Source organism: Tardiphaga sp. OK246, assembly GCF_900188215.1.
Taxonomy (GTDB): domain Bacteria; phylum Pseudomonadota; class Alphaproteobacteria; order Rhizobiales; family Xanthobacteraceae; genus Tardiphaga; species Tardiphaga robiniae.
This window is the reverse complement of the sequence record NZ_FZOX01000004.1, coordinates 236375-351717: the sequence shown is the minus strand read 5'-3', so window position 1 is coordinate 351717 and position 115343 is coordinate 236375. Positions and strand designations below refer to the sequence as shown.

Here is a 115343-nt window from a genome sequence, read left to right as displayed (position 1 = left end):
GGCACCATGCCAGCATCGATGGAGATCTAGCGGATCACATCGCTGTCGCACTGAGACGCCAAAGTCTTCAATCATCGATACAAGATGCTCAAAATCATGCGACCCGATAGCTCTCCCGAATGGCAATGCCCTTGCGCCGCCCCTCACCCGGATCGCAAGAGCGATCCGACCTCTCCCCGTAAAGCACGGGGAGAGGTTAAGACGGCGCGCATCGCATCTCTCGCTCTCTTGATCTCACTTGCGTGTGGCGCAACCGCCCTCGCCCAGACATCCCCCACCCCCGTCGACGTCACCGTCCTTGCCATCAACGACTTCCACGGAAATCTGCGCCCTGCCCCCGGCGGCATCGCCATCGACGATCCCGCCGACAGGACGAAGAAGATCACGATCCCCGCGGGCGGTGCCGAGCATATGGCGACGCTGGTGAAGCAACTCCGCGCCGGCAAGCCGAACAGCGTATTCGTGGCTGCCGGCGACCTGATCGGCGCCAGCCCGTTTCTCTCCGCGCTGTTTCATGATGAACCGACCATCGAGGCACTATCGATGATGGGCCTTGAGATCGCCTCGGTCGGTAATCACGAATTCGACGAAGGCCGCGAGGAGCTGCTGCGCATGCAGAACGGTGGCTGCCATCCCGTCGATGGCTGCCAAGGCCCGCATCCGTTTGCCGGCGCGACGTTCAACTATCTCGCCGCCTCGACCATCGATACGAAGACCGGCCGGCCGCTGCTGCCGGCCTATCAGATCAAGACATTCGACGGCATTCCCGTCGCCTTCATCGGCCTGACGCTGAAAGGTACGCCCGGCCTCGTGGCGCCGCCCGGCATTGCCGGTCTCGAATTCAGGGATGAAGCGGACACCGTCAATGCGCTGGTGCCCGAACTGAAGGCCAAGGGTGTCGAGGCCATGGTGGTGCTGATCCATGAAGGCGGCTTCCCCACCGGCGACTACAATGAATGCCCGGGTATTTCCGGACCAATCGTCGATATCGTGAAGAAGTTCGACAAGGCGGTCGACGTCGTGGTCAGCGGCCACACGCACCGCGCCTATACCTGCCAGATCGACGGACGGCTCGTCACCTCGGGCGACAAATACGGCACGCTGGTCACCACCATCGACCTCAAGCTCGACCGTACGACGCGCGATGTCATCAGCGCCAAGGCCGACAATGTCATCGTGCGCACGGCGACCTATCCCGCCGATCCCGCGCAGACCGCCTTGCTCGCCGCCTATGACAAGGTTGCCGCGCCGATCGCCAGCCGTCCTGCGGGATCGATCACCGCAACGCTGTCGCGCATGCCCGACATGACGACCGGCGAAAGCCCGCTTGGCGATATCATCGCTGACGCACATCTCGCCGCGACATCGGCCGGCAATCTCGGCGCTGCCGTGATCGCCTTTACCAATCCCGGCGGCATCCGCGCCGACATCACCAAATCGGCCGACGGCAGCGTGACCTATGGCGACGTCTTCGCGGCACAGCCGTTCCGTAATCAACTGGTGACGCTGACGCTCACAGGCGCGCAGATCAAGGCGATGCTCGAGCAGCAATGGAACACGCCGAGCCGGCCGCGCATCCTGCAGGTCTCGAAAGGCTTCAGCTATGCCTGGGATAATACGGCGGCAGCGGGCCAGCGCGTTCCACCCGAGCGTATGATGCTGGATGGCAAGGTGATCGATCCCGCAGCAAATTATCGCGTCACCGTGAACGGCTTTCTGGCCGTCGGCGGCGATGGCTTCACGGTGCTGAAAGAGGGCAAGGAGCCGCTGGTCGGCGTTTATGATGTCGATGCGCTGAATGCCTACATGAAGGCCAACAGCCCGGTGTCGCCGATGCCGCTGGGGCGGATTGCGCGAGTGGATTAGCGGAACGTCTGTCTGCCCCAGGCTGTCATTCCGGAATCATCATGGCTCGTCATTCCCCGGCCCCGGAATCTCGATCCAAGCTCGTCATTCCCCGGCAAACCAATTGGTTTGCCTGAGGGCGTGCGTCGCCGGCGAAGCCGGCAGAGCGCGAACCCGGAATCCCGGAGTGTTTGGCTCTACGGAGACTTCAACGTTGAGATTCCGGGTTCAGTCCCGTCGCCTTCGGCGCCGGTCCCGCCCCGGAATGACGAGTGTGGGGCGGGGGCGGGCTCTTACATCCCCGCACATTTTTTCCTATCTCCCGTTGACAACACCTTCGTCAGGTTTATATTCCCCTCCGTCCTGCCCCACCGAGAGGGGCGATCGCGATCGTCACGTTCGCGGGGTGGGATGCGGTGGACGCCGGAGATGCGGCGTTACGCGGTTTGGGGGTGACGTCTGTCTTCGGGCAGGACGGATCTGCGCCAGCACTGCCACTGGCAAGGAGACGGCCGACCTTCGGATGGACAGACTCCCTGGACAGTGTGACGGACGACCAAGTCAAAACGTGTCCGGCCTATTCGCTTGAGGCTCCCTTCCCATCGCCTTGGGACTTTAATTCGCGATCGGAGCGTTCGTCGAGGCAAAGTGCAAGCAACCGAAAAAACACCGCAGGCGGAACGTCGGGCAATCGCTCGGCGCCTCCGAAAGTCCTGATGCATTCCCGCTTGCGGAAGACCGCATTCGCATCAGGCCCAAGGGTGCAACGGGCACCCGGCGTTCCGCACGCCCTCTCGCAAGAGGGTGGGAATGCAAGCAACGACGGCGCCCCCACGCCGCAAACAACAGGGGTGATGACGCATGTCTGAAGAGCCGTGGCTGTTTGACAGTTGAATCTGCGACGGCGCGACGCGCTATCGGCGCCGCACCCACAGGTGTCATCCCCGGGCTTGACCCGGGGATCCAGCTTGGCCCGCACACCGTCGCACAAGAAAGATGGATGGCCGGGTCAAGCCCGGCCATGACGTGGGGAGAGGCCTGGGATTATTGCGAAGCTCGCTTCGCGCCATCTGGCCATGACGATCATGAAATTCAACCGCTCCACCTTCTACGCCACGTTCCTCCGGTCGATCTCGCTATGGACATCGAACGGCTCCGGCCTGCCCACCGCATAGCCCTGCGCAAAGTCGACGCCGATCTCCGTGAGCGCCGTGATGATCTCGTCGCTCTCGACGAATTCGGCCACCGTCCGCTTGCCCATGATCTTGCCGATATGGCTGATCATCTCGACCATGGCACGGTCGATCGGATCGGTGAGCATGTCCTTGACGAAGGAGCCATCGATCTTGAGATAGTCCACAGGCAGGTGCTTGAGATAGGCGAAGGACGACATGCCGCTGCCAAAATCGTCCAGCGAGAAGCGGCAACCGATCTGCTGCAGCGCCTGGATGAATTTATTGGCGTCGGCGAGATTGGCGATGGCGCTTGTCTCGGTGATCTCGAAGCAGATGATGGTCGGCGGTATCCGATAGATACGGAACTGCTCGCGGACATAGTCCAGAAAGCTTTCATCCTTGAATGTCGCGCCGGACAGGTTGATGGCGCAGGTCGAGACCGGCGTCGCACCTTCGACCAATCGCGCGGCGAGAATGATGAACGCATTCCTGACCACCCAGCGATCGATCAGCGTCATCAAACCATAACGTTCTGCCGCGGGAATGAAATGGCCGGGCGCAACCAGTTGCCCCGCCTCGTCGCGCAGCCGCAACAACAGTTCGACATGCAGAGTGCCATCCTCGCGCTCGCTGAGCGGAATGATCTTCTGGGCATAGAGACAGAAGCGATCCTGTTCCAGCGCATCGTGAATGCGCTGTACCCAGTTCATTTCGCCGAACCGCTGCAGCAATTCGGAATCGCTGGGCTGATGCAGTGTAACGCGATTGCGGCCTTTCTCCTTGGCCATGTAACAAGCTGCATCGGCCGCGCGTAGCGCCTCTTCCAGCGTCACCTCGGGCTGCGCGATACAGACGAGGCCGATACTGACGGTGACGTTGAACGAACGTCCGTTCCAGACGAAGTTCAGCTCCTCCACCGTCCGCCGCAATCGCTCGGCGGTCGCCGCCGCACGATCCGGCTCGCAGCGTTCCAGCAGCACGGCGAATTCATCGCCGCCAAGGCGGGCCAACAGATTGTCCGGGCGCAGATGTTTTTTCAGTATGCCCGAGACCTGCCGCAGCAGATGATCGCCGGCAGCATGGCCGCAGGTGTCGTTGACGATCTTGAATTGATCGAGATCGAGGAACATCAGTGCATGCGGCCGCGCATCAGCGTCGATCCGCGGCAATGCGTATTGGACCCGACGCTCGAATTCGCGGCGGTTCGCCAGCCCCGTCAGTGCATCATGCGAGGCCTGGAACGCGAGACGTGAGATGTATTTCTGCTCACGCTCCTTCTCGATCTTCAGCGCCGTCTCGAAGCGCTGACGCTGGATCAGCAGATTACGTGTCCGCCAGATGCCGAGCAGGATCAACAGCGCCGCGGTGAACACATTGGCGACCAGCAGAATGCCTTGAATGGCGCGGGAGCCGATGCCGAGACGCCGGGAGAACTCCACTGCCAGCGGCGAGGTCTGTTCATTGATCTGGTCGATCTGCGCCTTCAGGGCTGCGAGGCGCATCGATCCCACCTTGCCATCGGTGACGCTGGCGTGAATGGCGTCGGCCGTATCCACCAAATTCTGGATCACGGGATCGGTGGCGTGCCAGGTCTCGATGGCTCGGGCGAGATAGACGACCTTGCTGAAATTGCGAAACAGCCAGATCATGCCGGGGATGTCTGCGGCATCATTGCCGCCTTGCAGGAATCCGTCATAGGCAGCCCGCAGATCCGGCACCGGCTGTTCGAGCGCGCGGCGCGCGATGAGATCCCCAAGCGGCACGGCGATGCTCGCCTGATAACGACGATAATATCTGTCGTCGCCGGTCTCGGCATAGAGACTGAGCGCATGCACCGCCTCCATCTGCCCCTTCGACCATCGGCTTTCGCCGGTGACATAGGCGCGGACCGACGACAGGATGTGGATGCTGGTGCCGGCGAGAAATGCCTGCAGCAAGACGATGGCAACGAACGGCCACACCGAACGCAAGAGATGGGGTACGCGCCTTGGATATTTCGATTCACTCATCGCGTACGAACCCACCCCAGACGCGAGCGCAACTGCGGAGTCCGACGAGGGAATATGCGCACCTTCTCCGCAGAATGCCGCGGCCTCCACCGATAGCAGCCGCGACTTAACGCGCATTTCAATTCCGCGGCGTCAGGCGGTGTCGATGAAACGACATGAATCGAATGTGAAGAAAGCGATCCATAATTCTGATCGGTAGCTTTGTTAGGGGACGACCGCACCAGCGATGCCCCCCCCTATCGGAACCTGACCTGACCGGCTAGGTTATCGTCTCATCATACCAGCGCACCCTGCGCTTGCGGACCATTTGCATGACGACACTTCTTCTAAGCCATCCGGCCTCGCTCGATCACCTCACCCCGCCCGGCCATCCTGAACGCCCCGACCGTATGCGCGCGGTGGCGCAGGCACTCAGCGAAGACCGCTTCAACGCGCTGGTGCGGGGCGAAGCGCCGGAGGGCAATCTCGACGTCGTCAGCCTCTGTCATGACAATCATTACATCGATGAATTGCGCCATGTCGCGCCGAGCAGCGGCCTCGTCTATCTCGACGGCGACACGTCGATGTCCCCCGGCACCTGGGAAGCGGTGATGCGCGGCGTCGGCGGCGCAATCGCGGCGACCGACGCCGTGATGAAAGGCGAGCACAGCAATGCCTTCGTCGCGACCCGCCCGCCCGGCCATCATGCCGAACACAACAAGCCGATGGGCTTCTGCTTCTTCGATCAGGCCGCGATTGCAGCGCGGTATGCGCAGCGCACCTACGGCATTACCCGCGCGGCTGTCGTGGATTTCGATGTCCACCATGGCAATGGCACGCAGGACATTTTCTGGGCCGACCCCACGGTGATGTATTGCTCGACACATCAGATGCCGCTGTTTCCCGGTACCGGTGCATCCCAGGAGCGCGGCGAGCACGACACGGTCGTCAATGCACCGCTGCATGACGGCGACGGCAGTGCAAAATTCCGCTCTGCCTTCGACAATCTCATCCTGCCGCAACTGCAGAAATTCGCACCGGAACTGCTGATCATCTCCGCCGGCTTCGATGCGCATCGCCGCGATCCGCTCGCGTCGCTCAATCTCGACGCCGAGGATTTCGGCTGGGTGACACGCAAGCTGATGGATCTCGCCGACAGCACCGCCGGTGGCCGCATTGTCTCGGTACTCGAGGGTGGTTATGATCTGCAGGGCTTGAAAGAATCGGCCGCGGCCCATGTTTCTGCGCTGATGGGGGCATCGCGCTGAAAGGGGCGCAGGTCGCAAAACCTACCCGCCACAATACGCCCTCAAACATATCTTTGACTCCGTCCTTCCAAAATACGCACACGGGAAACCGAATGGCCGAGAACACCCATGCTGACGTCAAGAAGCTGACCTTTGAGACCGCGATCGAAGAACTGGAATCGATCGTGAAGCGCCTCGAAGACGGCAAGGTGCCGCTGGAAGAGTCGGTCGCCATCTATGAGCGCGGCGAGGCGCTGAAACGGCGCTGCGACGAGTTGCTGCGTCAGGCTGAAGCCCGCGTGGACAAGATCACCACGGATTCGAACGGCAAAGCGGTCGGCACCGAACCGCTGGACGTCCAGTAGGAAATCGCGCGGGCTGAGACCTCGCATCATCCCGCGGCCGAATTAGCGCTTGGCGCATGGCGCGGCCTGTTTATAGTCCGCCGTCAGTCCGGGGAACCAGCGTGCGCGTCCAGCACCGTCATGTCATCTATGTGCAGGGATACGATCCGCGGGGACTCTCGCAGTATTACCGCATGTTTCGGACCGAACTGCGCAAGTTCGGCCGGCTTTATGGCCTGACCACCTCCGTCAGCCGGCCGAAAGGTCATACGGACGGCGAATTCGCGCATGAATCCGCCTCCTGGCGCATCGAAACCTCCGGCGACGGCTGGCAGACCACGACCGATTACGATTTCCTGCGCTGGGAGGACATGATCCAGCGCGATCTGGCCGTGCCGATCTGGCGCACGCTGATCCACGCCATCGCCATCTATTGGGGCCTCGTCTTCTCCGGCACGATGGGCCGGTTCTGGAAGGCGCATTGGCGCTTCGCCACCTTCATCAGTTGGCCCCACGTCCTGCTGCTCAACGGAGCGATCTGGTCGGCGGGCATCGCCTGGCTGTTCGCGTTAGGGCTGCAGGCGCTTGGAATACACGGATTTCTGGTGGGCTGCGGCGCTGCGGCGGTGTTTGTGGCCGTCCTCGGCTCGCTGCTGAAATACACCGAAAAGCACACGTATCTGCTCTATCTGATGGCCGACACGATCTTCACCTGGCAGTTTTCCCACGGCAACCGGCCGGACTGGGATGCCCGGATCGACCGCTTCGCGCAGCATCTGGTCCAGGTCGCCAAGTCTACCAAAGCGCAGGAAATCGTGCTGGTCGGTCACAGCTCCGGCTCGTTCCTTGGCTCCGAAATCCTCGCCCGCGCGCTGAAACTCGATCCGGAACTCGGTAGCCACGGCCCTCGCGTCGTGCTGCTGACGCTCGGCGGCAATATGCCGATCGTCGGCTTCCATAGAGTCGCACAAGGCTTTCGCGACAATTTGCGGCTGCTGGCCGTGGAGCCTTCCATCGACTGGATCGACTGCCAATCCCGCAAGGACGTGATGAACTTCTTTCCGTTCGATCCCATCGCCGGTCACGGGATCGACGCCGGCCCGGCCCGGCGGAATCCAACCATCGTCCCCGTCCGGTTCCGCGAAATCATCCGCCCGGAACATTACAACCGGTTCCGCTGGAAGTTCTTCCGGGTGCACTTCCAGTTCGTCATGGCCAATGAGCGGCCACATGCCTACGATTTCTTCATGATCGTTTGCGGGCCTGTGCCTCTCCGGGGGCGTGTCAGTCAGCCGGCCACAACTTTGGCGTTGGTCGATGGCACCCCTACTACCCGCGAAAACGCATGGAAAAAGCTCGATTTGGGCGCGAAGAGCCCTACCCACACGGGTTCCCATGAGACGGAACCGGTCGCCCGGCGCATCGGCTAGGCACACCGCGCGAATGTCCATAGCGCCTTTGTGCTGCCACCCCCGCAGGCACAGCGATTGGCTTTGGCCATCGCTTTGGTGTAAAGGGACTAGGACTATGCGCTGACGAGCAGGCTGAAACGCCGGCCGTTAACGTAGATAAGCGCTTCATTCATCTGGCAAAAATGATCAGATGAAGTCGCCGCCAAGCATGTTAGATATCACACTGAAAAATCGAAGCCCATTATAAGGCCTCGAAACAGGCTTCCCGGTTCTGGAGGCTGCGGTTGTCCGGTGGGCGCGCGGAAACGCGACGGCCCCGAAGCCAGACGCAGTCCCGGACATGTAAAATTGGAATAGTGCCGTGACCGATTTTAGTAAGACACCGTTGCTCGATACCATCAAGACTCCGGAAGATCTCCGGAAGCTGAAGATCGAGCGGGTTCGTCAGGTTGCCGACGAGCTTCGTCAGGAAACCATCGATGCGGTGTCCGTCACCGGCGGCCACTTCGGCGCCGGCCTCGGCGTTGTCGAACTGACCACCGCCCTCCACTACGTCTTCGATACGCCGCGCGACCGCATCATCTGGGACGTCGGCCATCAGGCCTATCCGCACAAGATCCTCACCGGTCGCCGCGACCGTATCCGTACGCTCCGCACCGCCGGTGGTCTGTCCGGCTTCACCAAGCGCAGCGAGAGCGAATACGATCCGTTCGGCGCCGCGCATTCCTCGACCTCGATCTCCGCCGGCCTCGGCATGGCGGTGGCTCGCGACCTCTCCGGCGGCAAGAACAACGTTATCGCCGTGATCGGTGACGGTTCGATGTCGGCCGGCATGGCTTATGAAGCCATGAACAATGCAGGCGCGATGAATTCCCGCCTGATCGTCATCCTCAACGACAACGACATGTCGATCGCGCCGCCGGTCGGCGCCATGTCGGCCTATCTGTCGCGCATGTATTCGGGCAAGACCTATCGCTCGCTGCGCGATGCCGCCAAGCAGCTCGGCAAGCATCTGCCGAAGCTGATCGCTGACCGTGCCGAGCGCGTCGAAGAATATTCGCGCGGCTTCATGGTCAACGGCGGCACGCTGTTTGAAGAGCTCGGCTTCTATTATGTCGGCCCGATCGACGGCCACAACCTCGATCACCTGCTGCCCGTGCTGCAGAACGTCCGCGACATGGAGACCGGCCCGATCCTGCTTCACGTCGTGACCCAGAAGGGCAAGGGCTACGGTCCGGCCGAAGCCGCCGCTGACAAATATCATGCGGTCGTCAAATTCGACGTCGCCACCGGCACCCAGTCGAAGTCCAAGCCCAACGCCCCGGCCTATCAGAACGTGTTCGGCCAGAGCCTCGTCAAGGAAGCCGAGAAGGACGACAAGATCGTCGCCATCACCGCGGCCATGCCATCGGGCACCGGCGTCGATATCTTCAACAAGGCGTTCCCGAACCGCACTTTCGACGTCGGCATCGCCGAGCAGCATGCGGTGACCTTTGCGGCTGGCCTCGCCACCGAAGGCTACAAGCCGTTCTGCGCGATCTACTCGACCTTCCTGCAGCGCGGCTACGACCAGATTGTCCACGACGTGGCGATCCAGAACCTGCCCGTGCGTTTCGCCATCGATCGTGCCGGACTGGTCGGTGCGGATGGTGCGACCCATGCGGGCTCATTCGACAATGCCTATCTCGGCTGTCTGCCGAACATGGTCATCATGGCCGCCTCCGACGAGGCCGAACTGGTCCACATGGTCGCGACCCAGGTCGCCATCAACGATTCACCGAGCGCCCTGCGTTATCCGCGCGGCGAAGGCCGCGGCGTCGAAATGCCGGAAGTCGGCATTCCCCTGGAAATCGGCAAGGGCCGCATCGTCCGCGAAGGGAGCAAGGTTGCGCTTCTGTCGTTCGGCACGCGCCTCGCCGAATGTGAGAAGGCTGCCGACGAACTCGCCGCCCACGGCCTGTCGACCACGATTGCCGACGCGCGCTTCATGAAGCCGCTCGACACTGACATGATCCTCAAGCTCGCCCGCGATCACGAGATCCTTCTGACCGTCGAAGAAGGTTCGATTGGCGGATTCGGCTCGCATGTGATGCAGCTGCTCGCCGACAACGGCATGCTCGACGGCGGTCTGCGCATGCGTTCGCTGGTGCTGCCCGACATGTTCCAGGATCACGACACGCCGGCAGCGATGTATGCCCAGGCGGGTCTGGACTCCAAGGGGATCGTCAAGAAGGTGTTCGAGACCCTCGGCAAGGATTTCAAGGCCGAGACCGTCAAGCTCGCTTGATCTGTCGTTGAACGCGACATCGCGTTTGCAATTGCGAAGAGAATACGACGAGGCAATTCGGCAGGAACCGCCGGATTGCCTCGTTCTCGTCTGAATTGGCTCGTCAATGTCGGCGCGGCTCACCATGAGACGGGGACTTCATGAATATCTATCTCGCAGGCCCCGACGTGTTCCTGCCCAATGCCGCCGAGATCGGCCGGCAGAAGGTCGCGCTCTGCAAGCGCTACGGCGCGCACGGGTTCTTCCCGCTCGATAACGCCATCGACATCAATGCCGGCGACGCCTCGCGCCAGATCTTCCACGGCAACGAAGCGATGATGAACCACTGCGACATTATCATCGCCAATCTCACGCCGTTCCGCGGTCCCAGCGCCGATGCCGGCACGGTGTTCGAGCTCGGTTACATGGCCGGGCACGGCAAGCTCTGCTTCGGCTATTGCAACGACCCTGCGCTCTATCTCGACCGCGTCCGCCGTATGACGGAGATCACCGATCAGGATGGCCATCTGGTCGATGCGAACGGGCTCACCGTCGAAAATTTCGGCCTCGCCGACAATCTGATGATGGTCCACGCGCTCGATCTCTATGGCGCGTCCATGATCGTCCCCCGTGAAGCACCCGATGATCTCTGGCAGGATCTGACGAGCTTCGAAGCCTGTTTGAAACTTGCTGCATCGTACTGACCATGACGAAATCTCAGAACACTGCTGCCGCGCCGCGCAAACGCGCCGATACGCTTCTCGTCGACCGCGGAATTTTCGAAAGCCGCGCGCGTGCGCAAGCCGCCATCGAAGCGGGGCTTGTGAAGGCCAACGGCAAAGCGGTCGCCAAAGCGTCAGAACCGCTGCTGCTCGACGCCGCGATCGAGGCTGAACCGGCGCATCCCTGGGTCTCGCGCGGCGGCGTCAAGCTGGCCGGCGCGCTCGATCTATATCCGATCGAGATCGAGGACCACGTCTGCCTCGACGTCGGCGCCTCCACCGGCGGTTTTACAGAAGTGCTGCTCGCCAACGGCGCCAGCATGGTGTTCTCCATCGATGTCGGGCACAGCCAGCTTCATCCATCGCTGCACGGCCATCCGAAAATCATCTCGATGGAAGAAACGGATATCCGCAGCTATGAAAACAAGCGCCTGCCGGCGCGTCCAGACGTCGTGGTAATCGATGTCAGCTTCATTTCGCTCAAGGCGGTGCTGCCTGTCGCGCTGTCACTCGCGGCGGCGCCGATGAGCCTGCTGGCGCTGATCAAGCCGCAATTTGAGGCCGACCGGAAGCAATCCAAGCGCGGCATCATCAAGAACGCTGCCGTGCATCAGGCCATCTGCGACGACATCACCGATTTTGCCAGGACGCTCGGCTGCACCGATATCGAGGTCTTCCCGTCGTCGATCACCGGCGGTGACGGCAATATCGAGTTCTTCATGGGTGCCCGGCGTGGCTGAACACCTGACCATCGATGATGTCGGCCAGCGCGGCGACGGCGTCAGCCTCACAGGCGGCGTGCCGCTGTTCGTGCCCTACACGCTGGCGCATGAGATCGTCGAGACGGAACGCGACGACGAACATCCGGAGCGTAGACGATTGCTGCAGATCGACACCGCCAGCCCGGAACGGATCAACCCGTTCTGCACCTACTTCACGCGCTGCGGCGGCTGCGCCATCCAGCACTGGCAGCCCGATCCCTATCAGGCCTGGAAGCGCCAGATCGTGATCGACACGCTGGCACAAGCGAAGATCACCTGCCCGGTCGATCCGATCGTTGATGCTCATGGCGCCGGCCGCCGCCGCGTAACGTTGCATGCCCGGCGTGGCAGTGATGGCGAGCTGCGTGTCGGCTTTGCCGCATCCGCGAGCCACGCGATCATCGCCATTGACGCGTGCCCGATCCTGGATCCTGCACTGGATGGCGCGCTCGATGCCGCGCGCGCGCTGGCCGAGGTGTTGAAGCCGGTCAGCAAGCCGCTAGACATTCAGGTGACAGCGGCCAGTAACGGACTCGATATCGACGTCCGCGGCACCGGGCCATTGCCGACCGCGATCATCACAGCGCTGTCGCGCATTGCTGAGGCGCACAAACTGGCACGTCTCACACGACATGGCGAACTCGTGCTGATGCGCGTGCCGCCTGTGGTCACAATGGGTAACGCGCAGGTTACGTTGCCGCCGGGCTCATTTCTGCAAGCCACCGCGGCCGGTGAAGAGACATTGGCGGCGCTTGTGCTCCAGCTGTGCAAGGGCGCGAAAAACATCGCCGATCTGTTCTGCGGTATCGGTCCCTTTGCGCTGCGGTTGGCCACCAAGTCGAAGATTACAGCTTTCGATAGCGATGCAGGCGCCATCACCTCGCTGCAGCAGGCCATCAAGGACACCAAGGGCCTGAAGCCGATCAAGGCGGAGATGCGCGACCTGTTTCGCCGTCCACTGGTGCCGCAGGAATTGCGCGACTTCGACGCTGTCGTGTTCGATCCGCCGCGCCAGGGCGCGCAGGCACAGGTCGAACGGCTCGCGGCAAGCAAGATCCCCGTCGTCGTCGCCGTGTCGTGCAACGTCCAGACCTTCGCACGCGATGCAAAGATCCTGATCGATGGCGGCTACAAGCTCGACAGCGTCACACCCGTGGACCAGTTCCGGCATACGCCCCATATCGAATTGGTGGCCCGCTTCAAACGCTAGTTGTCTTTTCACGGTGCTTGCGCTGGAGTGCACTCACGCTGCCGCACAAGTGCAGCATGGAGGCGACGTGACACCCATCGATCCCAACATTCTGCCGGCTGGAATTCGCTCGCGTTTTGTCGAGGACATCAACGGTTTGCGCGTGCATGTACTGGAGGCCGGCTTCGAAACCAAAGGCCGGCCCTGCATCCTGCTGGTGCACGGATTTCCCGAGCTGGCCTTTAGCTGGCGCAAGGTCATGCCGCAGCTCGCCGCGGCCGGCTATCACGTGATTGCGCCGGACCAACGCGGCTATGGCCGCACCACCGGCTGGAGCGCAGACTATGATGGCGATCTGCGTCCCTTCAATCTGCTCAACCTCGTGCGCGATGCGGTCGGCCTCGTCGCCGCCTTCGGCTATCGCCATGTCGATGCGGTGGTCGGACATGACTATGGCAGCTCGGTCGCAGCCTGGTGCGCGCTGGTGCGGCCGGATGTATTCCGATCCGTTGCCCTGATGAGCGCGCCCTTTGCCGGACCTCCATCGCTGCCTTTCGGCACCGCCGATCAGCCGGCACCGCCAAAGACCGATGATCCCGTGCATCGCGACCTCGCGGCATTGCCGCGGCCGCGCATCCACTATCAGTGGTATTACGCCACACGCGATGCCAACGCTCATATGCAACATGCGCCACAAGGCGTACATGATTTCCTGCGCGCCTATTATCATCACAAGAGTGCGGACTGGCCGGGCAATACGCCCACTCCATTGCAAGGCTGGACCGCGAGTGAGCTGGCGAAGCTGCCGACCTATTATGTGATGGACCGCGACCAGACCATGGCCGAGACCGTGGCCGCAGAGATGCCGACGCCTGAACAGATCGCATCATGCAAATGGCTGCCGGACAATGAACTGGCCTTCTATGCCGGCGAATATGCGCGCACGGGCTTCCAGGGTGGATTGCAGTGGTATCGCTGCAATACGACGGGCGCGTTCAGTGCAGATTACGAGACGTTTGCCGGGCGCACCATCGACGTCCCTTCAGCTTTCATCTCGGGCAAGCAGGACTGGGGCATCTATCAGCGCCCCGGTGCCATCGAGACGATGCAAAACAGCGCCTGCACGAATATGCGCGCGATGCACCTGATCGACGGCGCAGGCCATTGGGTGCAGCAGGAACAACCACAAGAGGTCAGCCGCTTGCTGCTCAAGTTCCTGAAAGACAACGGTCCGCGCTCATAGTCCCTGCGATCAGGTCAGCCCAGCATCAGCCGACTGGCCTCCTCCATGCTGACATCGCGCTCACCCAGCAGATGCGCGACGATCTGTTTCTGCGTTTCGCTTTCGATCACAGCAAACGGATCGGGCGTCATCAGGCGATGATCGATCACGAGGCGCGACAGCAGCAGGCGCCGCGCGTCGCCACGTCGTTCGTGGATGCGGTGCGCTTCCCATGTCATCGCGATGGCGCTGGCCACATGATATAGTGAACTCGTTGCGCGGCGGGCATCGCCTTCGTTATCCGACCGTGCGGCAACCTCACGCGCGAAGCCGATGGCACGGTCGGCGAGGCCACGCAGCCGATCGCGCCATGCCTGCGGTACGCTCGGAGAATCGTCCAGCCGCGCATGCAAGTCGGCAGCAAGCGCAGCCTCGGCACCGTGCCGGCCCACCGCACGCGTCAGCGCGTCGAGCGCGACGATATTGCCGGTGCCTTCCCAGATCGAGCCGAGATGCGCATCGCGCAGCAGCCGCGCGGTGGCGAATTCCTCAATGTAACCGACACCGCCGCGCATCTCCATCGCATCCCCGCAGACCTTGCGCGCGTCACGCGTCGCACGGAATTTCAGCGTCGGCGTCAGGATCCGCAGCAGCGCTGCAGCATCCTGACTGCCGGCTTCGGCACGGTCCAGCGCATCCGCGGTGAGGAAGCTCATCGACAACGCCTGCTCGGTCGCCACCATGATCTTCATCAACTGCCGCCGCGCCAGCGGCATGTCGATGATGCGCTGGCCGAACACGACACGGCCGCGCGCGACTGCCATCGCATCGTGCCAGGCGCGGCGCATCAGCGAGGTCGACTTCACGCCATTCGACAGGCGCGACGAATTCACCATCTCGGCCATCTGCACGAAGCCGCGATCGAGCTTGCCGACGGCATAAGCGATAGCGCCCTCGAGCTTGATCTCACCTGATGCCATCGACCGCGTGCCGAGCTTGTCCTTCAGGCGCACGATCCGGTAGTGATTGGGCGTGCCGTCATCGAGCGTCCGCGGCATCAGGAACAGGCCGACACCCTTGGTGCCGCCGACCGCGCCTTCCGGCCGCGCCAGCAGCATCACGACTTTCGCATCGGCATTGGAGCAGAACCACTTCTCGCCATACAGCCGCCAGTGATCGCCCTCCTGCACGGCAGATGTCGTCAGTTTACCGACGTCGGAGCCGCCTTCCTTCTCGGTCATGAACTGACCACCCTGGGTCAGCTTGCTCATGTCGGTCTGCGTCAGCCTGTCGAGATATTTGGCCTTCAGCGCATCGTCGCCGTAGTTCGACAGCAATTTCGCTGCGCCATCGGTGACATTGATCGGGCAACCCATGCCGAATTCGGCCTGATTGAAGAGGAACGTAAAGGCGTGCTTGGCTGTCACCGGATAGGTCGAGGGCCAGCCCATGATCCCCTTGCGATGCGACAAAGCGTGAATGCCAAACTCACCGAAAGCTGCGTTCTCAAGCTCGCGATAGGCCGGGTGATATTCGACCCACTGCACGTCCTGGCCGAACTTGTCGCGCTGGTGAAGCACGGGTCCATGCTTGTCGGCCATCCGCCCGGCTTCATCGAGCGGCCCACCGACAAGACCGCCCAGCCGATCGAGATGCGGCTCGATATGGTTGAACAGATCCTCCGGCAGATGAATACGCAGCAAATCGGTCAGTGCCGGATCGGCCCGGTAGAAATTCATGCCGGACGTGTCGGGTGCGATCAGATTGGCGGCAATCTGGGCGTGGGCGTTCATGACGGCCTCTTGTGTTTGGCAGTTGCGTTTCCATCTTCATCATGCGCCTGCCGCGCCAGCGAATAAAGTGCCCCAGCCGGAGATTTGATCCATGGAAATTCCGCATTACGAAACCGCTTTGATCGTCGGCGTCGGTGAGGGCATCAGCGCATCGCTGGCGAGGCTGCTGTCCAAACAGGGCATCCGCGTCGCACTCGCCGCCCGCAATCCCGGCAAGCTGGATGCGCTGTGCCAGGAGACCGGCGCCAAGGCCTTTGCCTGCGACGCGACCCAGGCCGGAGATGTCGCCAAGCTGTTTGCAGATGTCGAACGCCAGATCGGCGCGCCCGATATCGTCGTCTACAACGCCAGCCAACGCGCCCGTGGGCCTTTCATCGAGCTCGCACCTCCCGATGTTGCACAATCCATCGCCGTTAGCGCCTTCGGCGGATTTCTGGTCGCGCAACAGGCATTGCAGCGCATGTTGCCCAACAAGCACGGCGCCATCCTGTTCACTGGTGCCTCCGCGAGTATCAAAGGCTTCGCACAATCGGCACCCTTCGCCATGGGCAAGTTCGCGTTGCGCGGAATGGCGCAGTCGTTGGCCCGCGAGTTTGCACCGCAAGGGATCCACATCGCCCACTTTGTCATCGATGGCGGCATTCGCAGTTCAGTCCGCGTTGAGCCAGCGGACAGGCCGGACTCGATGCTCGACCCCGATGCCATCGCCATGAATTACTGGAACGTGCTACAGCAGCCGCGCAGTGCCTGGAGTTCGGAGCTCGAAATCCGTCCATGGGTCGAAAAATTCTGACGCGATAGCGGGGGCGAGACACATGAGTGAAGCCGTACAGGTCATCAACACCGGCACCGGTGAGCTGCTGTGCGAGATCCGCGAGCGCGTTGCCGTCATCACCCTGAACCGACCGGAAGCGCGCAACTCGCTGTCGGATCATCTCACGCCCGCATTGCGCACAATGATCCGCACCTGCGGCGAAAATCCTGATGTCGGTGCGCTACTGATTACCGGCGCCGGCACGGCCTTCTGCTCCGGCGGTGACGTGAAGGGCATGGGCGCGCATCGCAAGCAGGCGGTGCTGGAGATGTCGTTCGACGAGCGCGTCACTGACCTGCAGGAGCGTCAACGCCTGCTGACCGGTGCATTGGTCGCCGTGCGCAAGCCGACCATCGCCGCGCTGCCCGGCCCCGCTGCCGGCGCCGGCCTTGCCATCGCCATGGCCTGCGATATCCGCATCGCTGCGCAATCGGCTTTCGTCTCGACTGGCTATCTGCGCGTCGGTCTCAGCGGCGATTACGGAATCGCCTGGCTGCTGACGCGCCTCGTCGGCACGGCCCGCGCGCGCGAGCTGATGTTCACAGCCAACAAAGTCGAGGCAAGCCGCGCCGAAGCCATCGGGCTGTTCAACCGCGTGGTGCCTGACGACAGGCTGCAGGACGAAGCCTTCGCCATGGCCCGTGGCATGGCCCAGGGACCGACGCTGGCGCTGCGCTACATGAAGGACAATCTCGACGAAGCGCTCGCATTCGATTTCACCACGGCGCGGGATCACGAGGCGGAACGCCTGATCCGCACGACCATGACGGCAGATCACCGCGAGGCGGTGCAAGCCTTCATCGAGAAGCGTAAGCCGAACTTCAAAGGCAACTGATGCGCATCTAAACCTTCGACTTCACTAAAGCCGGCGTCTTGGCAAAATCGACAAAGGCCCGCAATGCCGCCGGCAGTTGTCGGCGGCTGGGATAATACATGAAGAAGCCGGGATAGGCCGGACACCAGTCGGCGAGGACCCGCACCAGCTTGCGCTTGGCGATCAACTCCTCGACCTGCCCTTCGAACACGTAAGCCAGTCCGGCTCCGTCCAGCGCGGCGTCCACCATCAGATCCTGATCGTTCAGTGTGAGCGCGCCCGCGACATCGATCTCGACCTCGATGCCGCCGCGCTCGAATTCCCAACGATAGAGCGCGCCACCCCAGAAGCGATAGCGGATGCACGGCAGATCTTTCAGCTCATGCGGCGTCTGCGGCAGCTTGTGCTGCTTGAGGAAGCCGGGTGACGCAACGACCGCCGATCGCTGCCGCGGGCCGATCGGCACCGCGATCATGTCCGCCGCAACGGTTTCGCCGAAGCGGATGCCCGCATCGAAACCGGCAGAGACCATGTCGACAAGACCGTCATTCACGGCAATCTCGACATTGATCTCCGGATAGGCTTTCAGGAATCGCGTGACGATCGGCAGCAGCACGAGTTGTGCGGATTGCCGGGCGGCATTGAAGCGCAACGTCCCCGCCGGCTTGCCGCGAAAATGATTGAGGTCCTCCAGCGCATCATTGATGTCCTGGAATGCCGGACTGACCCGCGCGAACAACCGCTCACCCGCCTCCGTCAGCGCGACACTGCGGGTGGTGCGATTGACCAGCCGGACATCAAGACGCTCCTCGATGCCGCGCAAGGCGTGGCTCAGCGCGGAGGCGGACACGCCAAGTTCAACGGCGGCATTGCGAAAGCTGCGATGCCGGGCAATCGCCAGAAAGGTCGCGAGGTCAGCCGGGCCGATCAAGCTCATTATTGAATCTAGCTCATGAACACATGGAATAAATAGAGGATTATTTCAGTTCTGGCGAGCCGCTAAGTGTTGCCCATCAGCCCTGCACTAACGCGGGGCCAACACAGGAGAGACCACCATGCGCGTCTGGTTCATCACAGGAGCATCCCGCGGTTTCGGCGCCCTCATCGCTGCGGAAGCTTTGGCTCAGGGCGATGCCGTCGTTGCAACGGCCCGCGATCCCAATGCTGTCACCGCACGTCTCGGCACCCATGAGCGCCTGCTGGCCACACGGCTCGATGTCACCAGCGAGACCGAGGCCCACGAGGCCGCAGGTCAGGCTGTGAAGAAATTCGGCCGCATCGATGCGCTGGTCAACAATGCCGGTTATGGCCTGCTCGGCGCGATCGAGGAAGCCAGTGCCAAGGAAGTCGAACGTCTCTATGCCACCAACGTATTCGGACTGCTCGGCGTCACCCGTGCCGTGCTGCCGCATATGCGCCGGCAGGGCTCGGGTCATGTCATGAACATTTCATCCGTCGGCGGATATGCAGGCTTTCCGGGTTGGGGCGTCTATGGTTCGACCAAGTTCGCGGTCGAAGGCATCAGTGAAGCGCTGGCCGCCGAAGTCGCGCCGCTGGGCATCCATGTGACGGTGGTCGAGCCCGGCTTCTTCCGCACCGACTTTCTGGACGATAACTCGCTGGTGCGCACCGCGCTGGAGATCGGCGACTATCACGCCACCGTCGGCAAGACTCGCGGCCACGCCGCCGACGTCAACCATGCGCAACCCGGCGATCCCAGCAAGCTGGCAAAGGCCTTCATGCAGCTTGCAGCTGCCAAGACTCCTCCGATCCGTCTGCCGCTCGGCAGCGACACGGTTGCGCGGATCGAGAGCAAGCATGCTTTTGTCGAAAAGGAACTGGCTACGTGGCGCGATGTCGCCACATCGACAGACTTCGCGAAAGGAACGGCATAGGCGCTGTCTTCAGGACACGCAGATGCGACGAAGCAATCCTGAGCTAGAGAGGGATTGAATTGCTTCGTCGCATCATACCTTGCCTGACAGTGGCGAGCGTTGCCGCGCTTAGGCAAGTATCGGCTGCAGGGATTGCGCTGCGAGGCGCCAGACCGCGCATAGGTTTGCGGTTGGCACCGTATCGATCTGCTTTACGAAGCGCACCTGCTTCCAATCGCCCGGCGTCGGCGCGAATGTGAAGCCGGCCTTGCGGGCCAGTGCGAGCATTGCCTCGTTTGAGCGCAATGTATCTCCGAAGAGCTGGTCGGCTCCGAGCGCAGCAGCACGGCATTCCAAATTGGACATGAGTGCCAGGCCGATACCCTGCCCTTGCATGGAATCAGCTACGGACAGGCCCAGTTCGAAACGAGACGTCGCTTCATCAAACGCGTAGCGGGCCTCGCCGACAATGGTCTCCGAGCCATCGCGCGAGACCGTCGCGACGACCGAGAAACTGTCGGCCTCACCGACATGGATGAATTTGTCGAGCTGCCCCGCCGGCAATTCGCTGGCGGCGCCCATCAGGCGATTGTAGCGCGACCGCACAGACAGGCCGCGGAAATAGGCCTGCAACGCGTCCGCATCGTGAAGCTCGACAAACCGAACTGTCACCGCAGCGCCGCTGCGTGACAACACCACATCGGAATACTGACCAAGGTCATCGAGGTTGAGATGTTGCATGACAGTTCCTCCCGGACGATCGGACCGTCCTTACGCGCGCCAGAACGGCTTGCTGGCCTCAGCCATCACGTCGCCCACCGAAAGGCCGGCGTCGTGGATGTCACGCTCGCTCCAATGCGCCAGTTCGCGGCGTTGGTGGGCGCGCTCTCGCCAGACGTGGAACGTCTCGGCGATCGTCGCCACACTGAGTGGAGCATGATGATTTGTCATCGATTCGTGGGTGCAAGTAGACATTTTGCTCTCCTGAAGCTAAATTTACTTAGGAAATATCGGCTTCATTCTCACATTGCACAAACGACATTGTGCACCGCGTCACATGAGACAAACTCATGGATGGGACGAAGGGTGAATCGCCAGGGGAGAGAGCACGGATGAGCACCCGGTTGCCGTCACTCAACGGGCTGCGCGCCTTCGAAGCCGCCGCACGCCATCTGAGCTTCACCAATGCGGCAAGCGAGCTGAACGTCACGCAGACGGCGATCAGCCATCAGATCAAGCGGCTGGAAGAAGAGCTTGGTCTCAAGCTGTTCATTCGGCAGAACCGCGCGCTCGCACTCACCCCGCAGGGACACGACTATCTGCCCGGCGTACGCGCGGCCTTCAACGATCTGCGTCTTGCCACAGACCGGCTCAAGCGCCGCGATAACGACCACGTGCTGACGGTGAGCACGCTCGCATCGATGGCATCGAAATGGCTCCTGCCGCGCATCTCAGCGTTCCAGAGAGCCCATCCCGATATCGATGTGCGCATCACCACGTCGACAAGCATGGTCGATTTCAAGAGCGGCGATGTCGATGCCGCGATCCGTTACGGTCGCGGCCAATGGCCTGGCCTCCGCGCCGACTGGCTGACGGCGGATGATCTGTTTCCGGTCTGCAGCCCGGCGCTTCGCACCGGAAAGAAGGCGCTGCTGAAGCCGCAGGATCTCGCGGACTATACGCTGCTGCATTCGAGCGGCGGCTATGACGATGATTGGCGACTCTGGCTCACCGCAGCTGGATTGCCGGCCGATATTTCGAAACAGCCGGGCCTGACCTTCGACATGATTTTCATGACCCTGCAGGCTGCGATCGACGGCCTCGGCGTCGCCATCGGCCGCACCACCTATGTGGAGGGCGATCTCGCCAAGGGCCGGCTGGTGGTGCCCTTCGACATGCGCATGCCCGCCGATGCCGGCTTCTATCTGGTGTCGCCCGAGGCCTCTTCGGACTCGCGAAAACTCAAGGCTTTTCGCGACTGGCTGCTCTCCCAGGTCCCGCCGGAACGTGACCGTCCTGGCCGCTGATCGGCATTGTCGACATCACGTGTTCGCGAGCAGATCGCCATCCGAAACATGCTAGAAGTCTGGCCTGTTTCGAAATGGAGCTTGCGATGAATCGGACGACACTGGCTGCGGTTTTCACCCTTCTGGCGCTGACGCCTGCGCTCGCACAGCAGGCGTCCACACCGCCGGCAGCACCGCCGCCGCCCGACTTCTCAAAGGTCGAGATCAAAACCACCGACCTCGGTGACGGCGTCTATATGCTCGAAGGCCAGGGTGGCAACATGACGCTGGCCACGGCCAAATCGGGCGCCATCCTCGTCGACAGCCAGTTTGCCCCGCTGCATGACAAGATCAAGGCGGCCATCGCCGCGGTGACACCGCAGCCGGTCAAGTATCTCGTCAACACGCATTTCCACGGCGACCATACCGGCGGCAACGAGGCCTTTGCCAACGAAGGCGCGACCATCGTTGCCAACGTCAAGGTCAGAACCCGCCTGAAAAAAGGCACCACGAATTTCCTGACCGGCGCACAGAATCCGCCCGCGCCGAAGGCGGCGCTGCCAACCAACACCTACACGCATCAGCTCAAGCTCAGCCTGCGCGGCCGCATCGCCGAACTGCGCCATCCCGACAACGCGCATACCGATGGCGACACCTATGTCTACTTCAAGAGCGCCAATGTCATTGCGACCGGTGATACATTCACCAATGGCCGCTATCCCAATATCGACGTTCTCAACGGCGGCAATATCAAGGGCATAATTGCAGCGACCGACGCCTATCTGAAACTGGCGAACGACACCACCAAGATCGTTCCCGGCCACGGTCCGCTGGCGAACAAGGCTGCGCTGGTCGACTATCGCACCATGCTGGTGACGGCGCGCGATCGCATGGCCAAGCTGATCAAGGAGGGCAAGACGGAAGACGAGGTTCTGGCGGCTAAGCCATTTGCCGATCTCGACGCCAAATGGGCACCGAACGAGACCGCCAGCAAGAATTTCATTCGCGCTGTCTATGGGTCACTGGCGAAGAAGCCGTGGATCAGGCCCTGGTCAAAACCTTGGGGGAAGAAGTCATGAGAGATCTCATTCCCCTCGCCGAGAAGATTGCCATTGAGCTGATCGCGCGCAAGCAGACCATCGGCATAGCTGAATCCTCGACCGGCGGTTTGATTTCCGCTGCACTGCTCGCAGTGCCCGGTGCCTCCGCCTATTTCATCGGCGGCGGCGTGATCTATACGCGCGATGCACGGCGCGTATTGATGGATATTTCCGATGACGTGTTTCGGATACCGGGCATGCGCTCGTCTTCAGAGCCCTACGCACAACTGCTGGCGACGCAGATCCGCACCCGCCTCGGCTGTGACTGGGGCCTGTCGGAAACCGGCGCCACCGGCCCCTCCGGCAATCGTTATGGCGACGCCGCAGGCCATAGCTGCATGGCCGTCGCCGGCCCGCGAAACGAGGTCATGACGCTGGAGACCGGCAGCAACGACCGCTCCGGCAACATGCACAGTTTCGCGCAGACGGCGCTGACGTTCCTGCTGAAGAATTTGGCGGGGTAAGAAGGCGTCAGGCCGGCAGTGCCGCTGCCGCCTGCTCCGCCAGAATACACCGCACCACGCGATTGTCGGCGAGTTCGACATTCGGCGGCGCCGCCTCGACGCAACGCGGCTGGGCGAATTTGCAGCGCGGCGCGAAGGAGCAATTCACCGGCGGCTTGTCGAGCGACGGCGGCGTACCCGGAATCGTCTCCAGACGCGCCCCGCGCTTGGCGCCGTGCACGGTGGAGGCCAGCAGCCCCTGCGGATAGGGATGCACGGCCGAGCGTACGATCTGGCTTAGCGTGCCCTGCTCGACGATCTGGCCGGCATACATCACGGCCACGCGATCGCAGATTTCGATGGCCACGCCGATATCGTGCGTGACGAAGATGATCGACATGCCGAATTCGCGCTGCAGCTCGCGCAGCAGCAGCAGGATCTGGATCTGCACGGTGGCATCGAGCGCAGTGGTCGGCTCGTCCGCGAGCAGGATCTTCGGCTTGCAGGCCAGCGCCAGCGCGATCATTGCGCGCTGCCGCATGCCACCGGACATCTCGTGCGGATAGGCATCGAGGCGACGCTTGGCCGACGGAATGCGCACGACTTCGAGCATTTCGAGCGCGCGCTTCACGCCCTCGGCCTGGCTCTTCCCCTCGTGCCGCATCACACTTTCGGCAATCTGCTGGCCGATCGTATAGACCGGATCCAGCGCCAGCGCCGGCTCCTGGAAGATCATCGACACCGTCTGGCCGCGAAATGCCGAGAGTTCGTCATCGTTGAGTGCCAGCACGTCCTTGCCGAGCACATTGACCGTGCCAGTGATCTGCGTGCGCTTCTTCGGCAGCAGCCGCATCAGCGCGCGCAAGGTGACGCTCTTGCCCGAACCGGACTCGCCGAGCAGGCCGAGAACCTCGCCTTCGCCGAGCGTGAGGTTGAGATCGTTCACCGCATAGACGGTCCGTTCGCCGCCGAACCGGACGTTGAGATTGCGAACCTCGATGAGATTACTCATGCCAACTCCGGGCACTGTTTGTGGAAGTCCGTGGCGCGCTGGAACGCCGCACCGATGGTCAGCAACGTCGCTTCATCGAACGGGCGACCGATCAGCTGCATGCCCACCGGAAGTTTCGACTTGGTGAAACCCGCCGGAATCGAGAGACCGGGCAGACCGAGATAATTGATCGGGCGCGTGAAGCGCGTCAGGCGCTGGATCATCGCTTCAGCACCCGAGCTGTTGCCGACATCGGTCTCGGCAATGGTCGGAGCCGCGCCAGGCGAGACCGGAGCGAGCACCGCATCAGTGCCGGTCACCGCAGCAAGATAGGCCGCAAGTGCCGGACCGCGCCAGCGCAGCGCCTCGATATAGGAGACGCCGGTGATCGCGAGACCGTTCTGCAGCCGCATCAGCACCTGCACGCCATAATCCTGCGGGCGCTCGATCATCCAGCGCTTGTGCATCGCCGCGGCTTCCGTCGCGAGCACGAACTGACAGGCCGCCGTGAGTTGACCCTGATTGGGCAGATCGACTTCGACGATCTTGATGCCTTCATCCTTCAGCGTCGCGATGGTGTTCTGCAGGATCGCAGCGGTATCGGCATCGAGATCGTCGACATAGAACGCCTTGGGAATGCCGACCGTCATGCCTTTGGCGGACGCACGCGTCGCCGCCATGTAGTCCGGCACAGGGCGCGTGCTGGTGGTTGGATCGAGCGGATCGGCACCAGCCATCAGACCGGTCAGCAGCGCGCAATCCTCGACAGTGCGCGCCAGCGGGCCAACCGTATCAAGCGATTGCGACAGCGGCATCGCGCCGGCGCGGCTGACGAGACCCACCGTCGTCTTCAAACCGGAGACGCCGCAGAAATGTGCCGGCAGACGGATCGAGCCGCCGGTGTCGGAGCCGAGCGCCGCAAATGTGAGACGCGCTGCGACGGCCGAGCCCGAACCCGACGACGAACCACCCGTGACGTGATCGACATGCCAGGGATTGTGCACGGCGCCGTAATGCACGTTATGGCCAAGCGGGCCGTAGGCGAACTCGACCATCTGCAACGAACCGAGCCGCACGGTACCAGCGTCTTTCAGGCGCTGCAGCGATGTCGCCGTGGTAGTCGCAACCCAGTCGCGGCGGATATGCGAGCCGCAGGTCACGACGTGTCCCTCGTCGTAATACATGTCCTTGTGCGCCAGCGGCACGCCGTGCAGTACGCCGCGGCTTTGCCCCCTAGCGAGCGCGGCATCGGCTGCATCGGCCGCCGTCAGTGCTGCATCGGCCTCGATCGACATGTAGGCGTTGAGGCTCGGCTGAGACTTCACAGCGCGATCGAGGCAGGACTGCGTAGCTTCGCGCGACGAAATTTTCTTCGTGGCGATCGCGTCAGCGACTTCCGTCAGCGACAGCAATGCGGGTTCGGTGACACTCATTTGGCAGCCTTCGTATTCTGAACAGAGAGGAAGGTCGCGGGCTCGAGATCAAACGGCAGGGTCCCGGCGACGGCCGCGAAGCCTTCAAAGGCCGGGCCGATCGAATTAGCGATGCGCTCCGCAACCTCGTCGGACGCGGGAAGCCCGCTGACTTCGGTCAGCGCCTTGATCTGCTTGGCAGTCGGTTTGGTCATGTCAGTGCGCTCCTGCGGCAGGTGCTTTGCTGTGGCCCGAACCCGGGATCGCCATGTAGCAGGCAGCCTGATGGCCGGTCACAGTGATTTCAGTCAGTTTCGGCGTGGCCTCGCCGCACATCGCTTCGGCAAAGGGGCAGCGTGTGTGGAAGCGACAGCCGGACGGTGGATCGATCGGGTTCGGCGGGTCGCCGGTGATCGGCGGCGTTTCCGTGCGCTTGTCGGGATCGGATGACGGCATCGCGGCCAGGAGCGCGCGCGTGTAGGGGTGCGCCGGCCCGTCCCAGACCTCATCCACCGGGCCGAGTTCAACGACCTCGCCGAGGTACATCACCAGCACGCGGTCGGAGATGTAACGCACCACGTTGAGATCGTGGCTGATGAACAGATAGGTCAGGCCGAATTCGCGCTTGAGGTCGACCAGCAGGTTGAGCACCTGTGCCTCGACCGATTTATCGAGCGCCGAGACCGCTTCATCGAGAATGACGAGACGCGGCGACAGCGCCAGCGCACGCGCGATGTTGACGCGCTGCCTCTGGCCGCCGGAGATTTCATGCGGATAGCGATTGGCGAACGTCTCGGGCCGCAGACCGACCTTTCCGAGCAGTTCGCGCGCCAGCAGCCGCGCGGCCTTATCGGCCATGCCGTGCACCTTCGGTCCGAAGGCGATCGATTCTTCGATGGTCAGACGCGGGTTGAGCGAGGCATAGCTGTCCTGGAACACCATCTGCATGCCGCGGCGCAGCTCGCGTAACGAGAGCTCGCGCCCGACAGTGCGGCCGTCATAGATGATATCGCCGGAATTGCGCGGCATTAGATGCATCAGCAACCGCGCCGTCGTCGATTTGCCGCAGCCGGACTCGCCGACGATGCCAACGGTTTCACCCTTGGCGATGGCGAACGACACATCGTCCACCGCGCGCACGGTCTTGCTCGGCGCGAACAGCCCGCCGCGCACGGGGAAATGCTTGGTCAGGCTGACCACCTGCAACAACGGCTGCGCAACACCGCCGATGTCTTCCAGCGGCTCCAGCTTGTCGATTTCTTCTACAATATCACTCATGCCATCAGTTCCGGATGTCCATGGCACTGCGCATGCCGTCGCTCAGCAGGTTGAAACAGATCGACACGGCGAAGATCATCGCGCCGGGGAGTGCTGCTACCCATGGATTGACGTAGATCGCGGTGCGCAGCGTGTTCAGCATCAGACCCCATTCCGGCTCCGGCGGCTTGGTGCCGAGGCCGAGGAACGACAGGCCGGCAGCGAGGATCATCGACACCGAGATCAGCCCTGTCGCGTAAACGAAGATCGAACCCAGCACGTTGCCGAGCATGTGCACCCGCATGATGGTGAAGGCGTTCGCGCCGGAGGCACGCGCGGCTTCCACATAATCCATGTTGCGCACGCCGGTCGTGACGCTTTCAGCGACACGCGTGATCTGCGGCACGAAGACGATGGTCAGCGACACGATCGAATTGACGATGCCGGCACCCAGCGCACCGGAAATCGCAATGGCCAGCAGCACCGACGGGAACGCGTAGAACACGTCGACGGTGCGCATGATCGCGGTATTGAGCTTCCCGCCGACATAGCCGGCCACAACGCCAAGCCCCGTCCCGATGAAGAAGGCCAGGATCACCGGCAGGATACCGATCAGCAGCGACAGTCGCCCGCCATAAATCAGGCGCGCCAGCATGTCGCGGCCGAGTTCGTCGGTGCCGAGCGGATAGTTGGGTGTGCCGATGAAACGCAGACGGCGGATCATCGAGCCCTGATAGGGATCTGCGAGATGCAGATAGGGCGCAAAGATCGCCGCAAGGAAGATCAGCAGCAGAATGAACGCGCAGGCCATGCTGACCTTGTCGCGCACGATACGGCGGCCCACCGTGGCCCAATAGCCGCGAGCCTTGGTGGCAGGCGCCGCCTGCAGTGCAGTGTCCGTCATCGCGGTCATGAGAGGATATCCAGCATGGTCAGCTCCGCTTGATGCGCGGATCGATCGACGCCTGCGCGATATCGACCAGAAGATTGAGGAACACGAAGAACAGCGCCAGCACCAGGATCGTGCCCTGCAGCAGCGGCAGGTCGCGCTGGAAGATGGCGGAGTTCAAAAGAAGCCCCGAACCAGGCCAGGAGAACACGGTCTCGATCAGGATCGAGCCGCCGAGCATGTAGCCGAGCTGCAGGCCCATCACAGCAAGCGCCGTGGGTGCCGCATTCTTGATGACGTGACGGAACACCTTGGTTTCCTGCAAGCCCTTGGCACGCAGCGCCTCGACGAAATCCTGCGACAGGATATCGCCGGTCAGCGCGCGCACCGTGCGGGTCACGATGCCCATCGGAATGACCGAGGTCGTGATCGCCGGCAGCACGAGATATTTGATGTGCTCCCAGTCCCAGGCCCATGAACCCGAACCGCCCGGCCCTGCGCCAACAGCAGGTAGCCAGTTCAGCTGCACCGAGAAGATGATGACCAGCACCATACCGAGCCAATAATGCGGCACGGAGACGCCGGCGATGGCGATCGAGGTCGCAACCTTGTCGATCCAGGTATCGCGGAAATAGCCGGCGATCAGCCCGAAAAACAAACCGAGCGTGAAACCGATGGCGGCCGCGGCGATGGCCAGCGTCACGGTATTGCCGACGGCTTTCATCACCTCCGCCAGAACAGGACGTCCGGTGGCGATGGAGCTGCCGAGATCGCCGTGTAGCGCGCGCCACAGCCAAAGGCCGAACTGAACAGGTAGCGGGCGATCGAAGCCGTAAGCGACGCGGAGTTGCTGCGCCAGCTCCTGCGATGCGTCAGCCGGAAGAATGGCAACGAGAGGATCGCCGGGCGTGATGTGCACCAGCAGGAAACACACCAGCGCCACGCTGAGGACGATAGGAATCACATAGACGACGCGTCGCGCGATGTAGACGAACACTGATCACCTTCGATTCAGAAACTCTGCCTCCTCGTTCGTCATGCCCGGGCTCGACCCGGGCATCCACGTCTTTGCAGCGAAGAAGGCGTGGATGGCCGGGTCAAGCCCGGCCATGACGTGGAGAGGTTCGTGCGAATATCGGCTGCACAATGTGCGGCCGATATTCACTTGTTGCTTACGGCGTGATCGACACCGGCGAGAAGTCGACGAACCAGCTCTTCGGCTGCACGAAGCCCTTGATCTTCGGGCTCAGCGCACGCGGACCGACGTCGTGGGCCACGTAGAGGAAGGCTGCGTCGTCGACCGAAGCAGCATGAAGCTCGGCGAGCGCCGCGTCACGTGCCGTCGCGTCGAAGGTGGTGCGTGCCTTGGTCACGAGTTCATCGAACTTTGGATTGTTGATGAAGCCCCAATTGTTCGAGACCGGCGGCGCCATCGACGACTGCAGGAAGCGAACCAGTGCGAAGAACGGATCCATCGCCGCATAGGTGACGTTGGTGGCGTTGGAGCCGTTCGCCGAGGGATCCTTGACGCCGCGGCGCCAGTTGGTGAACAGCGTGTTCCATTCGATGACGTCGAGCTTGACGTCGAAGTAGCACTCCGCCAGCGCCTGCTGCAGATATTCGTTCATCGGCAGCGGCAGCATCTGGCCGGAGCCGGACGCCGAGGTCTGGGTCTTCACTTCGAGCTTCTTGGTAGGACCGTAACCGGCTTCCTTCATCAGCGCTTGTGCAGCCTTCAGGTCATACTTGATCTCGAAACTCGGCTTGCCGCGCCAGGGGTGCCCCGGCTCGAAAGTGCCGCTTGCCGGCACCATCAGGCCAGCGAGCAAACCATCCTTCAGGCCTTCACGATCGATGCAGAGATTGGCGGCCTTGCGGACGCGGATGTCGTTCCACGGCGAGCCTTCGGCACGGGAGAACTGCCACGGCCAGACATGCGGCTGCTCGTTCTTCTCGATCTTGAAGCCACGCGCGGTGATTTCCTTGACCGCGTCGGGCGCCGGCGCTTCGACCCAATCCACCTGACCGGACAGCAGCGCAGCGGTGCGTGCGTTGGCTTCCGGCATCGGCAGCAACACCATCTTGTCGGTCTTCGGAACGCGGTCCTTGTTCCAGTAGGCGTCGTTCTTCACCAGTTCGAGACGCTCGCGCGGCGTGAACTTTGACATCTTCCACGGGCCGGTGCCGGAGGCCTCGCGCGCAAAGGCCGCCCATGCGGCCTGCGACTTGGCCTTGGCGTCGGCGCCTTCAGCCTTGTCGAACAGCGCCTGCCACTTGGTGGGGCTCGCCATGAAGAGGTTGGTGAGATTGATCGGCAGGAAGGAGTCCGGCTCCTTGGTGGTCAGTTCGACGGTCATGTCGTCGATCTTCTTCGCGGACACCAGGGTCGGCATGCGCGAGGCGGTCACACCGACCTGGCTGGCGTCGAACTGGACTGCATCTTGTTTGAGCACCTTGTCCACATTCCAGACCACGGCATCCGCATTGAAGGCCGAACCGTCGTGGAAAGTGACGCCGGGACGCAGTTTGAAGGTCCACTTCTTCTTGTCGGCGTCGTCCACTGCCCACTCAGTGGCGAGCGCCGGGATAACAACACTCGCTTTGGTCGCGGACGACAGATCCCAGCCGGTCAGGCCGTCATACATCGTATTGCCGGTGAAACGATTGCCTTCGAAGCCCTGATCGGGCTGCCCAAGCGTGCGCGGAATATCGGCAGCGGTCATGCCGATGCGCAGCACCGTCTCGGCGCGCGCCACCTGTGGCAAGGTCAGGGCCGTAGCGAGCGTCAGCAAGGTGATTGCTGCCGCGAGACGGCTCTTTGTCGGCTTTTCGATACGCATCGTAATCAGTCCCTCTTGGCTTTGGATGACACGTTGGCTTTGGCCAGTGTTGGTTTGTTCTAAACTGGCTAATTCTTATGCAACGCTTGTGCCAAGGCCTGCAACCTTGCAGCGCAATGACTCAAACTGCGGCACTGCAGCACACCAGCACACACCGACCGTTCCGCCTGCCCAATCTGGCATCAGGATTGCACGTATCTGGCAGACAATATCCCACCATACGGAGTCTGGTTTATGCGCGTTCGAAGCTCGTTATTTGTTGCGGCCATCGCCGCGGCCATAGGTGCAGCCGCGCCGGCGCAAGCCGAAACGGTGGTGCGCTATGGCATCTCGATGGCGGACGTGCCGCTGACCACAGGCCAGCCTGATCGCGGCGCCGGAGGCTACCAGTTCACCGGCTACACGATCTACGATCCGCTCGTCGCCTGGGAAATGGATGTCGCCGATCGTCCCGGCAAACTCATTCCCGGCCTCGCCACCGAATGGAAGGTCGACGACACCGACAAGACCAAGTGGCGCTTCATCTTGCGCAAGGGTGTCAAGTTTCACGACGGCAGCGACTTCAACGCCGATGCGGTGATCTGGAATCTCGACAAGGTGCTGAACGAGAAGGCGCCGCAATTCGACAAGCGCCAGAGCGCGCAGGTAAAGACCCGCCTGCCTTCCGTCGCCAGCTACGCCAAGATCGATGACGGCACCGTCGAGATCACCACCAAGAGCGTCGACAGCTTCTTCCCCTATCAGATGCTGTGGTTCCTGGTCTCCAGCCCGGCTCAATATGAGAAGGTCGGCAAGGACTGGGACAAGTTCGCGTCGCAGCCCTCAGGCACCGGCCCGTTCAAGCTGACCAAGCTCGTTCCGCGCGAGCTCGCCGAGCTCAGCAAGAATCCGGATTATTGGGACAAGAAGCGCATTCCGAAAGCCGACAAGCTCGTGCTCGTCCCGATGCCGGAAGCCCTCACCCGCACCAACGCGCTGCTCGCCGGTCAGGTCGATCTGATCGAGACCCCTGCTCCCGACGCTGTGCCGCAGCTCAAGGGCGCCGGTATGAAGATCGTCGACAACGTCACGCCGCATGTCTGGAATTATCATCTCAGCGTGCTGCCGGGATCGCCCTGGACCGACGTCCGCCTGCGCAAGGCACTCAACCTCGCCATCGATCGCGATGCCGTCGTTGCGCTGATGAACGGTCTCGCCAAGCCCGCCATCGGCCAGGTCGACCCATCGAGCCCATGGTTCGGCAAGCCGACGTTCAAGATTAAGTATGATCTTGCCGAAGCCAAGAAGCTAGTGAAGGAAGCCGGCTACGGTCCGGACAAGCCGCTGAAGGCGACCTTCATCATCGCCAATGGCGGCACCGGCCAGATGCTGTCGCTGCCGATCAACGAATTCCTGCAGCAGAGCTTCAAGGAAATCGGCGTTGAGGTCGAGTTCAAGGTCGTCGAACTCGAGGTGCTCTACACCGCATGGCGCAAGGGTGCGGCCGACGACAGCATGAAGGGCATCACGTCCAACAACATCGCTTACGTAACCTCGGATCCCTTGTACGCTATCGTGCGCTTCTTCCACTCCGGCCAGATCGCACCGGTCGGCGTGAACTGGGGCGGCTACAAGAACCCGAAGGTCGATGCGCTGATCGACGAAGCCAAGAACACCTTCGATCCGAAGAAGCAGGACGAGTTGCTGGCCGAAGCCCATGCGCAGATCGTCGACGACGCCGTGCTGGTCTGGGTCGTTCACGACACCAACCCGCATGCGCTGTCGCCGAAGGTGAAGAAGTTCGTACAGGCGCAGCACTGGTTCCAGGACCTGACCACGATCGGTCTGGACTGATAGCGGCGGCCCATCAACCTTAACGCCGTCATGCCCGGCCTTGTGCCGGGCATCCACGTCTTAGCCTCAAGCAAGGAGACGTGGATGGCCTGGATATCTAGCGAAGCCGCGCTTCGCGCTCTGCCCGGCCATGACAGCGGAGATTGAGCTACCGCAGCCTGACCATCACGCCCTCGTTTCCTGCTAATTCCAGCGCGCCCGAGACATTCTCGCCATGGCGATCCAGTCCAGTCGCCAGCAATATTTCGCCGGCCCCGACATGCAATGACGCGGGCCCGCCACTCAGATTGAGGGCGATCAGAACCGTCTGCCCGTCATAGACGCGCCGATAGGCCAGCACATCGCCCGCAGCGTCTACAGGCTCATAGCCGCCGAACACCAGTTCTGGCATGTGCTTGCGCAACTCGATCAGCTTCACATAGAGGCTGAGGATCGAATGGGGATCGGCCGCGAGAGCAGCCGCATTCTGATGGTGGTAGTCCGTGTCCAGCGGCAGCCAGGGCTCGCCGGTCGTGAAACCCGCATGCTCGGTGGCACCCCATTGCATCGGCGTGCGGCATCCGTCGCGGCCGAGACCAATCCCAGGCACGTTCTTTTCGAACGGATCCTGAACCTGATCCGGCGCAATAGGCACCTGCTTCATGCCGATCTCGTCGCCATAATATAGCGTCGGCGTCCCACGCAGCGTCAGCAACAACATCGCGGCGACGCGCGCCTGAGCCATGCCAACCCGGCTGGCGACGCGCGGCCGGTCGTGATTGCCGAGCACCCAGTTCGGCCAAGCGCCGAGCGGCAGCGCGGCTTCGTAGCGCGCGATCAATTCGCCGATGGCGAAAGCATTCCACGGCGCGGAGAGCAGCGCGAAGTTGAACGGCAGATGAGCGCCCGACAGGTCACTGCCGTAATAGGCGACCAGCCGATCGAAGGGCAGATAGATCTCGCCGATCAGCACGCGATCGTCGAATTCATCGACAACGCGGCGCATTTCGGCGACCACATCCAGCGTCTCCGGCCGATCGGTCGAGTAGAGCGGCAGGAAAGCCTCGTGTGGCGGGCGCCCGGCCGTGAAATTCGGATTTGTCGGGTTGTCGCGAAACTCCTCGTCCTTGATCAGATGCCAGATCACGTCGACGCGGAAGCCGTCGACGCCGCGTCGCATCCAGAACCGCATCACCTCATAGATGGCGTTGCGAACAGCAGGATTGCGCCAATTCAGGTCCGGCTGTTTGTCGAGAAAGGCGTGATAGTAATATTGCCCTGTGGCCTCGTCATACTGCCAGGAGCTGCCGCCGAATTCGGACATCCAGTTGGTCGGCGCGCTGCCGTCCGGCTTCGGATCGTGCCAGATATACCAATCGCGTTTGGGATTATCGCGTGACGACCGGCTTTCGACAAACCACGGATGCTGATCCGAGGTGTGGTTCGGCACCAGATCGAGAATAATCTTCAGACCATGACCGTGAGCCGCAGCCACCAGCGCGTCGAAATCGGCCGATGTACCGAAGATCGGATCGACGCCGATATAGTCTGATATGTCATAGCCGAAGTCTGCCATCGGAGACGGGAAGATCGGCGACAGCCAGATCGCGTCGATGCCGAGCCGCCGCAGATAAGGAAGCCGGCCGACGATGCCCGCGAGATCGCCGATACCGTCTCCATTGGAGTCCTGAAACGATCGCGGATAGATCTGATAGATGGTGCCGGCCTGCCACCAGACTGTCGCTGCAGTTGCCATGGTCCTGTCACTCAATGTTCTGAGGCTTCCATCACGCACGAAAAAACGGCCCTTCCGAGGAAGGGCCGCTCTCGTTCGGCGCAATATTAGTAGCGTTCGATGACAGTACGACGTTCGACGCCGCCATCGTAATAGCCACGGTCACGATCACGGCTGCGCTTGATGATCACGGTCTCGTTGCGGTCACGGCGATCGCGGTAGTAACCGCGGTCATAATCGTCGCGATAGCGGTCGCGGCCGACGGCGCCGACCGTAACGCCTCCCGGACCGACGCCGACGCCGATGTCCTGGGCCTTTGCTGGAATTGCGCTGCTGATGCCCGCCGCAGCAACGGCGATGATGGCAAGATGCTTAATCATGACGTGCTCCTCGTGTGTGAACCATGAGGGAGCAATCCCGCGCTGCAGGGTTAGTTCCGAGACGATAACAAAACGATCATGCGTAACGCGCGCAAAGACCCGGAACCAATCGAGGTTTTGCCGACCGCGAGCTAGCCGGGCGGTATAATTGCGTTGCTGGGCATTGGCCGGTCGGTGATCTGCTGCCCGAACAGACTGCCGACCAGCTCCACCATCACCCGTGCCGTTCGCCCGCGCTCGTCCAGAAAGGGGTTGAGCTCGACGACATCCAGCGAGCACATCAGCCCGGAATCATGCAGCAGCTCCATGATCAGATGCGCCTCGCGATAGGTGGCGCCGCCGGGCACCATGGTGCCAACGCCGGGCGCTGCCGCGGGATCGAGGAAGTCCACATCGAAGGACACATGCAACACGCCGTTGCGCGCCTTGACCCGCTCGATGACGCGGCGGATCAGGACGCCAACACCGAACTCGTCAATCTGCCGCATGTCTGCGATGGCCACCTTGCGCGCGTGCACCAGCTCTTTCTCGAGCTTATCGATGGAGCGGATGCCGAACAGGTCGAGATTATCGGGCGTGATCGATGCGCGCGGCTCAGCGCCGAGTAGTCCATCCAGACCGGACTCGCCGCACAGAAAGGCCGCGGACATGCCGTGCATGTTGCCGGTGATGGTCGTGTGCGGCGTATTGTAATCGGCATGCGCGTCGAGCCACAGCACGAACAGTTCGCGCCCCTGCTCGTGCCAGTGCCGCGCCACGCCATTGACCGATCCCATGGACAGGCTGTGATCACCGCCCACGAAGATCGGCAGCGCGCCCGATTTGGCAAGCGTGTAGGCGCGCGCACTCAGCGCCTGGATCCAGCTCTGGATCGCACGGTAATGCTTGGCATTCTCCGGCGGCGTGTCGGTCGACAGAGGCACAGACGGCGGCATGAGGTCACCGTGGTCTTCCACCTCGAAGCCAAGCTCTTCCAGCAGCGCCCCCAGGCCTGCCGTCCGCATGGCCGCCGGCCCCATCAAAGTCCCGCGCTGCGAGGCCCCGACTTCGACTGGCGCGCCCAGCAATGCGATGCGTTTGTGATGGGAGACGTCGGTCATAAGCAAAACTCCGGGCTAGCGACCCTCGCAGGCCAAGATATATTCCGAAACAGCCTGTTTGCATTGCAACGGAAATGCGGCGGCGCAGTTATCCCGCGCATTTTCATCACCAGACAGTGGGGCAATCGTGACGCACAGAGTAGTCGAAGAAGGTCTCCCCTATCCCTTTGGCGCGCATTGGGACGGAAAGGGCACAAACTTCGCGCTCTTCTCGGCCAACGCCACCAAGGTCGAGGTCTGCCTGTTCGACGGCGACAAGGAAACGCGAATCGAGCTGCCGGAATATACCGACGAGGTGTTTCACGGCTACATCCCCGACGTCGGCCCCGGCACTTTCTATGGCTATCGCGTCCATGGCCCCTATGAGCCGGAAAAGGGCCATCGCTTCAATCCGAACAAGCTGCTGCTCGATCCCTATGCCCGTGCCCATGCCGGGCAGCTCGAATGGAATCCAGCCGTGTTCGGCTACAAGATGGAGAGCGGCGACGACACCACCTTCGACGAACGCGACTCCGCCCCGTTCATGCCGAAATGCGTGATTGTCGACCGCGACTTCGACTGGGCCGGCGAGGCCGGCCGGCAGCCGGTGCCGTGGGACCAGACCATCATCTACGAGACCCACGTCAAGGGCTTCACCAAGCTGAATCCCGACGTGCCCGAGAAGCTGCGCGGCACCTATGCCGGCTTCGGCAGCAAGCCTGTGGTGGATTATCTCTGCGGCCTCGGCATCACCTCGGTCGAGCTGCTTCCGATCCATACTTTCATCAATGACGACTATCTGCTGAACAAGAAGCTGGTGAATTACTGGGGCTACAATTCCATCGGCTTCTTCGCACCCGATCCGCGCTACGCCTCAGACGTGCCGAACTCCCTGCGCGAGTTCAAGGAGATGGTATCAACGCTGCATGCCGGCGGGCTCGAGGTCATCCTCGACGTGGTCTATAACCACACCGCTGAAGGCAACGAGCTTGGCCCGACCCTGTCGTTCAAGGGCATCGACAATGCCAGCTATTACCGGCTGATGCCGGACAAGCCGCGCTATTACATCAACGACACCGGCACCGGCAACACGGTCAATTTGTCCAATGCCCGCGTCATCCAGATGGTGGCGGACAGCCTGCGCTACTGGGTGCGGGAGATGCATATCGACGGCTTCCGCTTCGATCTCGGCACCATCCTGGCGCGCGAAGTCTACGGTTTCACCGAACAGAGCGGCTTCCTGAAAGCCGTCGATCAGGACCCATTGCTGACGACAGTGAAGTTGATCGCCGAACCCTGGGACATCGGCCCCGGTGGTTATCAGGTCGGCGGTTTCCCACCCGGCTGGGCGGAATGGAACGACAAGTTCCGCGATACTGCGCGCGACTTCTGGCGCGGCAAAGCGCCAGTCTCGGCTCTGGCACCGCGTCTCGTCGCGTCTGCGGACATGTTCAACCATCAGGGTCGCCGCGCCTGGGCCAGCATTAATTTCGTCACCGCTCACGACGGCTTCACGCTGAACGATTGGGCGAGCTACAACGAGAAACACAACGAGGCCAATGGCGAGAATAACAAGGACGGCTCCTCCAACAACGCCTCATGGAATTGCGGCGTCGAGGGCCCGACCGACGACAAGGCCATCATCGCCCTGCGCGAACGCCAGAAGCGCAATATGCTGGCGACGCTGCTATTCTCTCAGGGTACGCCGATGTTGCTCGGCGGCGACGAATTCGGCCGCACGCAGAACGGCAACAACAATGCCTATTGCCAGGACAGCGAGATTTCCTGGTTCGACTGGAGCCTGACGACCGAGGGCAAGGACCTGCTCGGTTTCACCAAGCGGCTCATCAAACTACTTGGCGGCTGCTCGGTCCTGCGTCGCAGCCGCTTCCTGACCGGCGAACACGATCCCGACCTCGATGTTCGCGACGTGACATGGATCAACGCCAATGGCGGCCCGATGGAAGACGCACATTGGAAAGACGGCAACATGAAATGCTTCGGCATGCTGCTGGACGGCCGTGCGCAGAAGACCGGCATTCACAAGCCGGCGGAGGATCAGACCATGCTGATGATCCTGAACGGCTTCGAAGGACTGGTCGATTTCACGATGCCCGAGGCGTTTGGCGGACAGGCATGGGAACTTCTGGTGGATACCAACATTCCCGATACGAAGGGCGGCGAGGATTTCCCGTTCGGCCATATGTATCAGGTAACTGCCCGCTCGCTGCTGCTGTTGTCCCTGAAGAAATAGCTTATGGCGCAGCGGGGCTGGTGCGGCCTCGCTGCCCACATTTTCTGCACATTCCTGTCACTGAACCTCGGAACGATGTTTGGTGACTACACTTGTCTGGCAACGATGAATTACGGATTTGCCGAGCTAGTGGAGACGTAAAAGTGAAGATTCGCGCGGGCTACGACATCGCTTTCCAGTGTTTGCAGGAAACACCCATGATCCTGATGCTTAGCATCCATCCTTCGCGCGCGAAGGATCTGCAGAGCCCACATCGCATCCAGTTTTCCCACGACGTACAGGCGCATGACTATCTAGACATGTTCGGCAATACCTGCACGCGCATCGTCGCACCGCCCGGACTGATCGAGATCAAGAATGATTTTCTCATCTCCGATAGCGGACTGCCGGATGCGGCTCCGCCATCAGGGCCGTTGCAGGCGGTTGGCGAACTGCCTGACGATGTCATGGTCTTCCTGCTCGGCAGCCGTTATTGCGACACGCAGAAGCTGTCCGATCTGGCCTGGTCGCTGTTCGGCCATATCGAGGATGGCGCAGCGCGCGTCCAGGCCATTGTCGATTACGTGCATCAGCGCATCGAGTTCGGCTATCACCACGCCCGCAACGATCGTACGGCCTTTGAAGGTCATGAAGAGCGTATCGGCGTGTGCCGCGACTTCGCCCATCTGGCCGTCACGCTGTGCCGCTGCATGAACATTCCGGCGCGCTATTGCACCGGCTATCTCGGCGATATCGGCGTGCCCATCGATCCCGCGCCGATGGATTTCAGCGCCTGGTTCGAAGTCTATCTCGGAAACAAATGGTACACGTTCGATGCGCGTCACAATCATCCGCGCATCGGGCGCATCGTGATGGCCCGCGGTCGCGACGCTGCTGACGTAGCGATCTCCACCAATTTCGGCCCGACGCCGCTGGTGCGTTTTATCGTGGTCACGGAAGAGGTTTTTAGCGAAGCCACCCCCGCCATCGCGCCGATGTCGATGGTGGCCTGATCGTTGTTTCGAGCCAATCGTTGATTTCAAAGCCATCCGTGTCCGCGGGTGGCTTTGTCGTTTCAGGTCCTGACAGGACTGATCTTCCACGTCAGCGCCATCAAGCCCGCGGTCATGGCGCCTGCGATCACTGAGGCGATTGGCAGCACCAGTGCCAGCGCCGCCGTCGCAGCCCAGCCGATCGACGAGAAGGCTTCGGCGAAGGTCGCAATGCGCGATGACGTCTGACGTCGCCTGAACTGGCTGCGCCGTGCCTGCACCCTGAACCAGAGCTGGATGGCTGTCGCCGATCCCGCGGCCACGACGGTCGCCAGCGCTGTCACTGCCGCCAGCCGCGGCGAGACCAGCGCGAGACCCACGACCATTGGCGTGAACACGACAGCGATGATGACCAGCACGACTTCGACCTTGGCCGTGATGATCGTGTTTGCCGGAAGCGGTGCGGTCGTCACCAGATCCGCGGCGTCCTCACCGGAGATGGTCAACCAGGCCAGGCCGCCGGCGAGCTGACCCGCGGCCATCACGATCACTGGCGCCAGCACGATGAAGGCACCCGCGCCCTCGCCGAAACTGCGCCACAGCATCAGGGCTGGCGGTAACAGATACAGCAGCTGCATCAGAGTTTGCGAGACCAGCCACGGATCGCGCCACAACAGGATAAACTCCTTGCGGCGCAAGGCGTTACGTCGAGAGCCCGGTCGAAACCGTCTTGCGACTTTCTTGCGTCGAACTTGCGCCAATGGCACGGCACTGGCCACGTAGTTGCTGAAGCGCGGCGAGAAGATTGCCATGGCGCTTCCCAGCAGGATCAACCCGGCCGCCAGCAGCGGCACCAGTGCTGCGATATCGCCAAGCATCGCGCGCGCGGGCCACCACACCACGCTGTCTGCCTCCGGCGCAAACGCGGCTGCGGCATCGGAGGTCAGTACGGCAAAACGCGACAGCGTGCCGTAAGAGAGAATCGCCGCAACCTGCAATGCGATGACGAAACCTGCGCCCGTCACAGCTGAAATAATCTGCGCGACCAGTCGTGTCTTTGCAGGACCGCAGAGCTGAAACAATCCGACGGTGATGGCGATGGCGCATGCCGATGCAGAAAGGCCCATGGCAATGACGACGGCATAGGCGGAAAACCAACGCGCACCGCCGCCGATCACCAGCACGTTGACGAAAGGCGTCGCCAGCAACAGCGCCATCAGGGTCACCGTCAATGCGATGGCTGCGATGCGGACGGAGAACAGGTTGGTGAGCGGCGCCGGTGACGACATGATGAGATCGAGATCGGCACGCGCGTAGAATACGCGGGTGACGGACTCAATCGCCTGTGACAAAACGAGCGCCCAGGCGAGGAAGATACTGGCGGTGATGACAATCGCCGTCGATTGATCGAGCGGCGTCTGCACATCTGCGAAACGGCCGACCACCGCATAAGCCGGCAAATGCAGGAAGATCACGAAGACAATCAGCAGAAGCGAAACGCTGCGCGGACGCCAGCGACGGCCCGCCGTGAGCATGCCCAGCATCTCTCGCCACGCCAGCCGGACTTCATGGCCGGCAAACCACATCACGCTGGCGGATGGCGTCATGCGGCAACCGGCGCGCCGTCCACCAGCGCCACGAACATGTCTTCGAGGCTGGTGTCGCCCTGTCCGTTCTGCTGACGCAATTCGGCAAGCGTACCTTCGGCGATCAGCCTGCCTGCGGCGATCACACCGATCCGGTCAGCCATGCGCTCGGCGACTTCGAGAATATGCGTGGTCATGATCACTGTGCAGCCGGAGCGCACGCGATCCTGCAACAGGCCCTTGACGTGACGCGCCGACACGGCATCGAGCCCGGTCAAAGGTTCGTCGAGAATGATCAGCCGAGGCCCATGCACCAGCGCACCAGCCAGCGCCACCTTCTGGCGCATGCCCTTGGAGAAGCCTTCGCATCGCTCATGCAGATGTGGACCAAGACCTAGCGATGCCAACAATTCATGCGACGTGCGCTCTGCCGTTTCAGCATCGCAGCCCCATAGACCGGCAACGAATTCGAGATATTCGAGCGGCGTCAGCTTGTCATAGATCATCGGCTCGTCGGAGACCCAGGCCATGATCTGTTTCGCTGCAACGGGATCGGCGAGCGCGTCGATACCAAGTATCGACACCGATCCGGCATCGGGACGCAGCAATCCCGCGACCATGCGCAATGTCGTCGTCTTGCCGGCTCCGTTGGCACCCAGCAGCGCATAGAACTCGCCAGCACGAACCGTGAGATCGAGTCCGTCGACAGCTGGCCGATCGAAACGTTTCGTTAACCCTCGCAATTCGAGGGCAGCGTGTGTTGCGGACATGACAGACGATCTGCGCGTTAAGTTGCGTAGCAACATGGAGGGAAGTTGTTTCAGGGCAGTGAATCCGATGACGTAACTACGCCACCTCACGCGCCTGGTGGTATCTATGTGCACATCGGGATTGATGACCCCATCAATCCTCCCGCTCACGCATGTGCGTTTGTGATCTTTATGCCGGCAATTTAACTAGATCTGGCGGGAACAATACAACCCTGAATAGATTTACGCTGACCTGTAAAGATTGATCTCCGGAGATTCGCGATGACACGGCTAGCTGCCTTGAAGGTCCCTGCTGTAGCCGAGTTCGATGCGCCGTATTTTCTGACCTGTCCCGGCATCGGAAAGGTTACGACCGACTACAAGAAAAACCAGAACATCTTTTGTCAGGGTGAGACGGCAGATTCTGTTTGCTACATCCTGAGCGGACGTATCAAGCTCACGGTCCTGTCCGAACAAGGCAAGGAAGCTGTCGTCGGCCTGCTCGAACCCGGACAGTTCCTGGGTGAGGGTTGCCTGAATGGTCATCCGCTGCGCACCGTCACAACGACGGCGATGGAAGACTGCACGATTGTTACCATCAACAAGTCGGTGATGCTCGCCCATCTGCGCGACGAGCCGGCTTTCGCAGAATTCTTCGTCGCCTATCTTCTGTCGCGCAACAACCGCATCGAAGAAGACTTGATCGATCAGTTGTTCAATTCAAGCGAGAAGCGCCTCGCGCGCCTGTTGCTGATCCTCGCTCACTATGGCGAGGGAGGCGCCAGCCATCCCATCGATATCGACATCAGTCAGGAAATGCTGGCGGAGATGATCGGCACCACGCGGTCGCGCGTCAGCTTCTTCATGAACAAGTTTCGCAAGCTCGGCTTCGTCAGCTATGACGGACATATTCAGGTCCACAGGTCGCTGCTCGATGCGGCGTTTAACGAGAAGCCACATTTGCAACGTGGCATGTAGCGATGCGTGCGTAACCAGACAATCATGCTCCGCACTGGCGCGACGGCATCCGGGGGACCGGCAGATGGCAAGCATCCTGATCGTCGACGATGACAAGGTCATTCAGATCTTCACCAAATTGATGCTTGAGCGCGAAGGCCACCGCGTCACCTGCGCGAGCGACGGTCCGCGCGCGCGCCACATTCTCCGCAACGCCGATTTCGATCTGCTCATCATCGATATCTTCATGCCCGGGATGAACGGGCTGGAGACGATGAAGCTGGCGCATCGGTGCCGCCCGGAGATCCCGATCATCGTCATGTCAGGTCACGCGGCCTCACCGGCAGGCGTGTCCGCGCCCGATTTTCTCGCGATGTCCACCGAGCTCGGCGCCGTCTGTCGCCTCCAGAAGCCCCTCAAATCGGCGGTTCTTCTCTCGCACGTGGACCGATGCCTTGCGCCGGGGAATGGCTCGTCTCGGCTCCACTAGTATCCTCGCACATTCGATCACGACTGATGCTGGCATCGCCCGAAGCCAAATCTGCTGCGGCATAATGGAATCATGATACCAGGATACCTACACATCAGAGGTAATTAAGGGCTCCTTCACTCGGCTTCCCTATTTTCACGTGGAATTTCAGTGCCGCAGCAAAATTGCTTGCCGCGGTCCAAGGGGCATGTCGATGCAAGCACTCAATTCTATTTCAGCACGTATGATTGTCGCCATCACGCTCGTCGCTGCCGGATCGTGCGGTGCGCTCGCAGCCTTCAGCATGTGGCAGCAACAGGCGATCATCGACACAGCCCTTAGTCGCGAAGCGCATGATGACTACGCCAATCTCACGGCAGCCCTGAATGCCGAAACGCGCACGCTGCTCGCAGTTGCTGAGTCGATCGCGTCGTCACAGCCGATCAAGGACGCCATCAAGGCGAACGATCGTGCCAGTGCGCTCGCGAATCTGAAGGAGGCCCATCAGCGTATCAAGCCGCGCGGCCTCGAACTGATCACCATTCAAACACCGCCGGCCATCAGCTTCGCCCGCATCCACAATCCCGGCACCTTCGGAGACAACGTTTCCGAGCGCCGCAAGATGGTGGTGCAGGCGATGACCAGCAAGAAGTCGGTCGGCGGCATCGAGCCCGGCCGTGATGCGCTCAACGTCTTTGGCGTAGCACCGGCGATGGATGGTGATACCATTCTCGGCACGATCGATGTCGGCGCTCCGTTCGGCAAGACTTTCGTCGACACCATGAAGTCGCGTTTCGGTGTCGATGTCGGCATTCACCAGATCGACGGCCAGGCCGGCAAGACGCTGGCGTCCACCCTGAAGTCGGCTGCTCCGGGTGTCGATATGCTGCGTCGCGCGCTTGCCGGCGAAGTTGTGACCCAATATGGCGAACTCGACAACAAGCCCGTTGCCACGACCTTCGGCGCAATCAAGAGCTTTTCGGGCGACAACATCGCCGTCTTCGAAATCACCCGTGATACCAGCGGATATCACAGCCTGATGCGATCCTCGCTGAATTGGCTGGCCATCATTTCTGCCTGCGTGCTGCTGCTCGCCGGTGCCATCGCAACCTTCATGGGCCGATCGATGGCGAAGCCGATCCGCGCACTCGAAACTGCGATGCGGACCATTGCGGGCGGTAATCACACGATCGCGGTGCCGGGTGCAGGCCGCAAGGACGAGATCGGCTCGATGGCCGGGGCCGTCGAAATCTTCAAGACCGGGCTGATCGAAACCGAGCAGCTGCGCGCCGCCCAGGAAGAGCAGCGCGAGCGCGCCCAGCTTGATCGCCGCCACACCATGAGTGCTCTCGCCTCGCGCTTCGAGGGCAGCGTTGGTACCGTAGTCACCGCCGTTGGTTCGGCTGCCGGCGAACTCCGCACAACCGCGCAATCGATGGCGGCCACCGCCGAGGAATCGACCCGGCAGACCGCAGCTGTCGCGGCAGCATCCGAGGAGGCCACGCAGAGCGCTCAGGCAGTCGCCGCTGCTATCGAGGAGCTCAATGCCTCGATCAGCGAGATCGCACAGCAGGTCAACGAATCTGCCCGCGTCGCCGGCGATGCAGTATCGCAGGCCAACGTCACCAATAGCGAAGTGCAGAGCCTTGCGGAGGCCGCGCAGAAGATCGGCGACGTCGTCAAGCTGATTAGTGAGATCGCTGCGCAGACCAACCTGCTCGCACTCAATGCCACCATCGAAGCGGCCCGCGCAGGTGAAGCCGGCCGCGGCTTCGCCGTCGTCGCTTCCGAAGTGAAGGCACTGGCCACCCAGACGTCGAAGGCAACGGACGAAATCTCGGCACAGGTCGGAGCGATTCAGAGTGCCACGAAGCTCTCGGTGGGTTCGATCCAAAGCATCACCTCGACCATCGGCCGCGTCAGCGAGATCGCAAGCGCCATCGCCGCCGCCGTCGAGGAACAGGGCGCAGCCACGCTCGAAATCGCCCGCAACGTCGCCGAAGCCGCCCGCGGCACCGGCGAGGTCTCGCAAAACATTGCCGGCGTCAATGACGCCGCCCGCGAGACCGGCCTCGCCGCGTCGCGCGTGGTGGAGTCGGCCGCGGACCTGTCACGCAACGGCGATGACCTCCGCACGCAGGTCGATGTGTTCCTCCGCGAAGTGCGGGCGGCGTAATTCTTCCGGCGGCGCGCTTCGGCACGCCGCTCTTCCATTGCGAACAAAGCGGGAATCAGCGAGCGTGATTCGTCACCTCGGATACACGCCTTGCTCGCTCAAGCCTCTTATCTCGACGCCCTCAATCCAGAACAACGCCGTGCCGTCGAGCATGGCGTGTTCCCGCATGGGAACAGCATCACGTCTGCTCCGCTGTTGGTCATCGCCGGTGCCGGTTCCGGCAAGACCAACACCCTCGCCCATCGCGTGGCGCATCTGCTCGTCAACGGCGCCGATCCGCGCCGTATCCTGCTGATGACATTCTCGCGGCGCGCCGCCAGCGAGATGAGCCGCCGCGTCGAGCGCATCGCGCGCAAGGTGATGGGCGACAATGCCGGCGTCATGACCGACGCACTGTCCTGGGCCGGCACCTTTCACGGCATCGGCGCGCGGCTGCTGCGCGACTATGCCGAACAAATTGGACTCGATCCCGGTTTCACCATTCACGACCGCGAGGATTCCGCCGACCTGATGAATCTGGTCCGGCACGAACTCGGCTTCTCCAAAACCGAGACGCGCTTCCCGACAAAAGGCACATGCCTCGCGATCTATTCCCGCTGCGTGAATTCCGAGACCGAACTCGATCAGGTGCTCGGCGCATCCTATCCGTGGTGCGCGGCGTGGTCAGCCGAGCTGCGCGAGCTGTTCGCCAGCTATGTCGAAGCCAAGCAGAAGCAGAACGTGCTCGATTACGACGACCTGCTTCTGTACTGGGCGCAGATGGCGAGCGAACCGCTACTGGCTAGCGATATCGGCGGTCGCTTCGATCACGTGCTCGTGGACGAATATCAGGACACCAATCGCCTGCAATCGGCGATCCTGATGGCTTTGAAGCCCAACGGGGCGGGCCTCACCGTCGTCGGCGACGACGCGCAGTCGATCTATTCGTTTCGCGCCGCCACCGTACGCAACATTCTGGATTTCCCCGGGCAGTTCAGCCCGCCCGCGCAAATCATCACGCTCGACCGCAATTATCGATCCACGCAACCGATCCTAGCAGCGGCCAATGGCGTGATCGATCTTGCGCGCGAGCGCTTCACCAAAAATCTCTGGACCGACCGCGTCTCCTCCGCCAAGCCGCAACTCGTCACCATCCGGGACGAGACCGATCAGGCCCGCGGCATCGTTGCGCGTGTGCTCGACAATCGCGAAGGCGGCATGAAGCTGAAGGAACAGGCCGTGCTGTTCCGGACGTCGTCGCACAGCGGATCACTCGAAGTGGAGCTGACGCGGCGGAACATTCCATTCGTCAAATTCGGCGGCCTGAAATTTCTCGACGCCGCGCATGTGAAGGACATGCTGGCGCTGCTGCGTTTCGTGGAGAACCCACGTGACCGCGTCGCCGGTTTCCGGCTGATGCAATTGCTACCCGGTGTGGGACCAGCTTCCGCACAGCGCGCGCTGGATCACATGATCGCGGCACGCGATCCGATCGACGCCCTCGCTCACGCGCCGGCCCCGCCCCGCGCAGCAGCCGACTGGCGCGGCTTTGTCGAGGTCATCAGCGAGATCAAGTCACGCCGTGCGGGCTGGCCCGCCGAACTGGAACTGGCGCGGCGCTGGTATGAGCCGCATCTCGATCGCATTCACGAAGATTCGCTGACGCGCCGCGCCGATCTGATCCAGCTCGAAGCGATCGCATCAGGCTATCCGTCGCGCGAACGTTTTCTCACCGAACTCACGCTCGATCCGCCGGACGCGACCAGCGATCAGTCCGGCGTGCCGCTGCTCGACGAGGACTACCTGATCCTCTCGACCATCCATTCCGCCAAAGGGCAGGAATGGAAGTCTGTCTATGTGCTGAATGTGGTCGATGGCTGCATGCCGTCGGATTTGGGCACCGGGACATCAGCGGAGATCGAGGAAGAGCGCCGGCTGCTTTATGTGGCGATGACGCGCGCCAAGGACGATCTGCATCTGATGGTACCGCAGCGTTTCTTCACCCACGGCCAGCACGCACAAGGTGACCGCCACGTCTATGCGTCGCGCACCCGCTTCATTCCGGAAGCGCTGCTCGGCCTGTTCGAGCGCACAACCTGGCCGCAAGTGGCCGCCGCTGATCCCGCGCGCGCGGCGGCGCAGGGTGTGCGCATGGATATCAATTCCCGCATGCGTGCGATCTGGCGCTAGAGCTTCTCATCCCACTCCGGCACGCCGCTGAAGCGCGCCACCAGGAAATCGATGAACAGGCGCACCTTCACGGCGAGGTGCCGCGTCGGCGGATAGATCGCATAGAGCGTCAGCGGCGGCGCCTTATAGGCGGAGAGTACACTGCGCAACATCCCCGCACGCAACGCGTCGCCGGCAATGAAGGTGGGCAGCAGCGCGACGCCCCTGCCCTTGATCGCGGCATCGCGCAGTACTTCAGCATTGTTGACGCAGAGCGTCCAGCTCGGCTGGATCCAGTGATCGTTGCCATCCCTGCCGGTCAGCTTCCACTGATTGCCCGTGAGCAGGAAGCCATAGGTGAGCAGCGCGTGGCTGCGCAGATCCTCCGGCAGCTTCGGTGTGCCATGTCGCTTGAGATAGTCCGGCGACGCGCAAACCGCGCGATCGATGGCGACGATTTTTCGCGCGATGAGGCTGGACGATTCCAGATCCGCGATGCGCAAGGTCACGTCGAAGCCGCCCTGCATCGGATCGACCTGATCGTCCGAGAGTACGAGCTGAATTTGCAGCTCCGGACACTGCGCCATGAAATCGGCAATGGCAGGCCCGAGCTGCAGCGTGCCGAACGACATCGGCGCATTGACGCGCAGCAATCCGCGCGGCGTCGACTGCGCCTGCGCCACCGCCTGATCGGCGGCATCGAGATCGGCGAGGATGGTCAGCGCGCGCTCGAAATAGGCCTGACCGTTCTCGGTCGCGCTGGCATGGCGCGTGGTGCGGTTGAGCAATTGCACGCCGAGGTCCTGTTCGAGCTCGCCGACATATTTCGAGATCGCCGAGCGTGACAGCCGCAGCTGCCGCCCTGCTTCGGAGAAGCTGCCGAGTTCGACGACTTTGACGAAGGCGCGCAGGCTGTTGAGCTTATCCATGGGGCATTCCTGACTGTCTCCGATTCATAGACAGTCATGTCACAAATGGCCAGATTGTCTTTGAACGAGGATGACCCAATTATCCCGGCAACGGAAGACGAGACGCCTTCCCAACCAGGAGACAGACCATGTCAGGCATCCACCATGTCACCGCAATCGCCGGTAACGCCTTGCGGAATTTCGATTTTTACACCCGCGCGCTGGGCATGCGCTTCGTCAAGAAGACCGTCAATTTCGACGATCCGGGCACCTACCACTTCTACTACGGCGATGAGACCGGCAAGCCGGGCACCATCCTGACCTTTTTCCCGTGGGAACATGCAGCCCCCAGCCGCGGCGGCGTGGGCCAAACCCAGCAGACCTCGTTCCGGATCCCTGCCCGCTCGCTCGGCTACTGGACGCATCGGTTTATCGAGAAGGGCATTGCGCATGAGGCGCTCGAAAAGCGCTTCGGCGAAGCCGTGCTGCCCTTCACCGATCCGGACGGCATGAGCCTCGCTCTGGTCGGCGTTGCCGGCGCGGAGAACGAGCCCGGCTGGAGCAATGGCGACGTTCCGGCGGAGCACGCGATCCGCGGCTTCCATGGCGTGACGCTTCTGCTGGAGAAGGCCGAGAAGACCAGCGCGATCCTCACCGACGTGTTCGGCTTCAAGGAAACCGCGCGTGAAGGCTCGATCATTCGCCTGAGCACCGACAGCGTCGAAGGCGGCATTGTCGACATCTATGAGGCCGGCGGTTTCCTGCCGGGTCGTCAGGGCCGCGGCTCGGTGCATCACATCGCTTTCCGCGCCGTCGATGACGCCGATCAACAGGTGATGGCCAACAAGCTGGTGAAGACCCACGGCCAGCAGCCGACGGAGCAGAAGGACCGCAACTACTTCCGCTCGGTCTATTTCCGCGAACCCGGCGGCGTGCTGTTCGAGATCGCCACCGACATCCCCGGCTTTGCCGTGGACGAGCCCGTCGAATCCCTCGGCGAGCATCTGAAACTGCCCGCGTTTCTGGAAAAGCATCGCGGCGAGATTGAGCGCGTATTGCCGGTGCTCGACACGGAAAAGGTGGCGTCATGAGCAACAACCTGTCCCACATCCATCGCTTCGCGCCGGGCAACCGGCGCGAGGCAACGCCGCTCCTGCTGCTGCATGGCACCGGCGGTGACGAAAGCGACCTGCTCCCGCTCGGCGAGGTGATTGCGCCGGGCGCAGCACTGCTGTCGCCGCGCGGCCAGGTGCTGGAACACGGCATGCCGCGTTTCTTTCGCCGGCTCGCCGAAGGCATATTCGATGAGGACGACGTGGTCAGACGCGCCAACGAGCTCGCGGACTTCGTCACCGAAGCACGCAAGCGCTACGGGCTCAAAGCACCGATCGCGCTCGGCTATTCCAACGGCGCCAATATCGCCGCGGCGATGATGCTGTTGCGACCCGAGGCGCTGGCCGGCGGCATATTGTTGCGGGCGATGGTGCCGCTACGTGAGGCGCCTGTTGCCGATCTCGCCGGCACGCCAGCGCTGATCGTGTCGGGCCAGTCCGATCCGATCATCCCGCCAAGCAATTCGCAGCGGCTTGCAGTGATGCTGGCAAAAGCGGGTGCCGATGTGCAGCACCGCACGCTTCCGGTTGGCCATCAGCTCTCGCAGGCGGATCTGACGATTGCGAAAGAATGGTTGGGGAATGTTGAAGCAACGAATCAAGCCGCGGCATAACCTCTCCCCGCCTGCGGGGAGAGGTCGAAGGCGAGCGCAGCGGAGCCTTCGGGTGAGGGGGAGTTAGTGGTTTGCGCTTAAGTGTATCATGCGCTCCCCCTCACCCGGCTTTCACGCGCTCCGCGCGCTTCAGCCGACCTCTCCCCGCCAAGCGGGGAGAGGTAAGAAGGCCAATTACAAGTTCGCGCCGCTGAACATTTCGCTGTACCAATCCGCAATCAGCTTCGGATTGATGCGACCATCGACAATGAAGACGCCCTGCGCACCATCGGCGACCCAGGTCTTCACGGCATCGAGATCGGCGAGCGTCCGCACAACCACGCCATCGGCGCCATATCCGCGCGCGATGGCCGCAAAGTCGGTCACCGGGAATTGCGCCATGCCGGCGTTGTAGCCTTCCGGCCCGAAGTGATGCACTTCGGCACTATAGGCGCTGTCGTTATAGATGAAGATGCAGATGCGCTTCTTCAGCCGGACGGCAGTTTCAAGCTCCGCGATCGACATCAGGAAGCCGCCATCACCGACCGCGAGCACTGTCAGCCGCTCCGGCTGCGTCACTGCCGCACCGATCGCGCCGGCAAGGCCGAGGCCGATGGACTGGAACGCGATCGGAATGCACCAGCCTTTATGATCGGGCGCGGAAATATAACGCGTCACCCAGCCGACGAAATGTCCACCGTCGACAACGACGGTGCGATCCTTCGGCAGGATATCGTCCATCGCCTTGCTCAGCGTGCGCGGATCGATGTGGTCGGCAGTGCTGGTGTCGTCATAGGCCAGATTATGGTTGCCCCTGGCGGTCATCACCGCGGCAACCTCTGGCGTGCGCCAGCCGGCCTCGCTGGGCGGCGCCTTATCAAACGCCTGCAACACGGCAGTGGCCACAGCGGAGGCATCGCCTTCGAGTTCGAGATCGACCGGGCGATGCACGCCGATGCGCCCCTTCTCGACATCGATCTGCACGAGCTGGGCATAGTCCGAAATCAGCTTGCCCTTCTTCGTGGTCCACATGTTCAGCGACATGCCGAAGGCGAGGATCATGTCGCTCTGCGCGATCAGCTCAGCCGTCGCCTTCGACGAGAAGCCACCTGCCACACCCAGATTCCATGGATGACCGGAAAACATCCCGTGCGCCTGCAAAGACGTCGCCAGCAACGCGCCGAGTCTGTCGGCCAGTTGAACCAGTAACGGCTGCGCATCGGCCACGACCGCACCATGCCCCGCGAGGATCAGCGGACGTTTCGATGTCCGGATCGTTGCAACAAGTTCTTCCAGCTTCGCAGGATTGACCGTGATACGCGGCATGATCGGCAAATGCTTCTTGCCCATCGTTGCCGTGACCGACATCTCCTGCACATTGATCGGCAGGCTGAGCACGACCGGCTTGCGCTCGCGCAGAGCGACCGAGGCTGCTTTCCAGGTGTAGGCGTAAGCGCTTTGTGCATCTATGATCTGCCGCCATTCGCCGCCGACCGCGTGAACGAGTTCCGACTGATTGAAGGCAAATGCCGACTGCTTGTCGCCAAGCACCACGTCGCCTGCGAGAACGAGCAATGGCGTGTCGCTCTTGGCGGCTTCGCCGATGCCGGTGATCGCATTAGTCAAACCCGGCCCGGCCGTTACGCTGACGATGGTCAGGTCGCGCGTCAGACGCGCCGCCACATCGGCCATGCTTACCGCGCCGCCTTCGTGGCGCGCAGCAACGAATTCGACACCGAATTCGGTGAGGCCGAGCGTCACCTTGAAATTTGCGCCCCCGACGAGACCGAAGCAGCGCTTGGCGCCGATATCGGCGATCGCGCGTGCAACTTCGCGCCAGACGGTCGAATTGGCCGGGGTGTGGTCGAGAACTGCAGCGGATGAGGATGTCATGAGGTCACTTTGCACCGATCGCGATCTCCTCGACATTCAAGGATCGGGCCAAAGTAGTTTAGGTTTAAAGGGATTGCCATATGTCGATCGCGCTGGCCCAATCACGTGATCGGGAGAGCGGAACAGGCGCAAAAATGCCATCTGCGGTCATCGCAGTGGCTCACTTCGCGCAAATACGGCCTTATTTGAGGGCAGATCGACTGACGGCTATGCCCGACCGGCGATCACCATGCTGTGCAGATCGTCGGCCATCTTCGGCGCAGCTGCGTCTTCAAGCGACGATCGCAGGGCCTCGATATCGGCATCCGGCGCAGGGCGCCACCCGCAGGGGCACTGGCCGTCTTGATGGGCAGCAGCAACTTCGCGATAGGTCGAGCCGATCGCGGTGGCCAGAAGGCGCATCACCACATCGGGCGCCAGACGCGAACTGTCCAGCACGCGGCAGAACGTCGTCATGATGGCCTGATTGAGATAGGTCTGTGCCGAATTCTCGTCGGTGATATCGGAGACCTTGACCTGCTGCGGAAGCATGCGCGTATCCTTTGCGACCCCTGCGATTGTCTAGGCCGCGGTCGCGTCATGCTCAACCCGTTTCGGGACCACGGGCCTTAGAAGCCCTCAAGCCTGTCATGTTTTGAATGGATCAAAACAGGATGTGTAGTGCAGGCCCTATCTATTCTGCTGCAGCTTGCGCTTGTCCCGCGCTGACATCGAGATGCATGGTCTCGATACGTCTCACCTTGCTGATCGAACCCATGATCAACGGCACGCGCTGATGGATTGCCGTCGGCGCAAGATCGAGAATACGGGTACGGCCCGTGGTCGCGCCGCCGCCGGCCTGTTCGACGATGAAGGCCATGGGATGCGCTTCATAGACAAGACGCAGCCGGCCATCGGCATAGCCCTTGCGCGCATCGGACGGATAGAGAAACACGCCGCCCCGGATCAGGATGCGATAGGCCTCGGCGACCAAGGCTGCGATCCAGCGCATATTGAAATTCTTGCCGCGCGGGCCATCGACGCCGGCGAGGCACTCTTCGACGAAGTCGCGCACCGGCGCTTCCCAGTGGCGATGGTTGGACGCGTTGATGGCATATTCCGAGCACTCAGCCGGGATCTGCACGCGCTGGCGAATGCGCTTGTAGCTCCCAGCGGCGCGATCGAGCGTGAAGATTTCGACGCCATCACCAAGCGTGAGGACCAGCGATGTCTGCGGACCATAGACCACGAAGCCGGCAGCAATCTGCGCGCTGCCCTTCTGCGTGAACGGCACAGCGTCCTTCGACGTCGGCATGATCGAGAAGATCGTTCCGACGGTCATATTGGTTTCGATATTCGACGATCCGTCGAGCGGATCGTAGGCGATCTCCAGCAGCCCGCCGCCGTCGCGAATATCCGCCGTCTCGGCTTCCTCGGAGGCGAGCGCTGCCCACGACACCGGCTTCAGCGCGGCACGAACGATCTCGTCGGCGCGGACATCGAGATCCTTCTGCACGTCGCCATCGGCATTCTGCGCACCCTGCGCCTCGCCGGTAATTCCGGCCAGCGCACCGCAGCCGATCAGGTCGGAGATTTCGATGGAGGCCTTGGCGAAGGCATCGACCGCAGCAGCCACGGCCAGCTGCAGCGGGTCCTGTCCGGCATAGTCGGCCGTATATCGGGACAGGGGCATGTGGTCGGTCATCGCAATCTCCGCAAAATACTGGGCTTCTTCTGGCACATGGCCGTGTCCGGAAGGCCCGGGAATGGCAGAAATGGGCCATTTTGCCCACAGATATTGACCGGCTGGGCCAAATAAAGGAACTTTCGTAAAAATCAGGCGGCGAAAGTTTTCCTTATATGACGAAGCGCTTCCGCGACATCTCGATCCGCCAGCTGCGTGCACTGGCCGCCGTCGCCGCCAGCGGCAGCATTACGGCGGCAGCTTTGAAGCTGCGCCTGACACAGCCGGCTGTCACCTTGCAACTGCGCAACCTGCAAGGCCTCGCCGGCCTGCCGCTGATCCAGCGCACCGGCGACGGAATGGTCCTGACCGATGCCGGCCGCGAGGTGCTGGCGCTGTCGGAACGGATCGAGGCGGCGATGGCCGCCTGCGCGACATCGCTGGACATGATGGCCGGCAAGACCGGCGGGCGCATCTCCATCGGCGCCGTCAGCACCGCGAAATACTTCGTGCCCTTCGCAATCTCGGCCTTCGCGAAGCTCCATCCTAAGATCGAGATCTTGCTGACGGTCGGCAATCGCGAGGAGACCATCGCAGGTCTGCGTAGCTACGATCTCGATATCGCGATCATGGGCCGGCCGCCGGCCGGGATCGACATGGATGTGAACCTGATCGGCGATCATCCGCATGTGATCATCGCGCCGAGCGATCATCGCCTCGCGGGCAAGGCACGCCTCTCCATGAGCGATCTTGGAGGCGAGACTTTCCTGACGCGCGAGCCCGGCTCGGGCACGCGCGGGTTGATGGAGCAACTGTTCGAGAGCGCAGGCTTGCGCGCCACGATCGGCATGGAGATGGACAGCAACGAGACCATCAAACAGGCCGTGATGGCCGGGCTCGGCATCGCCTTCATCTCCGCGCATACGGTGGCCACCGAACTGGAGCAGCGGCGACTGGTGATGCTGGACGTGATCGGCCTGCCGATCATCCGGCAATGGTTCGTGCTCAACCGCAAGGACAAGGTGCTGCTGCCGCCGGCGCAGGCGATGCGCGCATTCCTCGCCGCACAGGGCGCGCAGTTCCTGCCTGCGACGGAAACCGGCAAATCTGCGCCGGTACGCCGCAAGTCCCGCAGCCGCGCGATGCTATAGCGACAAACCCGGCCTCACCTTGTGGCATCCAGCGAGGGTGATATGGTGTCACCAGCCCGAGCGCCAACACATCCCTTTATCAGTCATCGGAGAATTCAATGCCTGCTGCCTCGGCAGATAGCACTGCGCCCGTCAGCGTCGTGACCGCCCTTTATCTCGGCACCAAGGTGCTTCACACCGAAGCCGAGCGCTCCGGCATCATCAAGGACATGTTGCGCGGTGACGTCAGCCGCAAGGGCTATGTCTTGCTGCAACGGAACCTGCTGGCGGCCTATCAGGCGCTGGAAGCCGGACTTGAGAGCCATCGCGACACGCCTGTGCTCGCCGCACTCGCCCAGTATCGGCTCGATCGCGCATCGGCGATGCAAGCCGATCTCAATGTGCTGTGCGATGGCGATTTCTCCGCTGTGCCGATGCTGCCTGCTGGCGAAGCCTATGCCAGGCGCATCGCGGATGCCGCCAAGGGCGACGGCGAATTGCTGATTGCCCACGCATATACGCGCTATCTCGGCGATCTCTCCGGCGGTCAGATTCTCAAGCGCCTGCTCGCCAAGAAGCCCGGCCTCGCGCCGGAGGAATTGTCGTTCTACGACTTCCCGGCCTATGCCGATCTGGCGGTGCTGAAGTCGGACTATCGCAACGCGCTCGACGAAGCCGGCAAGCGCGCGACAAATCCGCAGGCGATCATCGATGAAGGCTCGGTCGCGTTCCAGCTCAACACGGATCTGTCCTGGGCCGTGCAGGGTGCGATCGAAGCGGAGCAGGTGGCTTCTTAGCCTCCCCCCGCCTGCGGGGAGAGGTCGACTTTCACATGCGAAGCATGTGGAAGACGGATGAGGGGGAGCCAGTGTTTCACTCTCTGGCTCCCCCTCATCCGTCTTGAATGACCTTCGGTCATTCAAGACACCTTCTCCCCGCAAGCGGGGAGAAGGAAATTACTTCCAGCTGACCAGCGGCGGCATCGAGCTCAGAATGTTCTCGACGTTGCCGCCGGTCTGCAGGCCGAACATCGTGCCCTTGTCGTAGAGCAGATTGAACTCGACATAGAGCCCGCGCGTTTCGAGCTGCTGCGCGCGCTCTTCCTCGGTCCAGGCTTCCTGCATCCGTGCACGCACGATGCGCGGATAGACATCGAGGAAGGCGGAGCCGACATCGCGCGTGAACGCGAAGTCCTTCTCGAAATCACCGGTGTTGAGCTGATCGAAGAAGATGCCGCCGACGCCGCGCGCCACGCCGCGATGCGGCAGGAAGAAGTAGTCGTCGGACCAGGCCTTGAACTTCTTGTAGTAAGCGGGGTCATGCGCATCGCAGGCGCCGCGCATCGCATCGTGAAACGTGATCGTATCCGGCGCATCGACCTTGCGCTGCTCCGGCAGCATCGGCGTCAGATCCGCGCCGCCGCCGAACCAGCCCACTGCCGTCGACAGGAAGCGCGTGTTCATGTGCACGGTCGGCACGCGCGGGCTGCGCGGATGCATGATCAGGCTGATGCTGCTGGAGACGTAATCGAGCTGCGATCCGCCGCCCGGCATTTGCCGCGCCATCTCCGGCGACAGCTTGCCGTTCGCGGATGACGTATGGATGCCGATTTTCTCGAACAGCCGGCCGCCCGAGAGGAAGCCGCCGACGCCGCCGCCGATGCCCGTCGCGCGGGTCCACGGCTTGTAGGTGAAGGTGGCCGGCGTGCCCGGGAACAGCGCCTGCGGCGCCTCGCGCTCCAGCGCCTCGATCTCGGCGCAGATACGGTCGCGAAGGGATTCGAACCAGACCTTGGCACGGGTGCGATTCTGTTCGATTTCTGGACTGACGATCGGGGTCATGATGTTCATGGTCTTTTCGCTCATGATGTTCGTACAGTCTATATGCCGCCTGCGGCGCGATGACACCTTGAGATGCGTCAAAACGTGAGGTGAATCGCCCGGTTTTGCGGAATTGCCGCGCCTCGCCAAGAGCGAAGCGGCGGTGTATCAGAGGCGGCAAAATCATGCCTTTCGGCACCAGTTTCCGGAACCCAAGCATTTGACCCAGTCCACGCCCCGCAAGCCGTTCCTCGATGTCCTCGCCGGCCAGCGCCAGGCGGTGCCGCCGCTCTGGATGATGCGACAGGCCGGGCGTTATCTGCCTGAATATCGCGAGGTCCGCGCGCAGGCCGGTGGTTTCCTCGATCTGTGCTTCAATCCGGATTTCGCCACCGAAGTGACGCTGCAGCCGATCCGGCGTTTCGGCTTCGATGCCGCGATCATCTTCTCGGATATTCTGGTGATCCCCTATGCGCTTGGCCGTTCCGTGCGTTTCGAGGTCGGCGAAGGCCCGCGGCTCGATCCGCTGGATACGCCCGAGAAGGTTGCGACGCTTTCGCCCGAAGCGGATTTCACCAGGCTCGAACCGGTGTTCGAAGCGCTGCGCCGCGTGCGCGCGCAGCTCGATCCCAAGATTACGCTGATCGGCTTCTGCGGTGCGCCATGGACCGTTGCGACCTACATGGTCGCTGGCAAGGGCACGCCGGATCAGGCGCCTGCGCGGATGATGGCCTATCGACATCCCGAGGCCTTCGCGAAAATCATCGACACCATCGTCGAGAACTCGATCACTTACTTGCTCAGCCAGCTCAACGCCGGCGCCGATGTGCTGCAGATCTTCGATACCTGGGCCGGCATACTGCCCGCGGCGGAATTCCAGCGCTGGTCGGTGGAGCCGACCAAGCGCATCATCGCCGGCGTGCGCGCCAAGGTGCCGAATGCGAAGATCATCGGCTTCCCGCGCGGCGCCGGCGCGCTGCTGCCGAGTTATGTCGGCGCCACCGGTGTCGATGCGGTGAGTATCGACTGGGCCGCCGAGCCGTCATTCGTGCGCGAGCGGGTGCAGAGCCACGTCGCCGTGCAGGGCAATCTCGATCCGCTGGTACTGATCGCCGGCGGCGCCGCGCTCGATCGCGCTGTCGATGACGTGCTGGCGAATTATGCCAGCGGACGCTTCATCTTCAATCTCGGCCACGGCATCCAGCCGGAAACGCCGATCGCCCATGTGGAGCAGATGGTGAAGCGGGTGCGGGATTATCGCGGATAACACCCCGCGCAACTCGTAGGATGGGTAGAGCCAACGGGTCGCGCAAAGCGCGCCCGATGATAAACTCCGCGAAACCCATCACTTTCCTAGCTTGCAATTGATGGGTTTCGCTTCGGCGCAAACGCGCCTGCGCTCTACCCATCCTACGCATCACTCTCTCGTTCGTCATGGCCGGACTTGTTCCGGCCATCCACGTCTTCTTTTGTTGCCAAGGCGTGGATACCCGGCATGCGCCGGGCATGACGGCGTTGGTTTTGGCGTTCGCGTGTCACGCTAGTTCAGATTCAACTGTCAAACAGCCACTACTCTTCAGACATGCGTCATCGCCCCCATTGTTTGCGGCGCGGGGGCGCCGTCGTCTCTCGCATTCCCTGCCCCTGTGAGAGGGCGTGCGGAACGCCGGGTGCCCGTTGCACCCTTGGGCCTGATGCGAATGCGGTCTTCCGCAGGTTAGTGTGCATCAGGACTTTCGGAGGCGTCGAGCGATTGCCCGGCGTTCCGCATGCGGTGTTTTTTCGGTTGCTTGCACTTTGCCTCGACGAACGCTCCGATCGCGAATTAAAGTCCCAAGGCGATGGGAAGGGAGCCTCAAGCGAATAGGCCGGACACGTTTTGACTTTGGTCGTCCGTCACACTGTCCAGGGGTTTGTCCATCCCAAGGCCGGCCGTCTCCTTGCCAGTGGCAGTGCTGGCGCAGATCCGTCCTGCCCGAAGACAGACGTCCCCCATGAACCGCGTGACGCCGCATCTCCGGCGTCCACCGCATCCCACCCCGCGAACGTGACGATCGCGATCGCCCCTCTCGGTGGGGCAGGACGGAGGGGAATATATACCTGACGAAGATGTTGTCAACGGGAGATAGGAAAAAATGTTTAGGTGCGGCTTGCCGCCCCACACTGTCATTCCCCGGCAAACCAATTGGTTTGCCTGAGGGCGCGAGGAGACGCCGAAGGCGGTGTATCGCGAACCTCAGCCACTCCAATTGGAGTGGCGGGGAATCCCAGCATGTTCAGCGGAAAACACTCCGGGATTCCGGGTTCGCGTGCGGCTGGCGCCGCCCACGCCCCGGAATGACGAGGAGGACGCGCACTACTTCGCCGCCTGCTTGCCGTCGACGAAGCTGACCTCCACGCCCTTCTTCACGGACGCACCGAGGCGCTCCACGTCCCAGTTGGTGAGACGCACGCAGCCGTGGGAATCGCTCTTGCTGACGCGGGAGGGATCCGACGTGCCGTGGATGCCATAACTCTTCTCCGACAGGCCGATCCACATGGCACCGACGGGATTGTTGGGGCCGCCATTGATGGTGAAGGGCTTCGACGATTCCACCCCCTTGAACTTGTATTTCGGATCGTAACGATAGACCGGGTTGGCGTGAACCGACGTCACTTTCAGTGCACCCGATGGCGTCGGCTTCTCGTCGCTGCCGACGCTGGCAGGATAGAAGGCGAGCAACGCGCCGTCCTTGGCGAAGGCCTTCACGGTCTGGCGAACCTTGTCGACCTCAAGGCGACTGACCTTGTCGGGCTTGCGATCCGAGAGCTTGACGATGGTGATGGTCTCACCGGCCTTGTCGAACTTTGCTTTGGGATTGAGCGTCTCGAGCAGATCCTGGCTCATATGGAAGCGTTCGCCGAGGGCTTCGCGAGCGCTGGTGTAGTCAAGTTTCTTGAGCGCCTTCATCTCCTCCATCTTGACTGGGAGCTTGTCGAGATATGGACCCTTCACGTCTTTCTCGGTCAGCACATAATCGGTCATGACCGGTTCGGAGGACGCGGCCTGTAACTTGGTCCAGATCTCCGGTGTCAGCACCTTGCCGGGCGGCAGGTTGTTAGCCTCGGCGAAAGCCAGCAGCGCCTTCTCCACATTGTCGCCGAACATCCCGTCGATCTCGCCCGGCGAGAAATGCGCGCGGTCGAGCAGCACCTGTAGCTTCACCGCCAGCGGGCTGAGCTTCTCGTCGGGCGGCAGCTTGCCGGTGAAATTGGCGGCGTTGATCGTCTCGGCATTGAAAGCCCTGGACGGCTTGTCGGAATCCCTGGCGAGGGCTGCGCCCTGCGCCAGCAGCGATAGTCCGACCGCGACGATGAGGCTGCGCATAGCGTCTCTTTCCGGCTGAGTGATGGATGATGCGCACCGGCGCATCTCTCCAAGACAAAGCCAAGAACCGCCTCTGGTTCCATCCTGACGCGATGCACGCCGTGATCGCGCTCTACCGCCCCTTCTCTTTCCGCCACGCTGCGAAATCCACCAGCGTTTGCTCATCGGTCGCCGGATAGAGCCCGAAGATGCCCTTGCCCTTCTGCACCTGTTCGGTGACGAAATCCTCGAAGGCGGTCATCTCGAAGGCCTCGTTGGCGATCTCGTCGGCAAGATGCGCGGGGATGACGATGACGCCATCGCTGTCGCCGAGGATCACGTCGCCGGGAAACACCGGCGCATCGCCGCAGCCGATCGGACCGTTGATCTCGATGGCCTGATGCAGCGTCAGATTGGTCGGGGCGCTCGGACGATGGTGATAGGCCGGGAAGCCGAGTTTGGCGATCTCGGCGGAATCGCGAAAGCCGCCATCGGTGATGACACCGGCAACGCCGCGTTGCGCCAGACGGTTGATCAGGATCGCGCCTGCGGACGCCGCACGCGCATCCTTGCGGCTGTCCATCACGAGCACCGCGCCGGGCGGGCAGTCTTCCACCGCCTTGCGCTGCGGATGCGATCGATCCCGGAACACGTCGAGCTTATTGAGATCCTCACGCGCCGGCATGTAGCGCAGCGTGAAGGCCTCGCCCACCAGTGTCGGCTGGTTCGGTCCGAGCGGATGGACATCCTGGATGCACTGATTGCGGAAGCCACGCTTGTAGAGCGCGGTGGCCACGGTGGCGGTGGAGATGGTCTTGAGTTTGGCGCGGGTCGCGTCGCTGAGCTTGGTCATGGGATCACTCACTCAATAAATCACGGGTTCTTTGACCGGCGCGCCGAAGTCGGTACGCAGGAAGTCGAAGTCGCAGCCTTCATTGGCCTGCTGGATATGTTTGGTGAACATCCAGCCATAGCCGCGTTCGTAATTGCGCTCCGGGGCTTTCCACGCCGCGCGGCGCTTTTCCATTTCGGCATCGGAGATGTCGAGATTGATCGTCCGCGCATCGACGTCGAGGGTGATCATGTCGCCATTCTCGACCAGCGCCAGCGGACCGCCGATAAAGGATTCCGGCGCAACATGCAGAATGCATGCGCCGTAGCTGGTGCCGCTCATCCGCGCATCGGATAGCCGCACCATGTCGCGCACGCCCTGCTTCACCAGCTTCTTCGGGATCGGCAGCATGCCCCATTCCGGCATGCCCGGCCCGCCCTGCGGACCCGCATTGCGCAGGATCAGAACGTGATCGGCCGTGACATCGAGGCTCTCGTCGTCGATCGCCTTCTTCATGCTAGGATAGTCGTCGAACACCAGTGCCGGACCGGTATGCTTGAGGAAGCGCGGCTCGCAGGCGGACGGTTTGATGACACAGCCATCCGGCGCGAGGTTGCCCTTCAGTACCGCCAACGCACCCTCCGCATAGATCGGATCTTTGACGGTGCGGATGACGTCGTCGTTATAGACTTCAGCGCCGGCGATGTTCTCACCCAGCGTCTTGCCGGTGACGGTCATCACGTCGAGATGCAGATGGTCCTTGATGCGGCTCATCAGTCCCGGCAGGCCGCCGGCATAGAAGAAATCCTCCATCAGATATTTGTCGCCGGACGGGCGCACATTGGCGATCACGGGCACCTTGCGGCTGGCGATCTCGAAATCGTCGAGGCCGATATCCTGACCGGCGCGGCGCGCCTGCGCGATCAGATGGATGATCGCATTGGTCGAGCAGCCCATCGCCATCGCCACCGTGATGGCGTTCTCGAAGGCCTTGCGCGTCTGGATCTTCTGCGGCGTGAGATCCTCCCACACCATCTCGACGATGCGACGGCCGCATTCACTGGCCATGCGGATGTGACCGGCGTCTGCAGCGGGGATCGACGATGCGCCCGGCAGCGTCATGCCGATGGACTCGGCAATCGCCGTCATGGTCGATGCCGTGCCCATGGTCATGCAGGTGCCGTAGCTGCGGGCGATGCCGCCCTCAACCTCGACCCATTCCTTGTCGGAGATCTTGCCGGCGCGGCGCTCGTCCCAGTATTTCCAGGCATCGGAGCCGGAGCCGAGCGTCTTGCCCTTCCAGTTGCCCCGCAGCATCGGGCCGGCCGGCAGATAGATCGCGGGATAGCCGGCACTGGTGGCGCCGAGCAGAAGTCCTGGTGTGGTCTTGTCGCAGCCGCCCATCAGCACGACGCCATCGACGGGATGGCCGCGCAACAGTTCCTCGGCATCCATCGCCAGCATGTTGCGATAGAGCATGGTGGTCGGCTTCAGAAAGCTCTCCGACAGCGACAACGCCGGCAGCTCCATCGGGAAGCCGCCGGCCATCAGGATGCCGCGCTTGACGTCATCGACGCGGGTCTTGAAATGCATGTGGCAGGGCTGCGCTTCCGACCAGGTGTTGAGGATCGCGATGACAGGGCGCCCGGCCCACTCCACCGGCGCATAGCCCTGCTGCATCGCGCGCGAGCGATGGCCGAAGGCACGCAGGTCGTCCGGTGCAAACCAGCGTGCGCTGCGGAGTTGATCGGGGGTCTTCTTGTGGCCCGGCATAATTCCATCCCTGTTTCTTTTTGCTTTGGCACGACTTACTTTTGCACGATGCGAACCAGTCAAGCCGGTCGAGTGTGCCGGATTCGACTGTAGCGGTTCAAGACCGCCTGGCCAATGTCCGGTCCGGCGTCTGTGCGTCTGCCAGCCGATGCGCTTCCAGCGCCTCGGCATAGAGCGCGAGACCTTCGGCCACCTTCTGACGCTGGGCCGGAGCCAGTTGCTGCAAGGCATTGGTGACCTGCCGTTGCCCATAGGCCTCGATCGCCTCGCGGGTCCGCCGCCCCTTGGCCGTGAGCAGCAGCCGCTTGACGCGGCCGTCGCCGGCACTGGCGGCCTCCTTCAGCTCGCCGGCGTCGATCAGCTTGCGGATCATCCGGCTGACGCTGGATTTCTCCAGCCCGAGAAACGCGGATAATTCGACCGCGGTCATCGCCTCGCGCGCGCCGATCTCGAGCAGCGTATGCACCGCCGATGGCGGATAGTCGGTCGCTGCAACCGTTGCCTGCATGAAACCGAGTTCGCGCACCATCAGACGCGACGCAGCGCGGATGTTATCAATCAAATCGGCGTCAATATCGGACAATCGCAGGCTCCTTGACGATAGTTGCATGATACAACTATATTGCTGGCGACGAATAACGCCCGTGTTAGCACGATCCGTGCAAGGAATGACCATGACAACCAGTGCTGCCCAGTTCCGCCCCCGCGACCGCATGGCCGGACGCATCTGCCTCGTGACCGGCGGCGGCACCGGCATCGGCCGGGCGGCCGCGCTGCTGATGGCGCAGGAAGGCGCAGCTGCAGTGGTGATCGCAGGCCGTCGCGAGGCCGAGGGACAGGCCGCCGCCGAAGACTGCAGCCGGTTCGGCGCCGAGACGCTGTTCGTCCGCACCGATGTGACCGAGGAGGCCGAGGTCGCCAGCCTGGTGCAGGCTGTGATGTCCCGTTTCGGGCGGCTCGACGTGGCCTTCAACAATGCCGGTTATCAGGAACGGCGAGCGCCGGTCGAGCAGCAGACAGAGGCGGTCTATGACACCGTGTTCGACGCCAATGTCCGCTCGGTGTTTCTTGGCCTGAAGCACCAGATCCAGGCCATGGAACTGAATGGCGGCGGCCGCATCGTCATCAATGCTTCGGTGAGCGGCATCCGCAATCCCAATCCCGGTCTCGCGCTGTATTCCGCATCGAAAGCCGCGGTGATCTCACTGATGCGTTCGGCAGCGATGGAATGCGGGCCGCGCGGCATCCGCATCAATGCAGTGGCACCGGGCCGCGTCGTCACCGACATGATGCTGGCCTCGGGGATCGCCGACATGTCGGCCGTCGCAGCAGGCCTGCCGATCCGGCGTATGGGACAGCCGCATGAAGTGGCCGAAGCCGTGGTGTGGCTCGCGTCCGACGATGCCGGCTATATCGTCGGCCATGTGTTATCGGCAGATGGCGGCTTCAGCGCGACCTGACGGCGGCCGCGCATCATTGCGTTGCAACAGACGAGCGAGACTGCAGAGCAGCACCGTGTGACTTGCAACGGCCAGGCCCTTGGCAACGTCCTTGCCATCGTCAAAGATCACAAGCCGATTGCCAAAGCCACCGCGACAGGTCAGCCTGAGGCGATGGAGATGGATCTGCGCGTCGCGCTCTGCCACCGCGCAACATCGGCATATGTCATGACGATCCGGAGTATCTGACCGACCAACGACATCACCCACACACATCATCCGGCAACGACCGGGCGGACGAAACGGATGCCTGCATCAATGACAGGCACCGCAAAGGGAAAACACAGGGAGGAAGTCAAGATGAGCATTTCTCGTCGTGGAATTCTGTTGGGCGGCGCCGGCGCACTCGGCGCAGCAAGTTTTCCACTCGCACGTCCCGCCATTGCGCAATCGTCCGAACCGATCAAGATCGGCTGGCTCGCGGCCATGACCGGACCGAGTTCGGCGCCAACCGTCGGCTTCAACCGCGGCGTCACATTTGCCACGGAGGCCATCAATGCCGCCGGCGGCGTCAAGGGTCGCAAGATCGAGATCATCACCCGCGACACCCAAGGCGATCCGACCAAGGCCGTTAACGCCACCCAGGAACTGATCAGCCAGGCCAAGGTCCATGCGATCTGGGGGCCGGTGAATTCCGGCGAGGCACTGGCCACGACGCCATTGATGGCGCGCGCCAAGATGCCGGATCTGCATCCCTGCGTCGTCGATACGCTGATCGACCCCGCAAAATTTCCCGCCGCATTCCGCATCGCGCCGTCGAACGGCCAGTGGGACGACGCTGTCAGGAACTACTGTCTCAAGGTGCTGAAAGTCAGCAAGATCGCCGTAATCGGCGACACCACGGGCTACGGCGTCACCGCCGTGAAAGCCTCGGTCGAGGCCTTCAAGAAAGACGGCGCGGACGTGGTCTACAGCGCCAATATCGACGCGACACAGCCCGACATGACGCCGGACATGCTGCGCGCCAAGAATGCCGCTGCGCAGGTCATCGTGGTGTGGAGCGTCTCCACCGGCATGGAAGCGCGCATGTTCAACACCCGCGCATCGATGAACTGGGACGTTGCCTTTGTCGGCCATCCGTCGCTGGCATCCGGCGAACTCGCCAGCCTGATCGAGAAGCCTGCCAACTGGGAGAAGGTCTACGCCATCGGCTACAAGAGCTGCAGCTATGATTCAGCCGGCAAACTGCCGCCGAAGAGTCAGGATCTCGTCGATCGCCTGAACAAGGCCAAGGTGCCGCTCAACGACACGCTGCTGTGGTGGATCGCGGGCGGTATCGACGCCGTCGAGCTGATCGCCAGGGCTGTCGAAGCCAGCGGATCGACCGACAGCGAGGGCATCGTCAAATACTGGAACTCGCTGTCGAAATATCCCGGCTATTTCGGCAACTACTCGTTCTCACCCACCCAGCATAACGGCTATCCGACCGACGAGATCGTGATGTCGGAAGCGCGTTCCGCCAAGAACGGCACCTTCGCCCTCGCCCCCGGCTACTCGTAAGCCGGCGCGAGGACGACACACATGCTCGGCTCGATCATAGCTTCAGGCCTCGCGGCGGGCGCAATCTATGCGCTCGTCGGCATCACCTACAACACGATGTTCTCGACCTCGCGGGTGATGAGCTTCACCGCCGGACAGCTCGCCATGCTTGGCGGCGTGTTCGGCTCGCTGTTCATGCTGAAAATGGGGATGCCTACGCTGGTCGGCTTCGCCCTGACGCTGGTCGCCTGTGCGATCATCGGCGTCATCACGGAATTCGTCGCGGTGCGGCCGGTGCTGAAAAGCCTCGAACAGCATCTCTACGTGCTGTCGACGCTGGCACTGGCGCTGATGATCCAGCAGCTCACCGCGATCAAATGGGGCACCGAGCCGCAGCCCTTCCCGCGCATCGTCGGTCTCGGTACTGGCGTGTGGGACGAAAAGTTTTGGCTCCCTGTTGTGGCCTGCGGCCTCACCATTCTCGGCCTCGAATATCTCTATCGCCGCACATTGGTGGGCCACGCCTTCATGGCCATCGCGGAAGACAACTTTGCGGCGCGTGCGCTCGGCCTGCCGGAGCGTAACCTGCGCGTGGCGAGCTATGCCCTAGCCGGCGTGATCGGCGGCGTGGCCGGCTTCGCCGGCGGCGAGCTGATGCTGGCCTTCTTCGCCAATGGTGCGCTGCTGAATTTCTACGGCTTCGTGCCGGTGGCGCTCGGCGGCCTCGGCAATAATCGCGGCGCGCTGATCGGCGGCCTCGCGCTCGGCCTGTTCCAGCAGGCGGCGAATTTCCTGGTCGGCGGCATCTTCTCGTCGGTCGCGGTGTTCGCGATCTTCATCATCGTGTTGCTGGCAGCGCCCTCGGGCCTGTTCGGCTCCGCAACGGCGCGGAGGGTGTGATGACGGCGATCACCGATATTCCGACATCGCGCGAGACCACGACCAGACACTCCGTATTGCCGGCACTGCTGCCGTTCCTCGGCGTGTTCGCACTGGCGATGATCCTGCCTTTCGTCAGCAATGACTACTGGGCACTGATCGGCACCCGTGCCGCGATCTACTGGGTGCTGGTCGCCGGACTCAATCTCGTGGTCGGCTTCGCCGGTCATCTTGCCATCGGCTATGTGGCGCTGCTGACGCTGGGTGCCTACACGACCAGCGTGCTCGCTGCCGGGAATGTGTTGCCGCCGGTGCCCATCTATGGCGCCCTGATCATCGCAAGTTGCGTCGGCGCGGTGTTCGGCGTCATCGTCGGCCTGCCGGCGATGCGGCTGCGCACCTTCTATTTCGCCATGACCACGCTCGGCTTCGCCACCATCGTGACGCAGATCGCACTGGCCTGGCAGAGCGTCACCGGCGGCGGTATCGGCATCGTCGGCCCGGAATTCTCCGCGCCGTTCAACACGCCATGGGGCTTTTATTATCTGTGCATCGGCTTCGCGGCGGTGGCCACATGGCTCAGCGCCAATATCGCCTATAGCCGGTTTGGCCGCGCACTGATCGCGATCCGCGATGCGGATGTGGCGGCGGAAGCCACCGGCATTTCGAAACCGAAGCTGCTGGTGTCGATCTTCCTGCTCGCCGGTGCGATGGCGGCCTTTGCCGGCGGGCTGTTCGCCAGCCTGCAGACCTATATCACCCCGGATGCCTTCACCTTCGATCTCTCGGTATTGTTCTTCATCGCCATCCTGATCGGCGGCCGCGGCTCGATCTTGGGCCCTATGCTCGGCACCATCATTCTCACCATCCTGCCGGAGATCGCAGCTTCTCTCGCGGCGTGGTCGACCTTTCTCTATGCGGTGCTGTTGCTGCTGATCGTGCTGGTGATGCCCGGCGGCATCGCGGCGCTGCTGGATTTCAAGAGCCGCCGGCCGCTTGCCAGCAACCGCGCTATCGTGCCGCGCATTGCGGGGCTTGCCGAGGTGCTGCGCAAGACGGCCACCACCAAGACGCTGACACTGCGCGAAGTCGTCCTCACCTTCGGCAATGTCCGGGCCATCGACGGCCTCGATCTCGATGTGAAGCCCGGCCAGATCCACGGCCTGATCGGGCCCAATGGCTCCGGCAAGACCACCACACTGAATGTGATCTCCGGCTACTACGCCGCCAAGGGTGGCACGATTACGCTCGGCGATGACGCGCTGCCGCCCGGCATGCCGGAACTGCGCGCCGGCAAAGGCATCGCCCGCACCTTCCAGACGCCGCGCGTGATCGGCGAAGCCTCGGTGCTCGAGAATGTCATGGTCGGCGGCACCATCGAGGGCGAAGCGACATTCGCGGAGGCGCTGCTGTCGCTGCCGCGGCATCATCGCGACGAACGCAAGCTCGCCGCACAGGCGCGCGCGATGCTTGGCGTGGTCGGGCTGGAAGCACTCGCCGACGTCCGCGCCGACCGCCTGCAACACAGCGAATTGCGTTTCATCGAGATCGCCCGCGCCTTGATGCTGCAGCCTGACTTCCTGCTGCTGGACGAACCTGCCGCAGGCCTCTCCAGCGACGAAATCACGAGGCTGGGCGCACTGATCAAGGCGATCAGCCGCCGCGGCACCGGCGTACTCTTGGTGGAACATCACGCCGACCTGATCTTCGACATCTGCGATCAGGTCACGGTGTTGAACCTCGGCAAGATTCTCGCCGCCGGCACCCCCGCCGAAATCCGCGTTCACAAGGAGGTCGTCAGTGCTTACCTCGGAGGCTGACCCGCTGCTCAAGGTCACCGCGATGGAATCCGGCTACAGCAAGATCCGCGTGCTCCATGGCATCGACCTGCATATCGCAGCCGGCGAAGTGGTCACATTGCTCGGCCCCAACGGCGCCGGCAAGTCGACCTTGCTGCGCGCCATCTCCGGCCTGCTGCCGGTCAATGCTGCGAGCGTGCGCTTCGACGGCCGCGATATCAGCAACGGAACGCCGCGCGAGGCGGCGCGTGCTGGCCTCGTGCATGTGATCGAGGGCCACCGCGTGTTCACGCAGCAAACGGTGACCGAAAACCTGCTGCTCGCCGCCTATGACCTGCCACGCGGCGAGCGCAACGCGCGTGTCGATGAGGCGCTGTCGTTCTTTCCGGAGATCGCGGAGAAACGCCACGAGCGCGGAGCGTCGCTCTCAGGCGGACAACAGCAGATGCTGGTGGTGGCACAGGGTCTCGTGCGGCGACCACGGCTGCTGATGCTGGACGAGCCCTCTGCGGGCCTCTCGCCGGTGCTGGTCGACCGCGTGCTGACGGTGATCGCGCAATTGCAGAAACAAGGCACCGCCGTACTGCTGGTGGAGCAACTGGTGGAGAAAGCGCTGGCTGCGGCGAACCGCGTCTATGCGCTGTCCCAGGGGCGTATTGTGCTGGAAGCTGCGACAACGGAAGCGCACCTGCCGCAGCGGCTGGAGCGGGCGTATTTTGGGCATGAAGCGGCCGTTTAACACGCCGTCATGCCCGGGCTTGTCCCGGGCATCCACGTCTTTTGCACACGCTGCCAAGACGTGGATGGCCGGGACAAGCCCGGCCATGACGTTGTGAGAGAACGGAGTCTGTCAGTACATCTCCGAGCAAGGGCCCGGGCAGTTCGCGTCAATCAATAATCGCTACCGCCCTTGTCCACCCCGCCGATGCCTTCTCGATTTTCACCGGGAAGCACGACACCATGAAGCCGGTGGACGGCAGTTGTTCGAGATTGTGCAGCTTCTCGAGATGGCAATAACCGATATGCCGGCCGGCCTTGTGGCCTTCCCAGATCAGGCTGGCATCTTTCGTCTCGGCATATTTCTTCGCGGTGTAAACGAAGGGCGCATCCCAGCTCCAGCCATCGATGCCGGTCAGGCGCACGCCGCGCTCCAGCAGATACATGGTGGCCTCATAGCCCATGCCGCAGCCGGAGATGACGTAATCCTGCTGACCGTATTTGACGCCGGCGGAGGTGTTGACGACGACGATCTCCAGCGGGCTCAACGTATGGCCGATGCGCTTGAGCTCGTCCTCGACGTCCTTGGCCGTCGCGACATAGCCGTCCGGAAAATGCCGGAAGTCGAGCTTCACGCCGGGCTGCAAACACCAGTCCAGCGGCACTTCGTCGATGGTCCATGAACGCTCGCCGCGATTCATGGTGGGATGAAAATGATAGGGCGCATCGAGATGCGTGCCGTTGTGAGTCGAGAGCTGCACCAGCTCGACCGCCCAGCCCTGCCCGTCCGGCAGATCCTCGGCCTTCAGCCCGTCGAAAAACTGCAGCATCCGCGGCAGGCCCTGCTGATGATCGACATAATTGATGGTGGGATGATTACCCGGCGGATCGGCGGGGACGTCATTCTGCAGGGGAACGGAGATGTCGATGAGGCGACGGGGCATGGGATTTCCTCATTGGTTGTTTCTTGGTTTGTGGTCATGGCCGGGTTTATCCCGGCCATCTACGTCTTGCGTCGCTCGTTCCGAAGGCGTGGATGCCCGGGACAAGCCCGGGCATGACGTGGTGAGAGGTCAGTGCCTCAACAACCCTCACACGTCCTGCCGCACGACCTTGTTCTTCAGCACGCCGATCTTCTCGACCTCGAGTTCGATCTCGTCATTGTGTTCGAGATACCAGCCGAGTTCGAGGCCGCAGCCGTTGCCAACGGTGCCGGAGCCGATGAATTCGCCAGGCATCAGCGTCTCGTCCTGCGTCACATGGGCGATGATTTCCTCGAAGGAGAACAACATGCCTTCGCTGGTCGAGGACGAGCGCACCTTGCCGTTGACGCGGCATTCCATCTTCAGTCTGTAGGGATCGCCGATCTCGTCGGGGGTGACGATCCACGGGCCCAGCACATTGCCGCCATCGAAACTCTTGCCCTTGGCCGGGCCGAGGCGGCCTTCCATCTCCAGCCGCTGCGCATCGCGCGCCGAGAAATCGTTGAAGATGGTGTAGCCGAAGATGTGATCCTTCGCCTTGGCCGCGGAAATATTGGCGCCCTTGTTCTTGGTGACGATGCCGAATTCGAGTTCGTAGTCCATGACCTTGCTGTAGCGCGGCCACTTCACCGTGGTGCCCGTGCCGCGCACGCTGAAGCGGTTGGTGATGTAGTAGATCGGCTGGCGGCGATAGACTTCGGGCAATTCGCCGAGTGGCTCGGCTTCGAGCCGTGCCAGTTCTTCCATGTCACCCTTCGCACGGGCGGCCAGCTTCAACTGGCCACGCGGCGACTGCCGGATATGCAGCGGAAACGACATGCCATCGCGCATCTGCCGCGGCTCAGGCAGCGGCGCGAGAATGTCTGTGCCAGCGACATTCACCGACAGCGAGGCGTCGCTGCCGTGTTTCTCGAGGGCATTGCGCGCCGCATCGAGTGCAGCCTCACCGGCATCGATCAGCGCCAGCATCGAGTCGAAGGCCGGATTGCCTCCATCGCGGGCCGCGGCGCTGGCAAGATCGAACAGCTTGGTATCGTTGGCGTGAACGATACCGACCCTGGCTTGGCCATCCTGCTGGCCGCCGGCACGAAATGTCGCGAGCTTCACTGGCGTCTCCCACTTGCTTTTGTTCTTCGATAAAATATATGATCAAAAAAAATATCGATAAACAAGAGGCGATCGCAAAGATTGCTTCACGATCGAAAAATGCTCGGGTGAGGGAGACGACGATGACCAGGTGGATGGTGACAGCCCTATTGGCCACGCTCGCTGTGACGGGCACCGCACATGCCCAGACCAAGCTCCAGATTGGTTGCACTGCAACAACGGACTGCGCCTCGGCGATGGTCGCGGTCGATGAAGGCATCTTCAAGAAGCACGGGCTCGATGCCGAAATGATCCCCATCGGCATCAACTCCAATATCCCGGCGGCCATTCTGTCCGGCTCGATCCAGATCGGCGGCCCGACCTCCACCGTCTTCCTGCAGGCTGCCGACGGCGGCCTCGATCTCGTCGCGGTCGCCGGCGCAACGGTGATGAGCCCGACATCGAACGCCAATATCACCGCCTTCGTGCGTAACGGCATCACGATCAAGGAGCCGAAGGATTTCATCGGCAAGAAGGTCGGCGCGCCGGGCCTCGGTGCGTTTCTTCACGTGCTGTTCGTCAAATGGCTGGTCGACAAGGGTGTCGATCCCAGGAAGGTCAATTTCGTCGAAGTAACCTTCCCGACCATGCCGGACATCATCAAGTCCGGAGGTGTCGATGCCGTGCTGACCGCCGAGCCGACGGTATCGCGCATGCTGGCGGCCGGCAGCGGCAGCATCGGCGCGCGTTACGCGTCGGAGCTCGAGCGCACAGAGCCGATCATCTTCTATGCGGCCTCGCGCGAATGGGCCGAGAAGAATCCCGACACCGTCAGGAAATTTCGCGCTGCCATCGCCGAAGGTGCGGCGATCGTGAACAGCGATAAGGACAAAACCTCGACCGCAATTGCCAAATTCACCAAACAGACCATCGAACTGGTGAAGGCATCGCCGCCGAACAAGTCGGAGCCGGTGCTGAAGCCCGAGCAACTGGCATGGTGGATCGACGTCATGTCCTCGCAGAAAATGCTGGAGACCAAACTCGATCTCAACAAACTGATTCTGAAATAGGTCGAACTGAATGACGGGCCAGCCCCTTAGCAGTCCAATCGACGTATCCGGCTCGGATACGCTGAGCGAGCGTGCAGCGACACTGCTTCAGCATGACATCATTGCCGGCAATCTCGCGCCAGGCACGCGGCTTGGCATCGTCGATCTGGTGCAGCGTTACGAGATCGGCGCCACGCCGATGCGCGAAGGACTGTCACGCCTGATCTCACGTGGCCTTATTATCGGCATCGGCCAGCGCGGTTTTCGCGTCGCCGACATCAGCCGGGAGGATCTCGCCGACATCACACGGATGCGCAGCGTAGTGGAGATGGAAGCGCTGCGGCTCGCCATCGAACATGGCGACGATGCCTGGGAGGCCGGCATCCTCGGCGCGCTGCATCAGATGCGCAAGCATATCGACCGGACCGGCGATGAATTCCGCGAGGGCGCGCCGGACTTCGACAAGCTCCATAAGGGGTTTCACACCGCCTTGCTGGCGGCCTGCAATTCGAAGCGCCTGCTCGCGGCGCATTCGGAACTTTACGATCAGGCCTATCGCTACCGCAGGGTGATGATGCGCGGCTTCGACAGCGGCAGCCGCTTTGTCGCAGCCCATCAGCTTCTGGCCGATCGCGTGCTTGCGCGCGAAACCGGTCCTGCGCAGGCCATGCTGACGTCGCATCTGCACTCGACGCTCGCTTTCGTCTATCCGCCCGGACAGGGAGATTGAGCGCGATGACATCCATTGCCCTTCGCAAGGACATGCCGTCCGCCCAACCCGAAAAGTCGCAGATCGCGTTTTCCCATGTCACGCTGGATCTCGGCGGCAAGACGATTATCGAAAACATCAGCCTCGACGTGAAGCCCGGCGAGTTCCTCTGCATCATCGGCGCCTCCGGCTGCGGCAAGACCACGGCGCTTCGCCTCGCCGCCGGCCTGTACCAGCCGACATCCGGACATGTCAGCTTCGACGGCGAACCCATGCGCGCGCCGCGGCGCGACGTCGCCATCGTGTTTCAGGATTACGGCAAGGCGCTGCTGCCATGGCGCACCGCCGCCGGCAATATCGCGCTGGCGCTGGAAACCATCGGCATGCCCAAGGCCCAGCGCCCGGCCCGCATCGACGAATTGCTGAAGAAAGTCGGGCTGCCCCATCACGCCGCGAAATATCCTGCCGAGATGTCCGGCGGCATGCAGCAGCGGCTGCAGATCGCACGATGTCTGGCGCAGGAACCGAAAGCGCTGCTGATGGACGAGCCGTTCGGCGCGCTCGATGCCATGACTCGGCAGGGGCTGCAGGACGAGGTCCTGTCACTGCTCGATGCCAGCAAGGCCACGGTGATCTTCGTCACTCATGATCTCGAAGAAGCCATTTATCTGGGCGACCGCGTGGTCGGCCTGCTGCCGCATCCCGGCCGCATCGGCATCGATCTCAAGATCAACCTGCCGCGCCCGCGCGATCAGTTGACCACGCGCGAGAACCCGGAATTCCTGCGGTTGCGCCGCGAATTGTTCGACTTCATCAAGGCGTCGGAAGCATGAGGTCCGAGCGCCTGAAAGCGGCGATCCTTCCGATGAGCCTGCTCATCGTGCTGGAAATCTGGGCGCGCTCGGTCGATATCCATAGCGATGCATTGGCACCGCCGAGCGCCGTGGCGCTGGCGCTGTTTCAGGCGGTCGGCGACGGCTCCATCCTGGCGGCGACGCGCGACACGCTGGCTTCGGCCTTTGCCGGCCTCGTGGTCGGCGGCGCCATCGGCCTGTTCCTCGGAATTGCACTCGGTATCTTCCAGCCGCTGGATCGGCTGATGGAAGTCACCATCGAATCCCTGCGGCCGGTCCCCTCCATCGCGCTGCTACCAATCGCGCTGATCGCGCTCGGCTTCGGCTATCGCATGGAAATTGTCATCGTCGCCTTTGCCTGTGTGTGGCCGATCCTGATCCTCAGCCGCGCTGCGGTGCGCAGCATCGAGCCGCGGCTGATCGAAGTCTCCCGCGCGCTGCGGCTGTCGCCAGGCGACCGCGTCCGCAAGATCATCATTCCCGCGGCACTGCCGCGCATCTTTCTGGCCTTTCGCCTGGCGGCCGGCATTGCTCTGATCGTCGCCGTCACCGTGGAAATCGCGATCAATCCCATCGGGCTGGGCGCCGGAATCATGATTGCGCAGCAAGCATTGCGCCCGGATCTGATGCTCGCTTATCTGCTGTGGATCGGCCTGATCGGCTATGCGCTCAATGCCGGATTACTGGCAGCGCAGCAGCATCTGTTTGGCCCCGCGGCGCTGGCGGGAGAGGTCCGATGAACTGGGCACTCACCCTCTGGCGCCTTGCCAGCTTCGCCGTGGCTGCAGGCCTGATCGCGCTGTGGCAGTTGATCGCCAATCTGAAACTGGTCTCGCCGGTGTTCCTGCCCGGCCCCGATCGCGCATGGGCCGCGCTGATGCGCGGCTTCAGCAATGGCACGTTGCTGGACAAGACAATCGGCACCCTCGAACACATGTTCTATGGCTGGCTGGTCGCATCGGTCGTCGGCATCGCACTCGGCGCCATGATCGGCTCGTCCAAGGCGATGCGCAGCTATGTCGCCCCGTCGCTGGAGTTCCTGCGGCCACTGCCCGTATCGGCGATCATTCCCGTCGCCATCGCTCTGTTCGGGTTGACCCAGGGCATGGCACTCTTCGTCATCGCTTTCGGCGCGATCTGGCCGATGCTGCTTGCGACCGTCCACGGCTTCGGCGCAGTAGAGCCGCGTCTCTATGAGGTCGCGCGCTCGCTGCACATGTCGCGCCTTGCCGTGATCTTCAAGATAGCGCTGCCATCTGCCAGCCCCGATATCATTTCCGGCATGCGGCTGAGCCTGACTGTGTCGCTCATCCTCGCGGTGGTCTGCGAAATCCTCGCCGGCCTCGATGGATTAGGCCACTGGGTGCTGCTCTCGGCGCGCGCATTCCGTTCGCCGGATCTGTTCGCCGGGGTGATCCTGCTCGGCGTGATCGGCTATGTCACCGCGCTGGCGATGTCGATGGTCGAGGCGCGACTGCTGAAGTGGCGGACGAGCGGGCATTAGACCACTGGCCGAAACCACATACTCGTCATTCCGGGGCGCGCGCATCTTCGCGCGCGAACCCGGAATCCCGGAGTGGCTTGGCTCCGTGGAGACTCCCATATCGAGATTCCGGGTTCGCTCGCCGCTGGCGAGCGCCCCGGAATGACGAGCTATTTGGCAAACACCTTCGAGATCGCCGCCTGCGCATCTGCCTGGATCTGCTTCAGATGATCCTCGCTGCGGAAACTCTCCGCATAGATCTTGTAGACGTCCTCGGTGCCGGACGGCCGCGCGGCGAACCAGCCATTGGCGGTCGAGACCTTGATGCCACCGAAGGACTGGTCGTTGCCGGCCGCCTTGCTCTCGGTCTTGGTCACGGCATCGCCGGCGAGCTCGGTCATGCCGATCTGCTCCGGCGTGACCTTCTTCAGCACGTTCTTCTGCTCGGGCGTGGCCGCCGCGTCGATGCGCTCGTAATAAGGCACACCGAATTCGGCGGTCAGCTTCTCGAAACGCTGGCTCGGATTTTCCTTCGTCACCGCGGTGATCTCGGCGGCGAGCAGGCCGAGGATCAGGCCATCCTTGTCGGTGGTCCACACCGTGCCGTCCTTGCGCAGGAACGACGCGCCGGCGCTCTCCTCGCCGCCGAAGCCGAACGAACCATCGACGAGACCGTTCACGAACCATTTGAAGCCGACCGGCGTCTCGACCAGTTGGCGGCCGAGCTTGTTCACCACGCGATCGATGATGGCGCTGGAGACGATGGTCTTGCCCACCGCCGCATCCTTGCGCCAGTTCGGACGGTGCGCGAACAGATAGTCGATGGACGCCGCGAGATAGTGGTTCGGATTCATCAAGCCGCCGGTGCGGGTGACGATGCCATGACGGTCGGCATCGGTGTCGTTGGCGAAAGCAACATCGAACCGGTCGCGCATGCCGATGAGCTTGGCCATCGCATAGGGCGATGAACAGTCCATGCGGATCTTGCCGTCCCAGTCCAGCGTCATGAAGCGAAAGGTCGGATCGATCGCGGTATTCACGATGGTCGCATCGAGCTTGTAGCGCTCAATGATCGGCTGCCAGTAATGCACGCCGGCGCCGCCGAGCGGATCGATGCCGATCTTGACGCCTGATGCGCGGATCGCCTCCATGTCGACGACATCAGCGAGGTCGGTCACATAGGGCGTGATGAAATCGTAGCGCTTCACGAATTCGGATTTGCGCGCACGCGCGATCGGGATGCGCTTGACGCCAGCCATGTCGTTCTCGAGGAAGCCGTTGGCAGCTTTCTCCATGATGCCGGTGATGTCGGTATCGGCCGGGCCACCGTTCGGCGGATTATATTTGAAGCCGCCGTCTTCCGGCGGGTTGTGCGACGGCGTGACCACGACGCCATCGGCCAGACCAGACGAGCGGCCCTTGTTGTAGGTGAGGATGGCGTGGGAGATCACCGGCGTCGGCGTATAACCGTCGTCCTGGTCGATCCGCACATGCACGCCATTGGCGGCGAAGACTTCCAGCGCGCTGACCAGCGCCGGTTCAGCCAGCGCATGGGTGTCGATGCCGATGAACAGCGGTCCGTCGATGCCGGCACCCTTGCGGTAATCGCAGATCGCCTGGCTGACCGCGAGGATGTGGTTCTCGTTGAAGGAATTGTGGAGCGCGGAGCCGCGATGGCCGGAGGTCCCGAAGGCGACGCGCTGGGCGGGGATGGACGGATCCGGCTTGCCGGCGAAATAGGCCGTCACCAGCCGAGGCACGTTGACCAGCAGGGATGGATCGATGGTTTTGCCGGCCTGCGGACTCACATGAGCAGCCATTTGTTCTCCTTCGCACACCAAGAGCCCAGACGCGGCGCAACCGTCGCGGGGGTCAGGACTCATGGCATGTTTTGGAGGACAAATCAGCCGGTTATGAGGGGCATAGGCAGGCTGCCGAAGGGCTCAGGAATGCCCGAAGGTTCGGCGCGAGACCCAGGCCAGCGGCAGAGCTAAGCAGACGAACATCGTGACCACGGCGGCGGCAACCAGCATACTGTCGAAAGGCATATCTCTTCTCCTTGAGTGACGGAGAAGAGTGTGAGCGCGGCAGGACACGCTCACCTTGAGCTGCATCAAAATGCAGCGCCGCATTACGCCGCGGCGAGCTGATCCAGCCGGTCGGTGGACAGCAGCCGCACGCCATCGGGCACCACCAGCACGGTCTTTTCCTTGGCGAGCTTGGTCAGGGTGCGGCTGACGGTTTCAATGGTCAGGCCGAGATAGTCGGCAATGTCCTGGCGGCTCATGGGCAGCGGCACGTTGACCGACATCGCGCCGATGCGGCCATAGCGCGCCTGCAGGTTCAGCAGGAAGGCGGCGACCTTCTCGTCAGCCGTGCGGCGCCCGAGCAGCAGCATCTGGTCCTGCGCAAGGCTGAGTTCATGGCCGGCAAATTCATGCAGGCGGCGCAGCAGATGCGGCTTGCCATCAACATAGCTGAGAAACTGGGCGCGGGAGAAACGGCAGACTCGCACCGACGTTACGGCCTCGGCGGCGACGCCGTAGCGGTCCATCAGCGCAAGTCCCAGGAAATCACCGGGCAGCGCAAAGCCAACGATCTGGCGACGGCCATCGGGTAGCGACTTGTAGAGCCGGACGATACCTTCGGTGACGTTGAACACGCTACCGGCGAGCGCGCCCTGATCGAACAGCATGGTCTTGGCCGTGAAATTCTTGACCTGGCTGAGGCGATCGAGTTCGTCGAGTTCCGCCGGTTCCAATGCGCCGCAGACGCTGAACAGGCGCACCTTGCAATCGTCGCAGCCGTTGGTGCTGCGGCCGTGCTTGCAGTCGCGCTCTCCGGCACAGGTCTCGGCCGCTGGTTCCGCGAAGGTCATGGCACTGTCCATCTTCGGTTTGGTCATATGTGGCAGGTCTTGAAAATCACTCTACACCATTTGACATGGATCAATCGCGGACGCTTTGACCCATATCAATGCCGGACCAACCCATCCCCGCCAATTTCGCAGGCCATGCGGGAATCCGGCGATGAATGAGGAATATCAGGCGCAACCAATGACTTGGGCAGATGCCCGCGCGGCCTATCCGCTCGTCTATCTGCACGATGCCAGCGTTACGCTGGATGCATGGCTGGATTTCGTGCGCCGGCGAACCGATGCCGATGGCGGCGACAACGGGCTGATCGTGATCCGCGACCGGCGCGATATCGTCCATGCGCTGTTTGCCTACCGGGTCGACCTCGACCTGCGCGGCACCAAACAACTCTGTATCGCGCAGCTGATCGTGGCCCAGATTCCCGGCTCGCAGATCGACCATGCGGTGGTCGCCTCGACCAGCCAGGTCGCGGCGTCGCTGGGTTGCCCGAGCATCGTGATCGAGCAACCGTTTCAGCTGATGCCGGGCGTCACGTCGCGGACGTCGACCGCAGCGTAACGCGAAAGCGGCCGCGACGCCGGTGGCCGCGCGACGACACTCACATCGCGGACATCACAAGACGAAGTCATCTGCCTTCAAGACAGCGCTGTTCACCTGAACCGCGAAGTCGGCCGCACCATCGCCATCGACATCGCCTTGAAGAAGATGATCGGCGAAGCGCAATTCGCCGGCGATATGTGTGAAAACAGCGCTTCCGACGAAGGCGAACGCTTGATCGCCGGCGGCCTTGCTGTTGGCATCGATTGCCGACAGATCGATCCAGTCGGCCGTGTCTGCGACGATCGACGAAAAGTCGGCGATCTGATCGGCAGCTCCGGGCAGACTGTCCTGCACAGCTTTGAATACAAAACTGTCCGCGCCAGCTCCACCGGTCAAGATGTCGGCGCCGAGCCCGCCTGTGAGCGTATCGTTGCCGCTGCCGCCATCAAGACTATCGTTTCCGCCGCCGCCATCGATCAGATCGTTACCGCCGCCACCCGAAATGCGATTGTCGCCTGTATCACCCGTCAGCAGGTCCATGGTCCCGCTCCCGATCAGATTTTCGATCGAGCTGAGCCGGTCACCTTCGGCATCTCCCCATTGAATGACACCTGTCGCCAGATTGATATTCACCTGGGCAATCGACGTGCTGTAGTCCGCCGTATCGTTGCCGGCGCCGCCGGCAAGCATATCGGCACCTGCGCCGCCGGCGAGGATATCGTCACCCGCATTGCCCCAAAGCTGATCGTTACCGGCACCGCCGTGCAGGATGTCATTGCCCGCGCCGCCGGTCAGGGCATCGTTGCCTTCGCCGCCGTCCAGCACGTCATTGCCGTCGCGACCGTTCAGAACGTCCTTGCCGCTGCCGCCTGACAACGTGTTGGCGGCACCGTCACCGATCAACGTGTCGTCGAAGCGACTACCAATGACGATCTCGATCGAACTGAAACTGTTACCGGCCGCATCGCCACCGCTGCCCGTACCGAGTGTCAGATCGACATGAATACCGGCAGACGATGTCTCGTAGCGCACCGTATCGATGCCGGACGCGCCGGCGAAAGCATCCGCGCCCTTGCCGCCGACGAAAATGTCATTGCCGTCACCGCCCCACATGCGGTCGTCACCATCGCCGCCGAACAGAAAGTCATTGCCCGCATCGCCGTAGAGAAAGTCGTTGCCGCCGTCGCCATGCAGAACGTCATTTCCCGCCGCGCCATGAATCGTGTCGCGACCATCGCCGCCGTGAATGATATCGTTATCCGCGGTGCCGGGGAGCACGTCATCGCCCGGCGTACCATTCGTGATCGTGTTGAACGACATGATGCGGCCGTGGATGTCGTCTGCAGCCGGTCCCTGCTCAAACGAGGTCCAGGTCGCGAGAATACGTCCATCTGACAATGTCAGGAGATGCGGTCCGGTTTCCGCCAGGCCACCTGTCGAATTAACAAGGAAATCGTTGCCGATCGGAAAAGCGCCCGGAATCAGCAGGCGACCATAGAGATCACTGGCTCCGGTGACGGGATCGGTGGCGTGCCAGATGATGACGGCGCGACCATCCGGTAGCGCGGCGATCGACGGGGAATCCTGACCGCCGTCAAAATTCGCATTGACGATATTATCGGACACAACCACGGATCCGTCCGGGTTCAGCAGGCGCGCATGAATGTTGCTGTCACCATCCGGTTCCTGCGCGGTCCAGGCCACGAGAATGCGTCCATCCGCGAGAACCGCGGCAGACGCGTCGCTCTGATTGAACTGGGCTCCCGGCACGATGCGAAAGTCCGGCCCGCTCGCGCTGCCATCGGGGTTCACGAACTGGCCGGAAACGTTGTAGCGCCCCTCGTCCGGATCGTACGACCTCCATGTGACGAACGCCCGCCCGTCGGGCAGCGCCGTCACCTTCGGATCATATTGCGTACCCCAGGTGGTCGTGTTCACGGTGAAGTCGTCAACAGCAACGGTGCCGTCGTCGTGGAGGATCCTCCCGCGGATATCGCCAAGATATTTCGGATCCCCGCCGTCTGCGGACACGTAGGTCAGCAAGATCTGGCCATCGGCAAGCGTCGTGACGGAAGGCATTTGCGGCGAAATCGCAGTTGATGAATTGACCACCATATCTGCAACGGGATGCCCCTCCGCATCGATGAGGGTGCCGCGAACTTCGGTGACATTGTCGGCGGCGATATAGGACTGCCATGCGACAAAGGCGCGGCCGTCGGAGAGCGCGGTGACCGAAGGCGCTCCCGGATCCCCGCTACGATCGATCGTGATCTGAAAATCAGGTCCTTGAGGCGTACCGTCCGCCGACAAATAGTGGCCCTGAATTGTATGCGGCTGATGACCGCTGGCGTCCGTCGCCGTCCATGTGACAAGAATACGTCCGTCGGACAACAGCGTTTGGGTTGCGCCCGCCTGGTCATTGGCGGTGGTGGAATTGATGGGAAATTCAGGTCCGACAAACGCCATGATGCAGCCCCCACTCATTTCGCCGGAGCGTGAATCTTTAATCGGACGAATCTGCGGCTGATATTTGTCGAGCGCGCGTTGTTCGTCCTCGCATTGAATCAATTGCATCCCATCGCATGCGTTAGGCGCGGCGGCCTTGTCTCACTGCAACGAGCGCGCTGGCGATAACGTCGACGGCCAGCTCTGCTTCAGAGCACATCGCGATATCCTGTTTCTCGCACGCAGTTTGAATCGCGAGCAGCACTGACGGCTGCGCGCATGATCACATCCTTGTTGCAGTGGCCGCGGGTGTCTGCCTCGGAATCTTTGCATTCCGCAAAGTGCAAGACGCCGTCCTTCCGACGATTGCGACGTCATTCGGCTCGGGTCGATTTAAAATCGATAAATTCGATTGCAAACGTCAATAATATTCGTTTGTCAAAATTTATAGCAGTCCTAGGCTCGAAGGAACCCGAGGAGCGATGCCGCCCCTCGATCATGCAGGAGCCGACCATGAAAACGATCATCCACCCCGACGTATCGGTCGCTCTCGCGCTGTTCGCCTTTGCTGCGGCGATCATCGCACGCCTGACAGTTACCAAGCGTTCCCGGCACAGCGCCGATCAGATCGCGGCCATCGTTGCGACATCGGGATATCCGTCCGGCACCTAGCCGCGCCTGCCCCCCGCATCACGTCCGCCTTGCCGGACGTTTCGGCGCCCTCGCCTGCCCTGCAGGCGCGGGCTTTTTGTTGGCCGCGTCATGCGCGAGGCGATGCATGAGTGCGACGGCTTCGGCGATGATCGCATCGTCGCGATCGCCGGGATAGACGACATAGGCTGGCATCGAAAATTCCGGCGCATCGGCGACGGCATGCAGCCGCCCAGCCTTCAGCTGGGGTGCAACGATGCGGCGCGGGAAATATCCGGAGCCGCCATTCTCCAGCACATGCTGCAGCCCGAGCCAACCGATATTGGCGGTGAGCGATGGCCCGGCGAAATCCGGAAACAGCGCCATGTGGCGTGCGTAGAATTCCGGGCCCCAGTCGATATAGACGTAACCCGACTGCGGCTCCGGCGCGCTGTGCGTGCTGGTCGAGACCAGAATGAGCTGCTCATCGAACAACTGCTCGACCTTGAGACCGGGCCGGCTCTGCGGCGTATACATCACGCCGATATCGATCCTGCCTTCGACGAGGCCCTGCATCAATTCGGCTTCGAGAGCGCTCTCGGCGCGGATCGCGATATCCGGATGTTTCGCGCGCATCAGCGGCAGCCAGTGGAGCAGATGCTCCTCCCACAGCCCAATGCGACCGCCGACGGTCAGCGTACCGCTGAAGCCTTTCGCAATGCCGACATCCTGCCGCGCATGTTCCACCGTTCGCACCAGCGTGGAAGCATGTTTCTGAAACTGGCGGCCTGCCGGCGTCAGCGTCGCACCGGCCTTGTTGCGGACGAACAGCGTCACGCGCAGCAACTGCTCCAGGGTCTGAATGCGCGCGCTGACCGTGGACTGTGTGACATGCAGCTTCTCCGCCGCGGTCACGAAATTCCCGGCACTCACAACAGCAAGGAATGTCCTGGCCAGTTCGGTGTCCATGACAAATGCCTCCCGGCTACGCGCCCTCGTCGAGCGCGACCATCTCGCGTTTCTTACGCAGTGCAGGCAACAGCGGGGCGATCAGAAGCACCACTGCCAGCGCAAGACACGCTGCCGAGATCGGCCGCTCGATGAAGGTCATGAGATTGCCTTGCGACAGGATCAATGACTTCCGCAGATTGTTCTCCAGCAGCGGGCCAAGCACGAAGGCCAGCACCAGCGGCGCAGGCTCGTAGCCGAACTTGCGCATGAAGTAGCCGATCACGCCGAAGCCGATCATCACATAGACGTCGAACACATTGTTGCTGCTGCAATAGACGCCGATGATCGTGAACAGGATGATCAGCGGGAACAGCACGTTGTAGGGCAGCTTCAAGAGCTTCACCCACATGCCGATCAGCGGCAGGTTCAGCACCAGCAGCATGAGGTTGCCGATATACATGCTGGCAACGATGCCCCAGAACAGTCCGGGGTTCTGGGTGATCAGCAGCGGACCGGGCTGCAGCCCGTGAATGACGAAAGCGCCGAGCAGCAGCGCCATCACCACATTCGGCGGGATGCCTAGGGTCATTAGCGGAATGAAGGCACCGCCCGCTGCCGCGTTGTTCGCGGCCTCAGGTCCGGCAACGCCTTCGATCGCGCCATGACCGAAGCGCTCCGGATGTTTCGACAGCCGCTTCTCCAGCGCATAGGACGCGAAGGACGCGACCACGGCACCCCCGCCCGGCAGGATTCCGAGGAAGAAGCCGAGGATGGTGCCACGTCCGATCGGCCCGGCGCTGGCCTTCCAGTCTTCCTTGTTGGGCAGAAGCTGCGTGATCTTGGCATTGATGATGTCGCGCTTGATCACCTGCTCGGTGTTGAGCAGCACCTCGCCGAGCCCGAACAGACCCATCACCACGGGCACGAGGCCGATGCCGTCGATCAGTTCGATCCGGCCGAAGGTCAGCCGCGGCTGCGCGGTGATGCTGTCGAGGCCGATGAGGCCAAGCACGATGCCGATACAGGCCATCAGCAACGCCTTGGCCATCGAGCCTTGTGTCAGGAAGGTCAGCACCACGAGACCGAGCACCATCAGGCTGGCATATTCGGCGGGGCCGAACGCAATGGCGACCGAGGCGAGTGACGGCGCCACCAGCATCAGCATCACCAGCGCGAAAGTGCCGGCGATGAAGGAGCCGAGCGCGGAGATGCCGAGCGCCGGACCGGCACGGCCCTGCTTCGCCATCTGGTGGCCGTCGATACAGGTGACGACGGACGCCGCTTCGCCGGGAATGTTGACCAGGATCGACGTGGTCGAACCGCCATACATCGAGCCGTAATAGATGCCGGCCATCATGATGATGCCGGATTCCGGCGTGCCGGACAGCGTCACCGGCAGCAGCAACGACATCGCCGAGATCGGCCCGATGCCCGGCAGCACGCCGACCAGGGTGCCGATGAAGACGCCGATGAAGCAGTAGAGAATATTGACGGGCTGCAGCGCGACACCGAAGCCGTGCATGACATTGACGAGAACATCCATGATCCGTGTTTCCCGTCAGCCGATTTCAAACATGCCCGAAGGCAACTGGATCAGCAGGCCGCGTTTCAGCACCCACCACACACCAACAGGCGCCAGCACCGCGAGTGGGATCGCCAGCGTCCAACGCACGGGATCGATGACGCGCAGCAACACCAGCATCAGCGGGATGGTCGAGATCAGGAAGCCCAGTGGCTCGAGCGCGAAAGCATAGGCCGAGAGGATGACGATGATCGCGCCCGGCTTGCCCCAGCTTGCGCCTTCCCATCGCGAGCCAAAGGTCGGTCCGCCTTCCGTTACCGAAGCGAGAACGATGGTGAGCGCGAAAGCGCACATCAGCAGGCCGATATAGAACAGCATGAAGCCGGAGCCGGGATCGTTGATGGTGCCGAGCTTCAGCTTGAGGCCGGAGCGAATGACGAACACGCCAAGCGCAATGCCGAGCACGCCGGTCCAGAGTTCTGAATTGTTGAGCCGGAATGGCGGGCGGGTTTGGTCAGTCATCGTTTCTGTCCCGAGACATCGACATGAAATGAAGGCGCATGCGATGAACCCCATCGCATGCGCCTGACGTCGCTATTCGACGATCAATTCGGCTTCTTGCCCAACCCGATTCCCTCGATCACCTTGCGCTCGGAATTGGTGACCTCGACAACGAATTTCTTGTAGTCCTCGGTGTTCTTGTAGTTCGGCACCATGTCGTATTTCGCCAGCGTCGCGATGACGGCGGGATCCTCGATGGCCTTCTTGAAGGCGTCGTGCAGCTTGGCGACGATCTTCGGATCCATGCCCTTCGGGCCGGCGATGCCGAACGGCGAGTCATAGACCATCGGATAGCCGCTCTCCTTCAGCGTTGGCGCATCCGGGAAATTCGGCGACCGCTTGTCGGTCCACACCATCAACAGACGCAGCTTGCCGGCATCGACCAGCGGCCGCCAGCCGGTGGAATCCGCCTGCAGCATGGTGTGATTGCCGAGCACGGCAGCATTGGTTTCAGCACCGCCCTTGAACGGCACCTGCGTGAGCTTGATGCCGGCCAGTGCCGCGATCTGCTCCATGCCGACATGCAGCGATGTGCCTGTACCCGGCGTCGCGTAAGTCACCTTGCCGGGATTGGCCTTGGCGAAATCGACCACGTCCTTCCAGGTCTTGAACTGCGACTCCGCATTGGTGGTGATGCCGAAGGTGTAGCCGGTGAGATGGATGATGTAGCTGAAATCCTTGTCCGGATTCCACGAGACTTCCTGCATCAGCGGCAGCCGGAACACGGTGATCGGAATCTGCGAGATCGTGTAGCCATCCGGCTTCGCAGCCGCCGCCATGGTCGCGGGACCGACAGTGCCGCCGCCGCCGCCCTTGTTGTCGATGGCGATCGGCTGGCCGAGATGTTTCGACGCGGCGTCTGCAATCGCGCGCATCGAGATGTCGGTGGAGCCACCGGCGGGCCATGGCACGATCAGTGTGATCGGCTTGGTCGGATAGTCCTGCGCCTGGACTGCACCGCCGAACATGGTGGCGGCCGCGATGAGCGCGACAGCAGCGGACATAGCAAGGCGATTGCGTTGCAACATGTGTTTCTCCCTCTGCGATTCCGGGGGTGATGCCCGGACCCGCTGTATTTTTATTGTCGTTCAGTCTAGCCCGGAACAAACCCAGGAAAAGGACATGTTTCGGACCCGACTGCGAACGCGTCTTGCGTCTTTGGCAATCAACGATGATTTCACCGCCGCCGCAATTCGCAATCAGGATGAGCCATGCGACATTCCGTCTGCACGCGGAGATCGCCCGGCTGACATATTGATCGCGGCGGACAAGAAATTCCGCCTGCAAAAATAACTGAGAAAATTTTGTCGGTGATGTCGGATCGCGGCAGGCCCACGCGTCCTAAGCGGGACAGTCACCAAAGAGAACACCCAGAGCGTATACCCACAGGAGCCATCCGATGAGCAAAATGATCTTCGTCAACCTGCCGGTCACCGACCTGCCCCGCGCGGTCGCCTTCTATGAGGCGGTCGGCGCAACCAAAAACCCGCAATTCTCCGACGACACCGCCGCCTGCATGGTGTTCTCCGACACCATCCACGCGATGCTGCTGACGCACGACAAATATCGCCAGTTCACCTCGAAGAAGATCGTCGATGCGAAGACCTCGAGCGAAGTGCTGATCTGCGTCTCCGCAGACAGCCGCGACGAAGTCGATGGTCTCGTGACGAAGGCCGTGGGTGCGGGCGGCAGCGCCGATCCAACACCCACGCAGGATTTCGGCTTCATGTATGGCCGCAGCTACGAGGATCCCGACGGTCACATCTGGGAAGTGATGTGGATGGATATGGCCGCCGCGCAATCTGCGATGGCTCAGGCCTGATCGAGAGAGGGATAGCAGCGATGTCAAAGATCTCACCCTGCATCTGGTACGAGACCGAGGCCGAGGAAGCCGCCAGATTCTACTGCTCGCTGGTGCCCAATTCCTCCATCGATCGCGTGCAGCGCGCCCCGATCGATTATCCCGGCGGCAAAGCAGGCAACGTGCTGGTGGTCGGCTTCACGCTGGCCGGCCAAAGCTTCATTGGCCTCAATGGCGGCAGCCCCGCCACATTCAGCACGGCCGTGTCCTTCACCATCCATTGCGAAGACCAGGCCGAAGTCGATCGTGTGTGGGACGCCATTTTGACAAATGGCGGCAAGGCAAATGCCTGCGGCTGGATCAACGACCGCTGGGGCGTGCCCTGGCAGATCGTGCCGAACGGCTTTACTGAAATGCTTGCCAGCGAGAATGGCGAGGGCGCCAAGCGTGCCATGACGGCCATGATGGGCATGGTCAAGCTCGATCTGGCCGCCCTGAAAAAGGCCTTCGACGGCGGCTAGACGTGGCCATAAGTGCCTGATCGGGCGGCGATAGCTGCCCGATCTCCAAATCGGCGGCCGGGTTGCGGGAACATCTATTCAGGCACCGATTTCAGGCGCTACTTTGCTTGACATCGAGTCCCTCGACTTCTTATATGCCGCGCATTCGCCGGGGACAATTTGTCCCCTCCGGATGCCGTGGCGGGGTAGCTCAGTTGGTTAGAGCACGGGAATCATAATCCTGGGGTCGGTGGTTCGAGTCCACTCCTCGCTACCAAATTTTCTGCCTACCAAATCTTGCAGACATGTTTCCAAGGCCTTGCATGCGTCGCGAGGCCTTTTTCATGCCCGCGGAGGTGTTGGCTGGGCCTGCGTCCGTGCCCTCTACGATGCGGCGTCTTCGCCCTCGTGCAGTTCAGAAAAGATCTGCTTGTCCTGGAGAATGACTTCAGCGGTCTGCCTGTAATGCGCGGTGAGCAGATCCACGGCGTGGTCCGCATCGCCGCTCAAAACTGCAGTCATGATCGCCTGATGCTCGTCCGTCACATGGCGTGACGGGAAGGCCTTGCGGATCGACAGACGCCGATAGCGGTAGAGCTGGTCGGCGAGTTGTCCGCAGAACGCGATCAGAGACTGCGAACCGCAATTCCCGATCAAGGTGCGGTGATAGACGCGGTGCAGCCGCTCCCATTCCGGATTGTCTTCGAAGTGTTCGGCATTGAGCGAGCGCGGGGTTCGCCCGAGGCGATGTTGCGCGAGCAGAAGCTGCTCCTCCCATTGCGGCGTCGAGGCCGCCATGGATTCCCGCAGCGCCAGACTCTCGACCCAGCACCGGGTCTTGGTCAGTTCGGCCAGTTCGCTGCGGCTGATATCCGCGACATAGAATCCGCGCTGCTCGCGGCACTCCACCAGACCATCGGCGGTCAGCCGGTTGAGCGCCTCGCGGAGCGGCGTCTGACCGGTCTGATACAGCTCGGTCAGGAAACGCATCTGGAGTTTCCGGCTCGGCTCGAGCCGTCCGGACAGCAGGTCCTCCCGCAACCGGTCATAGACCGTGCTGGCCTGGGTCGAGGACGGCGGCGAAGCCAATTCCAGTGAGGTTGTGTCCACGTGCTTCAATCCCGGAATCATCTGCCTGTCAGCTTCGATTTCTATACACTTTTTCTGATTTCAGAAAAATCTATAAATTTTTATTGTACGAGCCGATTTCTATAGATATTAGTTCCCCAAGGTCCTGAGAGATGACTGGCGGGAGGCGCGACAATGTTTGGCAAGGCTCAGCAAGCGCCTGAGGCATCGGCAGTTTTCGCAGCTGTCCAGCCGCGCACTGCCCGACCACAGTGCCTATGAGCGCCATCTCCCCATGCAGCTGCGGGATCGATGTCCACGCACATGTCGTGCCGTCCTCCTTCCCTTCCTACCTGGGCGCGGCGGTGCCGGCCGACTGGCCGTCGATGGCGGATGCCAAACCCTGCCACAAGCATGTGATGATGGCCGGCCGCATCTATCGCACGGTGTCGGATCGCTGCTGGGATGTCGCCAAGCGCGTCACGGATATGGCGGAGATGGGACTCGGCGTGCAGGCCATTTCGCCGATGCCGGAGCTACTGTCCTATTGGATGGAGCCCGCAGCGGTGAATGATCTCCTCCGCTACATCAACGACCAGATGGCCGAGATGGTCATGCATTCCGGTGGCCGCCTCGTCGCCCTCGGCGCGGTACCGCTGCAGGACATCGACCGCGCCATTGCCGAGCTGCATCGGCTGAAGCACGAACTAGGCTTTGCGGGCATCGAGATCGGCAGCAACATCAACGGCAAGCCGATCGGGTCTCCCGACTTCGACGGATTCTTCGCCGAGGTCGAGAAGCTCGACATGGCGGTGTTCGTCCATGCTCTGCGGCCTTGCGGCATGGATCGCCTCGTCGGCCCCGCGCAGTTGCAGCAGGTACTGGCCTATCCGACCGATGTCGGCCTTGCCGCGGCATCCGTCATCACCTCGAACCTCTTGCTGCGCCACCCGCGCCTGCGCATGGCGTTCAGCCACGGCGGCGGCACGCTCGCCTCGCTGCTGCCGCGGCTTCAGGAGGGATATCAGGTATTTCCTGTGCTGCAGGAGAGCATCCAGGAATCGCCGATCTTGCAGGCACGCCGGCTCTATTACGACGCGCTGGTCTATGACGACCCGACGCTGCTGCATCTGATCGCCAAGTTCGGCGCGACGCAGATCATGCTCGGCACAGACTACCCGTTCGCATTTCACGATCGCACGCCGGCAACGCGCGCCGCATCGGCGATCGCCGACGGCGCTACGCGCAATCTCGTCCTTCATGGCAATGCAAGACGTTTCCTCGGCCTTGACGAGCAGGCTTCGCAATGACCCATTTCCCGATCACAGCCCTGCGTAGCGTCGATCTCGACACGCCGGATCTGCAGCGATCCGAACAGTTCTACACATCTGTGTGGGGACTCGACCTCGTGACACACCACGGAGGCGTCACTTACTTGCGGGCCAGCGGCAGCGACCACCATGTCGTCGCCTTGCGGCAGGGCGATCGCCCTGCGCTGAGGGCCATCACGTTCCGGCTGCATTCGGATGCGGAATTCGAAACGATCGCCGCAGCATCCGTGAAACACGGGGCCACGCTGCTCTCAGGCCCAGCTCCGAATCCGGCACCAGATGGGGGTACACTGATGACCATCCGCGCGCCCGGTGGCGGCGTGCTTCGCTTCGTTCATGGCGACCTGCAACATGCCGAAGCTCCGTCATCGGCCAACCGTCCGACACGCCTCGCGCATGTCAACATCAACAGCAGCAATGTTGATGGCCTCGCCGCATTTTACGAGCAGGCACTCGGCTTTCGTCTCACCGACCGCTCGAAGATCATGGCCTTCGTTCGCTGCAACAGCGACCACCACGCCATCGTCATCGCCGACGCTGCGGCGAACGGACTCAATCACGTCGCCTTCCTGATGCCGGATCTCGAAGCCGTGATGCGCGGCTCGGGCCGCATGATCGACGCCGGCTTTCCCATTGCCTGGGGCGTCGGCCGTCACGGCCCCGGCGACAATGTGTTTGCCTATTTCATCGATCCGGTCGGGATCGTCATCGAATACACCGCCGAAGTTCTGCAGGTCGATGACAGCTATGTCGTGCGCGGCCCGGCGGAATGGGTCTGGCCACCCGGCCGCACCGATCACTGGGGTATCGCACCGCCCAAGGCCGATCACGTCAAGGCGGCACAGACCGCCATTGGCTACGCCGACGGGAGTGCCGCGTGACGGTTTCATCCGAGCAGACACGGAATGATTTTCAGGTCGTCGTGGTCGGTCATGGTCCGTCAGGCGCCATCGCGGCCAGCCTCCTTGGCGACCGTGGCATCCGCACGCTGGCCATCGACCGTCAGCTAGAGGTCTATGACAAGCCGCGTGCGATCGCGATCGATCACGAGATCCTGCGCCTGCTCGACAATATCGGCGTTGCCGAGCGCGTGCTGCCTTACGTTGCTCCGTTCCCCGCTTCCCAGCATTTCGGCGCCAAAGGGCAGTTGATCCGCCGCATCGACATGGTCGCGGAGCCCTATCCGCTCGGCTACACGCCCAGCATGGTGTTCACGCAGCCGCCGGTCGAAGCTGCCTTGCGCGAACATGCCGCGGCCTATGACAGCGTCGAGGTCGAGCTGGGCACCGAACTGCTCGGCTTCACGCAATCGACCGATCGAGTGACACTGCATTTGCGCGACGATCGCGGTACGACGCGCGATGTCACCGCCGACTACGTCATCGCCTGCGACGGCGCCTCCAGCAGCACCCGGCAACAGCTTGGCATCGCATTCGAGGATCTCGTCTTCGATGAGCCCTGGCTTGTCGTCGATCTTCAGGTCAACGACGCCTCCCTCAGCAAGCTGCCGCAGACCGCAGCGCAATTCTGCGATCCGTCGCGGCCCACGACCTTCATCATCGGCCCCGGCAATCATCGCCGCTTCGAAATCATGCTGCTGCCCGGCGAAGATCCGCGCGAGATGGAAACGGCCGCGCAGGTCTGGCGATTGCTCGCGCACTGGATTACGCCTGATGATGCCACGCTGTGGCGTGCTGCGAGCTACCGGTTTCATGCGCTCGTCGCGCAAGAATGGCGGCTTGGCCGCATCTTCCTCGCCGGCGATGCCGCGCATCAGCAGCCGCCGTTCATCGGCCAGGGTATGTGCCAGGGCATCCGCGATGTCGGCAATCTGATCTGGAAGCTCGACCGCGTACTCCGCGGACAATCCAATGCAAAATTGCTCGACAGCTACGGCGAGGAGCGCGGCGAGCATGTGCGCCAGCTCACTTCCCGCATCAAGGCCATCGGCCATGTGATCTGCGAACGCGATCCCGACGCCGCAGCAGCACGCGACGAGCGCATTCTTGCGGAGGGTGGCGGCCAACCCCGCACCATCACCCGTCAGGAAATCGTGCCGCCATTGCAGACGGGACTGCTGGCATTTCCCCTCCACACGGCACACGGCACGCTGTTCCCCCAGCCTTGGATCAGGACTGCAGAAGGACGGCGCCGTCTCGATAGCGTCGCCGGCACCGAATGGCGGCTTGTGCTCGATATGCGCAACGAACTGGAGCTCAGTCCCGATCTGCAAGCGATCATGACTCGGCTGGACATCAGGCCAATTCGTATCGGCCCCGCCGCTGATGACGTACTTACTGAAGAGGACGGCGTTCTCGCCGCATGGTTCGACCGTCACGACTGTCGCGCCGCAATCGTGCGGCCCGACCACTACGTCTTCGGCGTCGCCAGCGAGACCAGCGCGCTCGACGCGCTACTCACCGATCTTGCGGAGCGGCTCCGATGATCAGACCGGCCGCACAGCGTCGCCACACCAACATTCCCCACGGACACACAGCTTCCAGAGCGAGGACATCACGATGAAATTGGCAAGTTTTCAGATCGGCACCAGCAAGACCTGGGGTGTGATCGAGGGCGACGAGGCGCTCGACATCGGCGCGGTTCTTGGAGCGCGCTATCCCGATCTCAAATCCGTCATTGCAGCCGACGCGCTGTCCGTGGTGCGTGATGCAGCCGACAAGGCCAAACGTATCCCGACGGCTGATATCACCTGGCTTCCCGTGATTCCAAATCCGGACAAGATCCTCTGCATCGGCCTGAACTATGAGATGCACCGCAAGGAAACCGGACGCGCCGAAGTCGACAATCCTACGGTGTTCGGCCGCTTTGCCAACAGCCAGACCGGCCATCTCACCAATATCATCCGCCCGAAGGTCTCGACCCACCTCGACTTCGAAGGCGAACTCGCCATCATCATCGGTAAGCCCGGACGATACATTTCGCAGGCCGATGCATGGAGCCATATCGCCGGCTATGCCTGCTACAACGAAGGCAGCGTGCGCGATTTCCAGCGTCACACCCATCAGTTCACGCCCGGCAAGAATTTTCCGGAGACCGGCGGCTTTGGCCCCTGGATGATGACGCCGGACGAACTCGGCGACGTGGCGCCGCTGCGACTGCAGACCCGCGTCAATGGCCAGGTCGTGCAGGACGCCACCATCGATCAGATGATCTTCGATATCCCGCGGCAGATCGAATACTGCTCGTCCTTCACCCGCCTTGAGCCGGGCGACGTGATCGCCACCGGCACGCCGGGCGGCGTTGGCGCCAAGCGCACGCCTCCGCTCTGGCTCAAGCCGGGCGATATCGTCGAAGTCGAGATCGATCGGCTCGGCGTGCTGCGCAACGGCGTGGCCGACGAGGCCTGATGCAAGCGGCAGCCCGCACCGCCAGCACCGCGGTCTGCTTCTCACGACAAAGACCCGCTCGTTCGAAAGCGCGCCTCAACAAGCGATCAGAAATCGCAGGCCATCCATTTCAGGAGGAAGTCCATGCTCACATTGTCCCGTCGTATCTTGTTGACCGGCAGCATTCTTTGCCTCTCGCTGCCCGCCTATGCGCAATCGTGGCCGCAAAAGCCGGTGACGATCGTGGTGCCGCAGGCGGCGGGCAACAGCCCGGACGTGCTCTGCCGTATCGTCGCCGAAAAACTCTCCCGCGCGCTCGGACAACAGTTCATCGTTGAGAACCGGCCGGGCGCCGCGAACCTCGTCGGCGCACAGACGGTCGCGCGCGCCGCCCCCGACGGCTACACCTTCCTGTTCGCGACGTCGGCGGCGCTGGTCACCAATCCCTATACGTTCAAGAAACTGCCCTACGACCCAGTGAAGGATTTCGTGCCGGTGGCGATGGTGGCGCGGAGCAACCACGTGCTGCTCGTCAATCCCGAAGTAAAAGCCAAAACGCTGGCGGAATTGATCGCGCTTGAAAAATCCGCTCCCGGCTCCCTGAGCATGGCGGTCGACGGCGCGCGCAACATTTCCGGCCTGATCGCACAAACCATCAACAAGCAGGCGGGCACCAGTTTCGTCCTGGTCCCCTACAACACCATCACCAACGCGATCCAGGACAGCCTGACCGGACGCACCCAGGTGACGATCCAGTCCGCATCGGTGGCTGAGTCCTTCATCAAGGCCGGTACGCTGCGGGCACTCGCCATTGCCGGCAACAAGCGCGTCGATTCATTGCCGGATGTGCCCGCAATTGCCGAGACGTTGAAGGGCGCGGATCTGCAAGGCTGGTTCATGATGATGGCTCCGACCGGGACACCTGCCGAGATCGTCGACAAACTCAGTGCCGAGATTGCGCAGACACTGAAATCGCCGGACGTGCAGGAGCGCGCGCCCGTGCTCGGCTTCGATGTCGCCTCCGGTGACGTGGTGACGCCTGCGGGCGCGAAGCGCTTTTTCGACGCCGAGCTTGTCGCCACAGGCAAGACGATTCAGGAACTCGGCATTCAGCCTGAATAACCGCGACCCTGCGCCTGGTGCCGAACAACGGCATCTCCACATGAAAACGCCCGCTGTGAAGCGGGCGCTTTGACGCATTCAATCGGGAACGAAGCTTACGCCTCGTTGCCGCCTTCCTGCTGCGACGCCTCGAACAGGAACCAGGTGCGGCGCTCGGTGTCGTCGATGTAGTTTTCAAGCAGGCTGGCGCTGGCGATGTCCTTGGCGTCGTCGCAGACCTCGTGGGCCTTGCGCATCGCCGCTGCCATTTTCTTGTTGTCGTTCATCAGCTCGCGCAGCATCTCCACCGGCGGCACATAGGCCTCGTCATTGTCCTTGATGGTCTGCAGCTTGGCGACTTCGCCGATCGAACGCAGCGTGCGACCGCCGATCTTGCGCACGCGTTCCGCCAACGGATCCGTCGTCGCAAAAATCTGGTCGGACTGCTCGTCGAGCATCAGGTGATAGTCGCGGAAGTGGCGGCCGCTGAGATGCCAGTGAAAATTCTTGGTCTTCAGGTAAAGCGCGAAAGCGTCGGCGAGCAACCCGTTCAGCGCCTTGGCCACCTTCTCCACGGCGTCGGCTGAGAGGTCAGTCGGGGTATTCATTTCGGCAGCGATTTTCGATGTCTTGGTGCTCACGTTACTTACCTTCCCGTGTCGGATGATTTGATGGCTGGAGGGTTGTCGTCAGGGCGGAAGATTTCAGGAAAAATCGGAGTGGTCTTGACGGAAAGCACTGCAAATTTCCGAAAACTGCGGTTCTTGAAGGAAAGGCGGTTTCCCACGCGCCTGAAAACGCTCTAGACCGTTTCAACGCATCACAAATATAGGGGTTCCCGACACGGGAACAACAATCGGGCCGGGCAGACGATGGAAGATTGGATCGATTATTACGATTCCACGCATACGATTTATGCGAGCAAGCTGCATCGTGACGTGCATTTCGAGGTCATCGCTCGCGATATCATTGGCTACATCGCCTCTCAGGATGCCGTCGTGCTCGACTACGCCTGTGGCGAAGCACTCTCGGCCGCCAAAGTGGCCAATGCCTGCAGCAAGCTGATCCTGGCAGAGCCCGCGCCTGGCGTTCGCGGCCGACTGGTCGCCCGCTTCGCGCCCAACACCAAAATCCGGGTCCGGTCGCTGGAAGAGTTGCGCAACATGACGGCGCAGTCGATCGACTTGGCTGTCATGAATTCGGTGGCTCAGTACATGACAGGCCCCGAACTCGACGATGCCTTTGCGATCATCAAGCGGCTGCTGGCGCCTGGCGGCAAGCTGGTGGTCGGCGACATCCTGCAGCCCGATGTCGGCATGACGACCGATGTCATGGCGCTGCTGAAGCTCGCCCGGGAACACGGCTTTCTGTGGGATGCGTTCGTTGGGCTTGTTCGCACGGCCCTCTCTGACTACCGCCAGCTGCGCACCAAGGTTGGCCTGCAGCGCTACAGCGAGGCGGAGATGCTGGCCAAGCTGACCGCGGCCGGTTTCCGGGCGTCGCGGGCGCCGGTCAATATCGGCCACAATTCCTCGCGCATGACCTTCGTCGCCCACCACGCATTCTGAGGCATCGGCTGGGGCAAACGGACGATTAAGGTTAACAGACGGTTTACAAAACTTGAGGTGGATCGCCACCCCGTGATCGGTAACATTGTGCTCGGCCCGGTGGCGGAAATGTCTACGCGGGGGCGATGCATCGCTCTTTATCCTGGTTCAAGTCCAGGCTGGGCCTCCAACCTTTCAGACATTTACCAGTGGGTCGGCGCTGTCAGGCTTCGGTGAATTCCAGCACCGGAAGCTGCAGGCGCTCGGCATCGCGCTCGGCCGATGCGAGCACCGCATCCAGCAAACCCGGAAACCTGCTCTCGAGATCCTCGCGGCGCAGTTTCATCAACCTCGCCGTCCCCACCGCGCGCGTTTCCATCAGGCCGGCCTCGCGCAGTTTCGCAAAATGATAGGCGAGATTGGACTTGCCGCTGAGGCCGTAAAAGTCGCCGCAGCGCAACTCACCGACCTCTTTCTCGCGTTTGGCCAGATTGTAGACGATCGCCAGCCGGATCGGATCGCTCAGGCAATCCATCACGCCAGGCAATTCGATCTGTTCGCGCGTGGGATGCGGGAGAATGCGGCTCATGGCTCCTCAATACTGATTCCGACCGGCCGTCGCAATGTTCAATATTTCTTGAACCATTTGACATTTTGCATTGCCGCATCAATAGTTCAACGAAGATTGAACTAAGGATGTGGCGATGAGCGTCTTCTGGCTGGCCCTGGCGACATTTGCGATTGGGACCGAAGCATTTGTAATTGCTGGTCTTCTTCCAATCATGGCAGCGGACCTGAATGTCACGTTGGCGGCCACGGGACAATTGGTCACCGTTTACGCCATCACTTATGCCATCGGCTCGCCGATCCTGGCTGTGCTGTTCAGCAATTTTGACCGCCGCACCGTCGTCTCGCTGGCGCTGGTCTGTTTCATCGTCGGAAATCTTTTGGCGGCCGTTGCCAGCACATTCGGCACTCTCCTGCTGTCGCGCATGCTGATGGCCGTGGGCGCCGGACTGTGCATGCCGACCGCCATGGCCGTCGCAATCGCGATCGCTGCACCGGAACGCCGTGGCCGCGCCGCGTCGCTGGTGATCTCCGGCCTGACGGTGGCGACGGTTCTGGGCGTGCCGCTCGGAACCTGGGTCGGCAGTCATTTTGGCTGGCGGTCGACGTTCGTGATGGTCGCAGCGCTCGGCGCCGTCGCATTGGCCGGGCTGCTGCTGGGATTGCCCCGCGGTTTGCCACGCGCTGCTGCCACACTTGGTCAGAGGCTTGCCGTCGCGCGCCATCCCGAAGTGCTGAAAACCCTTGCTGTGACCTGCATGTGGGGCCTCGGGGGCTTTACCTCATTCACCTATCTGGCTGTGCCGCTGCACCGACTCGGCTTTGACGCCAACGGGATCAGTCTGGCACTGCTGGTCTTTGGCGTCGCTGCGGCGATCGGAAACACCCTGGGCGGCACGATGTCCGACCGTATCGGGCCGCTCCGCACCTCGACGCTGGGCCTGATCGGCATGATGCTGTCACTGACGCTGCAATCGGCGGCCCTGACATTCGCGCCGCCCGCCACTGCGGGCGTGCTGTTTCTGGTCTTCATTTTTACCCAGGGCATTGCCGGCTGGATGTTCTATCCCGGACAGGTCGCACATCTCGTGCGCATCACGCCGGAAGCCTCGGTCATCGCGCTCTCGCTGAACGCCTCGGCCATGTATATCGGCTTTGCCGGCGGCAGCGCGTTGGGCGGCGTGGTGCTGTCGACATTGAGCTCCAACCACCTCGGCTGGATCGGCGGCTGCGCCGAGGCGGCAGCCCTCGCGCTCGTCCTCGCCGGACACCTTCTGAAGCGCCCGAAACCGGCCCAAATTGCCGGTTGATGGCACCTTCAAAAGCCTTCCCCGCCCCGTTATAGTGGTCTAAAGACAGCCGCGCGCGAGGATCGGCCTATGGCTCCCTGAGGGGTCAATGGCTGGTTTGGCGCCCGGGCCCGAGGGACGCGCGTATGCGCGCCCTTTTTTTGTGCCGATTTGTCACCACCGCGAGTTTAAATGCCAAAACGCACCGACATATCCACCATCCTGATCATCGGCGCCGGTCCTATCGTGATCGGCCAGGCCTGCGAGTTCGACTATTCGGGCACGCAAGCCGTCAAGACGCTCAAGGAAGAGGGCTACCGGATCGTTCTGGTCAATTCCAATCCGGCCACGATCATGACGGACCCGGAACTGGCGGACGCTACCTATATCGAGCCGATCACACCCGAGATCGTCGCCAAGATCATCGAAAAAGAGCGCGGCGACCGCTCCAAGGGTTTTGCGCTGCTGCCGACCATGGGCGGCCAGACCGCGCTGAACTGCGCTCTGTCGCTGCGCCAGCAGGGCACGCTGGAGAAGTTCGACGTGGAGATGATCGGCGCCACCGCCGAAGCGATCGACAAGGCCGAAGACCGCCAGCTGTTTCGCGAGGCGATGACGAAGATTGGCCTGGAGACGCCGAAGTCGCGGCTCGCCAATGCATCCGCGCTGAAGAAGCAGTATCGCGAGCAGCACCAGGCCGAAAAAGCCAAGCTGACGGGCGACGCGCTGGCCGAGCACGAGCGGCAGTGGGTGCTGCATGAAGGCGACCGCCGCAAGCGCTATCAGGAGCACGCTCTCGGCCAGGCGCTGATGGCGCTGTCTGAAATTGGTTTGCCCGCGATCATCCGCCCGTCCTTCACCATGGGCGGCACCGGCGGCGGCATTGCCTATAACCGCGAAGAATTCCTCGACATCATCGAGCGCGGCCTCGACGCGTCTCCGACCAACGAAGTGCTGATCGAAGAGTCAGTGCTCGGCTGGAAAGAGTACGAGATGGAAGTCGTCCGCGACAAGAAGGACAACTGCATCATCATCTGCTCGATCGAGAACCTCGATCCGATGGGCGTGCATACCGGTGACTCCATCACCGTCGCGCCGGCGCTGACGCTGACCGATAAAGAATACCAGATCATGCGCGACGCCTCGCTGGCGGTGCTGCGCGAGATCGGCGTCGAGACCGGCGGCTCCAACGTGCAGTTCGGCGTCAATCCTGCCGACGGCCGCATGGTCGTGATCGAAATGAATCCGCGCGTGTCGCGCTCATCCGCGCTGGCCTCGAAGGCCACCGGTTTCCCGATCGCCAAGGTCGCGGCAAAGCTTGCCGTCGGTTACACACTCGACGAAATCGCCAACGACATCACCGGCGGCGCAACGCCTGCGTCGTTCGAGCCGACGATCGATTATGTCGTCACCAAGATTCCCCGTTTCGCCTTCGAGAAATTCCCGGGCGCATCGCGCACGCTGACGACGTCGATGAAGTCGGTCGGCGAAGTGATGGCCATCGGCCGCACATTCCAGGAAAGCTTGCAGAAGGCGCTGCGCGGACTTGAAACCGGCCTGACCGGCCTCGACGAAATCGAGATCGAGGATCTCGGCCGCGGCGACGACAAGAATGCCATCCGTGCTGCACTCGGCACGCCGACGCCGGACCGTCTGTTGCAGGTCGGCCAGGCCATGCGTCTGGGCTGGACCGATGAGGAGATCTTCAACTCCTGCAAGATCGATCCGTGGTTCCTCGCCGAGATGCGCGGCATCGTCGAGATGGAAGCCAAGGTGAAGGCCAATGGCCTGCCCGCCAACGCCTTCGGCATGCGGACGCTGAAGGCCATGGGCTTCTCCGACGCGCGCCTCGCCGTGCTCGCCGGCAAGACCGAGGCCGACGTCAAGGCACTGCGCCGCTCGCTCGATGTGCGACCGGTGTTCAAGCGCATCGACACCTGCGCCGCTGAATTCGCCTCGCCGACCGCTTACATGTATTCGACCTATGAGTCGTCCTTCGCCGGCGCCTTCGCTGACGAGAGTCAGCCGTCGGACAAGAACAAGGTCATCATTCTTGGCGGCGGCCCGAACCGTATCGGCCAAGGCATCGAGTTCGACTATTGCTGCTGCCACGCCTGCTTCGCGCTCGCCGACGCCGGCTACGAGACCATCATGGTCAACTGTAATCCGGAAACCGTGTCGACCGACTACGACACTGCGGATCGCCTGTATTTCGAACCACTGACTGCCGAAGACGTGCTTGAGATCATCGACACCGAACGTCAGAACGGCACGCTGCACGGTGTGATCGTGCAGTTCGGCGGCCAGACCCCGCTGAAGCTCGCACGCGCGCTGGAAGCCGCCGACGTGCCGATCCTCGGTACCTCGCCGGATGCCATCGATCTTGCCGAAGATCGCGATCGCTTCAAGCGCATCCTCGACAAGCTCAAGCTCAAGCAGCCGAAGAACGGCATCGCCTATTCGGTCGAACAGGCCCGCCTCGTCGCAGCCGATCTCGGCCTGCCGCTGGTGGTGCGTCCGTCCTATGTGCTCGGTGGCCGCGCGATGCAGATCATCCGCGAGGAAAGCCAGCTCGGCGATTACCTGCTCGGCACGCTGCCGGAGCTGGTGCCTGGCGACGTCAAGGCGCGCTATCCGAACGACAAGACCGGCCAGATCAATACGGTGCTCGGCACCAATCCGCTGCTGTTCGATCGCTATCTGTCTGATGCCATCGAAGTCGACGTCGACTGCCTGTGCGATGGCAAGGATACCTTCATCGTCGGCATCATGGAGCATATCGAGGAAGCTGGCATTCACTCCGGCGACTCGGCCTGCTCGCTGCCGCCGCATTCGCTCGACGACGACATGATCGCCGAGCTCGAACGCCAGACCCGCGACATGGCCCTCGGCCTCGACGTGGTCGGACTGATGAACGTGCAGTTCGCGGTCAAGGATCGCGACATCTACGTGCTCGAAGTCAATCCGCGCGCGTCGCGCACCGTGCCTTTCGTTGCCAAGGTGATGGGCATGCCGGTGGCCAAGATCGCCGCGCGTATCATGGCCGGCGAGAAGCTCGCCGACTTCAATCTGAAGAAGCGCAAGCTCGACCATGTCGGCGTCAAGGAATCGGTCTTCCCGTTCGCGCGCTTCCCCGGCGTCGATACGGTGCTCGGCCCGGAAATGCGCTCCACCGGCGAAGTGATGGGCATCGACCGCTCGTTCGAAATCGCCTTCGCCAAGAGCCAGCTCGGCGGCGGCACCCGCGTGCCGCGCAGTGGCACCGTATTCGTGTCCGTGCGCGAAAGCGACAAGACGCGCATTCTCGATGCCGTGAAGCTGCTCTCGTCGAACGGCTTCAAGGTGCTCGCGACGTCGGGGACCCAGCGCTTCCTGGTCGACAACGGCGTCCCCGCCGAGAAGATCAACAAGGTGCTGGAAGGCCGGCCACACATCGTCGACGCCATCACCAATGGCGAGATTCAGCTGGTTCTGAACACCACCGACGGGCCGCAGGCCTTGGCCGACAGCCGCTCGCTGCGGCGGGCTGCCCTCTTGCATAAAGTACCGTATTACACCACTCTTTCGGGTGCCGTGGCGGCTGCACAGGGCGTCCGGGCCTATCTGGGCGGGGACCTTGAGGTCCGCACATTGCAGAGTTACTTTTCCGAAGCCTGAATTCGGGCGGACTGCAGGTCCGACGAGATCAGCTAGGCAAGGCACGACCGGAACTCACCGGTCGCGTCTTTGTTTTGTTTCGGCACTCGAAGCCGGCGTCTGAACTGGCTGCAAGCGCAGCCAAGCCGACATCTTGCAGAACGAATGGTTTCATGCGCGCGCCGCCGCGTTCCGCATGACGTTAGAGGACGAAGAGAATGGTTGAGAAGGTCCCGATGACAGCAGGTGGCTACGCTGCGCTGGAGGTCGAGCTGAAGGAACGTCAGTCGGTGCACCGTCCGCGGATCATCGAGCAGATCGCCGAAGCGCGCTCCCATGGTGACCTCTCGGAAAATGCCGAGTATCACGCCGCCAAGGAAGAGCAGTCGCATAATGAAGGCCGCATCAGCGATATCGAAGACAAGCTCGCCCGCGCCGATATCATCGATATCTCGAAGCTGTCCGGCGATACCATCAAGTTCGGCGCGACCGTTTCGCTGATCGCTGAGGACACCGAGAAGAAGGCGGTCTGGCAGATCGTCGGCGAGCCCGAGGCTGATGCCAAGAAAGGTCGCATCTCGATTACCTCGCCACTGGCGCGTGCGCTGATCGGCAAGAGCAAAGGCGCATCGGTCGAAGTCGTCGCTCCCGGCGGGGCCAAGGCCTATGAGATCACCAAGGTCGAGTGGCGCTGATCGACAGCGCTCAACGCGAAACAAGAAAGCCGCGCATGATGCGCGGCTTTTTTATTGTCCCCTGATTGCGGTATCCAGCCATCGCTACTCACGAAAACTTCTGGAATACTTCCACAGCTCACGTGTTTTCACACGAGAGTGACCAGCATTTTGCATTGCAGTAATGCTAGAAACGATGGTCATCACAGGGGGACTAATGACATGGACCAAGCCTTCGCTAAATTTCAGCCTGCTGCACTAAGCCTTTTCCGCTTCATCACCGGCCTGCTGCTGCTGCAGTATGGCATCGCCAAGATCTTCAAATTTCCGGTTCTGCCCTATTTCGCGAATATCCCGCCGTTGATCCAGGTCGCGGCAACGCTTGAACTCGTCGGCGGTGCGCTGCTGCTGCTCGGCCTGTTCACGCGCCCAGTTGCGTTCATCCTCGCCGGTGAAATGGCTTTCGCTTACTTCCTCGGCCACATGTTTAAAGGCGCGGATCCGGTTTTCCTGCCGCTGCTGAACGGCGGCACCGCTGCCATCCTGTTCTGCTTCTCATGCCTCTATCTTGCGACGTCAGGCGGAGGCCCGATCAGCCTCGACGCGATACTGCGCAAGAAGAACTGATTGAACGGTAGGATGGGTAGAGCGTCTTCGCGAAACCCATCGGTGCACACATTCAGGTGATGGGTTTCGCTTCGCTCTACCCATCCTACACAAAGAAAGGACGCTGACTTCACGGTCAGCGCCCTTCGCTCTTAGAAAGTACTGCTAATCCGCGGCCCTCAGCTCAAGCGGCACCGCGGCAGCGTATTTCGAGTTCTGCAAGACCAAGGACGTGCGGACGTTGCGGACATGCGGTGCGGCCGTGAGATGGCCGACGAAATCCTGGAAGGTCGCCATGTCGGGCGCCACGCATTTCAGGATGAAATCGATCTCGCCCGATAGCATCCAGCACTCCCGCACCAATGGCTCCTTGCGGACGAAATCCTCGAACGCCTTGAGATCGGCATCGGCCTGACTCGACAGGTGGACCGAGGCAAACACGGTAACGTCGAAACCGAGCAATCGGGGATCCAGCAACCCGCGGTAGCCCTGGATATAGCCAGCCTCTTCCAGGGTCCGGACCCGGCGCAGGCAGGGCGGCGGCGAGATGCCAACGCGCTTGGCGAGTTCCACATTGGTGATTCGGCCGTCGGCCTGGATTTCGCTGAGAATTTTGAGGTCGATGTCGTCTAGGCTTTTCGGCACGCGGCGCGGATCCTGGCTGGTATTCAAACAAACCGTTTGAACTCTCTTAGCGCAGGAGCCGCAACTTGCGCAATTTTATTGCGCGTGCATCGCAGAAATTAAGTGTCTCCGGGGGAAAAATTGCCGGGACGAATTGCAATTCTTGCATGGCTCGCCAGATATTCTACACTAGCAGACAAGACTTTCGACGCCGCAGCGACGTGTTCGCCGGCACATTTCGCCTCAGCAATGACCAATTTCCCTTCAGAAAGGGACTCGACCATGGCCGCCCCCATCCATGCCAAAGTCGTCATCATCGGCTCAGGCCCGGCTGGCTACACTGCCGCTATCTACGCCGCACGCGCGATGCTCGAGCCCGTCCTGATCCAGGGGATCCAGCCCGGCGGTCAGCTCACCATCACCACGGATGTCGAAAACTATCCGGGCTTCGCCGACGTCATTCAGGGCCCTTGGCTGATGGAGCAGATGGAGAAGCAGGCTCAACACGTCGGTACCAAGATTGTCACCGATCTGGTCAGTGACATGGATCTGAACCAGCGTCCGTTCCGCCTGACCTGCGACAGCGGCGATGTCTATCTCGCCGAAACCGTGATCCTGGCCACCGGCGCACAGGCGCGCTGGCTCGGTATCCCGTCGGAAGAGAAATTCCAGGGCGGCGGCGTATCCGCCTGTGCCACCTGCGACGGATTCTTCTATCGCAACAAGGAAGTGATCGTGGTCGGCGGCGGCAACACGGCCGTCGAGGAAGCTTTGTTCCTGACCAATTTCGCCTCGCAGGTCACCATCGTGCATCGCCGCGACCATTTCCGCGCCGAGCGCATCCTGCAGGAGCGACTGTTCAAGCACCCGAAGATCAAGGTGGTCTGGGACTCGGCGCTCGACGAGATCTGCGGCACCGAAGGCCCGGCCAAGGTCACCCATGTGCGCCTGAAGAACGTCAAGACCGGCGCCATCACTCAGGTGTCAGCTGACGGCGTCTTCATTGCCATCGGCCACGCGCCCGCGACCGAACTCATCAAGGGCCAGATCAAGCTGAAGCCCTCGGGCTATGTCGAAGTAGCTCCGAATTCCACCGCAACCTCGATGCCCGGCGTGTTCGCCGCCGGCGACGTGGCGGACGAAACCTATCGGCAGGCGGTCACCGCCGCCGGCATGGGCTGCATGGCCGCCCTCGAAGCCGAACGCTATCTTGCCGCGCATGCTCATGACCGCGCAGCGGCCGAATGATGATCAAACGAACCCGCGACGGATTTACAGATATGGACTGGGACAAGCTGAAGGTGTTTCACGCGGCGGCGGAAGCGGGGAGCTTCACGCATGCAGGCGAGCAACTGGGCCTGTCGCAATCGGCAGTCTCACGACAGGTGAGCGCGCTTGAGCAGGAACTGGCGGTCTCGCTGTTCCACCGCCACGCCCGCGGCCTGATCCTCACCGAACAGGGCGACCTGCTGTTCCGCACCGCCCATGACGTGTTCATGCAGCTCCAGGCGGCCCGCGCAAAGCTGACCGACAGCCGCGAGCGGCCGAGCGGCGACCTCAAGGTCACCACAACCCCGGGCGTCGGCATCAACTGGCTGATCCCGCGCCTTGGCGAGTTCACCGCGCTCTATCCGGAAATCCGCATTTCGCTGATCGTCACCGATGAGGAACTCGACCTGTCGATGCGCGAGGCCGATGTGGCCATCCGCACCCGCAAGCCAACCCAGCCGGACCTGATCCAGCGCAAGCTGTTCGCCATGGGATTCCACGCTTATTGCTCGCCGGAATATATCAAGCATTTCGGCACCCCGCGCACCCTCGACGAACTCGACGGGCACCGCATCATCATGCTCAGCGACGCCCAGGTGTCCCCGCACCTGCAAAACCGCAGCTGGCTGATCGATGCCGGGCGCAACGGCTCCGGCCCGCGCGAACCCTACTTCAAGGTCAACAATATTCTGGGCCTGATGCGCGCCTGCCAGCAGGGCTTGGGCATTGCAGCATTGCCGGACTACCTGGTCGAAGAAAACGATCGTCTCGTTCAGCTCTTCAGCGAGTCGGACTCGATTCAACTCGACACTTATTTTGTCTATCCCGAAGAGTTGAAGACGGTCGCCCGTGTGCAGGTGTTCCGCGACTTCATCGTCAGCAAGGCGCAGCGCTGGCCGTCCTAACCCGCAATATTTCAGGGCAGATATGCCCACGCTTCCCAGCATGTCAGACATGCCAAGTGATGCGTTGCTGCATGCCACCTTCAGGGATCATACTTCTCAGACGCTGAGATTTTGCGCTGCGCATTTGTCCCCCTCCTCCAGTGGTGCGAAGTCTCAGTAATCCCTCTTGGAAGGTGATTGTGTCGGCCTCTCGAGGCCAATACCTCAGAGCCGGACTCGTTTGAGTCCGGCTTTTTTTTGCGCCCGCGAACTGTCAGTCCAGCTTCACTTTCGCCAGCCGAAGCGCATTCCCGATCACGCTCACCGAGGACAGCGCCATCGCTGCAGCGCCGAGCATCGGCGACAGCAGGATGCCGAAGATCGGATACAGCACACCGGCCGCAATCGGCACGCCGGCCGCATTGTAGATGAAGGCGAAAATCAGATTCTGACGGATATTGCTCATCACGGCCTTTGATAGTTCGCGCGCGCGCACCAGCCCCATCAGATCGCCGGTCAGCAGTGTCACGCCAGCACTCTCGATCGCCACATCGGTCCCCGTGCCCATGGCGATGCCGACATCCGCAGCAGCCAGCGCCGGCGCATCGTTGACGCCATCGCCAACCATGGCGACCCGGCGGCCTTCGCCGCGCAGACGTGTGACCACGTCACTCTTGCGCTCCGGCAACACACCCGCCTCGACCTCATCGATACCCAGTGTCTTTGCCACGGCTTTAGCCGTCGTCGCATTGTCGCCGGTGAGCATGACGATCCGCAGGCCGTCGGCGCGCAGCTTCTTCAAGGCGTCCTGCGCCGATGGCTTTACGGGATCGGCAATCGCCATCACACCGGCGACGCTGCCATCGATGGCAACGAAGATGGCAGTCGCACCGTTCTGCCGCGCCAGCTCGGCAACGCCGTCGGTGCGCGTCGTATCCACTTTCAATTCGTCCATCAGCATCGCATTGCCCAGCGCCACGCGCTTGCCATTGACCACACCCGACGCGCCTTTGCCGGACGGTGAGGCGAAGTCACTGGCATCGCTCAGCACCACATTGCGTTGCTTTGCTTCATTGACGATGGCTTGCGCCAACGGATGCTCGCTGGAACGTTCGATACTTGCAGCAAGTTGCAGAATCTCACTTTCGTTGAATCCCTCCGCCGGCGTGATGCTCACCAGTTTCGGCTTGCCTTCCGTCAGCGTGCCGGTTTTGTCGATCACAATGGTGTCGATGCTTTCCAGGCGTTCCAGCGCCTGCGCGTCACGCACCAGAATGCCGGCATGGGCGCCGCGACCGACGCCGACCATGATCGACATGGGCGTTGCCAGACCGAGCGCACAGGGGCACGCGATGATCAACACGGTGACCGCAGCAACAAGCGCAAACGAGAGCCGCGGCTCCGGGCCGAATGTCGCCCAGGCGATGAATGCAATCACCGCCGCGGCCAGCACTGCCGGCACGAACCAGCCGGCGACACGATCCGCGAGACGCTGGATCGGTGCGCGCGAGCGCTGTGCCTTCGCGACCATGTCGACGATCCGCGACAACATCGTATCGCGGCCGATCTTGTCGGCCCGCAGCACGAGGCCGCCGCTCTGGTTGACGGTGCCGCCGATGACGCGCGCGCCTTCGGCCTTGCTCACCGGCATGGACTCGCCGGTCACCATGGATTCATCCACCGACGAACGCCCCTCGGTAACAACGCCATCGACGGGAATTTTCTCGCCCGGCCTCACCCGCAACAAATCGCCGATGGCAATGGCGTCGAGGGCGACGTCCTCATCACCGTCCTTGCCAATGCGCCGCGCTGTCTTCGGTGCGAGACCGAGCAGCGCGCGGATCGCACCTGACGTCTGATTGCGTGCACGCAGCTCGAGCACTTGTCCGAGCAGCACGAGCACGGTGATCACCGCAGCGGCTTCGAAATAGACCGCCACAGCACCGTGATGGTCGCGGAACGCGTCGGGAAACAAACCAGGCGCGAAGGTAGCCACAACGCTGTAGACCCACGCTACACCGGTACCCATGGCAATCAGCGTGAACATGTTGAGATTGCGCGTCACCACCGAGCGCCATCCGCGTTCGAAGAACGGCGCGCCGGCCCACAGCACCACGGGCGTCGCCAGCACGAGTGAGATCCAGTTCGATGTGGTCTGCGATACCAGCTGCATCAGGCCGAGATGCGCGCCCATCTCCAGCACGAACACGGGCAATGTCAGTGCCAGCGCGATCCAGAAGCGCCGGGTCATGTCGATCAGTTCAGGATCGGGCTTGTCGTCGAGCGAGACCTGCTCCGGCTCCAGCGCCATGCCGCAGATCGGACAGCTCCCGGGTCCTTCCTGACGGATCTCCGGGTGCATCGGGCAGGTATAGATAGTGCCGGCTGGCGCGGGCGGCGCGGGCTCCTTCGGCATCAGGAAACTTTCGGGATCGGCGTTGAAACGCTCGCGACAGCGCGCGCTGCAGAAGAAATACTCATGGCCCTGATAGATCAGGCGGTTCTTGGCGGTCGCGGGATCGACGGTCATGCCGCAGACCGGATCGAGCACTTTGGTCGGCGCAGCCTCGGCGTGATGGTGACCATGCGAACAGCATGCGCCATGCATGTGACCGGCATGGGCATCGTGCCCCGTATGCGTGTGAGTTGTCTCTGCCACCGTGACCTCGCCTCTTGAAACATATACCCTATGGGGGTATATGGACCTCATGCGCAGCGAGATCAAGACGTCCTGTTTAAAACGCCTCAAACGGATCGAAGGCCAGGTCCGCGGCTTGGCCGGCATGGTCGAGGCCGACCGCTATTGCATCGATGTGGTTACGCAGATCGCCGCGGCCCGCGCAGCGTTGCGACGCGTCGAGGAAGAGATCCTGCGCGACCATGTCGCTCATTGCGTTGAGCACGCGATCTCGTCAGGCGACAAGGCCGATCAACGCCGCAAGATTGCCGAGTTGATGGACGTGGTCAGCCGCGTCGACCGGTGACGCGAATGCGACGTGCGGGCACGATGTTAGAAGACGGTTGATCAGTCGTTACGGTTTTTGCCCGGTGAGGGTGGCGCTGAAATGCGACCACACCTTTAGGTCATCAAGGGCCGGCGAATATCCGCAAAATTTACGACTGGATAAGCATGCGCAGCGATAGCGCACGAGGCGATCTAATAGCGCCGATCGCCGGTATTTACGTGTCTTTACGTACTTATATCTAACGTCCCGCGCAATTGCGGTAATCCCGCTCGCGGTATCTGTACATGCTTACGATCTATAACTGCATCGCCAATGCCCATGATTTCAGGCTCGTCGGACTCGCGGCCATCATCTGCGCGATCGCGTCCCTCGCTGCGATCAACCTGCTCCGTCATGCGCGAAGCGCCACAGGCCAGATGCGCCTCGTCTGGCTCGCGGTATCCGCGATCTCCACGGGCTTCGGCATCTGGGCCACGCATTTCGTAGCGATGCTGGCATTCTCGCCGGGGATGCCGAGCGGCTACAATATCGTACTTACGGTCGTCTCGCTGATCGCCGCGCTGCTGCTGACCGGCGCCGGCCTCGCCGTATCGTTGATCCCGAATTTTCGTGCCGGCCTCTGGATCGGCGGCGCCGTTGTCGCGGGCGGCATCGCGGCGATGCATTACACCGGCATGGCCGCCTTCGAACTTCAGGCGCGCATCGACTGGGATATGACGCTCGTCATCGTCTCGATCGTATTGGGAGCCGTGCTCGGTGCGATCGCGCTTCCGGTAGGGTTGCATGGCACCACCCTGCGCTGGAAGATCAGCGGCGCGCTGCTGCTAACGCTCGCGATCTGCAGTCATCATTTCACGGCGATGAGCGCGGTCACGATCACCCCGGATCCGACCATCGCCGTCTCGCCGCTGACCATCCCCGCCGGATGGCTCGCACTTGGCGTCTCATTGATCAGCTTCGCCATCATTGGCCTGGCGCTGGCCGGCATCGTGCTGGATATCCGTGATCACCGCCGCTCCGATCTCGAAGCCGACCGCATGCGCGGACTCGCCAATGCTGCCGTCGAAGGCTTGCTGGTGTGCGACGACGACACGATCGTCACGGTCAACACGTCCTTCGCCGCGCTGGCGGGATCGTCCGCTGAATTGCTGATTGGCGGGCGTCTGCAAGACTGCTTCCCCGATGGCGATACGCGGACTCAGATCATGAGCCAGCCTGACAAATCGGTGGAAGCGAATCTGCGACAGCGCAACGGCCAGACGATCCCAGTTGAATTGATCCTGCGTGGAATCGACTTTGCGGGGAAGCCGCATCAGGTCATCGCCGTACGTGACCTCCGCGAACGCAAGCAGGCCGAACAGCACATCCGCTATCTCGCCCACTACGACTCCCTGACCGGACTACCCAATCGCGGCACGTTCCATGATCGAATCGATCAGGAGATTGCGACACTATCCAAGGACCGCCCGCTCGCCGTACTCGCTTTGGATCTCGATCAGTTCAAGCAGGTCAATGACCTGTTCGGCCACGCCGCCGGCGACAAGGTCCTCAAGAGCGTAACGGCACGCATCACCGCCCTGCTTGGCGAAGGCGAGATGATGGCGCGTCTTGGCGGCGACGAGTTCGCCATTCTCTTGCCGAACCTGACCTCGCCCGCAGCTGCGAGTCAGTTCGCCGACAGGATACTGGAAGCGTTCCGGAGCAAGGATGCCACCTTCGAACTCGGCAGCGTCACCGCCAGTGTCGGTATCGCACTCTGCCCCGACGACTCCAGTGATCGCGACACGTTGCTCGCTTGCGCCGACACCGCGCTCTACCGCGCCAAATCCGAAGGCCGCGCGACATGGCGCTTCTTCGAACCTGCAATGGGGGAAGCCGTGCGCGACCGCCGGCTGCTCGAACACGATCTGCGCAACGCCATCGATGCCAATCAGCTGAAAGTGGTCTATCAGCCCCAGGGCACCATGGAGTCGGGCCGTGTGATCGGCTTCGAGGCACTGCTGCGCTGGAACCATCCCGTCCGCGGCAATATTCGCCCCGACATCTTCATTCCGATTGCGGAAGACACCGGCGCCATTCTCGGCATCGGCGAATGGGTGCTGCGCGCCGCCTGCCGTGAAGCGGCGACGTGGAAGCATCCGTTGACCATCGCGGTCAATGTCTCGGCGGTTCAGATCCACCACGATAGCTTTGTCGCAACCGTCCATGAGGTCTTGCTGGAAACCGGCCTGCCCCCGCATCGGCTCGAACTGGAGATCACCGAGACTGCGCTGATCCGCGACTTCGATCGCGCATTGCTGACACTCCGCCGGATCAAGGCGCTCGGCGTTCACATCGCCATGGATGATTTCGGCACCGGCTACTCGTCGCTGTCGAACCTGCGCGCATTCCCTTTCGACAAGATCAAGATCGACGGATCATTCATCAGGTCGGTGAACACCAACAGCCAGGCAGCAGCAATCGTGCGCGCCGTCCTCGGCCTCGGCCGCGGGCTTGGGCTACCGGTGCTCGCCGAAGGCGTGGAAACCGAAGCGGAATTCGCATTCCTGCGCGACGAGAAATGCGACGAGGCGCAGGGCTATCTGCTCGGCCGTCCGGCTGACATAGACAACTTCCGTGAAGTCACCCAAGGGGTGACTTCACCCGCCGGAGATATCGCCATTTCAGCATAGGCGTGAACACCCCACCGTCGCGGTCATACCAACGACAAAAAACGCGCGAAGGTCTCGCGCGCTTTTTCTGGGGTCAAAAGAGCAGAACGGCTATCAGGCCGCCTGCTTGTGCATCGCGCCGGTCGCCGATCCGTTGCCGCGAATAGCCTTGATCGAACGTTCGATCGCCGCCCACAGCTTCCCGATCTCGCTGGCTGCGCGACCTTCTGCCTGATATTCGCGGGCGCCTTCGCCGTTGCCAAGCGCGAGCAGGAGATCTGCACGGTTGGTGATCTGACCCGACCACACCGGAGCCTTGAACTTGGCGAGCGCTTCGCGGGCGATCGTCACGATACGGCTTTCGGAATCGTCACGGCGTGCCGGCGCACCATTGATGACAACCGCATAGGGCTTGCGGGCCGAACGGCAGGACTGGATCGTCGCCTGCACGGCATCGACGTCGAACACGCCGGGACGCGCTGGAATGATCACCATGGTTGCGTTCTTGATGGCATCGTCGACCACAGCCGATGTATTCGGCGGCGTGTCGATGAACACCCATTCGAAACCGTCACGCTTCGCGGCGGCAACCATTTCGGTCACGCTGCGATTTGCGATCTTCAGCGGCGGTTCATTTGTTCCCCGCAGCTTGTGCCACAGCGTCAACGAACCCTGCGGATCCGCGTCGATGAGCAAGCAAGGCTTCGTTGATTTATGAACTTGAGCAGCAAGATGTGCAGCCAGGGTACTCTTCCCCGAGCCGCCTTTACGCGATGCGAAAACTATGACGTTCATATGTTGGCCTCCAGATTGACCCCAGGAGGCGAAAATGAATCAGTCTGCTGATTCGTTAAAGTCATATTTACGCGTAATTCAAGGATATGTGCCTGATTTGTTTGGAATGTTGGTTTTTGAGTCACACAGTGCGGCGCAACAGGCCCGAAATGAGTCAGGTGTAGTACGCTTGTCGCCACTTTGTCGCACTCTGGTATCAAGTCAGACGCTCAAACCTTGCTATCAGCGCCGTTGGAACGAGTTGAGTCCGGGCCTTCGATAGCAATGCCCTTCGCGCGCTGACGTTCGATCCACTTTCGCTCAAGCCAACCGAGAAACTGCGCCACCGGTTTTTCCAGCGGCGGAATATCCTGCGCGATGAGGATGAGTCCGAGCGGCAACATCCAGAGGCCGAGCACAGGAAGAATGCTGAAAATCCCGCCGATAATCAGCAAAATGCCAAGCGGGAATCGCACGAGCTTCGATGAGGGCTTGCGCAACCAACCTACAAATCGCGCCGGTCTGGGCGGAAGTTTGGTTTCGAACCAGGCCAAATGCCGATTGAGCTCGGCCTTGTAGTCGATATTGGTTTCGCTGCTCAAAATGACGTTCCTCGTGGTCTGGAGATGTTGTTTCGTGTCGTGATACCCAACGTGTCAGTTTGTCACGGGTTCACTTTTTTGCCACGATCGATGGCGTCAGGGTGCAGCGACTCGGCGAGATCACGCCGTTCTGCACGCTGACTAAACGTCGGTTCACGTGAGAGCGAAGCCTGATCAGCTCGGACGAGTCGGTTTTTTCGCCCTTCGCGACTTGACCGTGGGTTTGCGCGCGCTGACCGGCGTTGCCCGAAAGAATTGCGCGCAGCCCGGGCTCAATTGCGCCCGCTTCTGGATCATGCAGGCCGTCACGCGATCCACATCAGGAATGGCTGCACTGCAGAGCCGAAAGGCATCGCCGGTGCAGAGCTGTTGCTGATCGTCGGTATAGGCTTGCGACGGCGTCGCCAAGAACGACGCGCCGATCATGAGTGACATGGCAAGCGACCCGCTCAAAATCCCTGGACGTACCGACATTAGTCCCCCCTGGTTGCACGTTATCGTGGGAGTGTCGGAGACGATTGCCAGCTTGGCAAGGTGGACGTGACGGGGATCGGGCTTGCCTTCGCGCCAGCCCTGTAGTTTCTCCCGAACATCGCGGCGCCGTTGCCCCGTCGCGACCTCGTGCGAGAGACGGTCCAAGATGAACAGTGAGACAAAAGCGATACTCCGAACCTGCGCGGGCGGTCCACGATCATGAACTGGACCCGTATTGGCATTATCGGCTTCGTGGGATTGTGCGGCTGGGCGGCATGGCCCAAAGGAAATGACGCGACGCCGCCGCGCCCACTTCTGATCAGGGCAGCATTGAAACAGGTCGATGATCCCGTCATCATCCTCGGCGACAGTATCGTCAAACGCGCAGCCTTCCCCCGTGCCGTCTGCGGTCGGCCCATCGTCAATGCCGGAATCGACGGATCGACGACATCGAGCGGTCTCGATGCCATGCTGACAAAAGCACTTGGCGGGAAGCAGGCCGCCATGGTCGTCGTCTCCCTCGGACTCAACGATGCTGCGGTCCCTGTGAAGGCGGACTCATACAGGACCAACTATCTCGCTTTGCTCGCGACGCTAAAATCCACGGCTCCACGAATGGCCATCGCGACGGTGACACCTGTTGAAGCCGGCAAATCCGATAGTGCGCGCATCAACGATCAGGCGATCGACAGCTACAACGCGTTGCTGCCAACCATCGCCGGCGATGCTGGCGCGAGCCTTATCACCATCCCGTCCATGCCGGCGAAATACACAACCGACGGCGTTCATCTGAATGATGCCGGCTATGCAATCTGGACCAAGGCGGTTCTCGGCGGGGTCAGCGACGTCCTCTGCAAAGGCAAGTAACAGCAACGCAGAAACCCGCATCAGGCCTCATTGACGCCAACGCCGCGCTCGTCAAGGAGTTGCTGCCCTTTCAACGTGATCCTAAATTTCGGCCCCGCTGCCGGCTTGGCTTGATCGATTACCTCGACAAGCCCTTGAGCAATCAGCCCGTCAAGCACGGCACGTTTTTCGGCATTGAGATCGGGCCCAGAGGCGCGCGCGATGTCGCACATCATCGCAATAGCGGTATTGCTGATATCAGCGTCGATCATGATTGCCTCCCTGTCGTTGGGAAGCCAACGGAACGATGGCAATCGAGTTCCACGACCGGCTTGGCGGAACACGCGGGCATTTACGACGTCGAGTTGCCCGAAGGCAGGCTGTTTGTGCTGAAACCCTACAGCCCCGAGCCAGATCGTGGGCACGCTGAATGATCTGACCGGCGCGCCGGCATTACCGGCCCGACCCAAGCGGTCAGACATTGCCGCAGCGCAAAGCAACAGCTAGGTTCGAATCGGCTAAATGATTGATTTGTATGGTACAGTTGGGTGGTCTCGAACCACCGACCTCCTGCTCCACAAACAGGCGCTCTAACCAACTGAGCTACAACTGCATCCTGACCGGCCCCAAAATCAGGGGGTCCCGAACAGGCGGGAAACTAGGTGCAACGCATCACTTTGGCAAGGCCGCGATGATGATTTTTGGCGCAAACAAAAGCCCGGGCTTGCGGCCCGGGCTTTCGATTATTTGGCGGTGCGATCGGCTCAGGCGGCCGGCTGGAACAGCTTCGAAGCGCCGGTCTTGATCGGTTCGGCGGTCTCGGTGGCGATCTTCTGGCCGAGTTCGGCCAGCTGTTTGGTCTGACCCGTGAAGGTTTCAACCTGGCTGCGCGCAAAAGCGGTCCACAGCTCCATCGCCTGCGACGGCGACTTCACGCCGATCAGCGACTGGGCGAAGTCGAAACCCGCATTGGTGTTGGTCTTGGCAATGTCGAGCAGCTTGGCCGAATATTCGGCAGCGCCCTTGGTGGCCGTGCCGAACACAGCTTCAACCGTGCTGTTATGGGTCTCGGCAGCGTCCTTGAACTTGGCATAACCCTCGCGCGCCTGCGAAACGCCCTTTTCGGCGAATGCGCGGACCTGCTCCGGCACCTGGAACGGGATAACGGAAGATGAGAACGGATCGGTCGATTCGGCCATAGCGTGCATCCTTCGTGGTGGGGGGTGAAATCAATAAACCCGTGGAGGCTGCGGAAGGCACCGGTGCCTTTCATCAGCTGGCGGGAAACAGAGCGGCATCGCCATCAGCGATGCGTCATTGTGGTTACCGCAATATCATGTCGGAATTGTGCGGCGCAACAGAATATTGCACCGCAGAATCGCATGAGACCCGGATCGAATGCGCGCCCACGTCATGGAACTCGCTCAATATCAACCATTGATTGCAGAACGGAGAGCGCGGGGGTCGGTCAGCTCTTGGGCTTGGCGGCGTCCATGGCAGCGCGGCTCATGATCTGGCCCATTTCGCTGGCCTGCTCTGCCAACGACTTCATCTGCGACTGCACGTATTCGCTGTGGAGCCGCATGACGTCGCCGAGATCCTTGGCGTGCAGCAATTGCTGGGCATAATCCAGCGACGCGGCGACGTTCTTCTCGGCATAGGCGATCGCCTTGGTGCTGACATCCTTGGCGCCGGCGCGCACGGTCTCACCGCGGTTTTCGATCGACGACGCCGTGCTCTGGGCGCTGGCCAGAAACTTCTCGAATGCCTGCTTGGCCTGGTCGAAGCTGGCTTCGGCCATTGCGCGCATTTCCTTCGGAATTTCGAATTGGTCGGTCATGTCCCGCTCCATTTTGCATTGACGAAGCCATCCACGGCCCCGTCTCCCGTGTCGCCCACTGCAATCTAGCCGAGCTTGGCATCGCCGATGTGACGCGGCGTCCCGTCCTCGTCCGATCCCATCGTGGACCTTTGTTTTTGTTTTGCAACTGCCAACGCATGGCCCAGCCCCTCCGTTCGGCAGAATGCCGAACCCTCGGAGCGGATTAACGTTATTGCTGCTTTGGCCTGCTGGAATGGGCGGGGGACGTGGACCTGCGCGTCCGCGCGGGCGATACTAACGAATTATTAAGGATGTCATCGTTTGGCCCGCAATCTGTGACGCGGATACCGGACGGGCGCCCAACGAGTCAGTCATGAAGTGCCGATGAACAATGCGGATTTTCAGTTGCGGGGCGTTGGCGATGCACGGCTGGCCGTACACGCCACCAGCAACCAGCCGGTCTGGCTGTGGTCGCGCGACGGCTCCCGTGTGCTGTGGGCCAATCCGGTCGGCGCGCGACTGTTCGGCGCCCGTAATGCAGCTGACCTGTTTGCCAGGACTTTCGGGCCCGCCGATATCCATCGCCGCCAGATAGCCCAGCTCGGCTCACGGCTGCCGGCCAGTGGCGCAATGCGGCTGGAGCGCCTGCGCGGCTTCGGCGCGGCGTTGGGCAGTTTGATGACCTGCGCCTGCTCGCAGCTTGAATTTCCCGATGGCGGCAGCGGCATTCTCGTTGTCGCAGCGGAACCGCTCGGTGGCCGCGGCATGCCGCTGGTCGAACGGCTGCAAAATCTCGTCGAGGGAATCGACACCCCGATCGCCGCCTTTGCACGCGACGGCCTGTTCGTCGGCGCCAACGAAATGGCTCGGGCGCTGCTCGGTTTTCGCAATCTCTCCGATGCCGGCCTCGATCATGCGCGCGACGGCGCGCTAAAGGACGGCCGTATCGAAACGCCTATCGGTTTTGGCCGCATGGTACTGCAGCGCGTGGGCAGCGGCGCCGATGTCGGACTGGTGGCGCTGATCGCGCCGGGCGCTGTGCATCCGGCACCGAGCGAAGAAGAACTCGAGGCTCCGGCAGAGCCGGAAGCCAGCGTTGAACCACAGAGCGC

104 protein-coding genes and 2 tRNA genes (1 of these 106 cut by a window edge) are annotated in these 115343 nt (G+C 62.0%); 59 read left to right on the top strand and 47 right to left on the bottom strand.

Going from position 1 to position 115343, the window contains the following annotated elements; genetic code table 11:
- Positions 1-96: 96 nt before the first annotated feature.
- Positions 97-1866 (top strand): bifunctional metallophosphatase/5'-nucleotidase, encoded by a 1770-nt coding sequence (locus CHC01_RS20005; protein WP_089266261.1) that lies wholly within the window; start codon positions 97-99, stop codon positions 1864-1866.
- A 1087-nt stretch (positions 1867-2953) separates the two neighbouring features.
- On the opposite strand, the gene CHC01_RS20000 is transcribed toward CHC01_RS20005, so the two are convergent.
- Positions 2954-5029 (bottom strand): putative bifunctional diguanylate cyclase/phosphodiesterase, encoded by a 2076-nt coding sequence (locus tag CHC01_RS20000; RefSeq protein WP_089266260.1) that lies wholly within the window; start codon positions 5027-5029, stop codon positions 2954-2956.
- A 311-nt stretch (positions 5030-5340) separates the two neighbouring features.
- On the opposite strand from CHC01_RS20000, the gene CHC01_RS19995 reads away from it, so the two are divergent.
- From CHC01_RS19995 to CHC01_RS19960, 8 genes are all read left to right on the top strand, one after another.
- Positions 5341-6276, top strand: a complete 936-nt coding sequence (locus CHC01_RS19995; protein WP_089265990.1) for a histone deacetylase family protein — start codon at positions 5341-5343, stop codon at positions 6274-6276.
- A gap of 92 nt (positions 6277-6368) precedes the next feature.
- The gene (locus CHC01_RS19990; protein WP_089265989.1) at positions 6369-6620 is read left to right on the top strand and encodes an exodeoxyribonuclease VII small subunit; all 252 of its coding nucleotides are present in this window, start codon (positions 6369-6371) and stop codon (positions 6618-6620) included.
- A gap of 101 nt (positions 6621-6721) precedes the next feature.
- The gene (locus tag CHC01_RS19985; protein WP_141137132.1) at positions 6722-8029 is read left to right on the top strand and encodes an alpha/beta hydrolase; all 1308 of its coding nucleotides are present in this window, start codon (positions 6722-6724) and stop codon (positions 8027-8029) included.
- A gap of 343 nt (positions 8030-8372) precedes the next feature.
- Positions 8373-10298 carry a 1-deoxy-D-xylulose-5-phosphate synthase gene (gene dxs / locus CHC01_RS19980; protein WP_089265987.1) on the top strand — a complete coding sequence of 642 codons (1926 nt, stop codon included), beginning with the start codon at positions 8373-8375 and terminating at the stop codon, positions 10296-10298.
- A gap of 140 nt (positions 10299-10438) precedes the next feature.
- Positions 10439-10981 carry a nucleoside 2-deoxyribosyltransferase gene (locus tag CHC01_RS19975; protein WP_089265986.1) on the top strand — a complete coding sequence of 181 codons (543 nt, stop codon included), beginning with the start codon at positions 10439-10441 and terminating at the stop codon, positions 10979-10981.
- A 2-nt stretch (positions 10982-10983) separates the two neighbouring features.
- Positions 10984-11739, top strand: coding sequence for a TlyA family RNA methyltransferase (locus tag CHC01_RS19970; protein WP_089265985.1), 756 nt, complete (start codon positions 10984-10986; stop codon positions 11737-11739).
- Positions 11732-12970, top strand: a complete 1239-nt coding sequence (locus CHC01_RS19965; protein WP_089266259.1) for a class I SAM-dependent RNA methyltransferase — start codon at positions 11732-11734, stop codon at positions 12968-12970. The genes CHC01_RS19970 and CHC01_RS19965 overlap by 8 nt, the downstream gene beginning before the upstream one ends.
- Before the next feature lie 76 nt (positions 12971-13046).
- A complete protein-coding gene (locus CHC01_RS19960) occupies positions 13047-14192 on the top strand; it encodes an alpha/beta fold hydrolase (RefSeq protein WP_244558472.1) in 1146 nt (381 codons plus the stop codon).
- A 14-nt stretch (positions 14193-14206) separates the two neighbouring features.
- On the opposite strand, the gene CHC01_RS19955 is transcribed toward CHC01_RS19960, so the two are convergent.
- Positions 14207-15964 (bottom strand): acyl-CoA dehydrogenase family protein, encoded by a 1758-nt coding sequence (locus CHC01_RS19955; RefSeq protein ID WP_089265983.1) that lies wholly within the window; start codon positions 15962-15964, stop codon positions 14207-14209.
- 91 nt (positions 15965-16055) lie between these two features.
- Between CHC01_RS19955 and CHC01_RS19950 the strand changes: the two genes are divergently transcribed.
- A complete protein-coding gene (locus CHC01_RS19950; RefSeq protein ID WP_068734530.1) occupies positions 16056-16757 on the top strand; it encodes an SDR family NAD(P)-dependent oxidoreductase in 702 nt (233 codons plus the stop codon).
- Between the two features lie 22 nt (positions 16758-16779).
- Positions 16780-17613 (top strand): enoyl-CoA hydratase-related protein, encoded by an 834-nt coding sequence (locus CHC01_RS19945; protein WP_089265982.1) that lies wholly within the window; start codon positions 16780-16782, stop codon positions 17611-17613.
- A gap of 7 nt (positions 17614-17620) precedes the next feature.
- Here the strand turns inward: CHC01_RS19945 and CHC01_RS19940 are convergent, their stop codons facing one another.
- Positions 17621-18529 (bottom strand): LysR family transcriptional regulator, encoded by a 909-nt coding sequence (locus CHC01_RS19940; RefSeq protein ID WP_141137131.1) that lies wholly within the window; start codon positions 18527-18529, stop codon positions 17621-17623.
- Between the two features lie 118 nt (positions 18530-18647).
- Between CHC01_RS19940 and CHC01_RS19935 the strand changes: the two genes are divergently transcribed.
- The gene (locus CHC01_RS19935; protein WP_089265981.1) at positions 18648-19487 is read left to right on the top strand and encodes an oxidoreductase; all 840 of its coding nucleotides are present in this window, start codon (positions 18648-18650) and stop codon (positions 19485-19487) included.
- A gap of 108 nt (positions 19488-19595) precedes the next feature.
- Here the strand turns inward: CHC01_RS19935 and CHC01_RS19930 are convergent, their stop codons facing one another.
- Both CHC01_RS19930 and CHC01_RS19925 read right to left on the bottom strand, forming a co-directional pair.
- On the bottom strand, positions 19596-20207 hold the full coding sequence (locus CHC01_RS19930) for a GNAT family N-acetyltransferase (protein WP_089265980.1): 612 nt from the start codon (positions 20205-20207) through the stop codon (positions 19596-19598).
- A gap of 30 nt (positions 20208-20237) precedes the next feature.
- Positions 20238-20441 (bottom strand): DUF1127 domain-containing protein, encoded by a 204-nt coding sequence (locus tag CHC01_RS19925; protein WP_089265979.1) that lies wholly within the window; start codon positions 20439-20441, stop codon positions 20238-20240.
- Positions 20442-20578: 137 nt separating this feature from the next.
- Between CHC01_RS19925 and CHC01_RS19920 the strand changes: the two genes are divergently transcribed.
- The 3 genes from CHC01_RS19920 to CHC01_RS19910 all read left to right on the top strand — a co-directional run bounded on the left by CHC01_RS19920 (position 20579) and on the right by CHC01_RS19910 (position 23036).
- Positions 20579-21493, top strand: a complete 915-nt coding sequence (locus tag CHC01_RS19920; RefSeq protein WP_089265978.1) for a transcriptional regulator GcvA — start codon at positions 20579-20581, stop codon at positions 21491-21493.
- Between the two features lie 86 nt (positions 21494-21579).
- Entirely contained in the window at positions 21580-22551 is a 972-nt protein-coding gene (locus tag CHC01_RS19915; protein WP_176454647.1) for an MBL fold metallo-hydrolase, read from the top strand.
- Positions 22548-23036 carry a CinA family protein gene (locus CHC01_RS19910; protein ID WP_089265976.1) on the top strand — a complete coding sequence of 163 codons (489 nt, stop codon included), beginning with the start codon at positions 22548-22550 and terminating at the stop codon, positions 23034-23036. The genes CHC01_RS19915 and CHC01_RS19910 overlap by 4 nt, the downstream gene beginning before the upstream one ends.
- 7 nt (positions 23037-23043) lie before the next feature.
- Here the strand turns inward: CHC01_RS19910 and CHC01_RS19905 are convergent, their stop codons facing one another.
- The 7 genes from CHC01_RS19905 to CHC01_RS19875 form a co-directional block, all read right to left on the bottom strand.
- Positions 23044-24027 carry an ABC transporter ATP-binding protein gene (locus CHC01_RS19905; RefSeq protein WP_089265975.1) on the bottom strand — a complete coding sequence of 328 codons (984 nt, stop codon included), beginning with the start codon at positions 24025-24027 and terminating at the stop codon, positions 23044-23046.
- The gene (locus tag CHC01_RS19900; RefSeq protein ID WP_089265974.1) at positions 24024-25439 is read right to left on the bottom strand and encodes an amidase; all 1416 of its coding nucleotides are present in this window, start codon (positions 25437-25439) and stop codon (positions 24024-24026) included. The genes CHC01_RS19905 and CHC01_RS19900 overlap by 4 nt, the downstream gene beginning before the upstream one ends.
- A complete protein-coding gene (locus tag CHC01_RS19895; protein WP_089265973.1) occupies positions 25436-25633 on the bottom strand; it encodes a hypothetical protein in 198 nt (65 codons plus the stop codon). Before CHC01_RS19895 ends, CHC01_RS19900 begins: the two co-directional genes overlap by 4 nt.
- Before the next feature lies 1 nt (position 25634).
- Positions 25635-26696, bottom strand: coding sequence for an ABC transporter ATP-binding protein (locus CHC01_RS19890; protein WP_089265972.1), 1062 nt, complete (start codon positions 26694-26696; stop codon positions 25635-25637).
- A 4-nt stretch (positions 26697-26700) separates the two neighbouring features.
- On the bottom strand, positions 26701-27579 hold the full coding sequence (locus CHC01_RS19885; RefSeq protein WP_170849596.1) for an ABC transporter permease: 879 nt from the start codon (positions 27577-27579) through the stop codon (positions 26701-26703).
- Positions 27580-27607: 28 nt separating this feature from the next.
- A complete protein-coding gene (locus tag CHC01_RS19880) occupies positions 27608-28561 on the bottom strand; it encodes an ABC transporter permease (protein ID WP_089265970.1) in 954 nt (317 codons plus the stop codon).
- Between the two features lie 175 nt (positions 28562-28736).
- On the bottom strand, positions 28737-30404 hold the full coding sequence (locus CHC01_RS19875) for an ABC transporter substrate-binding protein (protein WP_089265969.1): 1668 nt from the start codon (positions 30402-30404) through the stop codon (positions 28737-28739).
- Between the two features lie 234 nt (positions 30405-30638).
- Here CHC01_RS19875 and CHC01_RS19870 point away from each other — a divergent pair, with 234 nt between their 5' ends.
- Complete coding sequence (locus tag CHC01_RS19870; protein ID WP_089265968.1) at positions 30639-32237, top strand: ABC transporter substrate-binding protein; 1599 nt, start codon at positions 30639-30641, stop codon at positions 32235-32237.
- Between the two features lie 148 nt (positions 32238-32385).
- On the opposite strand, the gene CHC01_RS19865 is transcribed toward CHC01_RS19870, so the two are convergent.
- The 3 genes from CHC01_RS19865 to rocF form a co-directional block, all read right to left on the bottom strand.
- The gene (locus tag CHC01_RS19865) at positions 32386-33972 is read right to left on the bottom strand and encodes an alpha-amylase family glycosyl hydrolase (RefSeq protein ID WP_089265967.1); all 1587 of its coding nucleotides are present in this window, start codon (positions 33970-33972) and stop codon (positions 32386-32388) included.
- Between the two features lie 86 nt (positions 33973-34058).
- Complete coding sequence (locus tag CHC01_RS19860) at positions 34059-34331, bottom strand: hypothetical protein (protein ID WP_089265966.1); 273 nt, start codon at positions 34329-34331, stop codon at positions 34059-34061.
- 131 nt (positions 34332-34462) lie between these two features.
- Positions 34463-35431 carry an arginase gene (gene rocF, locus CHC01_RS19855; RefSeq protein WP_089265965.1) on the bottom strand — a complete coding sequence of 323 codons (969 nt, stop codon included), beginning with the start codon at positions 35429-35431 and terminating at the stop codon, positions 34463-34465.
- A 127-nt stretch (positions 35432-35558) separates the two neighbouring features.
- Here rocF and glgX point away from each other — a divergent pair, with 127 nt between their 5' ends.
- Entirely contained in the window at positions 35559-37664 is a 2106-nt protein-coding gene (glgX, locus tag CHC01_RS19850) for a glycogen debranching protein GlgX (RefSeq protein ID WP_089265964.1), read from the top strand.
- Between the two features lie 143 nt (positions 37665-37807).
- Positions 37808-38656: a transglutaminase-like domain-containing protein gene (locus CHC01_RS19845; protein WP_089265963.1), complete on the top strand. Its 849-nt coding sequence runs from the start codon at positions 37808-37810 to the stop codon at positions 38654-38656.
- Between the two features lie 62 nt (positions 38657-38718).
- Here CHC01_RS19845 and CHC01_RS19840 read toward each other — a convergent pair whose 3' ends face one another.
- Positions 38719-40242, bottom strand: a complete 1524-nt coding sequence (locus CHC01_RS19840) for a permease (protein ID WP_089265962.1) — start codon at positions 40240-40242, stop codon at positions 38719-38721.
- On the bottom strand, positions 40239-41027 hold the full coding sequence (locus CHC01_RS19835; protein WP_502695674.1) for an ABC transporter ATP-binding protein: 789 nt from the start codon (positions 41025-41027) through the stop codon (positions 40239-40241). Before CHC01_RS19835 ends, CHC01_RS19840 begins: the two co-directional genes overlap by 4 nt.
- Before the next feature lie 225 nt (positions 41028-41252).
- Between CHC01_RS19835 and CHC01_RS19830 the strand changes: the two genes are divergently transcribed.
- The 4 genes from CHC01_RS19830 to CHC01_RS19815 all read left to right on the top strand — a co-directional run bounded on the left by CHC01_RS19830 (position 41253) and on the right by CHC01_RS19815 (position 46741).
- Positions 41253-41948 (top strand): Crp/Fnr family transcriptional regulator, encoded by a 696-nt coding sequence (locus tag CHC01_RS19830; protein WP_089265960.1) that lies wholly within the window; start codon positions 41253-41255, stop codon positions 41946-41948.
- Positions 41949-42012: 64 nt separating this feature from the next.
- A complete protein-coding gene (locus CHC01_RS19825; protein ID WP_089265959.1) occupies positions 42013-42417 on the top strand; it encodes a response regulator in 405 nt (134 codons plus the stop codon).
- 193 nt (positions 42418-42610) lie between these two features.
- Complete coding sequence (locus CHC01_RS19820; protein WP_089266258.1) at positions 42611-44572, top strand: methyl-accepting chemotaxis protein; 1962 nt, start codon at positions 42611-42613, stop codon at positions 44570-44572.
- A 90-nt stretch (positions 44573-44662) separates the two neighbouring features.
- A complete protein-coding gene (locus CHC01_RS19815; protein ID WP_089265958.1) occupies positions 44663-46741 on the top strand; it encodes an ATP-dependent helicase in 2079 nt (692 codons plus the stop codon).
- Here CHC01_RS19815 and CHC01_RS19810 read toward each other — a convergent pair.
- Positions 46738-47649: a LysR family transcriptional regulator gene (locus tag CHC01_RS19810; protein WP_089265957.1), complete on the bottom strand. Its 912-nt coding sequence runs from the start codon at positions 47647-47649 to the stop codon at positions 46738-46740. The two genes, CHC01_RS19815 and CHC01_RS19810, sit on opposite strands and share 4 nt — an antisense overlap.
- A gap of 128 nt (positions 47650-47777) precedes the next feature.
- Here CHC01_RS19810 and CHC01_RS19805 point away from each other — a divergent pair, with 128 nt between their 5' ends.
- Together CHC01_RS19805 and CHC01_RS19800 are read left to right on the top strand one after the other, a co-directional pair.
- On the top strand, positions 47778-48719 hold the full coding sequence (locus CHC01_RS19805; RefSeq protein WP_089265956.1) for a ring-cleaving dioxygenase: 942 nt from the start codon (positions 47778-47780) through the stop codon (positions 48717-48719).
- Positions 48716-49354: an alpha/beta hydrolase gene (locus tag CHC01_RS19800; RefSeq protein WP_089265955.1), complete on the top strand. Its 639-nt coding sequence runs from the start codon at positions 48716-48718 to the stop codon at positions 49352-49354. The genes CHC01_RS19805 and CHC01_RS19800 overlap by 4 nt, the downstream gene beginning before the upstream one ends.
- 174 nt (positions 49355-49528) lie before the next feature.
- Here CHC01_RS19800 and CHC01_RS19795 read toward each other — a convergent pair whose 3' ends face one another.
- The 3 genes from CHC01_RS19795 to CHC01_RS19785 all read right to left on the bottom strand — a co-directional run bounded on the left by CHC01_RS19795 (position 49529) and on the right by CHC01_RS19785 (position 52910).
- Positions 49529-51226 (bottom strand): thiamine pyrophosphate-binding protein, encoded by a 1698-nt coding sequence (locus CHC01_RS19795; RefSeq protein WP_176454646.1) that lies wholly within the window; start codon positions 51224-51226, stop codon positions 49529-49531.
- 207 nt (positions 51227-51433) lie between these two features.
- Positions 51434-51757 (bottom strand): hypothetical protein, encoded by a 324-nt coding sequence (locus CHC01_RS19790; RefSeq protein WP_176454645.1) that lies wholly within the window; start codon positions 51755-51757, stop codon positions 51434-51436.
- Positions 51758-51899: 142 nt separating this feature from the next.
- Positions 51900-52910: a class 1 fructose-bisphosphatase gene (locus tag CHC01_RS19785; protein ID WP_089265953.1), complete on the bottom strand. Its 1011-nt coding sequence runs from the start codon at positions 52908-52910 to the stop codon at positions 51900-51902.
- A gap of 155 nt (positions 52911-53065) precedes the next feature.
- Between CHC01_RS19785 and CHC01_RS19780 the strand changes: the two genes are divergently transcribed.
- Together CHC01_RS19780 and CHC01_RS19775 are read left to right on the top strand one after the other, a co-directional pair.
- A complete protein-coding gene (locus tag CHC01_RS19780; protein ID WP_089265952.1) occupies positions 53066-54040 on the top strand; it encodes a LysR family transcriptional regulator in 975 nt (324 codons plus the stop codon).
- A gap of 98 nt (positions 54041-54138) precedes the next feature.
- Positions 54139-54816, top strand: a complete 678-nt coding sequence (locus CHC01_RS19775; RefSeq protein WP_089265951.1) for a biliverdin-producing heme oxygenase — start codon at positions 54139-54141, stop codon at positions 54814-54816.
- Positions 54817-54975: 159 nt separating this feature from the next.
- On the opposite strand, the gene hemF is transcribed toward CHC01_RS19775, so the two are convergent.
- Complete coding sequence (hemF, locus tag CHC01_RS19770; protein WP_244558435.1) at positions 54976-55869, bottom strand: oxygen-dependent coproporphyrinogen oxidase; 894 nt, start codon at positions 55867-55869, stop codon at positions 54976-54978.
- A 190-nt stretch (positions 55870-56059) separates the two neighbouring features.
- Between hemF and hemE the strand changes: the two genes are divergently transcribed.
- Entirely contained in the window at positions 56060-57106 is a 1047-nt protein-coding gene (gene hemE, locus CHC01_RS19765; RefSeq protein ID WP_089266256.1) for a uroporphyrinogen decarboxylase, read from the top strand.
- Between the two features lie 1089 nt (positions 57107-58195).
- Here hemE and CHC01_RS19760 read toward each other — a convergent pair.
- The 4 genes from CHC01_RS19760 to CHC01_RS19745 form a co-directional block, all read right to left on the bottom strand.
- Complete coding sequence (locus tag CHC01_RS19760) at positions 58196-59206, bottom strand: L,D-transpeptidase family protein (RefSeq protein WP_089265950.1); 1011 nt, start codon at positions 59204-59206, stop codon at positions 58196-58198.
- Between the two features lie 112 nt (positions 59207-59318).
- On the bottom strand, positions 59319-60038 hold the full coding sequence (locus CHC01_RS19755) for a ribonuclease activity regulator RraA (protein WP_089265949.1): 720 nt from the start codon (positions 60036-60038) through the stop codon (positions 59319-59321).
- 12 nt (positions 60039-60050) lie between these two features.
- Entirely contained in the window at positions 60051-61790 is a 1740-nt protein-coding gene (gene araD / locus CHC01_RS19750) for an L-arabinonate dehydratase (RefSeq protein ID WP_089265948.1), read from the bottom strand.
- 97 nt (positions 61791-61887) lie between these two features.
- A complete protein-coding gene (locus CHC01_RS19745; RefSeq protein ID WP_502695673.1) occupies positions 61888-62373 on the bottom strand; it encodes a MarR family winged helix-turn-helix transcriptional regulator in 486 nt (161 codons plus the stop codon).
- Positions 62374-62464: 91 nt separating this feature from the next.
- Here CHC01_RS19745 and CHC01_RS19740 point away from each other — a divergent pair, with 91 nt between their 5' ends.
- From CHC01_RS19740 to CHC01_RS19715, 6 genes are all read left to right on the top strand, one after another.
- Positions 62465-63250 (top strand): SDR family NAD(P)-dependent oxidoreductase, encoded by a 786-nt coding sequence (locus CHC01_RS19740; RefSeq protein ID WP_244558434.1) that lies wholly within the window; start codon positions 62465-62467, stop codon positions 63248-63250.
- A 57-nt stretch (positions 63251-63307) separates the two neighbouring features.
- Entirely contained in the window at positions 63308-63478 is a 171-nt protein-coding gene (locus CHC01_RS32660; RefSeq protein WP_176454644.1) for a hypothetical protein, read from the top strand.
- 111 nt (positions 63479-63589) lie between these two features.
- Positions 63590-64789 carry an ABC transporter substrate-binding protein gene (locus CHC01_RS19730; protein ID WP_089266254.1) on the top strand — a complete coding sequence of 400 codons (1200 nt, stop codon included), beginning with the start codon at positions 63590-63592 and terminating at the stop codon, positions 64787-64789.
- 21 nt (positions 64790-64810) lie between these two features.
- Positions 64811-65668 (top strand): branched-chain amino acid ABC transporter permease, encoded by an 858-nt coding sequence (locus CHC01_RS19725; protein WP_089265945.1) that lies wholly within the window; start codon positions 64811-64813, stop codon positions 65666-65668.
- Positions 65668-67467, top strand: a complete 1800-nt coding sequence (locus CHC01_RS19720; RefSeq protein ID WP_089265944.1) for a branched-chain amino acid ABC transporter ATP-binding protein/permease — start codon at positions 65668-65670, stop codon at positions 67465-67467. Before CHC01_RS19725 ends, CHC01_RS19720 begins: the two co-directional genes overlap by 1 nt.
- Positions 67448-68185: an ABC transporter ATP-binding protein gene (locus CHC01_RS19715; protein WP_089265943.1), complete on the top strand. Its 738-nt coding sequence runs from the start codon at positions 67448-67450 to the stop codon at positions 68183-68185. The genes CHC01_RS19720 and CHC01_RS19715 overlap by 20 nt, the downstream gene beginning before the upstream one ends.
- A 148-nt stretch (positions 68186-68333) precedes the next feature.
- Here CHC01_RS19715 and CHC01_RS19710 read toward each other — a convergent pair whose 3' ends face one another.
- Entirely contained in the window at positions 68334-69107 is a 774-nt protein-coding gene (locus tag CHC01_RS19710; protein ID WP_089265942.1) for a cyclase family protein, read from the bottom strand.
- Between the two features lie 147 nt (positions 69108-69254).
- Positions 69255-70253 carry a fumarylacetoacetate hydrolase family protein gene (locus CHC01_RS19705; protein ID WP_089265941.1) on the bottom strand — a complete coding sequence of 333 codons (999 nt, stop codon included), beginning with the start codon at positions 70251-70253 and terminating at the stop codon, positions 69255-69257.
- Positions 70254-70375: 122 nt separating this feature from the next.
- On the opposite strand from CHC01_RS19705, the gene CHC01_RS19700 reads away from it, so the two are divergent.
- From CHC01_RS19700 to CHC01_RS19680, 5 genes are read left to right on the top strand one after another with little or no spacing between them, the layout of a single operon-like run.
- Positions 70376-71302, top strand: coding sequence for an ABC transporter substrate-binding protein (locus CHC01_RS19700; protein ID WP_089265940.1), 927 nt, complete (start codon positions 70376-70378; stop codon positions 71300-71302).
- Positions 71303-71312: 10 nt separating this feature from the next.
- Entirely contained in the window at positions 71313-72011 is a 699-nt protein-coding gene (locus CHC01_RS19695; RefSeq protein ID WP_089265939.1) for a GntR family transcriptional regulator, read from the top strand.
- Positions 72012-72016: 5 nt separating this feature from the next.
- Positions 72017-72823, top strand: a complete 807-nt coding sequence (locus CHC01_RS19690; protein WP_089265938.1) for an ABC transporter ATP-binding protein — start codon at positions 72017-72019, stop codon at positions 72821-72823.
- Entirely contained in the window at positions 72820-73584 is a 765-nt protein-coding gene (locus CHC01_RS19685; RefSeq protein ID WP_089265937.1) for an ABC transporter permease, read from the top strand. The genes CHC01_RS19690 and CHC01_RS19685 overlap by 4 nt, the downstream gene beginning before the upstream one ends.
- Positions 73581-74348 (top strand): ABC transporter permease, encoded by a 768-nt coding sequence (locus CHC01_RS19680; RefSeq protein WP_089265936.1) that lies wholly within the window; start codon positions 73581-73583, stop codon positions 74346-74348. The genes CHC01_RS19685 and CHC01_RS19680 overlap by 4 nt, the downstream gene beginning before the upstream one ends.
- Positions 74349-74497: 149 nt before the next feature.
- Here the strand turns inward: CHC01_RS19680 and pgm are convergent, their stop codons facing one another.
- Positions 74498-76147, bottom strand: coding sequence for a phosphoglucomutase (alpha-D-glucose-1,6-bisphosphate-dependent) (pgm, locus tag CHC01_RS19675; RefSeq protein ID WP_089265935.1), 1650 nt, complete (start codon positions 76145-76147; stop codon positions 74498-74500).
- A gap of 311 nt (positions 76148-76458) precedes the next feature.
- Positions 76459-77205, bottom strand: a complete 747-nt coding sequence (locus CHC01_RS19670) for a Crp/Fnr family transcriptional regulator (protein WP_089266253.1) — start codon at positions 77203-77205, stop codon at positions 76459-76461.
- 178 nt (positions 77206-77383) lie between these two features.
- Here CHC01_RS19670 and CHC01_RS19665 point away from each other — a divergent pair, with 178 nt between their 5' ends.
- Positions 77384-77761 (top strand): hypothetical protein, encoded by a 378-nt coding sequence (locus CHC01_RS19665; RefSeq protein WP_141137130.1) that lies wholly within the window; start codon positions 77384-77386, stop codon positions 77759-77761.
- Positions 77762-77815: 54 nt separating this feature from the next.
- Here CHC01_RS19665 and CHC01_RS33335 read toward each other — a convergent pair whose 3' ends face one another.
- Positions 77816-80209: a calcium-binding protein gene (locus tag CHC01_RS33335; RefSeq protein WP_176454643.1), complete on the bottom strand. Its 2394-nt coding sequence runs from the start codon at positions 80207-80209 to the stop codon at positions 77816-77818.
- A gap of 492 nt (positions 80210-80701) precedes the next feature.
- On the opposite strand from CHC01_RS33335, the gene CHC01_RS32655 reads away from it, so the two are divergent.
- Entirely contained in the window at positions 80702-80860 is a 159-nt protein-coding gene (locus CHC01_RS32655; protein ID WP_158596719.1) for a hypothetical protein, read from the top strand.
- An 18-nt stretch (positions 80861-80878) separates the two neighbouring features.
- Here CHC01_RS32655 and CHC01_RS19655 read toward each other — a convergent pair whose 3' ends face one another.
- From CHC01_RS19655 to CHC01_RS19640, 4 genes are all read right to left on the bottom strand, one after another.
- Positions 80879-81787 (bottom strand): LysR family transcriptional regulator, encoded by a 909-nt coding sequence (locus CHC01_RS19655; RefSeq protein WP_089265932.1) that lies wholly within the window; start codon positions 81785-81787, stop codon positions 80879-80881.
- 16 nt (positions 81788-81803) lie between these two features.
- The gene (locus CHC01_RS19650) at positions 81804-83312 is read right to left on the bottom strand and encodes a tripartite tricarboxylate transporter permease (RefSeq protein ID WP_089265931.1); all 1509 of its coding nucleotides are present in this window, start codon (positions 83310-83312) and stop codon (positions 81804-81806) included.
- A 15-nt stretch (positions 83313-83327) separates the two neighbouring features.
- Positions 83328-83813, bottom strand: a complete 486-nt coding sequence (locus CHC01_RS19645) for a tripartite tricarboxylate transporter TctB family protein (RefSeq protein ID WP_089265930.1) — start codon at positions 83811-83813, stop codon at positions 83328-83330.
- A gap of 83 nt (positions 83814-83896) precedes the next feature.
- Positions 83897-84856, bottom strand: coding sequence for a tripartite tricarboxylate transporter substrate binding protein (locus tag CHC01_RS19640; protein WP_089266252.1), 960 nt, complete (start codon positions 84854-84856; stop codon positions 83897-83899).
- Positions 84857-85251: 395 nt separating this feature from the next.
- On the opposite strand from CHC01_RS19640, the gene CHC01_RS19635 reads away from it, so the two are divergent.
- The 3 genes from CHC01_RS19635 to CHC01_RS19625 all read left to right on the top strand — a co-directional run bounded on the left by CHC01_RS19635 (position 85252) and on the right by CHC01_RS19625 (position 86430).
- Positions 85252-85674 (top strand): VOC family protein, encoded by a 423-nt coding sequence (locus CHC01_RS19635; RefSeq protein WP_089265929.1) that lies wholly within the window; start codon positions 85252-85254, stop codon positions 85672-85674.
- Between the two features lie 20 nt (positions 85675-85694).
- Positions 85695-86174: a VOC family protein gene (locus CHC01_RS19630; protein ID WP_089265928.1), complete on the top strand. Its 480-nt coding sequence runs from the start codon at positions 85695-85697 to the stop codon at positions 86172-86174.
- A 179-nt stretch (positions 86175-86353) separates the two neighbouring features.
- Positions 86354-86430, top strand: a tRNA-Met gene (locus CHC01_RS19625).
- A gap of 107 nt (positions 86431-86537) precedes the next feature.
- Here CHC01_RS19625 and CHC01_RS19620 read toward each other — a convergent pair.
- Entirely contained in the window at positions 86538-87263 is a 726-nt protein-coding gene (locus CHC01_RS19620) for a GntR family transcriptional regulator (protein WP_374725611.1), read from the bottom strand.
- Positions 87264-87499: 236 nt separating this feature from the next.
- Here CHC01_RS19620 and CHC01_RS19615 point away from each other — a divergent pair, with 236 nt between their 5' ends.
- From CHC01_RS19615 to CHC01_RS19595, 5 genes are all read left to right on the top strand, one after another.
- The gene (locus CHC01_RS19615; protein WP_089265926.1) at positions 87500-88531 is read left to right on the top strand and encodes an amidohydrolase family protein; all 1032 of its coding nucleotides are present in this window, start codon (positions 87500-87502) and stop codon (positions 88529-88531) included.
- Positions 88528-89433 (top strand): VOC family protein, encoded by a 906-nt coding sequence (locus CHC01_RS19610; protein WP_089265925.1) that lies wholly within the window; start codon positions 88528-88530, stop codon positions 89431-89433. The genes CHC01_RS19615 and CHC01_RS19610 overlap by 4 nt, the downstream gene beginning before the upstream one ends.
- Positions 89430-90998 carry a bifunctional 3-(3-hydroxy-phenyl)propionate/3-hydroxycinnamic acid hydroxylase MhpA gene (mhpA, locus tag CHC01_RS19605; protein WP_244527962.1) on the top strand — a complete coding sequence of 523 codons (1569 nt, stop codon included), beginning with the start codon at positions 89430-89432 and terminating at the stop codon, positions 90996-90998. The genes CHC01_RS19610 and mhpA overlap by 4 nt, the downstream gene beginning before the upstream one ends.
- Positions 90999-91071: 73 nt before the next feature.
- The gene (locus tag CHC01_RS19600) at positions 91072-91920 is read left to right on the top strand and encodes a fumarylacetoacetate hydrolase family protein (RefSeq protein WP_089265923.1); all 849 of its coding nucleotides are present in this window, start codon (positions 91072-91074) and stop codon (positions 91918-91920) included.
- A 123-nt stretch (positions 91921-92043) separates the two neighbouring features.
- Positions 92044-93021 (top strand): Bug family tripartite tricarboxylate transporter substrate binding protein, encoded by a 978-nt coding sequence (locus CHC01_RS19595; protein WP_089265922.1) that lies wholly within the window; start codon positions 92044-92046, stop codon positions 93019-93021.
- Positions 93022-93116: 95 nt separating this feature from the next.
- Here the strand turns inward: CHC01_RS19595 and CHC01_RS19590 are convergent, their stop codons facing one another.
- The gene (locus CHC01_RS19590; RefSeq protein ID WP_089266251.1) at positions 93117-93608 is read right to left on the bottom strand and encodes a Dps family protein; all 492 of its coding nucleotides are present in this window, start codon (positions 93606-93608) and stop codon (positions 93117-93119) included.
- Positions 93609-93872: 264 nt separating this feature from the next.
- On the opposite strand from CHC01_RS19590, the gene CHC01_RS19585 reads away from it, so the two are divergent.
- A complete protein-coding gene (locus CHC01_RS19585) occupies positions 93873-94568 on the top strand; it encodes a class I SAM-dependent methyltransferase (protein ID WP_089265921.1) in 696 nt (231 codons plus the stop codon).
- Positions 94569-94770: 202 nt separating this feature from the next.
- On the opposite strand, the gene CHC01_RS19580 is transcribed toward CHC01_RS19585, so the two are convergent.
- On the bottom strand, positions 94771-95136 hold the full coding sequence (locus CHC01_RS19580) for an ArsR/SmtB family transcription factor (RefSeq protein WP_089265920.1): 366 nt from the start codon (positions 95134-95136) through the stop codon (positions 94771-94773).
- A 115-nt stretch (positions 95137-95251) separates the two neighbouring features.
- Here CHC01_RS19580 and CHC01_RS19575 point away from each other — a divergent pair, with 115 nt between their 5' ends.
- From CHC01_RS19575 to CHC01_RS19560, 4 genes are all read left to right on the top strand, one after another.
- A complete protein-coding gene (locus CHC01_RS19575) occupies positions 95252-96424 on the top strand; it encodes an MFS transporter (RefSeq protein ID WP_089265919.1) in 1173 nt (390 codons plus the stop codon).
- Between the two features lie 171 nt (positions 96425-96595).
- Positions 96596-100060 (top strand): carbamoyl-phosphate synthase large subunit, encoded by a 3465-nt coding sequence (carB, locus tag CHC01_RS19570; protein ID WP_089265918.1) that lies wholly within the window; start codon positions 96596-96598, stop codon positions 100058-100060.
- A gap of 197 nt (positions 100061-100257) precedes the next feature.
- A complete protein-coding gene (gene greA / locus CHC01_RS19565; RefSeq protein ID WP_089265917.1) occupies positions 100258-100734 on the top strand; it encodes a transcription elongation factor GreA in 477 nt (158 codons plus the stop codon).
- Between the two features lie 201 nt (positions 100735-100935).
- The gene (locus CHC01_RS19560; RefSeq protein ID WP_089265916.1) at positions 100936-101340 is read left to right on the top strand and encodes a DoxX family protein; all 405 of its coding nucleotides are present in this window, start codon (positions 100936-100938) and stop codon (positions 101338-101340) included.
- A gap of 144 nt (positions 101341-101484) precedes the next feature.
- Here the strand turns inward: CHC01_RS19560 and CHC01_RS19555 are convergent, their stop codons facing one another.
- Positions 101485-101964, bottom strand: coding sequence for an Lrp/AsnC family transcriptional regulator (locus CHC01_RS19555; protein WP_068730339.1), 480 nt, complete (start codon positions 101962-101964; stop codon positions 101485-101487).
- A 261-nt stretch (positions 101965-102225) separates the two neighbouring features.
- Here CHC01_RS19555 and trxB point away from each other — a divergent pair, with 261 nt between their 5' ends.
- The gene (gene trxB / locus CHC01_RS19550; protein ID WP_089265915.1) at positions 102226-103191 is read left to right on the top strand and encodes a thioredoxin-disulfide reductase; all 966 of its coding nucleotides are present in this window, start codon (positions 102226-102228) and stop codon (positions 103189-103191) included.
- A gap of 32 nt (positions 103192-103223) precedes the next feature.
- A complete protein-coding gene (locus CHC01_RS19545; RefSeq protein ID WP_089266250.1) occupies positions 103224-104117 on the top strand; it encodes a LysR family transcriptional regulator in 894 nt (297 codons plus the stop codon).
- Between the two features lie 253 nt (positions 104118-104370).
- On the opposite strand, the gene CHC01_RS19540 is transcribed toward CHC01_RS19545, so the two are convergent.
- A complete protein-coding gene (locus CHC01_RS19540) occupies positions 104371-106704 on the bottom strand; it encodes a heavy metal translocating P-type ATPase (RefSeq protein WP_089265914.1) in 2334 nt (777 codons plus the stop codon).
- A gap of 100 nt (positions 106705-106804) precedes the next feature.
- Here CHC01_RS19540 and CHC01_RS19535 point away from each other — a divergent pair, with 100 nt between their 5' ends.
- On the top strand, positions 106805-107080 hold the full coding sequence (locus CHC01_RS19535) for a metal-sensitive transcriptional regulator (protein ID WP_089266249.1): 276 nt from the start codon (positions 106805-106807) through the stop codon (positions 107078-107080).
- A 266-nt stretch (positions 107081-107346) separates the two neighbouring features.
- Entirely contained in the window at positions 107347-109734 is a 2388-nt protein-coding gene (locus CHC01_RS19530; RefSeq protein ID WP_089265913.1) for an EAL domain-containing protein, read from the top strand.
- A gap of 93 nt (positions 109735-109827) precedes the next feature.
- Here the strand turns inward: CHC01_RS19530 and CHC01_RS19525 are convergent, their stop codons facing one another.
- The 3 genes from CHC01_RS19525 to CHC01_RS33125 form a co-directional block, all read right to left on the bottom strand.
- Complete coding sequence (locus CHC01_RS19525; protein WP_068728738.1) at positions 109828-110508, bottom strand: AAA family ATPase; 681 nt, start codon at positions 110506-110508, stop codon at positions 109828-109830.
- 209 nt (positions 110509-110717) lie between these two features.
- On the bottom strand, positions 110718-111089 hold the full coding sequence (locus CHC01_RS19520) for a hypothetical protein (RefSeq protein ID WP_244558432.1): 372 nt from the start codon (positions 111087-111089) through the stop codon (positions 110718-110720).
- Between the two features lie 174 nt (positions 111090-111263).
- Positions 111264-111728, bottom strand: a complete 465-nt coding sequence (locus tag CHC01_RS33125; RefSeq protein ID WP_244558431.1) for a hypothetical protein — start codon at positions 111726-111728, stop codon at positions 111264-111266.
- Between the two features lie 54 nt (positions 111729-111782).
- Between CHC01_RS33125 and CHC01_RS19510 the strand changes: the two genes are divergently transcribed.
- Positions 111783-112430 carry an SGNH/GDSL hydrolase family protein gene (locus tag CHC01_RS19510; RefSeq protein WP_089265911.1) on the top strand — a complete coding sequence of 216 codons (648 nt, stop codon included), beginning with the start codon at positions 111783-111785 and terminating at the stop codon, positions 112428-112430.
- A gap of 20 nt (positions 112431-112450) precedes the next feature.
- Here CHC01_RS19510 and CHC01_RS19505 read toward each other — a convergent pair whose 3' ends face one another.
- The 4 genes from CHC01_RS19505 to CHC01_RS19485 all read right to left on the bottom strand — a co-directional run bounded on the left by CHC01_RS19505 (position 112451) and on the right by CHC01_RS19485 (position 114249).
- Positions 112451-112681: a hypothetical protein gene (locus CHC01_RS19505; RefSeq protein WP_089266247.1), complete on the bottom strand. Its 231-nt coding sequence runs from the start codon at positions 112679-112681 to the stop codon at positions 112451-112453.
- A 264-nt stretch (positions 112682-112945) separates the two neighbouring features.
- A tRNA-His gene (locus CHC01_RS19500) sits at positions 112946-113022 on the bottom strand.
- 151 nt (positions 113023-113173) lie between these two features.
- Complete coding sequence (locus CHC01_RS19495) at positions 113174-113608, bottom strand: phasin (RefSeq protein ID WP_068728746.1); 435 nt, start codon at positions 113606-113608, stop codon at positions 113174-113176.
- A gap of 269 nt (positions 113609-113877) precedes the next feature.
- A complete protein-coding gene (locus tag CHC01_RS19485) occupies positions 113878-114249 on the bottom strand; it encodes a phasin (RefSeq protein ID WP_115033036.1) in 372 nt (123 codons plus the stop codon).
- A gap of 366 nt (positions 114250-114615) precedes the next feature.
- Here CHC01_RS19485 and CHC01_RS19480 point away from each other — a divergent pair, with 366 nt between their 5' ends.
- On the top strand, positions 114616-115343 hold the beginning of the coding sequence (locus CHC01_RS19480; RefSeq protein ID WP_089265909.1) for a PAS domain-containing protein. Its footprint extends 2533 nt past the window's final position; 728 of the gene's 3261 nt are visible here — the first part of the coding sequence; the start codon lies at positions 114616-114618; the stop codon falls past the right edge of the window.

Excerpts from the sequence above, each read along its gene's own strand:
- CHC01_RS19790 (WP_176454645.1), bottom strand. The coding sequence starts at position 51,757 with ATGCTTCCGCAGCAGGTCAAGGTCTCCGATATCACCGACGAGAATTCG.
- CHC01_RS19695 (WP_089265939.1), top strand. The coding sequence starts at position 71,313 with ATGACGGGCCAGCCCCTTAGCAGTCCAATCGACGTATCCGGCTCGGAT.
- CHC01_RS19945 (WP_089265982.1), top strand. The coding sequence starts at position 16,780 with ATGAGTGAAGCCGTACAGGTCATCAACACCGGCACCGGTGAGCTGCTG.
- CHC01_RS19920 (WP_089265978.1), top strand. The coding sequence starts at position 20,579 with ATGAGCACCCGGTTGCCGTCACTCAACGGGCTGCGCGCCTTCGAAGCC.
- CHC01_RS19895 (WP_089265973.1), bottom strand. The coding sequence starts at position 25,633 with ATGACCAAACCGACTGCCAAGCAGATCAAGGCGCTGACCGAAGTCAGC.
- CHC01_RS19595 (WP_089265922.1), top strand. The coding sequence starts at position 92,044 with ATGCTCACATTGTCCCGTCGTATCTTGTTGACCGGCAGCATTCTTTGC.
- CHC01_RS19930 (WP_089265980.1), bottom strand. The coding sequence starts at position 20,207 with ATGCAACATCTCAACCTCGATGACCTTGGTCAGTATTCCGATGTGGTG.
- CHC01_RS19505 (WP_089266247.1), bottom strand. The coding sequence starts at position 112,681 with ATGATCGACGCTGATATCAGCAATACCGCTATTGCGATGATGTGCGAC.
- CHC01_RS19940 (WP_141137131.1), bottom strand. The coding sequence starts at position 18,529 with ATGAGCTTGATCGGCCCGGCTGACCTCGCGACCTTTCTGGCGATTGCC.
- CHC01_RS19885 (WP_170849596.1), bottom strand. The coding sequence starts at position 27,579 with ATGACGGACACTGCACTGCAGGCGGCGCCTGCCACCAAGGCTCGCGGC.
- CHC01_RS19510 (WP_089265911.1), top strand. The coding sequence starts at position 111,783 with ATGAACTGGACCCGTATTGGCATTATCGGCTTCGTGGGATTGTGCGGC.
- CHC01_RS19540 (WP_089265914.1), bottom strand. The coding sequence starts at position 106,704 with ATGCATGGCGCATGCTGTTCGCATGGTCACCATCACGCCGAGGCTGCG.
- CHC01_RS19955 (WP_089265983.1), bottom strand. The coding sequence starts at position 15,964 with ATGAACGCCCACGCCCAGATTGCCGCCAATCTGATCGCACCCGACACG.
- CHC01_RS19585 (WP_089265921.1), top strand. The coding sequence starts at position 93,873 with ATGGAAGATTGGATCGATTATTACGATTCCACGCATACGATTTATGCG.
- pgm (WP_089265935.1), bottom strand. The coding sequence starts at position 76,147 with ATGGCTGCTCATGTGAGTCCGCAGGCCGGCAAAACCATCGATCCATCC.
- CHC01_RS19925 (WP_089265979.1), bottom strand. The coding sequence starts at position 20,441 with ATGTCTACTTGCACCCACGAATCGATGACAAATCATCATGCTCCACTC.
- CHC01_RS19865 (WP_089265967.1), bottom strand. The coding sequence starts at position 33,972 with ATGGCAACTGCAGCGACAGTCTGGTGGCAGGCCGGCACCATCTATCAG.
- CHC01_RS19915 (WP_176454647.1), top strand. The coding sequence starts at position 21,580 with ATGAATCGGACGACACTGGCTGCGGTTTTCACCCTTCTGGCGCTGACG.
- CHC01_RS19995 (WP_089265990.1), top strand. The coding sequence starts at position 5,341 with ATGACGACACTTCTTCTAAGCCATCCGGCCTCGCTCGATCACCTCACC.
- carB (WP_089265918.1), top strand. The coding sequence starts at position 96,596 with ATGCCAAAACGCACCGACATATCCACCATCCTGATCATCGGCGCCGGT.
- CHC01_RS19835 (WP_502695674.1), bottom strand. The coding sequence starts at position 41,027 with ATGTTGCTACGCAACTTAACGCGCAGATCGTCTGTCATGTCCGCAACA.
- CHC01_RS19610 (WP_089265925.1), top strand. The coding sequence starts at position 88,528 with ATGACCCATTTCCCGATCACAGCCCTGCGTAGCGTCGATCTCGACACG.
- CHC01_RS19665 (WP_141137130.1), top strand. The coding sequence starts at position 77,384 with ATGACTTGGGCAGATGCCCGCGCGGCCTATCCGCTCGTCTATCTGCAC.
- trxB (WP_089265915.1), top strand. The coding sequence starts at position 102,226 with ATGGCCGCCCCCATCCATGCCAAAGTCGTCATCATCGGCTCAGGCCCG.
- CHC01_RS19545 (WP_089266250.1), top strand. The coding sequence starts at position 103,224 with ATGGACTGGGACAAGCTGAAGGTGTTTCACGCGGCGGCGGAAGCGGGG.
- rocF (WP_089265965.1), bottom strand. The coding sequence starts at position 35,431 with ATGACCGACGTCTCCCATCACAAACGCATCGCATTGCTGGGCGCGCCA.
- CHC01_RS19840 (WP_089265962.1), bottom strand. The coding sequence starts at position 40,242 with ATGACGCCATCCGCCAGCGTGATGTGGTTTGCCGGCCATGAAGTCCGG.
- CHC01_RS19775 (WP_089265951.1), top strand. The coding sequence starts at position 54,139 with ATGCCTGCTGCCTCGGCAGATAGCACTGCGCCCGTCAGCGTCGTGACC.
- CHC01_RS19730 (WP_089266254.1), top strand. The coding sequence starts at position 63,590 with ATGAGCATTTCTCGTCGTGGAATTCTGTTGGGCGGCGCCGGCGCACTC.
- CHC01_RS19615 (WP_089265926.1), top strand. The coding sequence starts at position 87,500 with ATGAGCGCCATCTCCCCATGCAGCTGCGGGATCGATGTCCACGCACAT.
- CHC01_RS19525 (WP_068728738.1), bottom strand. The coding sequence starts at position 110,508 with ATGAACGTCATAGTTTTCGCATCGCGTAAAGGCGGCTCGGGGAAGAGT.
- CHC01_RS19650 (WP_089265931.1), bottom strand. The coding sequence starts at position 83,312 with ATGGATGTTCTCGTCAATGTCATGCACGGCTTCGGTGTCGCGCTGCAG.
- CHC01_RS19635 (WP_089265929.1), top strand. The coding sequence starts at position 85,252 with ATGAGCAAAATGATCTTCGTCAACCTGCCGGTCACCGACCTGCCCCGC.
- CHC01_RS19990 (WP_089265989.1), top strand. The coding sequence starts at position 6,369 with ATGGCCGAGAACACCCATGCTGACGTCAAGAAGCTGACCTTTGAGACC.
- CHC01_RS19590 (WP_089266251.1), bottom strand. The coding sequence starts at position 93,608 with ATGAATACCCCGACTGACCTCTCAGCCGACGCCGTGGAGAAGGTGGCC.
- CHC01_RS19780 (WP_089265952.1), top strand. The coding sequence starts at position 53,066 with ATGACGAAGCGCTTCCGCGACATCTCGATCCGCCAGCTGCGTGCACTG.
- CHC01_RS19970 (WP_089265985.1), top strand. The coding sequence starts at position 10,984 with ATGACGAAATCTCAGAACACTGCTGCCGCGCCGCGCAAACGCGCCGAT.
- CHC01_RS19870 (WP_089265968.1), top strand. The coding sequence starts at position 30,639 with ATGCGCGTTCGAAGCTCGTTATTTGTTGCGGCCATCGCCGCGGCCATA.
- CHC01_RS33335 (WP_176454643.1), bottom strand. The coding sequence starts at position 80,209 with ATGGCGTTTGTCGGACCTGAATTTCCCATCAATTCCACCACCGCCAAT.
- CHC01_RS19820 (WP_089266258.1), top strand. The coding sequence starts at position 42,611 with ATGCAAGCACTCAATTCTATTTCAGCACGTATGATTGTCGCCATCACG.
- CHC01_RS19710 (WP_089265942.1), bottom strand. The coding sequence starts at position 69,107 with ATGCCCCGTCGCCTCATCGACATCTCCGTTCCCCTGCAGAATGACGTC.
- greA (WP_089265917.1), top strand. The coding sequence starts at position 100,258 with ATGGTTGAGAAGGTCCCGATGACAGCAGGTGGCTACGCTGCGCTGGAG.
- CHC01_RS19740 (WP_244558434.1), top strand. The coding sequence starts at position 62,465 with ATGACAACCAGTGCTGCCCAGTTCCGCCCCCGCGACCGCATGGCCGGA.
- CHC01_RS19875 (WP_089265969.1), bottom strand. The coding sequence starts at position 30,404 with ATGCGTATCGAAAAGCCGACAAAGAGCCGTCTCGCGGCAGCAATCACC.
- CHC01_RS19950 (WP_068734530.1), top strand. The coding sequence starts at position 16,056 with ATGGAAATTCCGCATTACGAAACCGCTTTGATCGTCGGCGTCGGTGAG.
- CHC01_RS19805 (WP_089265956.1), top strand. The coding sequence starts at position 47,778 with ATGTCAGGCATCCACCATGTCACCGCAATCGCCGGTAACGCCTTGCGG.
- CHC01_RS19700 (WP_089265940.1), top strand. The coding sequence starts at position 70,376 with ATGACCAGGTGGATGGTGACAGCCCTATTGGCCACGCTCGCTGTGACG.
- CHC01_RS19825 (WP_089265959.1), top strand. The coding sequence starts at position 42,013 with ATGGCAAGCATCCTGATCGTCGACGATGACAAGGTCATTCAGATCTTC.
- CHC01_RS19860 (WP_089265966.1), bottom strand. The coding sequence starts at position 34,331 with ATGATTAAGCATCTTGCCATCATCGCCGTTGCTGCGGCGGGCATCAGC.
- CHC01_RS19725 (WP_089265945.1), top strand. The coding sequence starts at position 64,811 with ATGCTCGGCTCGATCATAGCTTCAGGCCTCGCGGCGGGCGCAATCTAT.
- CHC01_RS19670 (WP_089266253.1), bottom strand. The coding sequence starts at position 77,205 with ATGACCTTCGCGGAACCAGCGGCCGAGACCTGTGCCGGAGAGCGCGAC.
- CHC01_RS19975 (WP_089265986.1), top strand. The coding sequence starts at position 10,439 with ATGAATATCTATCTCGCAGGCCCCGACGTGTTCCTGCCCAATGCCGCC.
- CHC01_RS19935 (WP_089265981.1), top strand. The coding sequence starts at position 18,648 with ATGCGCGTCTGGTTCATCACAGGAGCATCCCGCGGTTTCGGCGCCCTC.
- CHC01_RS20000 (WP_089266260.1), bottom strand. The coding sequence starts at position 5,029 with ATGAGTGAATCGAAATATCCAAGGCGCGTACCCCATCTCTTGCGTTCG.
- CHC01_RS19685 (WP_089265937.1), top strand. The coding sequence starts at position 72,820 with ATGAGGTCCGAGCGCCTGAAAGCGGCGATCCTTCCGATGAGCCTGCTC.
- CHC01_RS19655 (WP_089265932.1), bottom strand. The coding sequence starts at position 81,787 with ATGGACACCGAACTGGCCAGGACATTCCTTGCTGTTGTGAGTGCCGGG.
- CHC01_RS19760 (WP_089265950.1), bottom strand. The coding sequence starts at position 59,206 with ATGCGCAGCCTCATCGTCGCGGTCGGACTATCGCTGCTGGCGCAGGGC.
- CHC01_RS19900 (WP_089265974.1), bottom strand. The coding sequence starts at position 25,439 with ATGAGTGTCACCGAACCCGCATTGCTGTCGCTGACGGAAGTCGCTGAC.
- araD (WP_089265948.1), bottom strand. The coding sequence starts at position 61,790 with ATGCCGGGCCACAAGAAGACCCCCGATCAACTCCGCAGCGCACGCTGG.
- CHC01_RS32655 (WP_158596719.1), top strand. The coding sequence starts at position 80,702 with ATGAAAACGATCATCCACCCCGACGTATCGGTCGCTCTCGCGCTGTTC.
- CHC01_RS19630 (WP_089265928.1), top strand. The coding sequence starts at position 85,695 with ATGTCAAAGATCTCACCCTGCATCTGGTACGAGACCGAGGCCGAGGAA.
- CHC01_RS19905 (WP_089265975.1), bottom strand. The coding sequence starts at position 24,027 with ATGAGTAATCTCATCGAGGTTCGCAATCTCAACGTCCGGTTCGGCGGC.
- CHC01_RS19890 (WP_089265972.1), bottom strand. The coding sequence starts at position 26,696 with ATGAGTGATATTGTAGAAGAAATCGACAAGCTGGAGCCGCTGGAAGAC.
- CHC01_RS19785 (WP_089265953.1), bottom strand. The coding sequence starts at position 52,910 with ATGACCGACCACATGCCCCTGTCCCGATATACGGCCGACTATGCCGGA.
- CHC01_RS19560 (WP_089265916.1), top strand. The coding sequence starts at position 100,936 with ATGGACCAAGCCTTCGCTAAATTTCAGCCTGCTGCACTAAGCCTTTTC.
- CHC01_RS19535 (WP_089266249.1), top strand. The coding sequence starts at position 106,805 with ATGCGCAGCGAGATCAAGACGTCCTGTTTAAAACGCCTCAAACGGATC.
- hemF (WP_244558435.1), bottom strand. The coding sequence starts at position 55,869 with ATGAACATCATGACCCCGATCGTCAGTCCAGAAATCGAACAGAATCGC.
- CHC01_RS19830 (WP_089265960.1), top strand. The coding sequence starts at position 41,253 with ATGACACGGCTAGCTGCCTTGAAGGTCCCTGCTGTAGCCGAGTTCGAT.
- CHC01_RS19680 (WP_089265936.1), top strand. The coding sequence starts at position 73,581 with ATGAACTGGGCACTCACCCTCTGGCGCCTTGCCAGCTTCGCCGTGGCT.
- CHC01_RS19800 (WP_089265955.1), top strand. The coding sequence starts at position 48,716 with ATGAGCAACAACCTGTCCCACATCCATCGCTTCGCGCCGGGCAACCGG.
- CHC01_RS19495 (WP_068728746.1), bottom strand. The coding sequence starts at position 113,608 with ATGGCCGAATCGACCGATCCGTTCTCATCTTCCGTTATCCCGTTCCAG.
- CHC01_RS19530 (WP_089265913.1), top strand. The coding sequence starts at position 107,347 with ATGCTTACGATCTATAACTGCATCGCCAATGCCCATGATTTCAGGCTC.
- CHC01_RS19810 (WP_089265957.1), bottom strand. The coding sequence starts at position 47,649 with ATGGATAAGCTCAACAGCCTGCGCGCCTTCGTCAAAGTCGTCGAACTC.
- CHC01_RS20005 (WP_089266261.1), top strand. The coding sequence starts at position 97 with ATGCGACCCGATAGCTCTCCCGAATGGCAATGCCCTTGCGCCGCCCCT.
- CHC01_RS19910 (WP_089265976.1), top strand. The coding sequence starts at position 22,548 with ATGAGAGATCTCATTCCCCTCGCCGAGAAGATTGCCATTGAGCTGATC.
- CHC01_RS19690 (WP_089265938.1), top strand. The coding sequence starts at position 72,017 with ATGACATCCATTGCCCTTCGCAAGGACATGCCGTCCGCCCAACCCGAA.
- CHC01_RS19720 (WP_089265944.1), top strand. The coding sequence starts at position 65,668 with ATGACGGCGATCACCGATATTCCGACATCGCGCGAGACCACGACCAGA.
- CHC01_RS19485 (WP_115033036.1), bottom strand. The coding sequence starts at position 114,249 with ATGACCGACCAATTCGAAATTCCGAAGGAAATGCGCGCAATGGCCGAA.
- CHC01_RS19640 (WP_089266252.1), bottom strand. The coding sequence starts at position 84,856 with ATGTCCGCTGCTGTCGCGCTCATCGCGGCCGCCACCATGTTCGGCGGT.
- CHC01_RS19795 (WP_176454646.1), bottom strand. The coding sequence starts at position 51,226 with ATGACATCCTCATCCGCTGCAGTTCTCGACCACACCCCGGCCAATTCG.
- CHC01_RS19580 (WP_089265920.1), bottom strand. The coding sequence starts at position 95,136 with ATGAGCCGCATTCTCCCGCATCCCACGCGCGAACAGATCGAATTGCCT.
- CHC01_RS19600 (WP_089265923.1), top strand. The coding sequence starts at position 91,072 with ATGAAATTGGCAAGTTTTCAGATCGGCACCAGCAAGACCTGGGGTGTG.
- CHC01_RS19575 (WP_089265919.1), top strand. The coding sequence starts at position 95,252 with ATGAGCGTCTTCTGGCTGGCCCTGGCGACATTTGCGATTGGGACCGAA.
- CHC01_RS19645 (WP_089265930.1), bottom strand. The coding sequence starts at position 83,813 with ATGACTGACCAAACCCGCCCGCCATTCCGGCTCAACAATTCAGAACTC.
- CHC01_RS19755 (WP_089265949.1), bottom strand. The coding sequence starts at position 60,038 with ATGACCAAGCTCAGCGACGCGACCCGCGCCAAACTCAAGACCATCTCC.